The sequence below is a fragment of the Pseudomonas sp. GW821-FHT02A11 genome, assembly GCF_059421985.1.
The window spans coordinates 321,178-436,520 of sequence record NZ_JBWKWB010000001.1; the positions used below are offsets into that span (position 1 = coordinate 321,178).

The 115,343-nt window shown below is 60.6% G+C and carries 102 protein-coding genes, 1 tRNA gene, 1 pseudogene and 1 riboswitch (1 of these 105 running past the window's edge); of the genes and pseudogenes, 52 read left to right on the plus strand and 52 right to left on the minus strand.

From position 1 onward, the window contains the following. Nucleotides 1-260 precede the first annotated feature (260 nt). Nucleotides 261-995: pseudogene (locus tag AC07V9_RS01515) on the minus strand (hypothetical protein); the annotation flags it as partial. A 106-nt stretch (nt 996-1,101) separates the two neighbouring features. On the opposite strand from AC07V9_RS01515, the gene metR reads away from it, so the two are divergent. After that, nucleotides 1,102-2,019 (plus strand): transcriptional regulator MetR, encoded by a 918-nt coding sequence (metR, locus tag AC07V9_RS01520; protein ID WP_495013924.1) that lies wholly within the window; start codon nt 1,102-1,104, stop codon nt 2,017-2,019. Nucleotides 2,020-2,163: 144 nt separating this feature from the next. Here the strand turns inward: metR and AC07V9_RS01525 are convergent, their stop codons facing one another. Both AC07V9_RS01525 and ddlA read right to left on the minus strand, forming a co-directional pair. Next, nucleotides 2,164-2,568: an NUDIX hydrolase gene (locus AC07V9_RS01525; protein ID WP_495013925.1), complete on the minus strand. Its 405-nt coding sequence runs from the start codon at nt 2,566-2,568 to the stop codon at nt 2,164-2,166. Next, a complete protein-coding gene (ddlA, locus tag AC07V9_RS01530; RefSeq protein WP_495013926.1) occupies nt 2,565-3,656 on the minus strand; it encodes a D-alanine--D-alanine ligase in 1,092 nt (363 codons plus the stop codon). The genes AC07V9_RS01525 and ddlA overlap by 4 nt, the downstream gene beginning before the upstream one ends. Nucleotides 3,657-3,914: 258 nt before the next feature. Between ddlA and AC07V9_RS01535 the strand changes: the two genes are divergently transcribed. Beyond that, nucleotides 3,915-4,280: a hypothetical protein gene (locus AC07V9_RS01535; protein WP_495013927.1), complete on the plus strand. Its 366-nt coding sequence runs from the start codon at nt 3,915-3,917 to the stop codon at nt 4,278-4,280. An 82-nt stretch (nt 4,281-4,362) separates the two neighbouring features. Here the strand turns inward: AC07V9_RS01535 and AC07V9_RS01540 are convergent, their stop codons facing one another. Then, complete coding sequence (locus AC07V9_RS01540) at nt 4,363-5,688, minus strand: APC family permease (RefSeq protein ID WP_495013928.1); 1,326 nt, start codon at nt 5,686-5,688, stop codon at nt 4,363-4,365. 118 nt (nt 5,689-5,806) lie between these two features. Beyond that, the gene (locus tag AC07V9_RS01545; RefSeq protein WP_495013929.1) at nt 5,807-6,631 is read right to left on the minus strand and encodes a carbon-nitrogen hydrolase family protein; all 825 of its coding nucleotides are present in this window, start codon (nt 6,629-6,631) and stop codon (nt 5,807-5,809) included. 149 nt (nt 6,632-6,780) lie between these two features. Between AC07V9_RS01545 and AC07V9_RS01550 the strand changes: the two genes are divergently transcribed. After that, complete coding sequence (locus AC07V9_RS01550) at nt 6,781-7,593, plus strand: helix-turn-helix transcriptional regulator (protein WP_495013930.1); 813 nt, start codon at nt 6,781-6,783, stop codon at nt 7,591-7,593. A 77-nt stretch (nt 7,594-7,670) separates the two neighbouring features. After that, complete coding sequence (locus AC07V9_RS01555; RefSeq protein ID WP_495013931.1) at nt 7,671-9,281, plus strand: FMN-binding glutamate synthase family protein; 1,611 nt, start codon at nt 7,671-7,673, stop codon at nt 9,279-9,281. 6 nt (nt 9,282-9,287) lie between these two features. On the opposite strand, the gene AC07V9_RS01560 is transcribed toward AC07V9_RS01555, so the two are convergent. From AC07V9_RS01560 to AC07V9_RS01570, 3 genes are read right to left on the minus strand one after another with little or no spacing between them, the layout of a single operon-like run. Then, nucleotides 9,288-10,874, minus strand: a complete 1,587-nt coding sequence (locus tag AC07V9_RS01560; RefSeq protein WP_495013932.1) for a glycosyltransferase family 39 protein — start codon at nt 10,872-10,874, stop codon at nt 9,288-9,290. Next, nucleotides 10,867-11,805 (minus strand): glycosyltransferase family 2 protein, encoded by a 939-nt coding sequence (locus AC07V9_RS01565; RefSeq protein ID WP_495013933.1) that lies wholly within the window; start codon nt 11,803-11,805, stop codon nt 10,867-10,869. The genes AC07V9_RS01560 and AC07V9_RS01565 overlap by 8 nt, the downstream gene beginning before the upstream one ends. Then, nucleotides 11,802-12,173 carry a GtrA family protein gene (locus tag AC07V9_RS01570; protein ID WP_495013934.1) on the minus strand — a complete coding sequence of 124 codons (372 nt, stop codon included), beginning with the start codon at nt 12,171-12,173 and terminating at the stop codon, nt 11,802-11,804. Before AC07V9_RS01570 ends, AC07V9_RS01565 begins: the two co-directional genes overlap by 4 nt. A gap of 292 nt (nt 12,174-12,465) precedes the next feature. Between AC07V9_RS01570 and AC07V9_RS01575 the strand changes: the two genes are divergently transcribed. Beyond that, on the plus strand, nt 12,466-13,608 hold the full coding sequence (locus AC07V9_RS01575) for an OpgC domain-containing protein (RefSeq protein ID WP_495013935.1): 1,143 nt from the start codon (nt 12,466-12,468) through the stop codon (nt 13,606-13,608). A gap of 115 nt (nt 13,609-13,723) precedes the next feature. Continuing rightward, entirely contained in the window at nt 13,724-14,347 is a 624-nt protein-coding gene (locus AC07V9_RS01580) for a hypothetical protein (protein WP_495013936.1), read from the plus strand. A gap of 44 nt (nt 14,348-14,391) precedes the next feature. Here the strand turns inward: AC07V9_RS01580 and AC07V9_RS01585 are convergent, their stop codons facing one another. Further along, nucleotides 14,392-15,327 (minus strand): hypothetical protein, encoded by a 936-nt coding sequence (locus AC07V9_RS01585; RefSeq protein WP_495013937.1) that lies wholly within the window; start codon nt 15,325-15,327, stop codon nt 14,392-14,394. Between the two features lie 329 nt (nt 15,328-15,656). On the opposite strand from AC07V9_RS01585, the gene AC07V9_RS01590 reads away from it, so the two are divergent. The 3 genes from AC07V9_RS01590 to AC07V9_RS01600 all read left to right on the plus strand — a co-directional run bounded on the left by AC07V9_RS01590 (nt 15,657) and on the right by AC07V9_RS01600 (nt 20,540). Continuing rightward, nucleotides 15,657-18,779: a transglycosylase domain-containing protein gene (locus AC07V9_RS01590; RefSeq protein WP_495013938.1), complete on the plus strand. Its 3,123-nt coding sequence runs from the start codon at nt 15,657-15,659 to the stop codon at nt 18,777-18,779. Nucleotides 18,780-19,179: 400 nt separating this feature from the next. Next, nucleotides 19,180-19,770, plus strand: coding sequence for a PadR family transcriptional regulator (locus AC07V9_RS01595; protein WP_495013939.1), 591 nt, complete (start codon nt 19,180-19,182; stop codon nt 19,768-19,770). After that, the gene (locus AC07V9_RS01600) at nt 19,767-20,540 is read left to right on the plus strand and encodes a siderophore-interacting protein (protein ID WP_495013940.1); all 774 of its coding nucleotides are present in this window, start codon (nt 19,767-19,769) and stop codon (nt 20,538-20,540) included. Before AC07V9_RS01595 ends, AC07V9_RS01600 begins: the two co-directional genes overlap by 4 nt. Before the next feature lie 18 nt (nt 20,541-20,558). On the opposite strand, the gene AC07V9_RS01605 is transcribed toward AC07V9_RS01600, so the two are convergent. Further along, nucleotides 20,559-21,218 (minus strand): Pr6Pr family membrane protein, encoded by a 660-nt coding sequence (locus AC07V9_RS01605; protein WP_495013941.1) that lies wholly within the window; start codon nt 21,216-21,218, stop codon nt 20,559-20,561. Nucleotides 21,219-21,251: 33 nt separating this feature from the next. Further along, a complete protein-coding gene (locus AC07V9_RS01610; protein ID WP_495013942.1) occupies nt 21,252-21,479 on the minus strand; it encodes a VF530 family protein in 228 nt (75 codons plus the stop codon). A 322-nt stretch (nt 21,480-21,801) separates the two neighbouring features. Here AC07V9_RS01610 and AC07V9_RS01615 point away from each other — a divergent pair, with 322 nt between their 5' ends. The 3 genes from AC07V9_RS01615 to AC07V9_RS01625 all read left to right on the plus strand — a co-directional run bounded on the left by AC07V9_RS01615 (nt 21,802) and on the right by AC07V9_RS01625 (nt 28,202). Further along, entirely contained in the window at nt 21,802-23,832 is a 2,031-nt protein-coding gene (locus tag AC07V9_RS01615; protein ID WP_495013943.1) for a TonB-dependent receptor, read from the plus strand. Nucleotides 23,833-24,289: 457 nt separating this feature from the next. Continuing rightward, a complete protein-coding gene (locus AC07V9_RS01620; RefSeq protein ID WP_495013944.1) occupies nt 24,290-25,654 on the plus strand; it encodes a carbohydrate porin in 1,365 nt (454 codons plus the stop codon). Nucleotides 25,655-25,781: 127 nt separating this feature from the next. Continuing rightward, nucleotides 25,782-28,202: a glucose/quinate/shikimate family membrane-bound PQQ-dependent dehydrogenase gene (locus AC07V9_RS01625; protein WP_495013945.1), complete on the plus strand. Its 2,421-nt coding sequence runs from the start codon at nt 25,782-25,784 to the stop codon at nt 28,200-28,202. A 216-nt stretch (nt 28,203-28,418) separates the two neighbouring features. On the opposite strand, the gene AC07V9_RS01630 is transcribed toward AC07V9_RS01625, so the two are convergent. From AC07V9_RS01630 to AC07V9_RS01645, 4 genes are all read right to left on the minus strand, one after another. Beyond that, the gene (locus AC07V9_RS01630) at nt 28,419-28,847 is read right to left on the minus strand and encodes a group I truncated hemoglobin (RefSeq protein ID WP_495014123.1); all 429 of its coding nucleotides are present in this window, start codon (nt 28,845-28,847) and stop codon (nt 28,419-28,421) included. A 2-nt stretch (nt 28,848-28,849) separates the two neighbouring features. After that, nucleotides 28,850-29,677 (minus strand): DUF3034 family protein, encoded by an 828-nt coding sequence (locus tag AC07V9_RS01635; RefSeq protein ID WP_495013946.1) that lies wholly within the window; start codon nt 29,675-29,677, stop codon nt 28,850-28,852. A 76-nt stretch (nt 29,678-29,753) separates the two neighbouring features. Continuing rightward, on the minus strand, nt 29,754-32,108 hold the full coding sequence (locus AC07V9_RS01640; protein WP_495013947.1) for a bifunctional diguanylate cyclase/phosphodiesterase: 2,355 nt from the start codon (nt 32,106-32,108) through the stop codon (nt 29,754-29,756). Continuing rightward, nucleotides 32,105-32,773, minus strand: a complete 669-nt coding sequence (locus AC07V9_RS01645) for a methylamine utilization protein (protein WP_495013948.1) — start codon at nt 32,771-32,773, stop codon at nt 32,105-32,107. The genes AC07V9_RS01640 and AC07V9_RS01645 overlap by 4 nt, the downstream gene beginning before the upstream one ends. 265 nt (nt 32,774-33,038) lie before the next feature. On the opposite strand from AC07V9_RS01645, the gene lon reads away from it, so the two are divergent. The 4 genes from lon (at nt 33,039) to cmoB (ending at nt 37,870) form a co-directional block, all read left to right on the plus strand. Then, a complete protein-coding gene (lon, locus tag AC07V9_RS01650; protein ID WP_495013949.1) occupies nt 33,039-35,456 on the plus strand; it encodes an endopeptidase La in 2,418 nt (805 codons plus the stop codon). 231 nt (nt 35,457-35,687) lie between these two features. Further along, nucleotides 35,688-36,080 (plus strand): protease inhibitor I42 family protein, encoded by a 393-nt coding sequence (locus AC07V9_RS01655; protein WP_495013950.1) that lies wholly within the window; start codon nt 35,688-35,690, stop codon nt 36,078-36,080. Between the two features lie 90 nt (nt 36,081-36,170). Then, on the plus strand, nt 36,171-36,914 hold the full coding sequence (gene cmoA / locus AC07V9_RS01660; protein ID WP_495013951.1) for a carboxy-S-adenosyl-L-methionine synthase CmoA: 744 nt from the start codon (nt 36,171-36,173) through the stop codon (nt 36,912-36,914). Beyond that, nucleotides 36,911-37,870, plus strand: coding sequence for a tRNA 5-methoxyuridine(34)/uridine 5-oxyacetic acid(34) synthase CmoB (cmoB, locus tag AC07V9_RS01665; protein WP_495013952.1), 960 nt, complete (start codon nt 36,911-36,913; stop codon nt 37,868-37,870). The genes cmoA and cmoB overlap by 4 nt, the downstream gene beginning before the upstream one ends. Nucleotides 37,871-38,026: 156 nt before the next feature. Here cmoB and pdxJ read toward each other — a convergent pair whose 3' ends face one another. The 11 genes from pdxJ to rpoE all read right to left on the minus strand — a co-directional run bounded on the left by pdxJ (nt 38,027) and on the right by rpoE (nt 48,537). Further along, entirely contained in the window at nt 38,027-38,773 is a 747-nt protein-coding gene (gene pdxJ, locus AC07V9_RS01670) for a pyridoxine 5'-phosphate synthase (RefSeq protein WP_495013953.1), read from the minus strand. Nucleotides 38,774-38,842: 69 nt separating this feature from the next. Next, nucleotides 38,843-39,532, minus strand: coding sequence for a DNA repair protein RecO (recO, locus tag AC07V9_RS01675; RefSeq protein WP_495013954.1), 690 nt, complete (start codon nt 39,530-39,532; stop codon nt 38,843-38,845). Nucleotides 39,533-39,712: 180 nt separating this feature from the next. After that, entirely contained in the window at nt 39,713-40,615 is a 903-nt protein-coding gene (era, locus tag AC07V9_RS01680; protein WP_495013955.1) for a GTPase Era, read from the minus strand. Next, a complete protein-coding gene (gene rnc, locus AC07V9_RS01685; RefSeq protein WP_495013956.1) occupies nt 40,608-41,297 on the minus strand; it encodes a ribonuclease III in 690 nt (229 codons plus the stop codon). Before rnc ends, era begins: the two co-directional genes overlap by 8 nt. Beyond that, nucleotides 41,294-41,671 carry a DUF4845 domain-containing protein gene (locus AC07V9_RS01690; protein WP_495013957.1) on the minus strand — a complete coding sequence of 126 codons (378 nt, stop codon included), beginning with the start codon at nt 41,669-41,671 and terminating at the stop codon, nt 41,294-41,296. Before AC07V9_RS01690 ends, rnc begins: the two co-directional genes overlap by 4 nt. A 105-nt stretch (nt 41,672-41,776) precedes the next feature. Beyond that, complete coding sequence (gene lepB, locus AC07V9_RS01695) at nt 41,777-42,631, minus strand: signal peptidase I (RefSeq protein ID WP_495013958.1); 855 nt, start codon at nt 42,629-42,631, stop codon at nt 41,777-41,779. Nucleotides 42,632-42,640: 9 nt separating this feature from the next. After that, nucleotides 42,641-44,437, minus strand: a complete 1,797-nt coding sequence (gene lepA, locus AC07V9_RS01700; protein ID WP_495013959.1) for a translation elongation factor 4 — start codon at nt 44,435-44,437, stop codon at nt 42,641-42,643. A gap of 169 nt (nt 44,438-44,606) precedes the next feature. Then, a complete protein-coding gene (locus tag AC07V9_RS01705) occupies nt 44,607-46,007 on the minus strand; it encodes a DegQ family serine endoprotease (RefSeq protein WP_495014124.1) in 1,401 nt (466 codons plus the stop codon). 344 nt (nt 46,008-46,351) lie between these two features. Continuing rightward, on the minus strand, nt 46,352-47,323 hold the full coding sequence (locus AC07V9_RS01710) for a MucB/RseB C-terminal domain-containing protein (protein ID WP_495013960.1): 972 nt from the start codon (nt 47,321-47,323) through the stop codon (nt 46,352-46,354). 8 nt (nt 47,324-47,331) lie between these two features. Then, a complete protein-coding gene (locus AC07V9_RS01715) occupies nt 47,332-47,922 on the minus strand; it encodes an anti sigma-E factor RseA C-terminal domain-containing protein (RefSeq protein ID WP_495013961.1) in 591 nt (196 codons plus the stop codon). A gap of 33 nt (nt 47,923-47,955) precedes the next feature. Continuing rightward, nucleotides 47,956-48,537, minus strand: a complete 582-nt coding sequence (gene rpoE / locus AC07V9_RS01720; RefSeq protein WP_037014368.1) for an RNA polymerase sigma factor RpoE/AlgU — start codon at nt 48,535-48,537, stop codon at nt 47,956-47,958. A 497-nt stretch (nt 48,538-49,034) separates the two neighbouring features. Between rpoE and nadB the strand changes: the two genes are divergently transcribed. Next, nucleotides 49,035-50,651 (plus strand): L-aspartate oxidase, encoded by a 1,617-nt coding sequence (gene nadB / locus AC07V9_RS01725; RefSeq protein WP_495013962.1) that lies wholly within the window; start codon nt 49,035-49,037, stop codon nt 50,649-50,651. On the opposite strand, the gene AC07V9_RS01730 is transcribed toward nadB, so the two are convergent. Both AC07V9_RS01730 and AC07V9_RS01735 read right to left on the minus strand, forming a co-directional pair. Continuing rightward, on the minus strand, nt 50,620-51,087 hold the full coding sequence (locus AC07V9_RS01730) for a protein YgfX (RefSeq protein WP_495013963.1): 468 nt from the start codon (nt 51,085-51,087) through the stop codon (nt 50,620-50,622). The two genes, nadB and AC07V9_RS01730, sit on opposite strands and share 32 nt — an antisense overlap. Continuing rightward, nucleotides 51,071-51,325 (minus strand): FAD assembly factor SdhE, encoded by a 255-nt coding sequence (locus AC07V9_RS01735; RefSeq protein WP_495013964.1) that lies wholly within the window; start codon nt 51,323-51,325, stop codon nt 51,071-51,073. Before AC07V9_RS01735 ends, AC07V9_RS01730 begins: the two co-directional genes overlap by 17 nt. 166 nt (nt 51,326-51,491) lie before the next feature. On the opposite strand from AC07V9_RS01735, the gene ygfZ reads away from it, so the two are divergent. Both ygfZ and AC07V9_RS01745 read left to right on the plus strand, forming a co-directional pair. Beyond that, nucleotides 51,492-52,433, plus strand: a complete 942-nt coding sequence (gene ygfZ, locus AC07V9_RS01740) for a CAF17-like 4Fe-4S cluster assembly/insertion protein YgfZ (RefSeq protein WP_495013965.1) — start codon at nt 51,492-51,494, stop codon at nt 52,431-52,433. Between the two features lie 70 nt (nt 52,434-52,503). Beyond that, entirely contained in the window at nt 52,504-53,325 is an 822-nt protein-coding gene (locus AC07V9_RS01745) for an HDOD domain-containing protein (protein ID WP_495013966.1), read from the plus strand. A gap of 186 nt (nt 53,326-53,511) precedes the next feature. Here the strand turns inward: AC07V9_RS01745 and AC07V9_RS01750 are convergent, their stop codons facing one another. After that, nucleotides 53,512-54,918, minus strand: a complete 1,407-nt coding sequence (locus AC07V9_RS01750) for a sensor histidine kinase (protein ID WP_495013967.1) — start codon at nt 54,916-54,918, stop codon at nt 53,512-53,514. Next, nucleotides 54,911-55,582, minus strand: coding sequence for a response regulator (locus AC07V9_RS01755; protein WP_495013968.1), 672 nt, complete (start codon nt 55,580-55,582; stop codon nt 54,911-54,913). Before AC07V9_RS01755 ends, AC07V9_RS01750 begins: the two co-directional genes overlap by 8 nt. Before the next feature lie 480 nt (nt 55,583-56,062). On the opposite strand from AC07V9_RS01755, the gene AC07V9_RS01760 reads away from it, so the two are divergent. The 4 genes from AC07V9_RS01760 to AC07V9_RS01775 all read left to right on the plus strand — a co-directional run bounded on the left by AC07V9_RS01760 (nt 56,063) and on the right by AC07V9_RS01775 (nt 60,125). Further along, on the plus strand, nt 56,063-57,049 hold the full coding sequence (locus AC07V9_RS01760; protein WP_495014125.1) for a Bug family tripartite tricarboxylate transporter substrate binding protein: 987 nt from the start codon (nt 56,063-56,065) through the stop codon (nt 57,047-57,049). 77 nt (nt 57,050-57,126) lie between these two features. Beyond that, nucleotides 57,127-57,585, plus strand: a complete 459-nt coding sequence (locus tag AC07V9_RS01765) for a tripartite tricarboxylate transporter TctB family protein (protein WP_495013969.1) — start codon at nt 57,127-57,129, stop codon at nt 57,583-57,585. Nucleotide 57,586: 1 nt separating this feature from the next. Beyond that, a complete protein-coding gene (locus tag AC07V9_RS01770) occupies nt 57,587-59,101 on the plus strand; it encodes a tripartite tricarboxylate transporter permease (RefSeq protein ID WP_495013970.1) in 1,515 nt (504 codons plus the stop codon). Further along, nucleotides 59,094-60,125: an AbrB family transcriptional regulator gene (locus tag AC07V9_RS01775; protein WP_495013971.1), complete on the plus strand. Its 1,032-nt coding sequence runs from the start codon at nt 59,094-59,096 to the stop codon at nt 60,123-60,125. Before AC07V9_RS01770 ends, AC07V9_RS01775 begins: the two co-directional genes overlap by 8 nt. A gap of 182 nt (nt 60,126-60,307) precedes the next feature. Here AC07V9_RS01775 and ung read toward each other — a convergent pair whose 3' ends face one another. Continuing rightward, nucleotides 60,308-61,003 (minus strand): uracil-DNA glycosylase, encoded by a 696-nt coding sequence (ung, locus tag AC07V9_RS01780; RefSeq protein WP_495013972.1) that lies wholly within the window; start codon nt 61,001-61,003, stop codon nt 60,308-60,310. A 169-nt stretch (nt 61,004-61,172) separates the two neighbouring features. Between ung and dspII the strand changes: the two genes are divergently transcribed. Further along, entirely contained in the window at nt 61,173-62,285 is a 1,113-nt protein-coding gene (dspII, locus tag AC07V9_RS01785) for an enoyl-CoA hydratase/isomerase DspII (RefSeq protein WP_495013973.1), read from the plus strand. Nucleotides 62,286-62,487: 202 nt separating this feature from the next. Here the strand turns inward: dspII and AC07V9_RS01790 are convergent, their stop codons facing one another. Then, on the minus strand, nt 62,488-63,000 hold the full coding sequence (locus AC07V9_RS01790) for a hypothetical protein (RefSeq protein WP_495013974.1): 513 nt from the start codon (nt 62,998-63,000) through the stop codon (nt 62,488-62,490). Nucleotides 63,001-63,278: 278 nt separating this feature from the next. Further along, nucleotides 63,279-63,383, plus strand: a riboswitch (guanidine-I (ykkC/yxkD leader). A gap of 57 nt (nt 63,384-63,440) precedes the next feature. Here AC07V9_RS01790 and AC07V9_RS01795 point away from each other — a divergent pair. The 12 genes from AC07V9_RS01795 (at nt 63,441) to AC07V9_RS01850 (ending at nt 77,053) form a co-directional block, all read left to right on the plus strand. Further along, nucleotides 63,441-64,508 carry a putative urea ABC transporter substrate-binding protein gene (locus AC07V9_RS01795; RefSeq protein WP_495013975.1) on the plus strand — a complete coding sequence of 356 codons (1,068 nt, stop codon included), beginning with the start codon at nt 63,441-63,443 and terminating at the stop codon, nt 64,506-64,508. Between the two features lie 27 nt (nt 64,509-64,535). Continuing rightward, the gene (locus AC07V9_RS01800; RefSeq protein ID WP_495013976.1) at nt 64,536-65,351 is read left to right on the plus strand and encodes an ABC transporter permease; all 816 of its coding nucleotides are present in this window, start codon (nt 64,536-64,538) and stop codon (nt 65,349-65,351) included. Then, the gene (locus AC07V9_RS01805) at nt 65,348-66,112 is read left to right on the plus strand and encodes an ABC transporter ATP-binding protein (RefSeq protein ID WP_495013977.1); all 765 of its coding nucleotides are present in this window, start codon (nt 65,348-65,350) and stop codon (nt 66,110-66,112) included. Before AC07V9_RS01800 ends, AC07V9_RS01805 begins: the two co-directional genes overlap by 4 nt. A 12-nt stretch (nt 66,113-66,124) precedes the next feature. Continuing rightward, the gene (locus AC07V9_RS01810) at nt 66,125-66,850 is read left to right on the plus strand and encodes an urea amidolyase associated protein UAAP1 (RefSeq protein WP_495013978.1); all 726 of its coding nucleotides are present in this window, start codon (nt 66,125-66,127) and stop codon (nt 66,848-66,850) included. Between the two features lie 11 nt (nt 66,851-66,861). Then, entirely contained in the window at nt 66,862-67,485 is a 624-nt protein-coding gene (locus AC07V9_RS01815; RefSeq protein ID WP_495013979.1) for an urea amidolyase associated protein UAAP2, read from the plus strand. Nucleotides 67,486-67,607: 122 nt separating this feature from the next. Further along, nucleotides 67,608-71,249, plus strand: a complete 3,642-nt coding sequence (gene uca / locus AC07V9_RS01820) for an urea carboxylase (RefSeq protein ID WP_495014126.1) — start codon at nt 67,608-67,610, stop codon at nt 71,247-71,249. Between the two features lie 130 nt (nt 71,250-71,379). Then, the gene (locus tag AC07V9_RS01825; protein ID WP_495013980.1) at nt 71,380-72,861 is read left to right on the plus strand and encodes a sensor domain-containing diguanylate cyclase; all 1,482 of its coding nucleotides are present in this window, start codon (nt 71,380-71,382) and stop codon (nt 72,859-72,861) included. Beyond that, entirely contained in the window at nt 72,858-73,079 is a 222-nt protein-coding gene (locus tag AC07V9_RS01830; RefSeq protein ID WP_495013981.1) for a cysteine-rich CWC family protein, read from the plus strand. Before AC07V9_RS01825 ends, AC07V9_RS01830 begins: the two co-directional genes overlap by 4 nt. Before the next feature lie 171 nt (nt 73,080-73,250). Beyond that, a complete protein-coding gene (locus AC07V9_RS01835; protein WP_495013982.1) occupies nt 73,251-73,943 on the plus strand; it encodes a pseudouridine synthase in 693 nt (230 codons plus the stop codon). Nucleotides 73,944-74,254: 311 nt separating this feature from the next. Continuing rightward, complete coding sequence (locus AC07V9_RS01840; RefSeq protein ID WP_495013983.1) at nt 74,255-75,139, plus strand: alpha/beta fold hydrolase; 885 nt, start codon at nt 74,255-74,257, stop codon at nt 75,137-75,139. A gap of 226 nt (nt 75,140-75,365) precedes the next feature. Further along, nucleotides 75,366-75,439: transfer RNA gene (locus AC07V9_RS01845), tRNA-Gly, on the plus strand. A gap of 396 nt (nt 75,440-75,835) precedes the next feature. Further along, nucleotides 75,836-77,053 (plus strand): YbfB/YjiJ family MFS transporter, encoded by a 1,218-nt coding sequence (locus tag AC07V9_RS01850; RefSeq protein WP_495013984.1) that lies wholly within the window; start codon nt 75,836-75,838, stop codon nt 77,051-77,053. Here AC07V9_RS01850 and AC07V9_RS01855 read toward each other — a convergent pair. From AC07V9_RS01855 to AC07V9_RS01865, 3 genes are all read right to left on the minus strand, one after another. Continuing rightward, nucleotides 77,050-77,931, minus strand: a complete 882-nt coding sequence (locus AC07V9_RS01855) for a LysR family transcriptional regulator (RefSeq protein ID WP_495013985.1) — start codon at nt 77,929-77,931, stop codon at nt 77,050-77,052. The genes AC07V9_RS01850 and AC07V9_RS01855 overlap by 4 nt on opposite strands. A gap of 149 nt (nt 77,932-78,080) precedes the next feature. Further along, nucleotides 78,081-78,314: an SPOR domain-containing protein gene (locus AC07V9_RS01860; protein WP_495013986.1), complete on the minus strand. Its 234-nt coding sequence runs from the start codon at nt 78,312-78,314 to the stop codon at nt 78,081-78,083. A 96-nt stretch (nt 78,315-78,410) separates the two neighbouring features. Continuing rightward, nucleotides 78,411-78,638, minus strand: a complete 228-nt coding sequence (locus AC07V9_RS01865; RefSeq protein ID WP_495014133.1) for a hypothetical protein — start codon at nt 78,636-78,638, stop codon at nt 78,411-78,413. 193 nt (nt 78,639-78,831) lie between these two features. Here AC07V9_RS01865 and AC07V9_RS01870 point away from each other — a divergent pair, with 193 nt between their 5' ends. Next, nucleotides 78,832-79,863 (plus strand): DUF4917 family protein, encoded by a 1,032-nt coding sequence (locus AC07V9_RS01870; protein WP_495013987.1) that lies wholly within the window; start codon nt 78,832-78,834, stop codon nt 79,861-79,863. Nucleotides 79,864-79,880: 17 nt separating this feature from the next. Here AC07V9_RS01870 and AC07V9_RS01875 read toward each other — a convergent pair whose 3' ends face one another. Continuing rightward, a complete protein-coding gene (locus AC07V9_RS01875; protein WP_495013988.1) occupies nt 79,881-80,318 on the minus strand; it encodes a DUF2442 domain-containing protein in 438 nt (145 codons plus the stop codon). A 205-nt stretch (nt 80,319-80,523) separates the two neighbouring features. Next, nucleotides 80,524-81,000, minus strand: coding sequence for a hypothetical protein (locus AC07V9_RS01880; protein ID WP_495013989.1), 477 nt, complete (start codon nt 80,998-81,000; stop codon nt 80,524-80,526). On the opposite strand from AC07V9_RS01880, the gene AC07V9_RS01885 reads away from it, so the two are divergent. Continuing rightward, nucleotides 80,999-81,898, plus strand: coding sequence for a DMT family transporter (locus AC07V9_RS01885; RefSeq protein WP_495013990.1), 900 nt, complete (start codon nt 80,999-81,001; stop codon nt 81,896-81,898). The genes AC07V9_RS01880 and AC07V9_RS01885 overlap by 2 nt on opposite strands. On the opposite strand, the gene AC07V9_RS01890 is transcribed toward AC07V9_RS01885, so the two are convergent. The 4 genes from AC07V9_RS01890 to AC07V9_RS01905 form a co-directional block, all read right to left on the minus strand. Then, the gene (locus tag AC07V9_RS01890; RefSeq protein ID WP_495013991.1) at nt 81,895-83,112 is read right to left on the minus strand and encodes a class I SAM-dependent methyltransferase; all 1,218 of its coding nucleotides are present in this window, start codon (nt 83,110-83,112) and stop codon (nt 81,895-81,897) included. The genes AC07V9_RS01885 and AC07V9_RS01890 overlap by 4 nt on opposite strands. A gap of 106 nt (nt 83,113-83,218) precedes the next feature. Next, nucleotides 83,219-83,836: a TPM domain-containing protein gene (locus AC07V9_RS01895; RefSeq protein ID WP_495013992.1), complete on the minus strand. Its 618-nt coding sequence runs from the start codon at nt 83,834-83,836 to the stop codon at nt 83,219-83,221. A gap of 27 nt (nt 83,837-83,863) precedes the next feature. After that, a complete protein-coding gene (locus tag AC07V9_RS01900) occupies nt 83,864-84,595 on the minus strand; it encodes a TPM domain-containing protein (RefSeq protein ID WP_495013993.1) in 732 nt (243 codons plus the stop codon). Next, nucleotides 84,595-85,218 carry a LemA family protein gene (locus AC07V9_RS01905; RefSeq protein WP_495013994.1) on the minus strand — a complete coding sequence of 208 codons (624 nt, stop codon included), beginning with the start codon at nt 85,216-85,218 and terminating at the stop codon, nt 84,595-84,597. The genes AC07V9_RS01900 and AC07V9_RS01905 overlap by 1 nt, the downstream gene beginning before the upstream one ends. A gap of 280 nt (nt 85,219-85,498) precedes the next feature. Between AC07V9_RS01905 and bglX the strand changes: the two genes are divergently transcribed. The 5 genes from bglX to AC07V9_RS01930 all read left to right on the plus strand — a co-directional run bounded on the left by bglX (nt 85,499) and on the right by AC07V9_RS01930 (nt 93,207). Further along, on the plus strand, nt 85,499-87,799 hold the full coding sequence (gene bglX / locus AC07V9_RS01910; protein WP_495013995.1) for a beta-glucosidase BglX: 2,301 nt from the start codon (nt 85,499-85,501) through the stop codon (nt 87,797-87,799). A 105-nt stretch (nt 87,800-87,904) separates the two neighbouring features. Then, on the plus strand, nt 87,905-89,662 hold the full coding sequence (locus AC07V9_RS01915; RefSeq protein WP_495013996.1) for a sensor histidine kinase: 1,758 nt from the start codon (nt 87,905-87,907) through the stop codon (nt 89,660-89,662). Beyond that, nucleotides 89,656-90,996: a sigma-54-dependent transcriptional regulator gene (locus AC07V9_RS01920; protein ID WP_495013997.1), complete on the plus strand. Its 1,341-nt coding sequence runs from the start codon at nt 89,656-89,658 to the stop codon at nt 90,994-90,996. Before AC07V9_RS01915 ends, AC07V9_RS01920 begins: the two co-directional genes overlap by 7 nt. Before the next feature lie 183 nt (nt 90,997-91,179). Further along, a complete protein-coding gene (locus AC07V9_RS01925; protein ID WP_495013998.1) occupies nt 91,180-92,502 on the plus strand; it encodes an MFS transporter in 1,323 nt (440 codons plus the stop codon). Nucleotides 92,503-92,742: 240 nt separating this feature from the next. After that, the gene (locus tag AC07V9_RS01930) at nt 92,743-93,207 is read left to right on the plus strand and encodes a hypothetical protein (RefSeq protein WP_495013999.1); all 465 of its coding nucleotides are present in this window, start codon (nt 92,743-92,745) and stop codon (nt 93,205-93,207) included. Here the strand turns inward: AC07V9_RS01930 and AC07V9_RS01935 are convergent. Continuing rightward, a complete protein-coding gene (locus tag AC07V9_RS01935; RefSeq protein WP_495014134.1) occupies nt 93,180-93,383 on the minus strand; it encodes a hypothetical protein in 204 nt (67 codons plus the stop codon). The two genes, AC07V9_RS01930 and AC07V9_RS01935, sit on opposite strands and share 28 nt — an antisense overlap. A 243-nt stretch (nt 93,384-93,626) precedes the next feature. Here AC07V9_RS01935 and AC07V9_RS01940 point away from each other — a divergent pair, with 243 nt between their 5' ends. Together AC07V9_RS01940 and AC07V9_RS01945 are read left to right on the plus strand one after the other, a co-directional pair. Continuing rightward, a complete protein-coding gene (locus AC07V9_RS01940) occupies nt 93,627-94,034 on the plus strand; it encodes a hypothetical protein (RefSeq protein WP_495014000.1) in 408 nt (135 codons plus the stop codon). Nucleotides 94,035-94,237: 203 nt separating this feature from the next. Continuing rightward, on the plus strand, nt 94,238-94,861 hold the full coding sequence (locus AC07V9_RS01945) for a flavin reductase family protein (RefSeq protein ID WP_495014001.1): 624 nt from the start codon (nt 94,238-94,240) through the stop codon (nt 94,859-94,861). Here AC07V9_RS01945 and AC07V9_RS01950 read toward each other — a convergent pair whose 3' ends face one another. Together AC07V9_RS01950 and AC07V9_RS01955 are read right to left on the minus strand one after the other, a co-directional pair. After that, nucleotides 94,862-95,101 (minus strand): hypothetical protein, encoded by a 240-nt coding sequence (locus AC07V9_RS01950; RefSeq protein ID WP_495014002.1) that lies wholly within the window; start codon nt 95,099-95,101, stop codon nt 94,862-94,864. Between the two features lie 224 nt (nt 95,102-95,325). After that, nucleotides 95,326-95,679: an antibiotic biosynthesis monooxygenase family protein gene (locus tag AC07V9_RS01955; protein ID WP_495014003.1), complete on the minus strand. Its 354-nt coding sequence runs from the start codon at nt 95,677-95,679 to the stop codon at nt 95,326-95,328. Nucleotides 95,680-96,011: 332 nt separating this feature from the next. On the opposite strand from AC07V9_RS01955, the gene AC07V9_RS01960 reads away from it, so the two are divergent. Beyond that, on the plus strand, nt 96,012-96,965 hold the full coding sequence (locus tag AC07V9_RS01960; protein ID WP_495014004.1) for an AraC family transcriptional regulator: 954 nt from the start codon (nt 96,012-96,014) through the stop codon (nt 96,963-96,965). Here the strand turns inward: AC07V9_RS01960 and AC07V9_RS01965 are convergent, their stop codons facing one another. After that, entirely contained in the window at nt 96,966-98,426 is a 1,461-nt protein-coding gene (locus tag AC07V9_RS01965; protein WP_495014005.1) for an aldehyde dehydrogenase family protein, read from the minus strand. Further along, entirely contained in the window at nt 98,423-100,060 is a 1,638-nt protein-coding gene (locus AC07V9_RS01970; RefSeq protein WP_495014006.1) for a 5-guanidino-2-oxopentanoate decarboxylase, read from the minus strand. Before AC07V9_RS01970 ends, AC07V9_RS01965 begins: the two co-directional genes overlap by 4 nt. A 172-nt stretch (nt 100,061-100,232) precedes the next feature. Here AC07V9_RS01970 and AC07V9_RS01975 point away from each other — a divergent pair, with 172 nt between their 5' ends. From AC07V9_RS01975 to AC07V9_RS01985, 3 genes are all read left to right on the plus strand, one after another. Further along, nucleotides 100,233-101,114 carry a LysR substrate-binding domain-containing protein gene (locus AC07V9_RS01975; protein ID WP_495014007.1) on the plus strand — a complete coding sequence of 294 codons (882 nt, stop codon included), beginning with the start codon at nt 100,233-100,235 and terminating at the stop codon, nt 101,112-101,114. A 146-nt stretch (nt 101,115-101,260) separates the two neighbouring features. Continuing rightward, nucleotides 101,261-101,437, plus strand: a complete 177-nt coding sequence (locus AC07V9_RS01980; protein WP_495014008.1) for a hypothetical protein — start codon at nt 101,261-101,263, stop codon at nt 101,435-101,437. 141 nt (nt 101,438-101,578) lie between these two features. Continuing rightward, nucleotides 101,579-103,084: an MDR family MFS transporter gene (locus AC07V9_RS01985; RefSeq protein ID WP_495014009.1), complete on the plus strand. Its 1,506-nt coding sequence runs from the start codon at nt 101,579-101,581 to the stop codon at nt 103,082-103,084. Nucleotides 103,085-103,230: 146 nt separating this feature from the next. Here AC07V9_RS01985 and AC07V9_RS01990 read toward each other — a convergent pair whose 3' ends face one another. Both AC07V9_RS01990 and AC07V9_RS01995 read right to left on the minus strand, forming a co-directional pair. Continuing rightward, the gene (locus AC07V9_RS01990) at nt 103,231-104,094 is read right to left on the minus strand and encodes a cache domain-containing protein (protein ID WP_495014010.1); all 864 of its coding nucleotides are present in this window, start codon (nt 104,092-104,094) and stop codon (nt 103,231-103,233) included. 257 nt (nt 104,095-104,351) lie between these two features. After that, the gene (locus tag AC07V9_RS01995; protein ID WP_495014011.1) at nt 104,352-105,014 is read right to left on the minus strand and encodes a TetR family transcriptional regulator; all 663 of its coding nucleotides are present in this window, start codon (nt 105,012-105,014) and stop codon (nt 104,352-104,354) included. Nucleotides 105,015-105,266: 252 nt separating this feature from the next. Between AC07V9_RS01995 and AC07V9_RS02000 the strand changes: the two genes are divergently transcribed. From AC07V9_RS02000 to AC07V9_RS02010, 3 genes are read left to right on the plus strand one after another with little or no spacing between them, the layout of a single operon-like run. Beyond that, on the plus strand, nt 105,267-106,412 hold the full coding sequence (locus AC07V9_RS02000) for an efflux RND transporter periplasmic adaptor subunit (RefSeq protein WP_495014012.1): 1,146 nt from the start codon (nt 105,267-105,269) through the stop codon (nt 106,410-106,412). Between the two features lie 3 nt (nt 106,413-106,415). Beyond that, nucleotides 106,416-109,544 carry an efflux RND transporter permease subunit gene (locus AC07V9_RS02005; RefSeq protein WP_495014013.1) on the plus strand — a complete coding sequence of 1,043 codons (3,129 nt, stop codon included), beginning with the start codon at nt 106,416-106,418 and terminating at the stop codon, nt 109,542-109,544. Then, a complete protein-coding gene (locus tag AC07V9_RS02010; protein WP_495014014.1) occupies nt 109,541-111,007 on the plus strand; it encodes an AdeC/AdeK/OprM family multidrug efflux complex outer membrane factor in 1,467 nt (488 codons plus the stop codon). The genes AC07V9_RS02005 and AC07V9_RS02010 overlap by 4 nt, the downstream gene beginning before the upstream one ends. Before the next feature lie 164 nt (nt 111,008-111,171). On the opposite strand, the gene pcaD is transcribed toward AC07V9_RS02010, so the two are convergent. The 4 genes from pcaD to AC07V9_RS02030 all read right to left on the minus strand — a co-directional run. Continuing rightward, nucleotides 111,172-111,960 (minus strand): 3-oxoadipate enol-lactonase, encoded by a 789-nt coding sequence (gene pcaD, locus AC07V9_RS02015; protein ID WP_495014015.1) that lies wholly within the window; start codon nt 111,958-111,960, stop codon nt 111,172-111,174. Nucleotides 111,961-112,049: 89 nt separating this feature from the next. After that, on the minus strand, nt 112,050-113,339 hold the full coding sequence (locus AC07V9_RS02020) for an MFS family transporter (RefSeq protein WP_495014016.1): 1,290 nt from the start codon (nt 113,337-113,339) through the stop codon (nt 112,050-112,052). A 177-nt stretch (nt 113,340-113,516) separates the two neighbouring features. After that, complete coding sequence (gene pcaF / locus AC07V9_RS02025) at nt 113,517-114,719, minus strand: 3-oxoadipyl-CoA thiolase (RefSeq protein WP_495014017.1); 1,203 nt, start codon at nt 114,717-114,719, stop codon at nt 113,517-113,519. Next, nucleotides 114,716-115,343, minus strand: the 3' portion of a protein-coding gene (locus AC07V9_RS02030; RefSeq protein ID WP_495014127.1) for a CoA-transferase subunit beta. It continues 155 nt past the right edge of the window; only the last 628 of its 783 coding nucleotides appear in the window; the start codon falls outside the window, past its right edge — the gene reads right to left on this strand; its stop codon occupies nt 114,716-114,718. The genes pcaF and AC07V9_RS02030 overlap by 4 nt, the downstream gene beginning before the upstream one ends.

The following is a 115,343-nucleotide window of genomic DNA, read 5'->3' on the forward strand; positions in this document are numbered from 1 at the left end:
ATTGGTCGGTACATTCGCCACATTTCTGTCGCCTGTACCAAAGTCTCGCGAATAAATTCGCTCCCACAGTTGAATCCAGGTCTGGCCTTGCACTTCGCAGCGACCGGGGATTTCTGTGGGAGCGAATTCATTCGCGAGAGGGCAGTACAGCCGATGAATCCCCTTCGGATGTACCTTCGTTTCGCGAATGAATTCACTCCCACCGGGATTCAACTGCATTCGGAAGAGAATGTGCGGATGCCAACCGGTGTTTACGCGGCGTTCAGGCTGATCGGGCTGTGCAGCAATGAGCCCGAACCCTCGACCCACAGGTTCTCGCCAAACCGCAGTTGCGCTTCGCGAAGCAGCTCGTTCGCCGCCTCCCGAGTACAGCCTTGGACGGTGCGATCATTGACCCCCTCCAACGACAGCACCTTGTAGGTTGGCAGGCGGTCAAGCAGCGTCGGCACTTGCTCGGGCGCGCTCAGCAGCTCGACGTGCAGGCCGTGCACCGGCAGAGACACCGCCAGACCGAGGTTGGCGCCCAGGCCGCCGAAGTAGGTCGCGATCAGCTTTTTCAGCGGCGAGTATTGCAGGCTGTGGTAGGCGCGCTCGAAGGCGTTTTTCCAGCCCTGTGGCAGCTCCAGGCTCAGGATCGGCTCATCGATCTGCACCCACTCAACGCCCTGCTCGGCCAGACGCCCGAGCAGCTCTCCGTAGATCGGCAGCAGCCGGTCGAGCAGTTCAAGCTTGTCGAAGCTGTCGCCCAAGGCCTTGCCCAGCCACAGGTAGGTGAGCGGGCCGATGATCACTGGCTGAACCTGATGCCCCAGCGCGCGGGCTTGCTTCACATCGTCGAACAGCTGTTCCCAGCTCAGTTGCAAGCGCTGATCCTGAGTGAATGCTGGGGCCGTGAAGCCGTTTGTGGTATCGCCCTGCCAACAGGCTTCGAGGGCTTTCTTCAATTCACGATCAGCGCCGATGCGCGCAAATCCGAGGTTCTGGGCCAAAGCCATGATGAGGTCTCCTACAAAATATGGCGCCATTGTCGACACTGACCCCGACATGAGACAAACTCATTGTTTTCGTGTTGATCACAAAATTTATTCATGGAGCGCTCCGGTGCTTGAGATACGCCATCTGAAAACCCTGCATGCCCTGCGCGAGGCGGACAGTCTGGTCGACGCCGCTGACCGGCTGCACCTGACCCAATCCGCCCTGTCCCACCAGTTCAAGGAACTGGAAGAGCGCATGGGCATGCCGCTGTTTGTGCGCAAGACCAAACCCGTGCGCTTCACCAGCGCCGGGCTGCGTTTGCTGCAGCTGGCCGATTCGGTGCTGCCGCAACTGCGCAACGCCGAACGTGACATCTCGCGTCTGGCCGGGGGCGTCGCGGGGCGTCTGCACATGGCGATCGAATGTCACAGCTGCTTCCAGTGGCTGATGCCGACCATCGATCAGTTCCGTGATGCGTGGCCGGAGGTGGAGTTGGACCTGGCGTCCGGTTTCGCCTTCGCCCCCCTGCCGGCGCTGGCCCGTGGTGACCTGGATCTGGTGGTGACCTCCGACCCGGTGGATCTGCCGGGCATTACCTACGTGCCGCTGTTCACCTACGAAGCCATGCTCGCGGTCGCCAACCAGCACCCGCTGGCGGGCAAGCCGTTCGTGCTGCCGGAGGATCTGGCCAGCGAAACCCTGATCACCTACCCGGTGGAGCGTGATCGACTGGATATCTTCACGCGGTTCCTGGAGCCCGCCGACATCGAGCCCGCACAGGTTCGCACCTCGGAGCTGACAGTAATGATGATGCAGCTTGTGGCCAGCGGCCGCGGCGTGTGTGGGATGCCGCACTGGGCGCTGCATGAATACAGCTCACGGGGCTATGTGAAGGCCAAGCGGCTGGGTGAGAAAGGCCTGTTCGCCACACTGTATGCGGCGATTCGCGCGGACATGCTGGATGCGCCGTATATGCGCGATTTCCTGCTGACGGCGAAGGACACGTCGTTTTCGACGCTCGATGGGGTTAGCGCGGTGCGGTGAAGCCCTGCCATGCACGCATCTAAACTGTGGGAGCGAATTCATTCGCGAGAGGGCAGTACAGCCGATAAATCTCCATCGGATGTACCTTCGTATCGCGAATGAATTCGCTCCCACAGGTTGATCAGCCGTGAGATCCAGACAGGATCAAGCGATCTGAAGCGCGCGATACAACGGCAGGATCGAGTCCCGCGTCAGTGGCGCCAGATGCAAATGGTCGAGGTCTCCGGCATCCACCCAGACGATCTCCTCAATCTCTGCCGCGGGCACCACATCTTGATCGATGTCAAGTCGGTACAACTGGCAGTTCACTTCAAATCCCGGCTCATTGGCTGCCACGGCTGAAAATTCGCCGAGAAACTGTGCGTGCCCTGCTGTGACAACCAAGCCCAACTCTTCGTGCAGCTCGCGAACCAACGCAACGGCAGCGGTTTCACCCGCGTCGATCTTGCCACCGGGCTGCATGAACGCCTGAGTGCCGCGCTTGCGTACCAGCAGGGTCCGGCCATCGGCCCCGATCAACAGCGCTGCGGCAATGCGGATGACTTTCACAACACCACCTCGGTTTTCAGCGCGCGGTTTTCGTCGGCGCGCTCAAGGGCCAGGCCGATCAGACGATCAATCAGCTCCGGATAGCCAAGACCTGTGGCCTGCCAGAGTTTCGGGTACATGCTGATAGAGGTGAACCCCGGCAGGGTATTGACCTCGTTGATGATGATTTCCCGAGCCTCGGTGACGAAGAAGTCCACCCGCGACAGCCCCGCGCAACCCAGTACCCGATAGGCCTGCAGCGCAACCTCGCGCACTTGGTCACTCAGATCGGTCGGCAGATCGGCCGGAATGGCGATGCGTGCCTGGCCGTCGTTGAGGTATTTGGTGTCGTAGGCGTAGAACTCGTCGTTGGCGACCACTTCGCCGCACACGCTGACCTGCGGCTCGTGGTTGCCCAACACGGCGCACTCCACTTCACGGCCGACGATGCCCTGCTCGAGCAGCACTTTGTTGTCGTACTCGAACGCCAGTTTGATCGCAACCGCGTAGCTGGCCTCATCGGTGACCTTGCTCACGCCCACCGACGAACCCTGGCTGGCCGGTTTGACGAACAGCGGCAGGCCCAGTTGCGCCGAGACGCTGACGAAATCCACCGATTCACCGCGATGCAACACCGCGAACGGCGCCACGGCAATACCGGCATCGCGCAACAGGCGCTTGGTCACGTCCTTGTCCATGCACACCGCCGACCCCAGCACATCCGGGCCCACGCACGGGATGTCGAGCAGGCGCAACAGGCCTTGCAGCGCGCCGTCTTCGCCGGTGCTGCCGTGAATCAGCGGGAACACCACATCGATGCGCGGGACATCCAGACCGGTTTGCACTTCCATGAACTGCGGGCCCTTGGCGCCCGGCAGCAGCGACAGCAGGCGCCCCGACTCGCTGAGCTTGATGTGCGCAGGATCGGTGGCGTTCTGCAGGTAATCGCGCTCGTCGAAACGCAGCCAGTGGCCCTGCTTGTCGATGCCGATCAGGGTGACGTAGTAGTTGTTGCGATCAATCGCATTGATCACGTTGCGCGCCGATTGCAACGACACTTCATGCTCGGAGGATTGCCCACCGAAAACGATGGCGACTGACTTTTTCAAAGGGGGAGGCTCCTGGATTTCAGGTCGCAGAGTCAAAAGCAATTTGCGCCGTTAGTCCAGTCCCAAGGGCGTCCGATGGACAGAATGCAGGGTGAACGGACAAAAAATCTGACAAGTCGGCATCGACTTTTTTGTAACAGTTACAACTTAAATCTTTGCCCAGGCCACCAGTGCCGCTAACGTGCGCGCCGTTGTCAAAAGCCCCACCCCGATGCCCGTCGGGAACGGAATGAACCGTCACCACCAGGAGGTTGTGCAATGCACTTGATCGATCGCTATGAACTGTCCATCCCCGGCCACATGCGGCTGGTCGATGCCCGAAGCGCGCTGAATTATCTGGAGCGTTTCGTGAATGGCAGCGAAGGCCCTGTCGACAGCGAGGTATTGGCCGAGAAGCTTGAGCCGCTGATTGAAGCCCTGAACGATGCAGCCGACAACGCGCGCCCGGTGAACGGCGATGAGGCGTTCGAGCTGCAGGCCTGCCAGTGGGGTTACATTGCCTTGTCGCCCAGGGAGCGCAACGTGCTGCAGCAGATCCGCAGCAGCAATGAGGAAGGTCAGGAAGAGATTTTCCAGATGATCACCGAGATCCAGGCGCGCAAGCCCCTGCTGGACCCTCGATAACGTTGGCGCAAAATCCTCACCACCGAAGGGAGGGCCGCTCAGGCAAAGGGACGCGCCCTCGCAGCGCGCCCCCATTCAAGCGTCAGGTCGCCTCTTGAAAGTCCATCTCAGGCGGCTGGCGCCTGAAACCGCCGGTCAACCAGGCCAGGTACACGCAGCCCAGCACCAGCCAGCTCAGGCCCAGGATGATCGCCAGTTTGTCCAGGCTGATCATCAGCCACAGGTCAGCCACCAGGCCGATCAGCGGGCAGATCAGAAACAGCACCAGCTCGCGCAGGCCGCGTTTCTCGCCACCGATCCAGTAATGGAAGATCACCGACAGGTTGACCAGGCTGAACGCCAGGAACGCGCCGAAATTGATGAATGAGGTGGAGGTGGTTACGTCCAGTTTCAGCGCCAGCAAGGCCACCACCGCGCACAGCAAAATGCTGTTGACCGGGGTGCCGAAGCGCTCGCTCAGGGCTGCAAAGAACGACTTGGGCAGCACGCCATCACGGCCCATCGCATAAAGCAGACGTGAACCGCTGGCCTGAGCCGACAGGCCCGAGGCGAACTGACCGACGATCAGGCCGATGAGGAAGAGGGTCACGAACACATCGCCACCAATGTTGCGGGCGATTTCATAGGCTGCCGAATCGACGTTCTCGAACTGCGCCGAAGGGTGCGCCAGCTGCACGAAGTACGACACGCCGACGAAGATCAAACCACCAATCAGGGTGATCAGCATGATTGCCTTTGGAATGGTGCGACGCGGGTCCTTGGTCTCTTCAGTCAAGGTGCTGACTGCATCGAAGCCTAGAAACGAGTAACAGGCAATCGCCGCGCCGCTCATGATCAGCGGCATCTGCATGTCACCGTTGAAGAACGGCGTCAGAGTCCACAGCGGCTTGCTCGCGTCACCGCCGATGTAGTGGATGCACAGCGCAACGAAGGCACCCAGCACCAGAAATTGCACGATCATCAGCAAGGCGTTGACGGCGTTGGCCAGCTTCAGGCCAACGATGTTGATCAGACTGGTGACGACGATGAATGCCAATACCCACACTGGCTGAGGCACCGACGGAAACGCCGAACCCAAGTACGCCGCACCAATCAGCCAGATAGCCATCGGCAGGAACAGGTAATCGAGCAACACAGCCCAACCGGCAATGAATCCCAGCTTGGGGCTGATCGCCTTGCGCACGTAGCTGTAGGCCGAACCTGCCACCGGAAACGCCGAGGCCATGCGACCGTAGCTCATGGCGGTGAAGAACATCGCCACCAGAGCCGCCAGATAGGATGCCGGGACCATGCCGCCGGTGGACTGTGCAAGGATGCCGAAGGTCCCGAGCACGATGATGGGGGTCATGTAGGCGATGCCAAACAGCACCACCGACCCTAACGAAAGGGTGCGTTGCAAACGAGCCATGAGCGACTACTCCGAATTTATAGGTTTTATGGCAGAGAAAAGTTCGGCAGAACAAAGGCGTTTCTTTTAATTGGAAACTGCCGGGCGCTCGCTGCAACGACGCCCGGCAGGCACTGCTTTATTGGTTTTGGGGGATCAACAACTCACGCACGCCATCGGCATGCTCGATCACTTCGCCCGGCAGACGCAGGCGTTGGTCGTCCAGGTAGCGATAATCGCGACGCGCCGCTTCAAGCTGGGTCAGGTCCAGCTCGGCGCTGAACTGGCATTCTTCGCGCCCGGCTTCCTGAAGCAAGGTGCCGAACGGGTCGACCAACGCACTGCCGCCGGCGAACACCAGGTTGCCGTCGCCTTCGCCCACGCGGTTGACCATCAGCGCGAACGCTTGGTTTTCCTGGGCGCGAGCCATGATCGCGGTGCGATGGGTGGGGCCGTAAGGGTCCATATTGCCGTTGGTGACGATGATCAGCTCGGCGCCCAGTTGCGCCAAGGCCCGGGCCGACTCGGGGAATTCGATGTCGTAGCAGATCAGCATGCCGACCCGCACGCCGTTCCACAGGCACGTCGAGTAACGGTCGCCAGCCGAGAACACACCCCGGTCCGAGGCCCACAGGTGGGTCTTGCGATAACGCAGGGCGATGCCTTCAGGGGTGATCAGCAGCGTGGTGTTGTAGAAGCGGCCATTGTCGTTTTCGGCCATGCCGATCACCACCGACACATTGCGCGCGCGTGCGGCCTGCTGCACGGCCTGAACGGTCGGGCCGTCCAGCGCTTCGGAAACATCGGCAACGGTGTCACTGGAAGGAAAGCCCATCAGGTGAGTTTCCGGGAACACGATCAGCGCGGTGTCGCTGGCGCAGGCGGCAATCGCATTCAGCGCACGTTTCAGGTTATGGCTCGTGCCATTGTCCTGGCCCGTCAATTGGGCGAATTCGACCTTCATGGGTTTTCCTTATCGTTTTTTGAAACATGAGCCGCGTAGCCGATCAGCACACAAAGTACTGGCCTGACCCTTGGCTCTGCGGGCAGTATGCGCATCAGCACGTGTAACGGGGTATTACGCAGCTGTAGTAACCCATTAGGGGTAGATCAATGACAATCGCACTTCAGGACATCGCCTGGCATCGCTCGGTCGCGCAATTGATCGAAGCGCTGGACCGGCCGAATTTCTGGGCCCAACTGGTGCGCCTGCTCAATCAGTACGTCAGTTTCGATAGCTGGGTGGTGCTGCAATTCAGTTCTGGCCAGCGCCCGCTGGTGTTCGCCGAATCCCCCGGCGAAGACGGCAGCCCCGACCAGCTGTTCCAGGACTACCTCAAGGGCCTTTACCTGCTCGACCCCTTCTATATCGCCAGCCGCGAGCGCTCGCAGAGCGGCTTGTATCGCCTGGCGGAAGTTGCGCCGGAGCACTTCGAGCTGACCGAGTATTACCAGCGATACTTTCGTCTGAATGTCGTCGCCGATGAAATCCAATTCAATTGCCAGCTCGACAACGACCGCACCCTTTGCCTGTCGCTGGGCTCGACCACACGTTTCAGCGCCGAACAGATCGCCTTGCTGTCGCTGATCCAGCCGTGGGTGACCGCGCTGCTGCGCCAGCGTCTGCCCTTCGAGCTGGCCGAGCCTGCGGCCGAGCATGAACCGGTAGCCGCTCAACCGCCGCTCAATGACTGGCGCACCCAGCTTGAGGCCTCGGTGCAGCAAAGCCGCGGTGCTCAATTGACGGCCCGGGAGCTGGATGTGGGTCGGCTGATGCTCAGCGGCTGCTCCAGCAAGGAAATCGCGCGCAAACTGGAGATTTCTGCCGAGACCGTGCGCGTACACAAGAAACACATCTACAGCAAACTGGGGATCAAATCGCAGTCCGAGCTGTTTTCGATTTTCCTTCAGGCGCAGAGCGCTTGAGACCCGACAAGTCTTGCCGAAAAAAGGCGCGGCACAGCGCTACCCATTCAACCGTGTAAAGACCTAAAGGATCGCCTATGAGCCTGTCCCTTCTCAGCCGTTACGCCTTTTTTGTCGGCTGTGTGCTGTTCACCCTTCTGAGCCTTCCGTTCCTGCACCACGAGTGGCTTTGGCCGTTCACCCTGGCCACCGCGATACTCAGCCTGATCGGTATTTTCGACCTGATCCAGGTGCCGCACTCGGTGCGCCGCAACTACCCGATTCTGGGCAACATCCGCTATGCCGTAGAAACCATTCGCCCGGAAATCCGCCAGTACCTGCTCGAATCCGACAGCGACGCCCTGCCCTTCTCCCGCGCCCAGCGCTCACTGGTGTATGCCCGCGCCAAGAACGAAACAGCCGACAAGCCCTTCGGCACACTGATCGACGTGTACCAGACCGGCTTCGAGTTCATCAGCCACTCTATGCGCCCCGCGCCGCTGTCCGACCCGAATCTGTTCCGCGTCACCGTGGGCGGCCCGCAGTGCACCCAGCCGTACTCCGCGTCGATCTTCAACATCTCGGCCATGAGCTTCGGCTCGCTCAGCGCCAACGCCATTCGGGCACTGAACAAAGGTGCCAAACTGGGCAACTTCGCCCACGACACCGGCGAAGGCAGCATCAGCGCCTACCACCGCGAAAACGGCGGCGACCTGACCTGGGAGCTGGGCAGCGGCTATTTCGGCTGTCGCACCCAGGACGGTCGTTTTGATCCAGAAAAATTCGCACGGCAGGCCCAGGACCCGCAGGTGCGGATGATCGAAATCAAGATGAGCCAGGGCGCCAAACCCGGCCACGGCGGCATCCTGCCCAAGCACAAGGTCACCCGGGAAATCGCCGACACCCGCGGCATTCCCATGGGCGAAGACTGCATCTCGCCGTCGCGTCACAGCGCGTTTTCCACCCCGACGGAAATGATGCAGTTCATCGCCCAGCTGCGAGAGCTGTCGGGGGGCAAGCCGGTGGGCTTCAAGTTCTGCCTGGGTCACCCCTGGGAGTTCATGGGCATCGCCAAGGCCATGATGGAAACCGGCATGCTGCCGGACTTCATCGTTGTCGACGGCGCCGAAGGCGGCACAGGCGCAGCGCCCGTGGAATTCACCGACCACATGGGTCTGCCCATGCGCGAAGGCCTGTTGTTCGTGCACAACACGCTGGTGGGCCTGAACCTGCGCGACCAGATCAAGATCGGCGCCAGCGGCAAGATCGTCAGCGCCTTCGACATCGCCAGCGTCCTGGCCATCGGCGCAGACTGGGCCAACTCCGCGCGAGGCTTTATGTTCGCCATCGGCTGCATTCAGTCCCAGAGCTGCCACACCAACAAATGCCCCACCGGCGTCGCCACCCAGGACCCGCTGCGCCAGCGCGCTCTGGTCGTGCCCGATAAAGCCCAGCGCGTGTACAACTTCCATCGCAGCACGCTGCACGCCTTGGCAGAAATGATCGCCGCTGCTGGCCTGGACTCCCCGATGCAGCTGGAAGCCAGACACCTGGTGCGCCGCCAGTCGCCCACGGAAGTGAAACTGTTCTCCCAGTCCCACGTCTTCCTGCAACCGGGCCAGTTGCTCAACGGCATTGTCGACGACAGCTTCTACTCGCGCATGTGGCGCATGGCGCGTGCCGACAGCTTCGAGCCGAACGAGATCTGACGCCGCTCACGGCGTCGAGCATCGACTGGGATTCTCGCTAGCCGGCTCGACGCCAACGGCATACAGCCGCAGACGGTTGTCGCCTCGGGTGAGACTGTCCACCTGCCGCCAATCGCACGGAAGCGACAACTGGTAGTCGGTGGCATCGACACCATCCACCAGCCAGACGCGCAAGGTCCCGAAGGGCAGACGATCCAGACGCTGAATGTAGAAGTCGTCCTGCTCGACACCATAAGGCGCATTGAACCGGCAGTACACCCGACACCCTGCCTCGCCATCGCGCGCGACCGGCGCGTACAGCAAGGGTTTGGCGGGGCCGGTACCGTAGTAGACAAGACTCGGATACCAGAAGTAATTCAACACGATCACCTGATCGCCGGGCTGATAGCGACTCTCGATCAGCTCAGCGATCAGGTGGATGCGCTCTCGGGTCTTGCGGCCATCGGCGTTGGTGGTGTCGTACTCACCGTACAGATTGCGCAGGCCCAGCACCTCACACGCGATCAAAGCCATCAAGGCCAGCACAGCCAGCCTGCGATGATTACGAGCCAGCACGTCCAGAGCGATCCCCAACAGCATCGGCAACGCCAGCGCAGAAAATAGAAAGTAACGGGCGACGAACAGCGGAAACTGCAACGACACCAGAAATACCACTAACAAAGGCGCCCACAGATAGACCACCAGCAACAGACTCAGGCGTTGGGGCTGCCTGTCGCGCTTGACGCACCAGACGCAGATCACCGCGATGGCCAGCAGCAACGCCCAGCGAACGACTGCGACAAGTTCAGCGCCATCGTCCAGCGTCAGGTACTGCCAGAACACATAGGGAATCGAGGCAAGCGTGACAGGCTTGATCCATCCCAGATTGCTGGACTGGCCGAGCTGCGCAACGAATACCGGTAGCCAGGGCAGAAACAGCATGGCCGCTGTCAGGTTGGCGATCCACCAAGCCGGACGCAGGATAAGACGAGGGCCGCCGTCACTGGCCGGGTGGCGCGACACCAGCAAGAACAGCCAATGGGCCATGACCCCGAACATGGTGAAGTAATGGGTGTACAGGCCAGCGGTGATCAACACCCCATAGGCCGCGAGAGCACCCTGTCGCGATGGGGTCTTTATCCAGTGCACCAACGCCAGGGTGGCCCCTGTCATCCACACACTCAACAGCGCGTACATGCGCACTTCATGACTGTAACGAACAGCGATCGGCAGCAACACCAGCAGGATCGCGGCGAAGCAGGCAGCACGTCGGGTAGACAACGTGCGGGTCAGCCACATACCCAGCCCCACTGCCAGCACACTGGCAAACACACTCAGGCCACGCATGGACGGCAGGCTGTCGCCAAACAGCGCGACCCAGCCCTTGAGCACGAAATAGTACAGCGGCGGATGCACATCACTGACTGAAACCGCCCAGGCCTTGCCCGGCGAGTGCGTACTCATCACCCAGCTGAACGCCTCGTCGTACCAAAAGGCGGCCTCGTCCAGATGGTAAAGGCGCACGGCGGCCGCGACGACCAGAATCGTGCCCCACACGCTCAGCTCTCGAAAACGTGCTGATAAAGCGGGCCGCGAAGCAAAGACGTCACTCATTGCGCTCTCCATGCCTGACCACATGCTTGACCACATAACGCGGCCTGTGCTTGCTCTCCAGGTAAATCCTGCCGATGTATTCGCCCAGGATGCCGATGCCGATCAGCTGCGTTCCACCCAGAAACAGGACCGATACCATCAGCGAGGAATAACCGGGGACGGGGTTGCCATTGAGGCTGTAGTCGAGGATCAGGTACAGCGCATAAGCCAGGGTGCAGAGCGACAGCGCGGCGCCGATGTAGGTCCACACACGCAGCGGCACCGTGCTGAACGAGGTGATGCCGTCCAGCGCCAGATTCCACAGTTTCCAGGGGCTGAACTTGCTCTTGCCTGCGGCTCTGGGGGCGCGGTCGTATTCGACAGTGACAGTGTCGAACCCTGCCCACGACAGCATGCCTTTCATGAACATCTGCTGCTCGGGCATGCCCTTGATCACCTCCACGACCTTGCGATCGAGCAGGCGAAAATCGCCGACATTTTCATCGATCCGAGTTGCCGAAATCCGCCGCAGGACCTTGTAGAACAGCCCCGCCGAGAGACGTTTGAAGAAGCTGTCGGCGCGGCGATGGCGACGTCTGGCCAGCACGACTTCAGCGCCATCGCGCCACGCCTCGATCAGTTGCGCGATGACTTCGACAGGGTCCTGAAGGTCGACGTCCACCGGAATCACAGCATCCCCCGTGGCGTACTCCAACCCGGCCAACAGCGCCGCCTCCTTGCCAAAGTTTCGCGACAGCGTAAGCAGCACCACATGGCGATCAGCGCTCGCGATCTGGCGGGCAATGCGATTGGTGCCGTCCTGGCTGCCATCGTCCACCAGGACGATCTCGATGACCCAGGCTTGCAGGCCGGGGGCCTGCCGAATCGCTTGGTAGAACGACTCGACGGCCTGTTCCTCGTTGTAGAGCGGCGCGACCAAAGAGACCTTCACGATAGCCACCCCGCGAACACCACGTACCGGGAAAGCACAAACCCGATCACCAGACTGAAGGCGCAAAACCCTATCAGGGTCGCGACAGGGGACCAAGCCAGAGCGTCACCGATGGCGCCGACGCCCAAGCTGACGCAACCCATCAAGCCGACGTACGCGCAGTAACGTCGCCACGAGCGATAGCTGTCGAAGGTGAAATGCGCGTTGAGGCAGAACGACAGCGTCACCGCCGCCATGAACCCGGCCAGGTTACTGCTGGCCTGCGAGGCGCCCCACAATGAGTGGAGGGCGAAGAAAACCAACCCATGAATGGCCGTATTGGCCACGCCCACCGCGCAATAGCGGGCGAAGTGACGTCGTATCGACATGATCACATTCCTTGTCATCAACCGCACGGCCACTGCTGCCCCGGCCTGGCGCCGGATCAAGACCTCCTTTGAATACAGTGAAGCCCGATTTTTGCGCTGCACGCGTACCGGCTGTCGGCGCCCCGCCGCCATCATAATTCGGTCACAATTGGAGACATTCTGTAATATCCAACCTTTGCAATTACCCCGCAAAACCGCCACCCTGCGCGCCGCCGATCAGCCTCGACTGCTAACGTTGAACCAAGGCTGAGTCCGGCCCTCTTCTTTAAACAGACTTTCAGAGCTCACCGTCATGACGAACGGACGCGACCATCGAATCGACTTTTTTCGAGGCTTGGCGCTGATCTTCATTTTTTGGGATCACGTACCGGAAAACCCATTCGCGCAGCTGACACTGCGCAACTTCGGCTTCAGCGACGCTGCGGAAGTCTTTGTCTTCCTGGCCGGTTATGCCGCTGTGCTGGCCTACGGTCGCGTGGCCCAGCGCGATGGCTATATCGTCGCCTGCCTGCGGATCCTGCGTCGCACGTGGGTGCTGTATGTCGCGCACATTTTTCTGCTTACCCTGCTCATGGGCATCGTTTTCGTCGCCAACAATCACGTCGACACCCGCGATATGGTGCGCGAGATGGGCCTCGAATATTTTGTCGGCAACCCGCAACAGGCCCTGGCGGACGAGTTGTTGCTGCGATTCAAACCCAACCTGACCGACCCGCTGCCGCTGTACATCCTGCTGATGGGCGCGCTGCCATTGATCCTGCCGATCATGCTGCGAAACGCCGCCGTTGCGGTGGGTCTGTCGATTTCGCTGTACCTGATGGTGCCCCTGTTCGGCTGGAACCTGCGCGCCTACGAAGGCGGCGGCTACTGGTACTTCAACCCGGTGGCCTGGCAGCTGATCTTCGTGCTCGGCGGCGCGTTCGCCATGTACACCCAGCGGCCGGCGGTACATAAGGCACCTCCTCGACCGCTCTGGCAGCAGCCGCTGTTCCTGATCGCAGCGGTGTACATGGTGATCGCCGGCACCATCACCTTCTTGTGGAAATTCCCGGCCGTTCACGACGCATTGCTGCCCAAGGCGTTTACCGACCTGATCTATCCGATCAGCAAGACCGACCTCTCGCCCCTGCGCCTGCTGCACTTCGTGGCGCTGGTCTACGTCGTCGCCAAACTGCTCCCCACCTCCCACGCCTGGCTCGACAACTGGCCTGCACAGCAGACCTGCCGCATGGGCCGCTATTCGCTGGAAATCTTCTGCCTGGGCGTTCTCCTCGCACCATTGGCCGACGGGGTCAATGCTTTGGCAGGCGACGTCTGGCAGATGCGCGTGATCACCGCCCTGCTGGGCTTAGGGCTGATGCTGCTGTTGTCCAACTGGCTGGAGCTGAACAAGCGTCTGGGCAGCCCGAAAGCGCCGCGGGTGGCGCCAGTTTGAGAACGGGTTATCACTAAGCGGAAACTTCGGAAATTTCCTACTGATTTATCAGGCAAAGCTTTTTCGCATGCGGCCGTTATGCGGAAGGTAGGGATAAACCAGTGAGGAAACTAAAGTGGACATCAGCGCCGTAAACCAAGCATATCCGACCAAACTGCATCAGGTACCCGCCAAGCCGCCTGTCGCGCAGGCGGTTGAGCACGCGAAACCTGCCAATAGCGAAATCAACGCCCTTCTTGGTGAAAAACCCTGGCTTACCGAGCCCGGACTGGAATGCATTGATTCGTTGGAAGAATATATATCCTTCAAGAAGATGGATGCTCATATCTCTCTAGAGATCATGAAGACCCACTATGAAGCGTTCATCGACAAGCTTAGGAACACCCGCCCGGAACTCGCAAATAAAAATTTCAGCTTTACCATCAATGACCGGGGAGGTCTTGAAGTTTTAGACCCAGACAATATTTTATCTTCAGAAGAGCGTAGCTATCTGACAGAACAAATGAATCTTCACGAGGGACTGACAGCCAACGCAATTTCGCTGCAGGAAATCGCCAAAACGCTCATACAGTATGGTTCCAACCGCGAAAACGGAACACATTCCAAACTTTCGAACAGTGACCATGTTCGACTGGATTTCCTGAAATTATTAAAAAGTGAAGACGCAAACAAGACGCTCCAGGAACAAATTCTAGTACGTTCCGGCCCACGCACCTCGCGAATTTCAGAGCAAGCCTGACGCCGCTCGACCCTGGCCGGATTTCCAGCCAGGGTCGATGAAGCTTAAATAGATCCCCGTGCAGTCTTGATTAGTTGCTGCCTACAGATATGGCCGAACAGTCGCAGATCCTGAGCGGCGTCTGCATCCGCTGCCGGGCCTAGCAGTGCGTTTGAAAAAGTATAGCCGCCGACGTAGTAATAGCTTCTCCACGTATGAGTTCCCAGGTGATAGGTCACGTGATCAAGCGCCTCATGACCTCCTGTGCAACGGCCAAACGTAATGGAAGTGTTTACCTTCCCCTGATGATTGCTGACCACTTCCTCAACAACCGGTTTGAGCCGAGACTCTGAAAGACCCAGTGTAAATCGCCCAACCGCGCCTTTCAGCGGAGCCCCGACGGAGTCGGTAAAATACGCTTCCAAATTCGCCTGAGTGTAACCTTGTGTCCAGAACCACGACGGCTGAGTATGCCCTGTCGGAATCCTGTTAACGCCGACTTCATCATGCAATTCATACTTTTTCAGCACCGGGTATGATCCCAGGATAAGGCGATACGCAGCAGAAGTGCGAGGAACATCTATTTTACTCATCACCCTGACGATGACCGAGCCATTCGCACCCAACCCCGAAAAAACCCTTGAGTCACTAACCAGTTCTTCCCATTTACCACTCGTCAGATATTCGACTTTAAAGGCAGCACGCTGGCCGTCACCAGAATGCGCCAGCAGCACCATCTGTCCACGCACCGCAGTGAAGCTGTAATAATGAACGGCAGTCGCACTTTTTGGAATCTGTTGAAGCACATGAATTTGGTCGGATAAATCAGTGAACATGAGCTCTCCATCCATATGTGTTTCGGAAACGCTCTGTTCAAGACCATAACTGTATCCATTTGATTGGGCCTCACCCTGCGCCTTAAAATCAGCGGCGTGTAAAAGCTGACACTGCGAGCTCAGCAGTAACATTACAACCACCATAGACTTCACAACAAGTTTCATACCATTATCCTCGGTCGTTTATTTTTTTTGCTTACCTCGCCATTGACGTAATTATCTAGACACTTCCATGTCAATCCCATCAACAACAAAAAGAACGTTCCTACAAATTAACGCTGGACTCATCAGAATTAAGCGGAATAAGAACAACTGTGACGATTTAACTGACATACACCATCGTGACTCGCCCCACCGGATCTCATCTTGAGTGGCCCACCACTTCAGCGGCGCAATCTCTTTTCACGCAGGACCTTCACAAATTTTTCACCCTCCCCGCCCAGCGTCTAAGCTTGTAGTCAGGTGCGATTAACAGGTTTAACCGGGCCAACGATATGGGCGCTTTGTGGCAATCGGATGGAAAAAAGGCTGCGGTTGAGGCTGACAGTCGGGGGGACGCTCCAATGCCTGCACGCCCACACCACAGGCGATCTGTGTGGCGGGTGTTGCTGGTTCTGGTGCTGGTGGGGTTGGTGATCCTGGGATTTATGGCTGCCTCGGAAGTGCGCAGCTCTAAGCTTCAGGCCCGCGAGTTCAGTCAGTTCGCCCATAACCTCAGCTACACCGTCGAGCCCGGTGCCAGCGACGACATCCTGTATCCCGGCGACGGCCCGTTCGACAAACGACTGGGCTATTCGGCGCTGGGAGAGTTCCTGCCCCGCCTGCTCAAGCGCGATTACCGCATCACCGAACAATCTCGCTTCTCGCCCGAGCTGATGGCTTACGCCAAAAGCGGCTTTTTCGTGCCCTATCAGGAGAAGAGTCAGGCGGGGTTGACCATCGCCGACTGCCGGGGTGATGCGCTCTATCAGTTCACCTACCCGCAACAGCTGTACCCCAGTTTCACCTCGATTCCGCCAGTGCTGGTCAACAGCCTGCTGTTCATTGAAAACCGCGACCTGCTCACCCCTCGTCAACCCATGGCCAACCCTGCCGTGGACTGGCCGCGCTTCCTCAAGGCCGCGATTTCCCAAGTTACAAAACTGGTAGGGCTGCCCGGTCAGTCCGCTGGCGGGAGCACATTGGCGACTCAGCTTGAGAAGTACCGCCACTCCCCCGACGGCCTGACGCAGTCCGGGGGCGAGAAGATCCGGCAGATGATTTCGGCCAGCGTGCGCGCCTATCAACCGGGGCCACAGACGCTGGAAGTGCGTCAGCGCGTGGTGCGTGATTACCTCAACAGCGTGCCGCTCTCGGCGGTACCGGGCCACGGCGAAGTCCATGGCATGGCTGAAGGCTTGCGGGTCTGGTACGGCGCCGATTTCGATCGGACCAATGCGCTGCTGGCCTCCCCTGCCAGTGACGCCAAGACCCTCGCCGCCCAAGGCCTGGCCCTGCGCGAGGTGCTCTCGCTGGTGATCGCTCAGCGGCGCCCTTCCCACTATTTGGCCAAGGGGCGCAAGGAACTGGCAGACCTCACCGACAGCCATATTCGTCTGCTGGCGCAGAACAACGTGATCGACCAGCCCCTGGCCGACGCCGCTCTTGGGGCCACTGTCACCTACCGCGACTGGGTGCAGCAGCCGACCGTGCAGCCCATCGAGACCAATAAGGGCATCACCGTCGCGCGCACCCGCCTGTCGAACATGCTCAATCGGCCGCTGTACGATCTGGACCGCCTCGACCTGTCGGCCACCAGCACCCTGCAGAACGATCTGCAGGCCAGCGTCGGCCAGTACTTGCGTGATCTGGCCAACCCCGAATACGCAGCCAAACTGGGCCTGTTCGGCGAGCACCTGCTGACACCAGCCAGCACCCAGGCCGTGCGCTACAGCTTCACACTGTTCGAACGCGACATCGATGGCTCGCGGGTGCGGGTGCAGACCGACAGCACCGATCAGCCGTTCGACATCAACGAGGGCAGCAAGCTGGAACTGGGTTCGACGGCCAAGATGCGCGTGCTGACGACTTACCTGCAAATCATCTCGGAGATTCACGACAAATACGGCGCGATGAGCAATGCGCAGCTCAGGAAAGTGCCGGTGGAAGACCCTGACCGGCTGAGCCGCTGGGCGCTGGATTACCTGATGCAGAACCCCGATCGCGACCTGTCGAAAATGCTCGCCGCAGCCCTTGACCGCAAATACTCGGCGAGCCCCGGCGAGAACTTCTTCACCGGCGGCGGCATGCACCATTTCAACAATTTTCGGCGCGAAGACAATGAGCGCAACCCCACCTTGCGCGAGGCGTTGCGCGAGTCGATCAACCTGCCGTTCATCCGCCTGATGCGTGATCTTGTGCGCTACGTCACCTATCAGGGCCCGAACAACAGCGCGGTTTTGATGAAAGACGACAGCGATCCCCGGCGTCAGGAATACCTCGCTGATTTCGCCGACCGCGAAGGCACCTCATTTCTGCTGCGCTTCTGGAAACGCTACAAGAACAAGACCACTCAAGACCGCCTCGACACCTTCCTCGACGGCGTCCATCCATCGGCCAGTCGCATGGCTGCCGTGCATCGCTATTTACTGCCAGATGCCAGTCAAAGCGCATTCAACGCCTTTGTTCGCGCCCACACGGTCGCCGACAAGCGCCAGCCGCCGCTGACGGAAAAACGCCTCGACGACCTGTATTTCGCCTACGGGCCAGGTAAGTTCGACCTGCCGGATCAGGGCTACATCGCCCGGGTTCACCCGCTGGACCTATGGCTGGTGGGCTACCTGCTGCAAAACCCCGAGGCCAAGTTCAAGGACGCCGTGGCCGCCAGCCGTTTCGAGCGCCAGGAGGTGTACAGCTGGCTGTTCAAGAGTCGCCACAAGAGCGCGCGGGACAGCCGGATTCGCACGATGCTGGAGATCGAGGCTTTTCTCGACATTCACCAGCGCTGGCAGAAACTGGGCTATCCGTTCGACCATCTGGTTCCTTCGCTGGCCACCGCCATCGGCAGCTCGGGGGATCGTCCGGCAGCCTTGGCCGAGTTGATCGGCATCATCCAGAACGACGGCGTTCGCCTGCCGGTGCTGCGCATCGACAGCCTGCATTTCGCCGCCGACACCCCTTACGAAACCCAGCTCAATAACAATCCGGAACTGGGCAAGCGGGTGCTGCGCTCGGAAGTCGCAACCGCCATGCGCGAGGCGTTGTCGCAAGTGGTCGATGCCGGTACGGCGCGGCGCGTGTCGGGCAGCTTCAAGACGGCAGACGGCACGGCCCTGGCCATGGGCGGCAAGACCGGGACGGGCGACAACCGCATCGAGAGCTTTGGTTCGGGCGGGCGGATTCTGGCCTCCAAAGCGATCAACCGCACTGCGACGTTCGTGTTCTACATTGGGGACAACCACTTCGGCACATTGACCGCCTACGTGCCGGGGCGCGCGGCCGAGTCGTTCAAGTTCACCTCGGCCCTGCCTGTGCAAGTGCTCAAGGGCATGGCGCCGATTCTCAATCAGTACCTTGAACCCGGGACCTACACCCAGTGCAAGGCGCCGGTTGCGGCGCAGGTGGCGAGCGCTCGCTGAGCCGCGCAGTCCCGACGAATACAGGAAGCCTGTGTGAGCCCATTAATTCGCGATTGGCCGCGCAGATGACACATGTGCATCGCCTGTTCGATTTTTCGCGAATAAATTCGCTCCCACAGTTGGATCCGGGTCTGGCCTTGCACTTCGCAGCGACTGCGAATTCCTGTGGGAGCGAATTTATTCGCGATGGGGGCGGTACATCCAACACATCTGCATCGGTTGTACTTTCGCTTCGCGAATGAACTCGCTCCAACAGAGGGAGCCGAGCTTGCAGCGATGCATATCCCTAATCCGCAATCCTCGCACCCCGCAGATGAGAACCGTTCGTCTTAACACGTCTTGCATCTTTCTTAAGATATATCTTAAGGTATATCTAACACGTAACGAGAGATGACAAACGATGAGAGACCACTCACACCACCCCCATCACCACCGCCCGCACTTCGGTGACCACGGCGACGGCCGCGATGGTTTTGAAAAACGCACCGGTCGGGAACGCGGCGGACGCGGTCCTCGGGTATTTGCCCCAGGCGATCTGAAAATATTGCTGCTGGCCTTGATCGCCGATCAGCCTTGCCACGGTTACGATCTGATCCGTCAGATCGAAGGCCTGTTCGACGGCGCCTACAGCCCAAGCCCCGGCGTGATCTACCCCACCCTCACCTTTCTGGAAGAAAGCGAGCTGATCACCGGCGATGCAGAAGGCGGCAAGAAGCGCTACCAGATCACCGAAGCCGGCCAGCAGTTTCTAGTCGAGCAAGCGGTCGCGCTGGACGGCGTGAAGATGCGCATCGAGGTGAGCAAACGCTCGCTGCGCGGCCATGACCGCCCGCCTGAGATTCACGAAGCCGTGCACAACCTGCGCCACGCCCTGCAGATGCACCACGGTCGCTGGACCCCGGAAGAAATCATCCGCGTGCGCGACCTGCTGAACGAAACCGCCAAGGCCGTCGCTGATGGCCCACACACTGCGTCGGAGAAGTCCGTATGAATTCACAGCAATCGATTCATCGCGTCAGCCACGAAATCAAACGTCGCAAATTGCAGGTGCTACGCGTCATCGACATCACCCCGCGCATGCGCCGCATCACCTTGCACGGCCCGGAACTGAACGGTTTCATCAGCCTGGGCAGCGACGATCACGTCAAACTGCTGTTTGCCACCACCCCCGAAGAACAGGCCGCGCTGGATAACTTCGTGCCAGGCCCCAATGCGTCACACGGCCCGCGCCCTGCGATGCGCGATTACACGCCACGTCGCTACGACGCCGAGTCGGGCGAGCTGGACATCGACTTCGTGCTCCACGGCGACGGCCCTGCTGCAATGTGGGCTGCTCAGGCGCAAGCCGGGCAGTTCCTGTACATTGCCGGGCCGCGTGGCTCGTTGATCGTGCCGGACATGTTCGACAGTTACCTGCTGATCGGCGACGAAACCGCGTTGCCCGCCATCGCTCGCCGTCTGGAAGAACTGGCCGGTAATCGTCGTGCGCTGGTGGTGGTCGAAATCGAAGACCATGCCGAGCGTCAGGAACTGGCGAGCAAGGCGCAGGTTGAGCTGATCTGGGTCGTGCGCGGCGAGCAGGATTTGCTCGATGTAACGCGTCAATTGACGCTGCCCGAAGGTGATCTGTATGCCTGGGTTGCGACGGAATCAGCGCTGTCACGCAAGGTTCGCCGGGTGTTGCTCGATGAGCTCAAGCTCGATGAAGCGGCGGTGAAGGCCGCAGGTTACTGGCGTCTTGACGATTCGGACGAGGACTAACCGGCGCGAGGTCCGGGCTCATTCGTCTCTGGATGGGTGAGCCCGATCAATCCCCCAAATCAGCAACCCGATCCCCACAAACCCCGCCAACACCCCGAGCGCATTGATCAACGCACTACGGATCCCCAGGGTGCCGATATCCAGAAACGGATACAGGTAATCGCCAAACATGTTCCCGCGAAACAGCAGATAACCAAAGTACAGCGTCGGGTACAGCATCCACGCCAGTACATGTTTCAGCCGCAGCACGCCTTGGCGCAGGTACAGCCACCAGTAGCCAAGAAACGCCAGCGGCATGACGTCGTGCAGCAGTTCATCGGCGAGTTTTTGCCAGCCTTCCGGGCTCCACAAGTGCCGCAGCAGCAGGTTGTAGGCAATGCTCACCAACAGAATGCTGGTGGTGATGCCCGCGCAGACCACAGGCGAACGAAAGAAACGGTGCCCTGCCGAATGGCGGTCGGTGATCGCACAGGTCAGCGCTGTGGCAACGAGGGTGTTGGTCAGCACCGTGAAGAAGCTGAAGAACTTGACCAGCCCGCCCACCAGGCTGGCCTGATCGGCCCAGCGCCCCCAGAGAATCAGGTACAGCTGCACCGCCAGCGCGAACCAGCCAAGCAGCGCGGCGACGGTCGCGTAGCGACGCTGTCCGCAGGTCAGGTCAAGGCTTGGGCTGGGCATGTTCGGCTCGATTTTTCAGAAGGCGGCGTGTCATCACCCACGCTTGGTGCGCGCCAGCTTCACATACAAGGCCTCGACCTTTTCCCGCGCCCAGGGCGTCTTGCGCAGGAACGTCAGGCTCGACTTGATGCTCGGGTCGCTCTTGAAGCAACGAATGTCGATGCGCTCCGCCAGCCCCGACCACTCGTAATGCTCGACCAGCCGGTTGAGGATCTGCTCCAGCGTCACGCCATGCAGCGGGTTGTTGTTCGGTGTGGTCATGCCGGGCCTTTTTGCGTTCGGTGTAGGGGACGTTGTCGCGAGGTGCGCACCTTAGCGGAGGCATTGTTCAGTGTGAAGCATAACTGCGCCTGTGACTGGACCCTGTGGGAGCGAATTCATTCGCGAGACTGGCATACAACCGATAGCGATGTGTCGGATGTACCGGCCAATCGCGAATGAATTCGCTCCCACAGCGCTGATGCGTCCCGGCGGTCAGCGTAGCCACTTCAAAAGGCCGATTCCAAAATGATTGCATTTTTATTGTTATGTTATAACACTACGCATCCAACCATAGAGTCCCACCCTGCCAAGGAAACGCTGCATGTCCCGCTCCTCTCCCTCCCGACGTTGGCGCCTGACGCTGCTGGCCGCTGCCCTGCTCGTTGCTTCCCCCGCCTTCGCCATCGAACTTGAGCAGCAAACCATTACCGCCAACCCGCTGGGCAGCGATCAGCTTGCCTCCCCCAGCACTGTGCTGACTGGCGATGATCTGACCCTGCAACAGAAAGGCAGCCTGGGCGAAACGCTGAACAAGCAACCGGGTGTGTCGTCGTCGTATTTCGGGCCGGGCGCGAGTCGGCCGATCATTCGCGGACTCGATGGCGATCGCATTCGTCTGCTGCGCAACGGCGTGGGTGCGCTGGATGCATCCTCGCTGTCCTATGACCACGCGGTGCCGCTGGACCCGGTCAACGTCGATCGCATCGAAATCGTGCGCGGCCCGGCTGCACTGCTGTATGGCGGCAGCGCCATCGGCGGTGTGGTCAACACCTTCGACAACCGCATCCCGACCGAGGCCATCGAAGGCATTCAGGGTGCCGGCGAGTTGCGCTATGGCGGCGCGGACACCACACGCAGCAGCGCGGGCAAGCTGGAAGCGGGCAACGGCACCTTCGCCCTGCACCTGGACGCCAACGCCCGCGAATTCAACGACCTGAAAATCCCCGGCTACGCCCGCACCGCTGACGAGCGCGCTCGCGACCCGGATGGCGATGACAAGAAGCATCGTCTGGGCAACAGCGACGGGCGTCAGGACGGCGGCGCTGTCGGCGGTTCCTACACGTGGGACGACGGCTACGCGGGGCTTTCCTATAGCAATTACGATTCCAATTACGGATCGCCCGCCGAGCAGGACGTGCGCATCCGCATGAAGCAGGACCACTACGCGTTCGCCTCGGAAATCCGCAACCTGTCAGGGCCGTTCAGTTCGGTGAAACTCGATGCCGGTTACACCGAATACAAGCACATGGAGATCGAGGACGGCGAAGTCGGCACCACGTTCAAGAACAAGGGCTTTGAGGCTCGCGTCGAAGCACGCCACCAGCCGATTGGCCCACTGAACGGAGTCGTCGGCGCGCAAGTGACCCGCAGCGAATTCTCGGCGCTGGGCGAAGAGGCTTTCGTGCCGCAGACCGATACCGATGCCGGCGCGCTGTTCATTCTTGAAGAACTGCAGGCCACCGATCGCCTGAAGCTAAGCCTGGGTGGGCGTCTGGAGCACACCACCGTCGATCCGGATGGCATGGGCAATGAGCGCTTTGCCCATGCTGATCGCTCCAGCAGTTTCACCGCTGGCAGCCTGTCGTCGGGGGCGGTGTATACACTGACACCCATTTGGTCGCTGGCTGCAACACTGGGTTACACCGAACGCGCCCCGACTTTCTACGAGCTCTACGCCAACGGCGCTCACGTCGCCACTGGCACCTATGAAGTGGGCGACGCGGGTCTGTCGAAAGAAAAAGCGGTCTCCAGCGACCTGGCCCTGCGTTTCGACAACGGCACTCACAAAGGCAGTTTCGGTGTGTTCTACAGCCACTTCTCCAATTACATCGGCTTGCTGGGGACAGGTCGTACGCTTAATGAAGAAGGTGAGGAGGACGCCGACGGCATCCCCGAATACACCTACTCCGGCGTGCGAGCGCGCTTTGCAGGATTCGAGGCGCAGGATCACTGGAAACTGGGCGAAAGCCAGTACGGAAAATTCGCGCTCGAGTTATCAGGCGATTACACCCGCGCGACCAACCTGGACACCGGCGAAGCCCTGCCACGCATCGCGCCCCTGCGTCTGAACAGCGGCCTGCTGTGGGAACTGGACAAGTGGCAGGCGCGTATCGACGTCGAACATGCGGCTTCGCAAGGCCGCGTCCCGGACAACGAAACCTCTACCCACGGCTACACCACGCTGGGGGCGAGTGCAGGTTACACATTCAACGTCGGTGAGAGCCAGTGGCTGGCGTTTGTCAATGGCGAGAACTTGACTAACCAGACCGTGCGCTACGCCAGCTCGATCCTGCGCGACATCGCACCGGCCCAAGGCCGAAGCATTGAAGTGGGGTTGCGTACGACGTTCTAAGGGTTGGTCGCTGGCACGCCAGCGACTCAAATACACCTGTGGGAGCGAATGCATTCGCGATGAATCGGACAGGCGATGCACATGTCGCCTGCCCGGGCCATTCGCGAATGAATTCGCTCCCACAGTGGGTCATGCGTTCAGACAAACCGCGCTAACATTCTGAAATCCATCTGTGCACCCACTGCAAGGGTTACTTACGCATCACCCTCCTGCCAAATCTGCGTCCCCTTGCCACTGCTAAGGGATAGCGCTACCTCGCTTCCGCCTAACTGTTGCGCGACACGTAACTATTCATGTCGCAAAATCGTCTTTTTTAAAAATCATTAGCCCCCTATCATCGCGCCGCGCTGGCAGCTGAATCGTTTCTCTCGTCTATCTGTCAAGTTTTGCCACGCGGCTTATCGACGCAGCACGCAGCTGCGCCGTACCCAGCTCACTCAAAAGAATTCATTGCCCTATGCCTCTTCAATCGACACGCTGCACCCGCATTCACCCGCTTGGTCATCGCCACGCACTGGGGCTGCTCGCCCTGGGCCTGGCCACCTGCGCCCAGGCGACGCCGGCCTTTGACAGTGAGTCGCCGTGGATGCTGGGGGATTGGGGAGGCAAGCGCAGCGAGCTTTCGCAGCAGGGTTATGACTTCAAGCTCGACACCGTGGTCGAGGTCGGCTCGAATCTGCACGGCGGTTACAACCATGACAAGGCGACCCGCTACGCCGACCAGTTCGCCCTCGGCGCGCACATGGACCTGCAGAAGATCCTCGGCTGGCACGACGCCGAATTTCAAGTGACGCTGACCAACCGCAACGGCGACAACATCAGCAATGACCGCGTGTCCGATCCGCGCGTGGGCACCATTTCGTCGTCCCAGGAAGTCTGGGGTCGTGGCAACGTCACGCGCCTGACAGACCTGTGGTACCAGCAGAAATTCCTCGATCAGAAGCTGAGCATCAAGGTCGGCCGCTTCAACGAGGGCGAAGACTTCAACACCTTCCCGTGCGACTTCCAGAACCTGTCCTTCTGTGGCTCGCAGGTCGGCAACTGGGGCGGCGGCATCTGGTACAACTGGCCGATCAGCCAGTGGGCCATGCGCGTGAAATATCAGCTCACCCCCGAGCTGTTCGTGCAGGTTGGCGTGTTCGAACAGAACCCGTCGAACCTGGAAAACGACAACGCCTTCAAGCTCAGCGGCAGTGGCACCAAGGGCGCCGTATTGCCGGTCGAGCTGGTCTGGTCGCCGAAGGTTAATGACCTGCCGGGCGAATACCGCCTGGGTTACTACTACAGCACCGCTGACAGCAGCGACGTCGTCAAGGACAGCGATGGCGGTTACGCCGCATTGAGCGGCGAAAACTATGCTTCCTCGTCGAGCAAACACGGCATGTGGCTGACCCTGCGCCAGCAAGTCACCAGCCAGGCCAGTGACAACAGCCGGGGCCTGAGCCTGTTCGCCAACGGCACTGTGCACGACAAGAAAACCAACATGATCGACAACTACGTTGCCCTGGGCGCCACCTACACCGGCCCGTTCGACGCACGCCCCAAGGATGACATCGGCCTGGCGGTCGGCCGTATCCACGTCAACCCGACGTATCGCAAGAACATCAACCTGCGCAATCAGGCCGAAAACGTCAGCGACTACAACGACCCCGCCTTCCTGCCTGTGCAGGACACCGAATACAACGCCGAGATGTATTACGGCGTGCACGTCGCCAACTGGCTGACCGTGCGTCCCAACCTGCAATTCATCCGCCATCCCGGCGGCGTGAACCAGGTGGATGACGCGCTGGTGGCCGGTCTGAAGATTCAATCCTCGTTTTGATGGCTTATTTCACCTTTCAGAATCCGCTTTCAGGAACTAGCGTCATTGAGACGGATTCAAACGGTTCGAGTCGAAAAAGCGAAAAGAACAAAGCGTCAACCACTTAATCGTTACGGAGTACGACACTATGAGCACTGACGGTGCTTTCAGTAAGGGTCGCCTGCTACCGAGCTTGCTCGGGCTGGTGATTCTGATCATGGGCCTGGCCTTGCTGGCCGGGGGTATCAAGCTGCTGACACTGGGTGGGTCGCTGTACTACCTGTTGACCGGTATCGGCTTCGTCATCACCGGCATTCTGCTGATCATGGGCCGTCGTTCGGCGCTGGGTCTGTTTGCGCTGGTGCTGTTCGCGAGCACGGTCTGGGCGCTGTGGGAAGTCGGCCTGGACTGGTGGCAACTGGTGCCACGTCTGTCGCTGTGGTTCGTGCTCGGCATCGTCATGCTGCTGCCGTGGTTCCGCCGCCCTGTGTTGCGTGACCAGCCTGGCGGCTTGCCGACTGTTGCCCTGAGCATCGCCGTGGTGCTGGCCGGCCTGACCGCCATCGCCAGTCAGTTCACCAGCCCCGGTGAAATCAAAGGCAAGCTCGATCGCGACGACGCCGGTGTGGCGTACGATCCACAGCCAATGCCCGATGGCGACTGGCAGGCTTATGGTCGCTCCGAGCATGGCAATCGTTACTCGCCACTGAAGCAGATCACGCCTGAAAACGTCAGCAAGCTGCAGGAAGCCTGGCGCATCCGCACTGGCGATCTGCCGACCGCTGAAGACCCGGTCGAGCTGACCAACGAGAACACCCCGCTGAAAGTCAACGGCATGATCTATGCCTGCACCCCGCACAGCAAAGTGCTCGCGCTGGACCCTGACACCGGCAAGACGCTCTGGTCGTACGACCCGCAGATTTCGAAGGAAGGCGCGAAGAACTTCACCGGCTGGGCGCACATGACCTGCCGTGGCGTTTCGTACTACGACGAAGCGGCCTACGCCAAATCCGACGTCGGCGCGCCTGCGGCCGAACTGTCCGACGCTGGCAAAGCCATTGCCGCGGCCTGCCCTCGCCGCCTGTACCTGCCGACTGCTGACGCACGCCTGATCGCGCTGAACGCCGACACCGGCAAGGTCTGTGAAGACTTCGCCAACAAAGGTGCTGTCGACCTGCGCGCCAACATCGGCCCGTTCACTGCAGGTGGCTACTACTCCACCTCGCCTGCGGCGATCACGCGCAACCTGATCATCATCGGCGGTCACGTGACCGACAACGAGTCGACCAACGAGCCATCGGGCGTGATCCGCGCCTACGACGTGCACGACGGCAAGCTGGTGTGGAACTGGGACCCGAACAACCCGGACGCTACTGCACCGATCGCAGCCGATCAGTTCTACTCGCGCAACGCGCCGAACATGTGGTCGCTGGCCAGTGTCGACGAGAAGCTGGGCCTGGTGTTCCTGCCTCTGGGCAACCAGATGCCTGACCAATACGGTGGCGACCGCACCCCTGGCGCCGAGAAATTCAGCGCAGGCCTGGTCGCGCTGGACGTCAACACCGGCAAGGTGCGCTGGAACTATCAATTCACCCACCACGACCTGTGGGACATGGACGTACCGAGCCAGCCGACGCTGATCAACCTGAAAACCAAGGACGGCGTGAAGCCGGCCGTGATCCAGCCGACCAAGCAAGGCAGCCTGTACGTGCTGGACCGTCGCGACGGCACCCCGATCGTGCCGATCGACGAAGTTCCGGCACCGACCGGTGCTGCGCAGGGCGACCACACATCGCCCACCCAGGCCCGTTCGCAACTGAACATGCTGCCGCCTGAGCTGACCGAAAAATCCATGTGGGGCGCCACCGCGTTCGACCAGATGCTGTGCCGCATCCAGTTCAAGGAACTGCGTTACGAAGGCCAGTACACGCCTCCGTCCGAGCAGGGCAGCATCATCTATCCGGGCAACGTCGGTGTATTCAACTGGGGCGCCGTTTCGGTCGATCCGGTGCGTCAGCTGATGTTCACCAGCCCGAACTACATGGCATTCGTCTCCAAACTGGTGCCACGCGCCAAGGTGGAAGCAGGCAGCAAGCGTGAAAGCGAAACCAGCGGCGTGCAGCCAAACACCGGCGCGCCTTATGCGGTGATCATGCACCCGCTGATGTCGCAGCTCGGCATGCCGTGCCAGGCGCCTTCGTGGGGTAACGTGGCCGCTGTCGACCTGACCACCAATCAGGTGGTGTGGAAGCACAAGAATGGCACCAGCCGCGACAACACGCCTGTGCCCATCGGTCTGCCGGTGGGCGTACCGAGCATGGGTGGTTCGATGGTGACCGCAGGTGGCGTTGGCTTCCTGGCCGGTACGCTGGACCAGTATCTGCGTGCGTATGACGTGAAGACCGGTAAAGAGCTGTTCGCCGGGCGTCTGCCAGCGGGTGGTCAGGCGACGCCGATGACCTATACCGGTAAGGACGGCAAGCAGTACGTGCTGATCGTGGCCGGTGGTCATGGGTCGCTGGGGACCCGGATGGGCGACTACATCATTGCGTACAAACTGCCGGAGTGATTGAGTCTGGCGGGCTTTGAAGCAGCCCTGTAATGCGAAAGGCGGTCATCGAGAGGTGGCCGCTTTTTTCATTTAGTAGAGAAACCAGACGTTACGCGGTATCTGTGTGGAGCGAATTCATTCGCGATACAAGGTATCGAGCAGAAGAAAGGTGTCGGCTGTACCGGCCTCTCGCGAATGAATTCGCTCCCACAGGTTTAGCGAACTTCAAATCCCCTACTTTTCAATAACCTCCCCCCGCTGCGGCGCCAACCTCGCAATCAACCGATTCTGCGTCGCTACCGGAATCTTCAGATCGTCCATCGCATCGATCAAATCCTCCACCAACGCATTGAAATCACTGCGGCTCAGATTCAGCCCCTTGTGCGCCTCAGCCAGGGTATCGCCCGTATAAGTACAAGGCCCTCCCGCCTCCACACAGAATTTCTCCACCAGCTTGTCCCGCACCCGAACGATGTCGACCTTGGCGAAGTACTTGTAGATCCGGTCGTCCTTGGCGATGTGCAACAGCATCCCCTCAACGATCTTCTGAATCCCTGCCCGCTCGCCCAAGGCGTGATACAGGCTGTCATCCTTGGGCGGTTGTTGAGCGCAGGACACCAACAGGGCCAGGCTCAGAACACACAGCCAGCGCAAAGCCCGCATCATCAGAAGCTCCCCTGCACAGACAGATAGGTGCCGTTCTGGTTATCCAGCGTCGCGATTTCGCCCAGGCGTGCGTAGGCCAGAACCACAGAAACGTGCTTGTTGGGGAACCAGCCGATGAAGGCGTCAGCCCAATCGCTTTCGCCGGCGAACGACAGGTTGTCAGGCTTTTCCCGGTATTCGACGCCCACCGCCCAACGCGGGTTGAACAGCAGCGCCACCGAGCCTTCTTTCAACACGCTGCGGGTGTCGCGACGATCGCCGCCAAAGCCCAGCAGGCCGGTCTCGTTGGCGCGGCTGTAACGTACGCCGCCGTTAACCACCACGTTGTAGCCAAACGCCGCGCCCATGAACAAACGGCTGGCGGTGAGATAGCCCTCGACATCGGCATCGCGTCTGGAACCGACCAGGCTCGGGATGAGGAAGTCGTTCTGGTGCTTGTACTCAAGGCCTGCCGACACCTGCGGCAACGGGTCGTAGATCAGGTCGCCAAACAGACGCACCTTCACGCCAAAGATGTCCTGAGAGAGGTTGTCTTCCGGCAGGCTCAGCTTATGCACCAGCGAACCCAAGTCGAATCGCTGATGGGCGTAGGAAAGCTCCACGCGGTTGCCGTAGGAAACCGCCGTACCGGCGACGTCCAGAGTGTAGTCCGGGAGATTGATGTGGGTGGCGAACAGGTTGGCACCCCACTCGCCCTGCTCGTCGTAACCGGCAAGGACCGCCCACGGGATGATCCCGCCACCGGCCGCGCCTTCGATACTGCTGGCACCTGCGGTCGCGATCAGACGCCCCTGATCGGCTTCGGCGACACAGGGCAGCGTGCCCATAGAGCCGCCAACCACGCTTGCTAACACCACAGGGCTTAAAACAGCCCAGAGACTACGTGTCATAACTTTCAACCCATCAGTGGATCATCAGGCTGGGTGAACGGTGAGAGGTGGCGATCCATGCTTCGAACGCCACTGCAGTGAGCGGCCGACTGATCAAATAGCCTTGCGCGGTATCGCAGTGCCAACGTTCCAGCAAACGCAGGCTGTGCTCGTATTCCACGCCCTCGGCGACCACCTTCAGGCCCAGGTTGTGGCTCATCTCGATGGTCGAACGCACGATCACCGCGTCTTCGCTGGTTTCATCCAGATTGCGCACGAATGACTGGTCGATCTTCAGCTCCTGCACCGGCAGCCGTTTCAAGTGCGCCAGAGAAGAGTAGCCGGTGCCGAAGTCATCCACCGACAGACTGATGCCGCATTCGCGCAGGCGGTTGAGCACGTTCAGCGCTTGCTCGGGTTCGCGCATCACAGCGCTTTCGGTGATCTCGAATATCAGTTGTTCGGCCGGCACGCGGTACAGCTTGAGCAGATCGGACACGCGGTCGGCCAGGTCGCCATGAAGCAGATCTTCCGCAGAAATGTTCACCGACAGCTGCACATGCAGGCCCCGACGGCTCCATTCGGCCAGTTGGCGCATGGCCTCCTCGATCACCCAGTGGGTCAGCAGCTGAATGCTGCCGGTGCGCTCGGCGAGCACGATGAATTCAGCGGGCGAGACATTGCCGAACTGCGGATGCTGCCAGCGCAGCAGGGCTTCGGCCTGGCGCGCGAGGCCGTTGCGGATGTCCAGTTTGGGTTGGTAATGCAGCACCAGTTCGCCGTTGCGCGCGGCGTGGCGCAGGTCGCGGATCAGGCTGATCTGACGCTGGTGCGCAAGGTCCCGGCCATCCTCGTAGACTTGCAGGCGGCCTGGCATCTGGGTGGCGTCCTGACATGCAATCGAGGCGCGATTGACCAGCTCTGAAGGCGAATCGCCGTTGGCCGGGTAGGCAGCGATGCCGATGCAGGCGTCCAGGGAAATATCATGATCGTGAATGCGCTGGGGCTTGAGCAGCAGGCGTTGCAGGCGGTCGGCCACGGCGACGGCGGCATCCACTTCGGCGTTGTGCACCAGCAGCAGGAATTCGTTGCCGGACAAACGCGCAACGGTGTCACCCGGACGCAGCGGCAGTTGCAGTTGTTCACCGAGGACTTGCAGCAGCTGCTCAACCCCTTCCGGACCGATGCTGTCGTTGACCGCGCGGAAGTTTTCAATCCCCAGGTACAGCAGCGCAACGCCCCGCTCGGCGGCAATCGCGCTGCCCAGACGCTCCATCACCAGCGCGCGGTTGGGCAGCCCGGTCAGGCCGTCGTGCAGGGCGTTGTGCGCCAGTTGTTTTTCGCGCTCGGCGATGCCGCTCTGCATCGAATTGATTGCACCGGCCAGCTTGCCCAGTTCGTCGCTGCGCTCAAGGTCTACCGGGGTGCTGTAATCGCCTTCGCCGATACGCTCGGCGGCCAGCGCCAGGGTGCGCACCGGCCCCGACACACTTCGCGCCAACAGCAAGGTCCCCACCAGCGAGGCGAGCAGCGCGATGAGGGTGATCCACAACAGCTTTTCATCCAGCGGGGCGAAGGCCTGCATGGCTTGGTCCAGCGGGCTCTGGAGCAACGCCACGACCTGATCGCCCTTGCTGTCGCCGGTGTTGCCCAGGTTCAGGCGTGCGCTGAGATAACTGTGTTTGCCATGCTCGGTCATCTGCATCTGATCGTCGGCCGGCTTCATCATCAGGCCGCGCAGGCCGTCGTACAGCGGTTGCGGCTGGGTGCTGATGATCTGACCCGGTACCTGGTTGACCACCGACAGAAACGAGACCTGCAAACCGCTGAGCGAGCGCAACTCCTGGGCGAGGTCGTCGTCCATGCTGAAACCCATGACCACACGCGCAATCGGCAACGGCGCCAGCACCGTGCTCTCGACCAGCAGGTGCGGGGTACCTTGCAGGGGCACGATCAGCATGGACTGGTTGCGGGATTTCAGGTCACGCAGGGCTTGGAAATACGGAAAGGGCGAGCCTTCGGGGATCTGATCAAGCGTGCTGGAGAGCACCTTGCCGTCCATGCCCAGCAGAAACATATCGTTAGCGTTGATGCGCGCGCCGTGGTTGAGCAGGACCGAACGAATGGTCGCCGAGTCGGCCGAGGCGACGGCATCGCGAAAGCCGAAATCGCTGGACAGCAATTGCACCGCATCGCGCAGACGCTTGCCGCGCATTTCCAGCAAGCCCTGAAACACCCGGGTACCCACTTCCAGCTGCGCCTGCGCCTGCTTGCGCACAGCGTCCTGCGTCGCGGCCTTGACGGCAAAAAACACCGCACCGACCACGACCAGCAACAGCAGGATCAGCACGCTGGCGATGCGCGCCTGAAAGCTAAGAGGTCTTTTCATTCATGGGCAGCTTTATGAAAGGCATCGCCAAACGCGCTGGGCGGTGGCGCTGGCACATCGTCACCTTTGGGTTGCACGGCAAGGCTGAAACGGCGGTGCAAGCCCGCGGCCGGAATGTCGAAATCGCCGCCTGCAACAGGCTGCATGTCAGAGGCCTGAGGGTGCCAAAGCGTCGCCGTGTAGTGGCCCGCCGGCAGTTGATCGAGGCTCAGCGTGCCGTCGTCGTTGCTCACGCCGAACCAAGGGTCGTCGGTCACGTAGACGTAGCCGAGCATCCAGTCATGGATATTGCACCCCAGCACCACAACGCCGGGCTTGTCGAACAGCACAGGGTCCGATGGCGTACCGCCATACAGGCGCAGTTCGAAACGTTTTGCCGCAGAAAAGGAGTACACCTGATGGCGGATGTTGTCGCTGTTGGGGAATTTGATCTGGGTGCCGGTATGCACCGCCAGCACATGGGGGGCAAAACGCTGATCGCGCTGGTCCATGTCGGCCTTGGGCGCAGGGTCCGGCTTGCCGGCCGGCCCTTGCAGCGTCAGCACCGCATCGCTCAAGGGCTTGCCTTGGGCATCGACGAATTCTGCCGACAACGAGGCAGCATGGGCGCCAGAGCCCAAAAGAACGGTTGCGGCCACCAACAATGAAGAGACTACGTGGGTCATACAAGCGTCCAGAACGGCATGGCCGAAAGAAGAGTAGCGCCAGCCCTGGCAGTTTGCTGAGACGTTTTGCGCAGAGTACGCCTCCCATCAAAGAAGATCACGCGCCAAAAGCAGGCACAAGGCCATTACAAATTATAGTCGACGGAGGGCACAGGCCACCTATATTTCTCTCTCGGCACCCCTGTTCAATGCTATCGGCCATAACTATTGAAACCTGAGCTTAACTGCCCCATCTAAGGCTCATCCCCATTTATGCAGGTGCCCCATGAGCGACCAGCAAACCGACTCTTCCCATCCGCATCACGACAACGATCACGAACACGAAGTGATTGGCTCAGACCGAAAAAGCCTTGCCCTCCCCGGCCAAAACCTGCCAGACCAGGTCTACATCATCCCGATTCACAACCGCCCGTTCTTCCCGGCGCAAGTGCTGCCGGTCATCGTCAACGAAGAACCCTGGGCCGAAACCCTGGAGCTGGTGAGCAAATCCGATCACCATTCCCTGGCCCTGTTCTTCATGGACACGCCCCCTGAAGATCCGCGTCATTTCGACACCAAGGCCCTGCCCGAGTACGGCACGCTGGTGAAGGTGCATCACGCCAGCCGCGAGAACGGCAAGCTGCAATTCGTCGCCCAGGGCCTGAGCCGCGTGCGCATCAAGACCTGGCTCAAGCATCATCGCCCGCCGTTTCTGGTGGAAGTCGAGTACCCGCATCAGCCCAACGAGCCGACCGACGAGGTCAAGGCCTACGGCATGGCGCTGATCAACGCGATCAAGGAACTGCTGCCGCTCAACCCGCTGTACAGCGAGGAGCTGAAGAACTACCTCAACCGCTTCAGCCCCAACGACCCGTCGCCGCTGACCGACTTCGCGGCGGCATTGACCTCCGCCACCGGCGTCGAGCTGCAGGAAGTGCTGGACTGCGTTCCGGTGCTCAAGCGCATGGAAAAGGTGCTGCCGATGCTGCGCAAGGAAGTCGAAGTCGCGCGTTTGCAGAAAGAAATCTCCGCGGAAGTGAACCGCAAGATCGGTGAGCACCAGCGCGAGTTTTTCCTGAAAGAACAGCTCAAGGTCATCCAGCAGGAGCTGGGCCTGACCAAGGACGACCGCAGCGCCGACATCGAGCAGTTCGAACAGCGGCTCGAAGGCAAGACCCTGCCGCCCCAGGCGCGCAAACGCATCGATGAAGAGATCAATAAACTCTCGGTGCTGGAAACCGGGTCGCCGGAATACGCCGTCACCCGCAATTACCTGGACTGGGCCAGCGCCGTGCCATGGGGCGTCTACGGCGAAGACAAACTGGACCTCAAACACGCGCGCAAGGTGCTTGACCAGCACCACGCGGGGCTCGACGACATCAAAAGCCGCATCCTCGAATTCCTCGCGGTCGGCGCCTACAAGGGCGAGATCGCAGGCTCCATCGTTCTGCTGGTGGGCCCGCCGGGCGTGGGTAAAACCAGCGTCGGCAAGTCGATTGCCGAGTCGCTGGGGCGTCCGTTCTATCGTTTCAGCGTCGGCGGCATGCGCGACGAGGCCGAGATCAAGGGCCACCGTCGCACCTACATTGGCGCCCAACCGGGCAAGCTGGTGCAGGCGCTCAAGGACATGGAAGTGATGAACCCGGTCATCATGCTCGACGAGATCGACAAGATGGGCCAGAGCTACCAGGGCGATCCGGCCTCGGCGCTGCTGGAAACCCTTGACCCCGAGCAGAACGTCGAATTTCTCGACCACTACCTGGACCTGCGCCTGGACCTGTCGAAAGTGCTGTTCGTCTGCACCGCCAATACCCTGGACTCGATCCCGGGCCCCTTGCTGGACCGTATGGAAGTGATTCGCCTCTCGGGCTACATCACCGAAGAAAAACTGGCCATCGCCAAGCGCCACCTGTGGCCCAAGCAGCTGGACAAGGCGGGCGTGGCGAAAACCAGCCTGACCATCAGCGACAGCGCGCTGCGCGCGGTCATCGAGGGCTATGCCCGCGAATCCGGCGTGCGCCAGTTGGAGAAGCAACTCGGCAAGCTGGTGCGCAAAGCCGTGGTCAAGCTGCTGGACAACCCGGACACGGTCGTCAAGATCGGCCCGAAAGACCTCGAAGCCTCCCTCGGCATGCCGGTTTTCCGCAGCGAACAGGTGCTGTCGGGCACGGGCGTGATCACCGGGCTGGCCTGGACCAGCATGGGTGGTGCGACCCTGCCAATCGAAGCGACCCGCATCCACACCCTCAATCGCGGCTTCAAGCTCACCGGCCAGTTGGGTGACGTGATGAAGGAATCTGCAGAAATCGCCTACAGCTACGTCAGTTCCAATCTGGCGAAGTTTGGCGGCGACAAGGGGTTTTTCGACGAGGCTTTCGTGCACCTGCACGTGCCCGAAGGCGCAACGCCTAAAGACGGCCCGAGCGCCGGCGTGACCATGGCCAGCGCCCTGCTCTCGCTGGCGCGCAACCAGGCGCCGAAAAAAGGCGTGGCCATGACCGGCGAACTGACCCTCACCGGGCATGTGCTACCGATTGGCGGCGTGCGCGAGAAAGTCATCGCGGCGCGTCGGCAGAAGATCTTCGAACTGATCCTGCCGGAAGCCAATCGTGGCAACTTCGAAGAACTGCCGGATTACCTCAAGGAAGGCATCACCGTGCACTTCGCCAAGCGCTTTTCGGATGTGTCCAAGGTGTTGTTCTAAAGCCACGCGCCCGTTCCCGAAGGTTTGACGCGAAACCTGTGGGAGCCAATTCATTCGCGATCCGATCTTTCAGGCGATGCACGTGTATCGTCTGCTCGGGCCTCTCGCGAATAAATTCGCTCCCACAGGACGCGGATCGCCGACGAGATCACGGACATCCCACCCCTCTCATTAGCATCCTTCCAGTCTTCGGTTATGCTCAGCCCCATGTTCCCTATGACCGGAGCCCTCATGACTGCCGCCCGCTTACTTATCCCATTCAGCCTGGCCCTGCTGGCCGCCTGCGCCCAGCAACCGAAACAGATCGTCTCCCTGGAAGATCAGAACGACTGCCCGATCAACCTCAAGACCGGCCAGACCCTGATGCTCATGCTTCCCAGCAACCCCACCACCGGCCATCGCTGGCTGATGCAAAACCCCGCGCCGTCCATCCTCACCGCCTTGGGCCCGGAAGTGTTCAATACTCCGGAAGACGTTGGCATGGTCGGCACCTCTGGCCAGTCGGTGTGGCGTTACAAGGCCGCCAACGCAGGCAGCGGCCACCTGATGATGGTCTATCAACAACCTTGGGCACCGGAAGTACGGCCCGAGCGCACGTTCGATTGCGCGATCACCGTGAAGTGAGCGTCGCTACCCGATGATCAGATGAGGTTTCGGCATCGCGGCACATTTGGCTAAAATGCCGCACTTTTCGCCTCATCCTTCGGAATCGCCGTGAGCCAAGAACCCGACCGCATTTTTGCCCAGCCGCTGGCCCAGGTGCCCGACTTCGCCTTCAACGAGGACGTGGTGCGGGTGTTCCCGGACATGATCAAGCGCTCGGTGCCGGGTTATCCGACCATTGTCGAGAACCTTGGCGTGCTGGCGGCGCAGTTCGCCCAGCCCCACAGCGTGCTCTACGACCTGGGCAGTTCGCTGGGCGCGGTCACTCAGGCACTGCGCCGTCATGTGCGCACCGACGATTGTCGGGTGATCGCCATCGACAACTCCGCCGCGATGGTCGAGCGTTGCCGCGAATACCTCAATGCCCAGGATTCGATGTTTCAGGAGTTGCTGGCGGTGGAAGTCGTCGAGGGCGACATCCTCGCGCTCGAATTCCAGCCTGCCTCGGTCGTGGCCCTGAACTTCACTCTGCAATTCATTGCCCCCGAGCAGCGTCTTGAGCTGCTGAGCCGGATTCGCCAATCGCTGCTGCCCGGCGGCGCGCTGATTCTGTCCGAGAAGCTGCGTTTCGACGACAACGAAGAACACGCCCTGCTCACCGACCTGCACGTGGCCTTCAAACGCGCCAATGGCTACAGCGAGCTGGAAATCGCCCAGAAACGCAGCGCCATCGAAAATGTGATGAAACCCGACAGCCTCGAACAGCACCGCGAACGCCTGCTGGCTGCCGGTTTCAGCAAAGTCGTGCCCTGGTTCCAGTGCCTTAATTTCGCCTCCTTGATTGCCCTGCCATGATTGATCTCGCTCCTCTGGTCCGCCGCCTGGCGGGCACCCCTCTTTCTGCCTGGGCCCAGGGCCTGCAGGCGCAACTCGACGCGAAAATGGACAAGGGCCACGGCGACCTCGAACGCTGGCAGGGCGCGCTGAATGCGCTGCCCGATCTCACCCCCAGCCGCGTCGAGCTCAAGGACCGTTTTGCTCTGGACGTCGACTGCGACGACGCAACCCGCGAGCAGACCCGCGCCGCGCTGATGGGCCTGTCGCCATGGCGCAAAGGGCCGTTCGATGTGTTCGGCGTGCACGTCGACACTGAATGGCGCTCGGACTGGAAATGGTCGCGCGTCTCGCCCCATCTGGATCTGGTCGGCAAGCGCGTGCTCGATGTCGGCTGCGGCAACGGCTACTACCAGTGGCGCATGCTCGGCGCGGGTGCCGACAGCGTGATCGGCGTGGACCCCAACTGGCTGTTCTTCTGCCAGTTCCAGGCGATGCGGCGTTATCTGCCTGATCTTCCAGCCTGGCACCTGCCCTTCGCGCTGGAGGACCTGCCTGCGCGGCTGGAAGGCTTCGACACGGTGTTTTCCATGGGTGTGCTGTATCACCGCAAGTCGCCAATCGATCACTTGCTGGCGCTCAAGGATTGTCTGGTCAAGGGTGGCGAGTTGGTGCTGGAGACCATGGTGGTCGAGGGCGACGTGAATCAGGTGCTGGTGCCTGAAGATCGCTACTCGCAGATGCGCAACGTCTGGTTCCTGCCGTCAGTGCCTGCGCTGGAACTGTGGCTGCGTCGTGCGGGGTTCGTCGATGTGCGCTGTGTGGACGTCAGCACCACTACGGTCCAGGAGCAGCGCAGCACGCAATGGATGAAGTATCAGTCGCTGAGCGACTTCCTCGATCCGAATGATCATAGCAAGACCGTGGAAGGTCTGCCGGCGCCGCGTCGGGCGGTGATTGTGGGTCGAAAAGCCTGAGACACCGCCGTTTCTACAACACCCAATAATCCTGTGGGATCGAATTCATTCGCGAGACTTTGGTACATCCATCAGAGATTCATCGGATGTAGGGACCTCTCGCGAATGAATTCGCTCCCACAGGTCCGCAGTGTCCTAGCGCAATTTGTGAGCGAATCAGGCCTTGGCCGCAGCCGCTAGAATCAACGCCTTCATCTCCGACACTGCTGACTTGAAACCGACAAACAGTGCATGGGCCACCAGCGCGTGGCCGATGTTCAGCTCGTTGATGCCCTTGATCGCCGCCACGGCTTCCACGTTGTGGTAATGCAGGCCGTGACCTGCGTTGACGATCAGGCCCTGTTGAATGCCAAAGGCGACGCCGTCGACGATCCGCTGCAGCTCTTGCGCCACTTCCGTCGGCGTGTGCGCATCGGCGTAACGACCAGTGTGCAGCTCGATCGCAGGCGCCCCCACACGCGCCGAGGCTTCGATCTGACGCTCGTCGGCATCGATGAACAGCGACACTTCGCTGCCAATCGCAGACAGGCGCTCCACCGCTGCTTTGATCCGTGCCTCTTGCCCGGCGACGTCCAAGCCACCTTCGGTGGTCAGTTCCTGACGGGTTTCCGGGACCAGGCAGATGTGCGCCGGACGAATACGCTCAGCAAACGCCATCATCTCTTCGGTGACGCCCATTTCGAAGTTCATGCGGGTCTGCAGCACGTCCTTGAGCAGCAGCACGTCGCGCTCCTGAATGTGACGACGGTCTTCACGCAGGTGCACGGTGATGCCATCGGCGCCCGCCTCTTCAGCGTCCAGCGCCGCCTTGACCGGGTCGGGATAGCGGGTGCCACGGGCCTGACGCAGGGTGGCTACGTGGTCGATGTTCACGCCGAGCAGAATGCGGGTGCTGTGGGTCACTTTAGGTCTCCTGAAAACGTGATGTGGACAGGCAATCAGGCCTGCCAACGGCTGAAAATGATCTTGTCATTAGGGCTTTCGAAACAGTTCCCGGCTCACCAGCGGGCGGCCACCTAGGTGTACCGCCAGCGCCTGACGCATCAGCCGCTTGGCTGCCGACAGCGCGCCCGGCGCGCTCCAGTCGGCTTCGGACATCGCCAGCAGTTCGGCGCCCTGAAACAGGCCGGGCTGCAACAGATACACCCGCTCAAGCCCGGCGTCTACCTGCAGGCGATACATGCCATCGGTGTCCAGCGGATCGCCGTTGATGTCGGCGTCGAGGGCAAAACCGTAACCCAGGTCGTCCAGCAGGCGCCACTCGAAAGAGCGCAACAGCGGTTCCAGAGCGCGGCCTTGCGCGAGGGCGACCAGGGTCGCGGCGTAATGCTCGAACACGCCGGGATGCGGGTCTTCGGCGGGCAGCAGGCGAATCAGCAGTTCATTGAGATACAGGCCACTGAACAGCGCCTCGCCTTCCAGCCAGGCCGCGATACCCGCGCTCTCCATACGCCCCACGTTCTTCAACTCGCTACGTCCGCGAAACTCGACATCCAGCGGCACGAACGGCCGCGCCAGCGAACCCGCCTTACCACGGGCACTGCGCAGCACGGCGCGCAAGCGGCCTTGAGGCGTGATGAAGTCGACCAGCGCACTGTTTTCGCGATACGGCCGACTGTGCAGCACATAGGCGAGTTGGCTGGCGGGAGGGGTTTGCGACATTCCGATCTCACTGGATTCAATCGTATTGACAGCCACCGCAAACGACTGTAGGAGCGAATTCATTCGCAAATAGCCCGTACACCCTACAGATCTCTATCGGATGTACCGGCGCCTCGCGAATGAATCCGCTCCCACAGTGTTCAGCGTCAACGTCAGGAAAGGCTATAAACAGCCGATCGCCTACAGGTCGCCGTAACCCAGCGAACGCAACGCACGCTCGTCGTCGGACCAGCCGCCTTTGACTTTCACCCACAGGTTGAGCATGACCTTGGAGTCGAACAGCACTTCCATGTCGCGACGGGCGTCAGAGCCGATGCGCTTGATGCGCTCGCCCTTGTCGCCAATGATGATTTTCTTCTGTCCATCACGCTCGACGAGGATCAACGCGTGAATGTGCAGGGTCTTGCCCTGCTGCTTGAACTCTTCGATCTCGACGGTGATCTGGTAGGGCAACTCCGCACCCAACTGACGCATGATCTTCTCGCGGACAAGCTCGGCGGCGAGGAAGCGGCTGCTGCGATCAGTGATCTGATCTTCCGGGAAAAAGTGGTCATTTTCTGGCAATTCGTCAGCAATGACTTTTTCCAGCGCTTCCAGGTTATGCCCCTGCTGAGCCGAAATCGGAATGATCTGTGCGTTGGGCAGTTGCTCCTGCAGCCAGGACAGGTGCGGCATCAGCTCGGCCTTGTCCTCGATACGGTCGGTCTTGTTCAGCGCCACGATCAGCGGGCCGGTCACGTACTGCACGCGCTCGAGCACCATCTGGTCTTCGTCGGTCCACTTGGTGCGGTCCACCACAAAGATCACCACGTCGACGTCTTTCAACGCCGCCGAAGCGGTCTTGTTCATATAGCGGTTCAGCGCCTTGTCGCTGCCTTTGTGCATGCCTGGGGTATCCACGTAGATCGCCTGCACGGCGCCTTCGGTCTTGATGCCCAGCATGTTGTGGCGCGTGGTCTGCGGCTTGCGCGAGGTGATCGCCAGCTTCTGGCCGAGGATGTGGTTCAGCAGCGTCGACTTGCCCACGTTTGGCCGGCCAACGATGGCGACATAGCCACAGCGTGTTGCAGTTGAATCAGTCATTGCCATTCTCCACACCCAGGGCGATAAGGGCTGCGGCCGCGGCTACCTGTTCGGCAATGCGACGGCTGACACCTTGGCCCCGGCTTTTTTCGTTCAATAAGGTGACTTCGCATTCGACGAAAAAGGTTCGGCAATGCGGCTCGCCCTGAATGTCCACCACTTCATAGCGCGGCAATTCACAGGCGCGGGACTGCAGAAATTCCTGCAGTCGGGTTTTGGGGTCCTTGTTGGTGTCGACCAGCGTCAGGCTGTCGAACTCGCTGGCCAGCCAAGACAACACGCGTTCGCGCGCCATTTCCATGCCTGAATCCAGGTAGATCGCACCGATCAACGCTTCCAGGGCATCGGCCAGAATCGATTCACGGCGGAAACCTCCGCTTTTCAATTCACCGGAACCCAGACGCAGGTATTCGCCCAAATCGAAACCCCGCGCCAGCAGGGCCAGCGTTTCGCCCTTCACCAGGCGCGCACGCAGGCGCGACAGCTGGCCTTCGCGGGCCTGAGGGAAACGCTCGAACAGCGCCTCGCCGGCCACAAAGTTGAGGATGGCATCACCGAGGAATTCCAGCCGCTCGTTGTTACGGCCGGCAAAACTGCGGTGGGTCAGGGCCAGGACCATCAAGTCCTGGTCCTTGAAGGTATAACCGAGCTGACGCTCCAGACGACTCAATGACACGCTCACGGCTTACCCACGCTGAATTCGTGGTCAAACTTGACCACCAGATCGATGTTCTGGATCAGTGGCTCACGTTTCTCGTATTTCAAATGGGCGAGGAGCCTGTTGTTCTCCGTCGTCACGCTTAACGCCTTGTTCAAATCCAAATCCCGAATGTTATTGACCTGCATGCCTTTGGAGACGTAGTCATAAAGATCACCGCTGTCGTTGATCTCTGCGGCCTTGTCGGTACCGGCGGCTTCGATGATTTTCTTCATCGACATGTAATCGAGGTAATGCGGCACCAGTTTGGCGGCGGTACTCGCGGCAAACGCAAGGACTGCCAGCAGAACCAGCCATCCAATGAGCGACAAGCCTTTTTGCGAACCGGCAGATGTCATGTGTGACCTCAAGAATAGTCTTTCCCTGTTGCATGCAAGGTAAGCCTTGCAGCATAGCCCGCCGAAATGACATACGGCGCTGTGTCAGACAGCGCCGCATGAGTGTTACTTGATCAGGCCGACTCGCGAGAAGTTCGGCAAGTGGCTCAGCTTCGGCTCAGGCCAGCTCATCCACACGGCGAAGGCCTTGCCGACGATGTTTCTGTCGGGGACCATGCCCAGCTCGTCCTTGGGAATATTGGGGTCATCCCAGTAGCGGCTGTCGTTGGAGTTGTCGCGATTGTCGCCCATCATGAAGTAATGACCGGCCGGGACCGTCCACTCATGATCAGGCGGCGCGCGATAGCGGCTCATTTCCTGGCGAATCTGGTGCTCGACCTCACCCAGCTTCTCGTTGTACAGCTCGGCGCTGCCCAACGTGCCAGGCTCCGAACCGATCAACTGCTTGGCCACCAGCTGCCCATTGACGAACAGCTGCTTGTCGTTGGTGTAGCGGACGGTATCGCCCGGCAGCCCCACGACACGCTTGATGTAGTTGACGTTCGGATCGCTTGGGTAGCGGAACACCATCACATCGCCCCGCTGCGGATCGCTGACCGGGATGACCTTGAGGTCGATCACCGGCAGACGAATGCCGTAGGAGAACTTGTTGACCAGGATGAAATCGCCGACGTCCAAGGTCGGTTTCATCGAGCCCGACGGGATCTGGAACGGCTCGACCAGAAACGAGCGCAGCACCAGCACGATGAACAGCACTGGAAAGAACGACTTGCCGTACTCGACGAGCAGCGGCTCCTTGTTCAGTTGCTCGACGACAGCGACATCCGGCTGGCTCACGCTGCCCTGATAATTCGCTATCGCGGTCCGCCGACGCGGCGCCAGTATGATCAGATCGAACAAGGCCAGCAAACCGCATACGAATACGGCAATGACCAACAACAGCGGGAAATTTAGTGACATAGGGCCTGACTATTCCAACCTGAGCACCGCAAGGAAGGCTTCTTGTGGAATTTCCACGTTGCCGACCTGCTTCATGCGTTTTTTACCGGCCTTCTGCTTTTCAAGCAGCTTGCGCTTACGGCTGACGTCACCACCGTAACACTTGGCCAGTACGTTCTTTCTGAGGGCCTTGACGGTTGTGCGCGCGATAATCTGGCCACCGATAGCAGCCTGGATTGCCACGTCGAACATCTGACGAGGAATCAGTTCTTTCATCTTTTCAGTCAACGCCCGGCCTTTGTAAGCCGCGTTGTCACGGTGCACGATCAACGCCAGAGCGTCGACCTTGTCGCCGTTGATCAGTACATCCAGCTTCACCAGATTGGCCGACTGGTAACGATCGAAATGATAGTCCAGCGAAGCGTATCCGCGACTGGTGGACTTCAGACGGTCGAAGAAGTCCAGAACCACTTCGTTCATCGGCAAGTCGTAGGTCACCTGGACCTGGCTGCCGAGGAACAGCATGTCGTGCTGGATACCACGCTTCTCGATGCACAGCGTAATGACGTTGCCCAGGTGCTCTTGAGGCACAAGGATGTTCGCCCGCACGATCGGCTCGCGCATGTCTTCGATGCTGGAGAGGTCCGGCAGCTTCGACGGGTTGTCGACGTAAATGGTTTCACCGGTCTTGAGCAACAGTTCGAAGATTACGGTGGGCGCAGTGGTGATCAGGTCCAGATCGTACTCGCGCTCGAGGCGCTCCTGGATGATCTCCATGTGCAGCATGCCCAGGAAACCGCAGCGGAAGCCGAAGCCCAGCGCGTCAGAGCTTTCCGGGGTGTATTGCAGCGACGAGTCGTTCAGGGTCAGCTTCTGCAGGGCTTCGCGGAAATCTTCGAAGTCGTCAGAGCTGACCGGGAACAGGCCGGCGTAAACCTGCGGCTGAATGCGTTTGAAGCCGGGAAGCACTTCGACGTCAGGGGTCGAGCTCAGGGTCAGGGTGTCGCCCACCGGCGCACCGTGAATGTCCTTGATGCCGGCGATGATGAAGCCTACTTCGCCCGCCTTCAGGTCAACCGTTGCGGTGTGCTTGGGGTTGAACACGCCGACGCTGTCTACCAGGTGGATCTTGCCGGTGGACTTGACGAGGATCTTGTCGCCCTTCTTCACGCGGCCGTGACGCACGCGCACCAGGGAGACAACGCCCAGGTAGTTGTCGAACCAGGAGTCGATGATCAGCGCCTGCAGAGGCGCTTCGATGTCGCCGGTCGGCGCGGGAATGGTCTTGACCAGACGCTCCAGCACTTCGTCGACGCCCATGCCGCTCTTGGCGCTGCACGCCACGGCGTCGGTGGCGTCGATACCGATGACTTTCTCGATCTCGTCCTTGACGCGGTCCGGATCGGCCTGGGGCAGGTCCATCTTGTTCAGGACCGGCATGACTTCCAGGCCCTGTTCGATGGCGGTGTAGCAGTTGGCGACGGACTGCGCTTCCACGCCCTGACCGGCATCGACCACCAGCAGCGCGCCCTCACAGGCGGCCAGCGAGCGGCTGACTTCATAGGTGAAGTCCACGTGGCCCGGAGTATCGATGAAGTTCAGCTGGTAGGTAATGCCGTCCTGCGCCTTGTAATAAAGGGTGACGCTGTGGGCCTTGATCGTGATCCCGCGCTCGCGCTCCAGGTCCATGGAATCAAGCACCTGGGCTTCCATTTCACGCTCGCTCAGACCACCGCACATCTGAATGAAACGGTCAGCCAGCGTCGACTTGCCATGGTCAATGTGGGCGATGATGGAGAAATTGCGGATATGACTCAAATCACTCACGGATCAACACTCGAAAAAGGTTGCAGGCAGGCTGCCCGCCGAAAAATAGCCGGGAATTGTACCTGAAGGAAGGCTGGGGCGTCACGCTCACACGCAAGGCCCGGCAGCCGACAGTCAGCCAGATACAAAAAAGGAGCGGTGTGACCGCTCCTTTACCCTGTCTGGCTGATTATTCCGCCAGTTTGAAGGTGATGAACGTCGCGCGCCCCTGACGCAGCACCCGCATGGATACCGAACGATTCTTCGGCAGGCCCTTGGCAACTTCGGTGAACTGCTTGGCCGACGTAATGGCCTGGTTGTTCAAGTGAGTGATGACATCACCGGTCTGCAGGCCGATCAGCGAGGCAGGACCGTCCTGCACGTCCTTGATGACCACGCCGCCCTTGAGGTCCAGCGACTTCATCTGCTCGGCGGTGAGGTCAGTCACTGAAACGCCCAGACGATTGCTGTTGCGCTCGACACCGGCGTCGGCTGCGCCCATTTCCTCGCCTTCGGCAGGCAGCGCGCCCACGGTCACGGTCAATTTCTGACGCTTGCCGTCGCGGATCACTTCAAGTTCGGCCTTGCTGCCGTCTTTCAGGTTGCCGATCAGGTGCGGCAAGTCAGCGGACATGACGATGGGCGTGCCATTGGCGCTCAGGATCACGTCGCCAACCTGCAGTCCGCCCTTGGCTGCCGGACCGTCTTCGAGCACTTGAGCCACCAGCGCACCGGCTGGCTTGTCCAGACCGAACGACTCGGCCAGGTCCTTGTTCACTTCCTGGATCACGACGCCCAGCCAGCCACGGTTGACCTTGCCGTTGGCCTTGAGCTGATTGGCAACGTCCATGGCGACATCGATCGGGATGGCGAACGACAGGCCCATGAAGCCGCCGGAGCGGGTGAAGATCTGCGAGTTGATACCCACGACTTCGCCAGCCATGTTGAACAGCGGGCCACCGGAATTACCCGGGTTGATCGCGACGTCGGTCTGGATGAACGGCACATAGGTGTCGTTCGGCAGGCTGCGGCCCTTGGCGCTGACGATACCCTTGGTAACCGAGTGATCGAAGCCAAATGGCGAACCAATGGCCAATACCCACTCACCGACTTTCAGTTTGTCGGAGTTGCCCAGTTTGACGGTCGGCAGATCCTTGCCGTCGATCTTCAGAACCGCCACGTCGGTGCGTGGGTCGGTGCCGATCAGCTTGGCTTTCATTTCGCTGCGATCGGACAGGCGCACGAGGATCTCGTCGGCACCGTCGATCACGTGGTTGTTGGTGAGGATGAAGCCGTCAGCAGAGATGATGAAGCCCGAACCCAGGGATTGCGCTTCACGCTGGCGATCGCCTTTGCCCGCGCCGGGAGCACGCGACCCTGGCGGCATGCTGCGTTCGAGGAATTCGCGCAGCATCGGTGGCAGACCTTCGAGGTCCGGCATCTGCCCTTGCGCCACCGAACGATCCGGCAGTTTCTGCCGGGTACTGATATTCACGACCGCAGGCGAGGCCTGTTCAACGAGTGTCGTGAAGTCCGGCAGGGCCTCGGCCTGCGCAGTGAGGACCTGACCGAGCATCAGCACGGCGGCCATCCAGGACAGATAAGTTTTCAAGCGTGGTATCGACATACGGCTCCCGTTCACAACGAGCATGGTTAAGCGGTACGAACCCACAGGTTCGAGGAGCATCTACACAGCAAAAGACGCACTGCGCGGCTCTTGGCCAGTTTTACTCTCATTTAGCTTTCTGGAAGCTGAAACGACAAAGGCCAGAGCCGCGAAGCTGTGACCTATAGAAAAAAAAGGAAGTGTTTGCAACCTGCAAAGCTCACCAAACATTTCAGCGTCTCTTCCAAAGCCAGCAATCACAAGGCTAGCGGCTTGAAACGCCCAATATGAAACCTTTTTCATAGTGGGCATTCATAGGAATAGTCAGGTTACTTCTTGGTCGTCGCCGCAGGCGCGGCGTCATTGCGCATAGACAGCGCAATGCGTTCGGCCGTACCGATCGGAATTTCACCCACCACGGTGACCATCGCATCGCCTTTGGGCGTGGTCAAACGGCGTGACACCGCGACAGTCGGGCCCAGTTGCGTGCGAATATCAGTCACCGCAGCGCCACTGACAGGCTCGATGAACACCGAGAAACGCGCCAGGCCATCGTCGTACATCAGGCTGGTGACCAGCGACGTGGAATCCGGGTCTTTGCGCGCGGCCGCGCTGCTCAACTCGAAGCCCGGCGGTAGCCAGTCCGAACGCCAGGCAACCTGATGCTTTTGCTGCGCATCGGCCTTGACCTTGGCCACTTCCACGGGCTTGCAATCAGCGCTGGGTTGCAGTGCCTGATCGCTTGGTGGCTCGGCGGTATCGAACGCGGTGAATTGGAAACGCTCCAGCAGCTGACCCTTGTCGCTGAGCAGCAGCGACTTGAGCGGCAGACCGGTTTCGCTGTCCAGGTGTAACTCGATGCCATAGCGGTGCTGGTCGCGCGGCGTCAGTGTTACCACCGTTGCAGGACGCCCCGCTACACGAGAATTACCCCCTACCTTCATGTCGTACCACGCGGACAACTTCGCCGCGTCAAACGCATGAGCCGGAGAATCGGGGATATTCGACACGCCCGCCTCAAGAGTACCGCTGACGCATTTGGTCACCCCATTAACGCGCAGTACTTCCTGAGCGGATCCATCAAGCTGTAGAAGATGTTCACGAACCTTGCCGCCGTCGACGCGATGCCAGATCCGATGAGTAGAAAAACTTCCATTGCGTTCGTAGACGAAAGTGCCCTGGAAGCTTTGCTTCTGTTCTGCCTGCGCAAGACGCTTGAGCTGGTCTTGCGCATCATCGGCATGAACTGGAAGGACCAGCCATCCACCAAGCAGAAGCGGCACTAGAGGGATGGCGCGCATGATCCTCCTTAACGGTTTTCCAGGCTGGCGGCGCGTGCGTACGGCAGTGCGCTTTCAGTACCTTTCAAAGCAGCTTGCTGAGCATGTTGACGCAGGTAACCTGGCAGACGCTGATCGTGCCAGCCAGCCTGGTTCTGCAGTACACCACTGGCCATAGGGCCCGGCGCTTGCTCGCTTTCGGTGTAGCCGGCCAGTACCGCTGGGCCTTTTACCTGTGGCATTGCGATGTTGGCAGGCTGTGCCGATTGCTGCGCCAGTTGGGCACCAGCGATTTCGTCCTGGTTGTACAGGCGCACGCCTGCCAGAACAGCCACGGTGACGGAAGCAGCGACAGCCAGGCGACCCAGCGTACGCCAAGGACCGCGACCGGCCTTGAGTGGGCTGACTTCATCGGCGATCGCGGCGGAAACGGCTGCCGAGATATCCAGATGAGGCATCAACAGTTCTTTATGCATTGCCGCGCGGGCAATTTGATAACGCGACCATGTGGCACGTGTATCCGCATCGTCGATCGCGTTGAGCACTCGACGTAATTCCAATTCGTCCGCTTCGTTATCCATCACCGCGGACAGCGATTCCTGCAGGGCTTCACGACTCATGGCGGTTCCTCTCATTTGGCTGTCGCCGCTGTCTCAGGTTTCCTGCAACAAAGGCTGCAGGGCTTTATCAATGGCTTCCCGAGCGCGAAAGATGCGAGAGCGCACGGTACCAACCGGACACTGCATGACGCTCGCAATGTCCTCATAACTCAGACCGTCAAACTCACGCAAAGTTAGAGCTGTACGTAAATCTTCTGGCAGTAGCTGGATGGTCCGATGGACGGTGCCCTCGATCTCATCCCTTAACAATGCACGCTCCGGTGACTCGATGTCCTTGAGGCCATGATCGCCGTCGTAGAACTCCGCGTCTTCAGATCTGACATCGCTGTCCGGCGGCCGCCGACCTCGCGACACCAGATAGTTTTTCGCCGTGTTGATGGCGATACGGTACAGCCACGTATAAAACGCACTGTCGCCGCGGAAGTTCCCAAGTGCACGGTAAGCCTTGATAAAAGCCTCTTGCGCGACATCCTGGGCTTCATGGGTGTCGTGGACGAATCTCACGATCAACCCAAGAATCTTGTGCTGATATTTCACCACTAGCAGATCAAAGGCTCGCTTGTCGCCGCGTTGTACGCGTTCGACCAGTTGCTGATCCTCTTCCTGGGTTAGCATGAACACTCCTCATAGAGCTCAAAGGAGTGTTGCAGACGCTGCTTCACAGACTTGCAACCATAGACTCGGGCTTTTCGCAAAAGTTCTCCCCCCTTCAAGCAAGTTTCCGGCGAGCGTCGGTAGCCCGCACGAAAAACGCAGCTCGAACCAGGTCGGCTGCGTGAATAATCTTGTCGTCGAAAGCGCTTGCGCGGATGTAAGAGCCATCTCGCAGAGCGCCGACGCTGTCCCTTTATCGGCAACCCTCTATTGAACGTAGGGCTTTATGAAAAGTTCCCACATTTCAATTCAGAGCGTAAGACACCATCTATAGCGGTTGTAGGATCCAATTCAAGTGCATCCTTGAGATTGAATTCGCCCGCCAAACGGTATGCACGATGCCGCGCAGTAGCGCACAATCCGCCCCCGCTGCGATTCACAATTGCCATAAAATCCCAGCCATTGTGCCGTTCTCATCCTTTACATACTAGTGGCCATTTAGAAGCCGGAAACAAGAAATGAGTCGACTTTTCCATCACGACGTTTTGGTGATCGGCAGTGGTGCTGCGGGGCTGAGTCTGGCCCTGACACTGCCCGACCATTTGCGCATCGCCGTCTTGAGCAAGGGCAACCTGGCCAACGGCTCGACCTTCTGGGCCCAAGGCGGCGTGGCCGCCGTGCTGGACAACGCGGACACCGTTCAATCCCACGTCGATGACACGCTCAATGCCGGGGGCGGCTTATGTAATGAAGAGGCCGTGCGCTTCACCGTCGAGCACAGCCGCGAAGCGATTCAATGGCTGATCGACATGGGCGTGCCCTTCACCCGCGATGATCAGTCCGCCGTGGTGGACGGCGGGTTCGAATTTCACCTGACCCGCGAAGGCGGCCACAGCCATCGGCGCATCATTCATGCCGCCGACGCAACAGGCGCAGCGATATTCCGCACCCTGCTCGCCCAGGCGAAAGCGCGGCTAAACATCGAACTGCTGGAACAGCGCGTGGCCGTCGACCTGATCACCGAGCGCCGCCTGGGCCTGGCTGGCGATCGATGCCTGGGCGCGTACGTGCTGGATCGCTCGACCGGCGAGGTCGACACCCACAGCGCCCGTTTCACCATTCTCGCCTCCGGCGGCGCGGCCAAGGTGTATCTCTACACCAGCAACCCCGACGGCGCCTGCGGTGATGGCATCGCCATGGCCTGGCGTTCGGGCTGCCGGGTTGGCAATCTGGAATTCAACCAGTTCCACCCCACCTGCCTTTATCACCCGCAGGCCAAAAGTTTCCTGGTGACCGAGGCCCTGCGTGGCGAAGGCGCTTATTTGAAGCTGCCTAATGGTGAGCGCTTCATGCAGCGTTTCGACGAGCGTGCGGAGCTGGCCCCGCGCGACATCGTCGCCCGCGTCATCGACCACGAGATGAAGCGTCTGGGCGTCGATTGCGTTTATCTGGACATCAGTCACAAGCCGGAAGCATTCGTCAAAAGCCACTTCCCCACTGTTTATGAACGCTGCCTTGAGTTCGGCATCGACATCACTCGCCAACCGATTCCGGTCGTGCCGGCTGCGCATTACACCTGTGGCGGCGTGGTGGTCGATCAGCACGGGCGCACCGACGTGCCGGGCCTCTACGCCATCGGCGAAACCAGCTTTACCGGGCTGCACGGCGCCAACCGCATGGCCAGCAACTCACTGCTGGAGTGCTTCGTCTACGCGCGCTCGGCAGCGGCAGACATCATCGCGAAACTGCCTGATGTCGCTCAGCCAGCGGACCTGCCTTTCTGGGATGCGAGCCAGGTGACCGACTCGGACGAAGACGTGATCATCGCGCATAACTGGGACGAACTGCGGCGATTCATGTGGGATTACGTCGGCATCGTACGCACCAACAAGCGCTTGCAGCGTGCGCAACACCGGGTGCGCCTGCTACTGGATGAGATCGACGAGTTCTACAGCAACTACAAGGTCAGTCGCGACCTGATCGAGCTGCGCAACCTGGCCCAGGTCGCCGAATTGATGATCGCCTCGGCCATGGCGCGCAAGGAAAGCCGTGGGCTGCACTACACGCTGGACTACCCGGACATGCTGCCTGAGGCGGTTGATACTATTCTGGTGCCGCCCATCTACGGCGGCTGAATTTCAGGCGCAGGCGCAGGCGCCGGTGAAGATCCGCCGCCATCGCGTCGGCGGGGATGCACACGCTACGGGTCCAGAGGCGGTTTATCCGAGGTCCGCTCATGAGGCGAAACCTCAGCACCACCAGATGCGGCAGGGCCATGCTGTCCCGACGCAATTGCACGGCCTGCCAGCCATCGCGCTCATTCCACAGGGACCACCCGCCAGGATCACGACGCAAACCGCTGAAGGCCTGCCGATGACTGAGCTCAATGGATCGCGGCAGCGTGCGCACCCCATGAAGCAGGCACAGCAGAGCGCCGACTGACTGGGCCCAAACGGGAATTTCAAGCAGGAAGATCGAAATCAGCGCCAGCACCTGGGCACCGAGATACGCCGTCAGCAGGGCGCGGGAGCGCTGCCAACGGCATTCGAAGCGGTCATTTCGGCTGGACACGGTCCAGAATCATGCGAACCATGCGCTGCAGCTCGGGATCGTCCGATTCGCTGCGCTCCATGAACCAGCCGAACATGTCCTGATCCTCGCAGGTGAGCAGGCGGACATAGAGCGCGCGGTCGACTTCGTTGAGCGACGAATAGACTTCTTTGACAAACGGCACCAACAGCACGTCCAGCTCAAGCATGCCGCGTCGGCTGTGCCAGAACAGACGATTGAGTTCAATTTGTTCGACCATGAAACGCTCCTCGAATTTGCCGGCGAGTATACAGGGGCATCCTCGATGGGCGTACCCGCAGTTAGCCGCAGATTTTTACGCAGACCTATTATCGGAGCTCAGATATACCCAATAACCTAGCTGGGCACTATGATAGTGCCCCAGACTTCTACCCCTGCGATGACTCATGGCCGATTCAGCTTTTTTTTGCCCGCTTTCCCACGAAGGTGTGCTTGCCGTTCGCGGCGTGGACGCCAGCAAATTTCTTCAAGGCCAATTGACCTGCAACATGGATTACCTGAGCGAAGCGAAAGCCACGCTCGGTGCCCGCTGCACGCAAAAAGGCCGCATGCAGTCGAGCTTTCGCATCCTGCTGGAAGGCGATGGCGTCGTACTGGCCATGGCCCGCGAGCTGGTCGAGCCGCAATTGCTGGACCTGAAAAAATACGCCGTTTTCTCCAAATCCAGACTGACTGACGAAAGCGCTGCCTGGGTGCGCTTCGGCCTGAACGACGCCGATGCCGCGCTGGCGAGTTTGGGTCTGGATCTGGCTCAGGACACCGATGCCGTGGCCCGCGCCAACGATCTGGTCGCCATCCGCGTCTCCCCTGGCCGGGCCGAACTCTGGGCCCACGCCGATCAGGCTACCGACGTACAAGCGCGTCTGGCCGCGCAACTGCCCGAGGGTTCGCTGAATGACTGGTTGCTGGGGCAGATCCGCGCCGGTGTCGGTCAAGTATTTGCACAGACGCGCGAAGAATTCATCCCGCAGATGATCAACCTGCAGGCCGTAGGTGGCGTGAGTTTCAAGAAAGGCTGTTACACCGGGCAGGAAATCGTCGCGCGCATGCAGTATCTGGGCAAACTGAAGCGTCGGCAGTATCGCCTGTCGCTCGAAAGCCTTGACGCGCCAGAGCCGGGTGTTGAGCTGTTTTCCCCGGTACACAACAGCTCGGTCGGCAATGTGGTGGTCGCCGCGCGCACCGGCTCGCACGTCGAGCTGCTGGCCGTTTTACAGGCCGATGCCGTAGAAAATGGCAACATTCATCTGGGTGCGGTCGGTGGCCCGGCCCTGCAATTGGGCGAATTGCCTTACACGTTGGACGCCAAGCTTGAAACACAGCGTTGAGCCACAGTTATCCATCCCGGGCCTTTCCGCGGCGGGTGGTTGAGCGCAATGCACTTTCCAGAGATCCGATATGAGTAGCATGGCTGACAAGGTGCAGAAGGATCTGATCAAGGCGATCGATAAGGACGCCCTGTTTCTGCCGACGCTTCCTGAAGTGGCAATGAAAATCCGTCTGGCGGCGGAAGACTCGGAAATCAGCATCGCCAACCTGTCCAAGGTGATCGGCAGTGATACCGCGTTGTCCGCGCGCCTGATCAAAGTGGTGAACAGCCCGCTGCTGCGGCCGAACTTCGAGGTCAGCGACGTGCTGACCGCCGTGCGTCGCCTGGGCGTGAATTACAGCTGCAACCTGGCGATCGGCTTGGTGGTGGAACAGATGTTTCACGCCAAATCCGAGGTCATCGAAGCCAAGATGCGCGACATCTGGAAGCTGAGCCTGCAAGTGGCCGGGGTCAGTAGCCTGCTGAGCCTGCGACGCGGACACCTGAAAGCCGACAAGGCCACCCTCGCCGGCCTGATCCACCTGATCGGCGTGCTGCCGATCCTCACCTACGCCGAAGACAATTTCGAGCTGCTGGCCGACGCCGTGAGTCTCAATCACGTCATCGAACGCATCCACCCGATCATCGGCGAACGCTTGCTGCGTTCATGGGATTTCCCCGAAGCGCTGGCGATCGTCCCCCGGCAGTTCCAAAATTTTAGCCGGGTGTCCGACCAGGCTGATTACGTGGACCTGGTGCAGGTGGCAAGCGTTCATGTGCACGAGGCCAGCGGCAGACCCTATGCGAATCTGGATGTGATGGGCATTCCGGCCGTCAAACAGCTGGGGCTGAACATGGCCGATGGCGAGCTGATCGGCCAGATGAATGAGGCGATGACGCTGCTGTATTGAACCGCCATTTCACTATCTGCGGCGTACCCCATCTGTAGGAGTGAGCTTGCTCACGAGGACGATGTTTCAGCCACGGATGTGCGGTGCCTGTTATTGACACTTCGTGAGCAAGCTCACTTTCACAGGTATTGGGTGAAAGGCCACCTGCTGCATCTATCAGAGGCCGGTACCGAGAAGCCAGAGCATTCAGAGCTCGGGCGGCGGGAACGTCACGCGCACCTTCAACCCCTGCTCCACCCCATCGTGCAGCGTGATACGCGCCAGATGCGCACGGCAGATTTCGCCAACGATCGCCAACCCCAACCCTGATCCCGAACTCTGCTGATTGCGCCGATAGAAGCGTTCGAATACGCGATCGCGTTCATGCAGCGGAATGCCCGGGCCATCGTCTTCGACTTCCAGCACGCACGGAAAATGCACCCGCAGCACCACGTTGCCGCCAGATGGTGTGTGGGCCAGGGCGTTGTCGACGAGGTTACTGAGCAGCTCGTTGAGCAACGTCGGTTCGCCTTTCATCCACACCGGCTCATCGGCCTCCAGCGCCAGCGCAACGCCTCGCTTATGGGCGAGCGGCGCCATGGCCATGCCCAGTTCACGCGCCAATTGGCTGAGATCGAGCAACTGCGCGCCCCCCTCGGCAATGGCTCTGGCGCCGTTTTCGATGCGGGCCAGCGAGAGCAGTTGATTGGCCAGATGGGTCAGTTTGTCGGTGCCCACTGCCGCGCTTTCCAGTGTATTGCGCCAGGCAGCAGGGTCCTGATCGCGCAGGCCCAATTCGACCCGCGCCTTGAGCGCAGCCAATGGCGTGCGCAACTCATGGGCAGCATCGGCGATGAACTGCGCCTGACGTTCGAACTGCATGCGCAGCCGCTCGGTGAAGTGGTTGAGCGAACTCACCAGCGGGCGTAATTCGTGCTGCACTTGCACCAGAGGCAGCGAGCGCAGGTCGTCGGGCTGGCGCTCTTCCACGGCCGTACGCAAGCGATCCAGCGGACGCAACGCCGCGCTGACCGTGAACCACACCAGCAACAGCGCACCGCTGCCGAGCATGCCCAGCCGCAGCAAGGTGTCGGCCATCAAGCCCCGCGCCATGCTCACCCGTTGCTCTTCGGTTTCGGCCACACGAATTTCCGCCATGCCGTTCATGTTCGGCTCGCTGACGGCCTTGAGCAGGCTGACCACGCGTACGTCCTGCCCCTGATAACGCGCGCTGTAGAATTTGGCCAAGGCCGGGTAATCGTCGGTGCGCGGGGTGCCGGGGGGCGGCGCAGGCAGGTTTTCGTAACCGGAGATGAGCTTCTGGTTGATGTCGTTGACTTGGTAGTAAATGCGCCCGGCGCTGTCGTAAGCGAATGTGTCGAGGGCCACGTAAGGCACATCGGCGCTCAGGGTGCCATCGCGCTCGGACAAGCCCGCCGCGATGGTCCGCGCCGAAGCCAGCAAGGTGCGGTCATACGCCGTGTCAGCGGCTTCGCGGCCGTTCCAGTAAGCGCTCATGCCGCTGGCGATCATCAGCACCACCAGCAGCAACCCCAGGTTCCATAGCAGGCGCCAGCGCAGGCTGTTTTCCGCTGAGGGGAACGGGTTAAGCATCGCGGCTTTCCAGCAGATAACCCAGGCCACGGAAGGTAACAATGGCGACCGGGTGGCCGTCAAGTTTCTTGCGCAGGCGATGCACGTAGATCTCGATGGCGTCGGCGCTGGCCTCCTCGTCCAGACCGAACACTTGCGAGGCCAGTTGCTCCTTGCTCATGACACGGCCGGGGCGGGCGATCAGCGCTTCGAGCACCGATTGTTCTCGCGAAGTGAGGGTCATCGCCTCGGCACCCAGCGTGAAGCGGCGCGTATCCAGATCGTAGACCAGCACCCCGCACCGCTGCTGACGCTCGCCGCCGAGCACGCTGCGGCGCAGCAGCGCCTTGACCCGCGCCTCCAGCTCGGACAACTCGAACGGCTTGGCCAGGTAATCGTCAGCGCCCAGATTGAGCCCGTGCACCCGATCCTTCACGTCGCTGCGGGCCGTAAGCATCAGCACCGGGGTGTTCTTGCCCCGCGCACGCAGTTTGGCCAGCACCTCGAAACCGTCCATGCGCGGCAGGCCGACATCGAGGATCGCCACGGCGTACTCCTCGCTGCTCAGGGCCAGATCGGCCGCCACACCGTCGTGAAGAACGTCCACGGTCAGGCCGCTGTGCTTGAGCGCCAGCGCGACGCTTTCAGCCAGTTGCAGGTGGTCTTCGACGAGCAGAACACGCATCGGTTTCTCCTGATTGAGACGTAGGGTGAGGCGGCGTTTGGTGGGGGCGGAGTTTACAGGCGCGACGCCGTCTGTGAAGCGCCGAAACACTTCAAAAACGACCGATCACCCGCAAAGGCCTGCCAACGCCAGCTTCATGAAAGGTAGTTGAAAGGTTGATGAAAGCTTCGCTGATTAGGATCCGGTCACGACTCGTTACGATTGCGGCCCGTGTGCCTTCGTGACGCTCAGGGTCGTGACGAAAAACGCCTCGATGCGTTATCAACAATAAAAACAATATCGGAGTCATCGGTGATGCCATCACTGCAATCCCCGGCCACAGGGCCGTCTGAATCCCATTGTGTTTTGAGTACACTTCGCCGCGTTGCAGCGCAGTGCATCGTCACGTCCCCGTTTTTGATCTCTGCAGGCTTTTCACGCTGCCGAACAACTGCCTGATCGATAACCGAACGCACCCAAAAACAACAACTCCGTCGGAGACTGACCATGAACCTATCGTTGCGCCAAATCAGCGTCGCCGCCAGCTGCCTGCTGGTCACCACCCAACTGTGGGCTGCCGAGCCCAATCGTCCCGAATGCATCGCGCCGGCCTCGCCGGGCGGCGGTTTCGACCTGACCTGCAAACTGGCACAGAGCGCGCTGGTCAACGAGAAGATTCTGACCAAACCGATGCGCGTGACCTACATGCCTGGCGGCGTAGGCGCGGTGGCGTACAACGCGGTCGTGGCTCAGCGCCCGGCCGACGCGGGCACGCTGGTGGCGTGGTCCAGCGGCTCGCTGCTGAACCTGGCGCAGGGCAAATTCGGGCGCTTCGACGAAAACGCCGTGCGCTGGCTCGCAGCCGTTGGCACCAGCTATGGCGCCATCGCAGTGAAGTCCGACTCGCCTTACAAGAACCTCGACGATTTGGTCAAAGCCCTGAAAGCCGACCCGAGCAAAGTGGTGATCGGCTCCGGCGGCACCGTCGGCAGCCAGGACTGGATGCAGACCGCGCTGATCGCCAAGGCCGCCGGCATCAACCCACGTGACCTGCGCTACGTAGCCCTGGAAGGCGGCGGCGAAATCGCCACGGCCTTGCTCGGCGGCCACATTCAGGTCGGCTCCACCGACATCTCCGACTCCATGCCGCACATCCTCAGCGGCGACATGCGCCTGCTGGCCGTGTTCTCCGAGCAGCGCCTGGACGAGCCGGAAATGAAGAACATCCCCACCGCCAAGGAGCAAGGCTACGACATCGTCTGGCCGGTGGTACGCGGCTTCTACCTGGGGCCAAAAGTGACCGACGAGGAATACAACTGGTGGAAAGCCTCGTTCGACAAACTGCTGGCCTCCGAAGACTTCGCCAAGCTGCGTGATCAACGCGAGCTGTTCCCCTTCGCCATGACCGGCCCGGAGCTGGACACCTACGTGAAGAAGCAGGTCGCCGACTACAAGATGCTGGCCAAGGAATTCGGCCTGATTCAGTGATTGAACCCTCTCAACCGGTTCTCGATTGATCGACTAGGTGTAGCGCCTCTGAAACAGGCGCTGCCCAGGAGCTTCCCATGGTCTTGCAACGACTTTTCGCCTTGGTGCTGCTGTTGGCCTGTATCGGCCTTGCGCTGATGGCATGGCCTTATCAGGCGCCGTTTTCCTACGAACCCGTCGGCCCGCGCGCGTTTCCGCTGCTGATGCTGGGGCTGATGGGCCTTTCGCTGTTGTACATGCTGTTTCGCCCGACCCCGATCAAACACTCCGAAGACGAGCCGCCGCTGGATCGCCCGACGCTGATCAAGATCGCTATCTGCACCGCGCTGTTGCTGGTGTTCGCCGGTCTGTTCGAGCCGTTGGGCTTCGTGCTCAGCAGCATCCTGATCGGCATCCCCATGGCCCGCCTGTATGGCGGTCGCTGGCTGCCGAGCATCGTCATCACCACGCTGATGAGCATCCTGCTGTACGTGCTCTTCGACAAAGTGATGGATGTGCCTCTGCCCCTCGGCCTGCTCGACGTTCTGGAGAACTGATATGGACACTCTCGGTTACTTAGGCCAAGGCTTTGGCGTCGCACTCACCCCGTACAACCTGGTCACTGCCCTTTCCGGCACCTTGATCGGCACCATCGTCGGCCTGCTGCCCGGCTTGGGCCCGATCAATGGCGTGGCGCTGTTGATTCCCATCGCCTTTGCCCTCGGCCTGCCACCTGAGTCAGCTCTGATCCTCTTGGCAGCGGTGTACCTGGGCTGCGAGTACGGCGGGCGTATCAGCTCGATCCTGCTCAACATTCCTGGCGAAGCATCCACCGTCATGACCGCGCTGGACGGTTACCCGATGGCCCGTCAAGGCATGGCGGGCGTGGCCTTGTCGCTGTCGGCATGGAGTTCGTTCATCGGCGCGTTCATCGCCACCTGCGGCATGGTGATGTTCGCCCCGCTGCTGGCCAAGTGGGCGATTGCCTTTGGGCCCGCGGAATATTTCGTGCTGATGGTTTTCGCCATCGTCTGCCTCGGCGGCATGGCCGGTGATCGACCGCTGAAGACCTTTGTCGCGGCGCTGATCGGTCTGTTCCTGTCGAGCATCGGCATCGACGCCAACAGCGGTGTGTACCGTTTTACCGGCGACAACATCCACCTGGCGGACGGCATTCAGTTCGTCGTGCTGGTGCTGGGCCTGTTCTCGATCAGCGAAATCCTGCTCTTGCTGGAGAAAACCCATCGCGGCCAGGAAGCGGTAAAAGCCACCGGGCGCATGATGTTCAACTTCAAGGAAGCGGCGTCGGTGTTCGCGGTCAACATCCGCTGCGGCCTGATGGGCTTCATCATGGGCGTTTTGCCGGGAGCCGGTGCCACCCTGGCCAGCGCCGTGACCTACATGACCGAGAAACGTATCGCAGGCGCGAGCGGAAAATTCGGACAAGGTGACATGCGCGGTCTGGCCGCTCCTGAAACCGCTATCGGCGCAACCGCCTGTGGCGCGCTGGTGCCGATGCTCACCTTGGGCGTACCGGGTTCGGGCACCACGGCGGTGATGATCGGCGCGCTGTCGCTGTACAACATCACCCCGGGCCCCCTGCTGTTCCAACAGCAACCGGACATCGTCTGGGGCCTGATCGCGTCGTTGTTCATCGCCAACATCATGCTGGTAATCCTCAACATCCCGATGATCCGCATCTTCACCCGCATTCTCGCCGTGCCGAACTGGGCGCTGGTGCCGGTGATCGCGATCATCACCGGGATCGGCGTCTACGCGGTTCACGCCACCACGTTCGACCTGTTCCTGATGGTCGGCATCGGCATCTTCGGTTACATCCTGCGCAAGCTGGACTTCCCGCTGTCGCCGATCCTGCTGGGTTTTATCCTCGGCGGTTTGATGGAACAAAACCTGCGTCGCGCGCTGTCGATCTCCAACGGCTCGCTGGATATCCTCTGGTCCAGCCCGATCACCCTCGGCGTCTGGGTGGTGACCGTGTTCATGCTGGTGCTGCCGCTGATACGCATCTGGCGCAAGCGCAGCGTTCAGCGTCGCGCACTGGCCGATGTCTGACCGGCCCTTCAAGACGTGGTGGGGAACGCCGCTGGTCGGCCTGCTGGGGGGATACCTCGCCAGTCAGGTCGGCTGGCCCCTTCCCTGGATGGTCGGCTCGCTTCTGGCGATCATCCTGGTCCGCTGCCTCACCCCGTGGCAGCTGGCTGAAATCCCCGGCGGCCGCAAATGCGGCCAATGGGTGGTCGGCATCGGCATCGGCCTGCACTTCACCCCGGTGGTCATCGAACAAGTTCTCTCGCATTTCGGCCTGATCTTCATCGGCGCACTGGTGACCAGCGTTTCCAGCGTAGTCGGCGTGTGGCTGATGCTGCGCACCGGTGAAGACCGCGCCACGGCGTTCTTCTCCAGCATGCCCGGCGGCTCGGGAGAGATGGTCAACCTCGGCGCGCGCAATGGCGCAATCCTCGCCAATGTTGCGGCGGGTCAGAGTCTGCGGGTGCTGGCGGTGGTGCTGTGCGTGCCGGCGATCTTCAAATACCTGATGGGCAACGGCGGCCCGCCCACTCACGCAACGGTGGTGGACTGGACGTGGCTGGCGGTGTTGTTTCCGTTGGGCGCGCTGGTTGCCTGGGGCTGGCAGCGCTTGAAACAGCCCAACCCGTGGCTGTTCGGGCCGTTGCTGGTGAGCGCGATCGTCAGTGTCAGTTTCGATCTGCACATCGGCTTGCCCAATGGCGGCAGCCAGCTCGGCCAATGGCTGATTGGCAGTGGTCTGGGTTGCCACTTCAACCGCGCGTTTTTCCGCCGCGCCCCTTCCTTCATAGGGCGCACGCTGATGGGTACGGCGTTGACCATGAGCATCGCGGCGCTGTGTGCCTGGGCACTGAGCGCAGCGACGCACTTGGACTTGCGTTCGCTGACCCTGGGCATGATGCCCGGCGGGATCGCGGAAATGAGCCTGACGGCCGAAGTGTTGCAGCTGTCGGTGCCGCTGGTGACCGCGATGCAAGTGATGCGGTTGTTGTTCGTGCTGTTTCTGGCGGAGCCGTTGTTCAGGTATTGGAACAAACAGCCAGCCTGACACGGGATGGCCTCTCCATGGTCATGCACGAGGCTGGATCACTGCATAACCTGTGGGAGCTTCCGGAGGTTACGACGGTGGCGAAAGCGGTGGGTCAGACAATCCATCTGCGCCCGACCTACCGCTATCGCTGCCGTCGTAACCTCCGACGTCTCCTACAAGCTCGGCGCCGCCGCAGTGGATCAAACCACCGCCGGCAACCGCCACTCAATCGGTGCCAAACCATTCTGCTGCAGATACTTGTTGGCCATGCCGAAATGCCCACACCCGATGAAGCCTTTATAGGCCGACAAGGGTGAAGGGTGAACGGCGGTCAGGATCAGGTGTTTGGACGCATCGATCAGCTTTTTCTTGCTCTGGGCGTGGGAGCCCCACAGCAGGAACACCAGATGCGGCTGGTGGGCGCTGACGGTTTCGATGATCTTGTCGGTGAAATGCTGCCAGCCTTTGCCCGCGTGGGAAGCAGCGTTGGCGCGTTCGACGGTCAGGGTGGTGTTGAGCATCAGCACGCCCTGATCGGCCCACGACTGCAGGTAGCCGTGATTGGGGATGTCGATGTTGAGGTCGCGCTTGAGCTCTTTATAGATGTTGACCAGCGACGGCGGCGCAGGCACACCCGGTTGCACCGAGAAGCACAGGCCATGGGCCTGTTTCGGCCCGTGATACGGGTCTTGCCCAAGGATGACCACCTTGACGTTGTCCAGTGGCGTCGAATTCAAGGCATTGAAGATCAGCGGCCCTGGTGGGTAGATCTCTTTACCGGCGGCGTGCTCCTGGCGCAGGAATTCACGCAGTTGGCCCATGTAGGGCTTTTCAAACTCCTCGCGAAGGGCCTGCTTCCAGCTGGGCTCAAGTTTGATGCGATCATCGTCAGTCATGGTCATATCCGCAAAATCAATGCGCGGACTTTAGGGGCTGTGGCCAAATATTTCCAGCGCAGCGCAGCCCGGCTTTCCTACACTCTTGAGCATCGCTTGCGTGCAACTTCCCGGCATCCGGGGGACTCACAACCCTGAAGATGCCCCGTCCCACGAACACGAGGTCACGATGAATCTGCAATTCGAAGAGCTCACCGGAACCGACGGCGCCCGCTTGGGCATCGCCACGCTGGATGCGGAAAAATCCCTGAACGCACTGTCCCTGCCCATGATTCTGGCCCTTCAGGATCGCCTTGATGCCTGGGCCAGCAACCCACAGATCGTGTGCGTGCTGTTACGCGGCAATGGCCAGAAGGCGTTTTGCGCAGGCGGTGACGTGCGCGCGCTGGTAGAAGCGGCTCGCGGCAAACCCGGAAAGGTCCCACCCCTGGCCGAGCAATTTTTTGCAGCGGAATATCGCCTGGACTACAAGCTGCACACCTACCCCAAGCCGCTGATCTGCTGGGGCCACGGCTATGTGCTCGGCGGCGGCATGGGGCTGCTGCAAGGCGCGAGCATTCGCGTGGTCACACCGAGTAGCCGCTTGGCGATGCCCGAGATCAACATCGGGTTGTACCCGGATGTCGGCGCCAGCTGGTTTCTGTCGCGATTGCCGGGCAAGTTGGGGTTGTTCCTGGGGCTCACCGGCTCGCACATCAACGGGCGCGATGCGTTGGATCTGGACCTGGCCGATCGCTTTCTGCTCGATGACCAACAGGAAGAAATGATCGACCGCCTGCTGCAACTCAATTGGCAGGAACAAACCGGTGTGCAACTCAACAGCCTGTTCAAGGCGCTGCAGCAGGAAGCACTTGGGCAACTGCCTGCGGCACAATGGTTGCCCCGTCGCCAGCAGATCGACGAACTGCTGGATGTCGCCGACGCACCCTGCGCGTGGAATGCCCTCAAGCATCAGTTACACGCCCAGGATGCGCTGCTGGCCAAGGCGGCCAGGACGCTGATCGAGGGCTGCCCGATGACGGCCCTGCTGGTATGGGAACAGATCCAGCGGGCGCGGCACATGTCCCTGGCCGAGGTGTTTCAGATGGAGTACTGCATGAGCCTCAATTGCTGCCGTCATCCCGAGTTTGGTGAAGGCGTTCGGGCACGGTTTATCGACAAGGATCACACGCCCCACTGGCATTGGCAGGACATCGCGAAGGTCCCGTTGGCAGTGGTCGACGCACATTTCGAAAAGGCGTGGGAGGGGCGGCATCCCTTGGCGGACTTGTCGGGGTATTAGGCCGGGCCAGCGACTGCGGGCTTGCCCTTGCGCTTCCTGTGGGAGCGAATTCATTCGCGAGACGTGGATGCAGGCGACACAGCTTTATCGTCTGTACGATTTTTCGCGAATGAATTCGCCCCCACCGGCAGGGTGTTGTGCGTTCGATGCCATTAATGCCCGTAAAAAACGGCGCTCCTGAGAGCGCCGCTTTCATTGGGTCTTAGCGATTCCCACCGCCCGGTCCGCCATGACCGCCACGGCCGAAATTCCCGTCTTGGCGCATGTTGCCCCCCGGTCTGCCGGGGCCAGGGCCACCGCCGTGATTGCCATTCCAGCCCCCACCACCTGCGCCGGGTCTTGGGCCTTGGGGCGGTGGACGATAACCGGAGCCGCCGCCGTGATAGCCGTCTCCCCCGCCATTCCAGTGCCCACCGCCGTAACCGGGACGGCCACCGTAGCCAGGGCCGGGCCCGTAATAGCGTGGAGGCGGCGCGTAATACCGGGGTGGCGAATAGTAGCGAGGTGCCGAGTAATAACGTGGCGACGAGTAGTAGACCGAAGAACCGCCGTAATACCCGGTCGGCCCATAGGGTCGATAGCCTTCGTACACGTAACCGCCGCTATAGCTACTGCTGTAAACCGGCTGCGTGTACGTTTCTGATTCGTAATAGCCTCCGTAACATCCTGCGAGAGACAACGTCATCAATACGGTAAGCAAGCTTCGTCGATACATGGCGGCCTCCTGGACCGCGATAGAGCTCGAGCCAGCGGCGCTGGTCGGCGTTCCCAAAACTGCCGAGAACGTAAGGTCAGACTGCAAAATCCCTCCCGAGTGCCCTGATCCAAGCCCCGCCCGCCGGACGGCGCCCTGCAACGGTGCACGGTTGTCGCCTTGAAAAACCGCTGTTTTCGCCACGGCCCAGCCTGCGCAAGGGCCCCCGCAACTTGGCACGCCTCTCGCTTTACAAAACCTTGTGCAGGAGTCAACTCAGGTTCGCGGCACCACAATCTGCAATAGCCGACTAGGGTTCCGGCCCGCTTGGAAAAGCGGGTGGCTGGTCCGAGAGTCGGCGACCTCCAGTAGAGGTTACACGGCGGGATAAAAGCCCGGGAGACAGGACACCAGTGGTGTCGCCGTGCTCCTGACCGCCCTTTTCGCTACTGGAGGTTTCAATGCAAAAGTCCCGTCTATTCGCTCTACTCGCCGCAGGCGCCTTCGCCGCCCTCAGCCTCTCGGCCACCGCCGCCCCGAAAAAGGACTTCAACGTCTGCTGGACGATTTACGCCGGCTGGATGCCCTGGGAATACGCAGGGACGCAAGGCATCGTCGACAAGTGGGCCAAGAAGTACGACATCAACATCAAGGTCACCCAGCTCAACGACTACGTCGAATCCATCAACCAGTACACCGCCGGCCAGTTCGACGGTTGCACCATGACCAACATGGACGCCCTGACCATCCCGGCTGCGGGCGGCGTGGAAAGCACGGCGCTGGTGGTCAGCGACTTCTCCAACGGCAACGATGGCATCGTCATCAAGGGGGCGGGCAAGAAAGTCGCCGACCTCAAGGGCATGGACGTCAATCTGGTGGAGCTGTCGGTTTCACACTACCTGCTGGCCCGCGCACTGGATTCGGTGGACCTGACCGAGAAAGATCTGAAGGTCGTCAACACCTCGGACGCCGACATCGCCGCTGCCTTCAACACCGATCAGGTCAAGGCCGTCACCACCTGGAACCCGATGCTCTCGCAGATCAAGGCCAAGCCTGGGGTCACCGAAGTGTTCGACTCCAGCAAGATCCCCGGCGAGATCATGGACATGATGGTGGTCAACACCCAGACCCTCAAAGACAACCCCGCGCTGGGCAAAGCGCTGACCGGTGCATGGTTTGAAGTCGTCGCGCTGATGAACGCCAATAACGCGCAATCCAAAGAAGCCCTGGAACACATGGCCAAGGCCTCTGGCACGGATCTGGCCGGTTTCCAGTCGCAGCTGGACACCACCAAGTTGTTCGCCACGCCTAAGGAAGCCCTGGAATTCGCCACCAGCAAACAGCTGCCAGCCACCATGCGCAAGGTTGCCGATTTCTCCTTCGAGCACGGCCTGCTCGGCGAAGGCGCCAAGGATGCAAGCGCAGTGGGCATGACCTTTGCCAACAGCGTGATTGAAGGCGACAAGGGCAATCTCAAGCTGCATTTCGACCCGAGCTACGTGCAGATGGCCGTTGACGGCAAGTTGTAAGAATCGGCTCCCCACAGGTTATTTGCCATGCGCTTGATAAACCGTCGCCCCGATGGCGCCAGCCGCCTCATTCTGGTGATCTTGCCGTTCGCCCTGTTGCTGTTCGCCTACTTCACAGGCTCGGCAACGCGACTGACGGAAAACCCCAACGACAAGCTGCTGCCCAGCGCCGTGCAAATGACTGACGCGATCAAACGTGTGGCGATCATTCCCGATCAACGCACCGGCCACTACCTGCTCTGGCAGGACACCGCGTCCAGTCTGCAACGCCTGGCCATTGGCCTTGCGATCAGCGCAATTGTCGGCCTGTGCCTGGGCATCGCGTCCGGGGTGCTGCCGCTGTTCAGCGCGCCACTGTCGCCGCTGCTCACGGTGCTGTCGATGGTGCCGCCGCTGGCGATCCTGCCGATCCTGTTCATCGTCTTCGGGCTGGGCGAGCTGTCGAAAGTGATGCTGATCGTGATCGGGATTACTCCGGTCCTGGCGCGTGATCTGGAACAGCGCGCCCGGGAGATTCCGGTCGAGCTGCTGATCAAGGCACAGACCCTGGGTGCCTCGACCTGGACGCTGATCCTGCGGGTGGTCCTGCCACAGCTGCTGCCGCGTTTGCTGATTTCGCTGCGACTGGTGCTGGGTTCGGCGTGGTTGTTTTTGATTGCCGCCGAAGCCATCGCCTCGACTGATGGCTTGGGTTACCGGATCTTTCTGGTGCGGCGCTACCTGGCGATGGACATGATCCTGCCTTACGTGGTCTGGATCACCCTCCTCGCCTGGCTGATGGACTGGGGCCTGAAAGCCCTGACCCGCAAAGCTTTCCCCTGGTACGAGGGGGCGCGGCCATGAGCTTCATTTCGGTCAATAACGTCTGGCAACAATACGGCGATCAAGTGGTGCTCGAAGGCCTGAACCTGAGCATTGCCGAGGGCGAGTTCTGCACCTTGGTCGGCGCCTCGGGCTGTGGCAAATCGACCTTTCTGCGCCTGCTGCTGGGCCAGGAAGTGCCAAGCAAAGGGACGATCCTGCTCGACGGCCAGCCGTTGGCCAAAGAGCCGGATGCCAGCCGCGGCGTGGTGTTTCAGCGCTATTCGGTGTTCCCGCATCTATCGGTGCTGGACAACGTCGCATTGGGTCTGGAATTGCCGCGTTCGGCGTTGCTCGGCCGGCTGTTCGGCAAGGCCAAACGCGATGCTCGGGAGCAGGCCTCGGCGCTGCTGCACAAGGTTGGCCTGGGGCATGCGCTGGACAAATACCCGACGCAGCTCTCCGGCGGCATGCAGCAACGCCTGGCCATCGCTCAGGCGCTGATCATGAAGCCTCGCGTGTTGCTGCTCGACGAGCCGTTTGGTGCCCTCGACCCCGGCATCCGCAAGGACATGCACGCCCTGCTGCTGGAGCTGTGGCGTGAGACGAACCTGACGGTATTCATGGTCACCCACGACCTGTCCGAAGGCTTCAACCTCGGCACGCGCCTGATGGTCTTCGACAAGGTCCGTCACGACCCCCACGCCCCCGGTGCCTACGGCGCCCGCATCACTTACGACATTCCCCTGAACAGCGATCGTCGCGCTGCCCGCGCGGCCATTGAATCGCTGCAAACGGCTTGAAGGATTTGAACCATGACTGATTCCACTGCTGCATTCCCGGTATTCGCCGAAGACCTGCTGCCCGGCGGCGGCCACCTCTCGTTCGTGCTCAAGCGCGGCGAATTGCTGCGCCTGACCGACCTCAACGGCAACGCTAACGTCAGCCTGACGATGTTCAACGCTCATGAAAAAACCGAGCGCCTGAACCTGCCTGACAGCCTCAAATGCCAACACACCGCCAAGCTCTCCACAGGCCATTGCCTGTACTCGGACATGGGCCGCGTACTGGCGGCGATCACCGCCGACACCTGTGGCTGGAGCGATAGCATCGGCGGCGTGCTGTGCGCTGAGGAAGTCACCGAAAAATACGGCCTGGGCCGCTATCAGGAACGGCGCAACGGCTTCTTTCGCAACGGCGCCGACAACCTGTTGGTGGAGATGGGCAAGTGGGGCCTGGGCCTGTCGGACCTGATGATGACCCTGAACCTGTTCAGCCGGGTCAACGTTGACGAGCACGGCGCCCTCGCCTTCGTGCCCGACAATTCGAATGCTGGCGATTACATCGAGCTGTACGCCCCCATGGACACGTTGGTGGTGCTCACCGCACTGCAACACCCGATGGACCCCAACCCCGAGTACGCCCCCCAGCCGGTGATGCTGAGCTGGATGAAGGCCGACGCCAGCGTCGCCGAACACTGCCGCACCTCGCGCGAAGAGAACGTGCGCGGCTTCATCAACACCGATCGCCTGTTCGCCTGAGGAGGCCTGCCATGAGCACTGCACACACCCACGCCCCGGTTTCGATCACCCACATCCCGGCAGGCGAGCCGTCGCTGACCGAACTCAAGGCCGGGCAGACCCTGCGCCTGCTGGACCTCGAAGGCAATCAGGCCGTCGACACGCTGTTCTACAGCCTGGCCAACCCGCGCGAACGCTATGACGTGCAACGCACGCTGCGTCGGCAGAATAACGTGTACCTGAGCAAAGGCAGCGTGCTGTACTCCAACCTCGGCAAGCCGATGCTGACCATCGTCGAAGACACCTGCGGGCGCCACGACACCCTCGGCGGCGCCTGCGCGCAAGAGAGCAACACGGTGCGTTACGCGCTGGAAAAAAAGCACATGCACAGCTGCCGCGACAACTATTTGCGCGCCTGCGTGCACGACGGTCGTCTGGGCAAGCGCGACATCAGTCCGAACATCAACTTCTTCATGAACGTGCCGGTCACCGCTGAAGGCGGTTTGACCTTCGAAGACGGTATTTCCGGGGCCGGCAAATACGTCGAGCTGCGCGCGGAAATGGACGTGATCGTGCTGATCTCCAACTGCCCGCAACTGAACAACCCGTGCAACGGCTACAACCCGACGCCCGCTGAACTGCGGGTCTGGGATTAAGCAGCACAGGTTTTCAGCGAACGTTTTCGGCGCAAAGGACGGCCTTCGCGCAACGCGTACCACAGCGGGACGGCCCGCTACCCGGTGCGGGGTCGATGACTGTCGATCCCTGGGGTAAAAACATGTTCGACACACTGTTGATCGCCAACCGCGGCGTCATTGCCTGCCGCATCCTGCGTACCCTGCGCGCCTTGAATGTCGAGGGCGTGGCGGTTTATTCCGAAGCCGACGCCGCCAGCCTGCACATTCTCGAAGCCGATCAGGCCCACAGCCTCGGCGAGGGCGGCGCGGCAGGGACGTATCTGGCCGTAGACAAGATCCTCGCCATCGCGCACTCCACCGGCGCCAAGGCGATTCATCCGGGCTACGGCTTTCTCTCCGAAAACGCCGCATTCGCTCAGGCGTGCGAGGACGCAGGAATTGCCTTTGTTGGCCCGACGCCCGAACAACTGCGCGTGTTCGGCCTTAAACACACCGCCCGCGCGCTGGCCAGACAGCATGGGGTACCCATGCTCGAAGGCACCGAATTGCTCGACAGCGTCGAGACTGCGTTGAGCGCCGCCGAAGCCATCGGCTACCCGGTGATGCTGAAAAGCACAGCGGGCGGGGGCGGCATCGGCATGCGCGTGTTTCGTAGCGCCAGTGAACTGAACGAGTCGTTCGAGGCGGTCAAACGCCTGGGGCAGAACAATTTCAGCGATGCCGGCGTGTTCATCGAGAAATACATTCAGCGCGCGCGTCATCTGGAAGTGCAGGTGTTCGGCGATGGCCGTGGCGAAGTGATCGCCCTTGGCGTGCGCGACTGTTCGGTGCAGCGGCGCAACCAGAAGGTGCTCGAAGAAACCCCGGCGCCGAACCTGCCCGACGGCATGGCCGACGCGCTGTGCGCGGCAGCGATCAAGCTGGCCAAAGCGGTGAGTTATCGCAGCGCGGGCACTGTGGAGTTCGTCTTCGACAGCGACGATCAGCGCTTTTATTTCCTCGAAGTGAACACCCGCCTGCAGGTCGAGCACGGGGTCACCGAGCAGGTCTGGGGCGTGGACCTGGTGGCGTGGATGATGCAACTGGCCGCAGGCGATCTGCCGCCGCTGTCTGACCTGCAAGCCGAGCTGAAACCGCAGGGCCATGCGATTCAGGCGCGCCTCTACGCCGAAGATCCGGGACGCGATTTTCAGCCAAGCCCAGGCCTGCTGACCTCGGTGCACTTCCCGCCTGCCGATGGCAAGCACCTGCGCATCGACACCTGGGTTGAAGCGGGTTGCGAGATCCCGCCATTTTTCGACCCGATGATCGCCAAGGTCATCTGCTGGGCGCCGGATCGCGCCTCTGCTGCCGAAGGGCTGGAACGGGCGCTGGGCGAAACGCGCTTGTACGGCGTGGAAACCAACCGAGATTATTTGCGCCAGATCATCACCGATGCCCCGTTCGCCAGCGGCCAACCCTGGACCCGCTGTCTGGAAGGGTTGGTGTATCACGCCGACACCTTCGAAGTGCTGAGCGGCGGCACCCAGACCAGCGTGCAGGACTATCCAGGACGCCTCGGTTATTGGGCCGTGGGCGTGCCGCCGTCAGGGCCGATGGACAGTCGCGCGCTGCGTCTGGGCAACGGTTTGCTGGGTAACCCGCCAGGCTGCGCCGCGCTGGAAATCACCATGAGCGGCCCGACCCTGCGCTTCAATACCGATGCTGTGGTCGCCGTGACCGGGGCTGTGATTGCGCTCACGCTCAATGGTCAGGCGCAACCGATGAATCAAGCATTGCTGATCCCGGCGGGCTCCACCCTGGCCCTCGGCACCATCGCAGGTGCAGGCGCACGCAGCTACCTGTGCCTGCGCGGCGGGCTGGATGTGCCGGATTATCTGGGCAGCAAAAGCACCTTCACCCTGGGCCAGTTTGGTGGCCATGGCGGTCGCGCCTTGCGTGCGGGGGATGTGGTGCACATTGCGCCTCTGGAAGATCGCAGCGCAGGGCAAACACTGGCTGCCGAGCAGATCGCCGAGCTGCCCGCCGTGCGTGATATTCGAGTGATCTACGGCCCTCATGGCGCGCCGGAATACTTCACCGAAGCCTACATCCAGACTTTTTTTGCCACCGATTGGGAAGTGCACTTCAACTCCAGCCGCACCGGCGTGCGCCTGATCGGGCCGAAGCCGGAATGGGTGCGGGCCGACGGCGGCGAAGCCGGGTTGCACCCTTCGAACATTCACGACAACCCTTACGCCATTGGCGCGGTGGATTTCACCGGGGACATGCCGGTCATCCTCGGGCCGGACGGGCCGAGCCTGGGCGGGTTCGTCTGCCCCGTGACGATCATCGAGGCCGACCTTGGGCAGTTGGGGCAGCTCAAGGCTGGCGATAAGGTGCGGTTTCATCCGGTGAGCGTCGAAGCCGCCCGAGCACTGGTTGTCTGTGGGAGCGAATTCATTCGCGATGCAGGCACCTCGGTCGCCGGTCAGTCCCTCTCGCGAATGAATTCGCTTCCACAGGAGAGTTTCATCGTCTCGCCAATTGTGCTCGACATCGGCACCGACGACACCCGCCTGGTCGCCCGCCTCTCCGGCGACACCCACCTGCTGCTGGAAATCGGCGCCCCGGAGCTGGATCTGGTCCTGCGCTTTCGCGGCCACGCGCTGATGCAAGCGCTGGAAAATAGACAGCTCAAGGGCGTGATCGACCTCACCCCCGGCATCCGTTCGCTGCAGGTTCACTACCAGCCCGAGCAAATGCCGCTGACCGAGCTGCTAGAGATCGTCGCCGGTGAATGGGACGCGGTGTGCGCCAGCAAAAACCTCGAAGTGCCTTCGCGCATCGTGCACCTGCCACTGTCCTGGGACGACCCGGCGTGTCAGCTGGCCATCGAGAAATACATGACCACCGTGCGCAAGGACGCGCCCTGGTGCCCGAGCAACCTGGAGTTCATTCGCCGCATCAACGACCTGCCCAATCTGGACGAAGTGCAGCGCACGGTGTTCGACGCCAGCTACCTGGTGATGGGCCTGGGCGACGTCTACCTTGGCGCTCCGGTTGCAACGCCGCTGGACCCGCGTCATCGCCTGGTGACTACCAAGTACAACCCGGCGCGCACCTGGACGGCCGAGAACTCGGTGGGCATCGGTGGCGCCTACCTGTGCGTCTACGGCATGGAGGGGCCCGGCGGTTATCAGTTCGTCGGGCGTACGCTGCAGATGTGGAATCGCTACCGCGCCGTCGAAGCCTACGATGGCAAGCCGTGGCTGCTACGGTTTTTCGACCAGATTCGTTTCTACCCGGTCAGCGCCGACGAACTGCTGAAGATCCGCCGCGACTTCCCCCTCGGTCGTTATCCGCTGCAGATCGAACACAGCACGCTCAATCTGGCCGATTACAAAGGGTTTCTGGCGAAGGAAGCCGAGAGCATCGCGGCCTTCCGTGCGCAACAGCAAGGCGCGTTCAATGCTGAGCGCGAGCGCTGGATCGCCAACGGTCAGGCCACTTTCGAAAGCGACGAGGCCTTGGCCGAAACCGCTGAAGAAGCACCGCTGCAATCCGGGCAGACCAGCGTAGACAGCCATATTGCTGGCAATCTGTGGCAGGTGCAGGTCGAGGTGGGCCAGCGGGTCGATGCGGGGGAACCGTTGGTCATTCTGGAATCGATGAAGATGGAAATCCCCGTGCTGGCGCCCTGCTCTGGCGTGGTACGCGAGATTCGCGTGCAACCGGGCTCTGCGGTGCGTGCCGGGCAGCGGGTGGTTGTTCTAGAGGCCTCGGACAGTCAAAACAGCTAGCGTTCCCATGAAAGGCGATGCGTACGGCCCATCGCCTTTCGTGCTCAAGCGCGAAACGCCCATGGCGCGATGAGGTGGCATCAGGCTAGCATGTCTCGTTTAATGGACTACTTATTCAAGCGGACTGGTCATGCCCCTTCGTTCCACGCTCCACTCACAACGCTCCCTGCTGTTGACGTTGGTGATCCTGTTGGGGAGTGGCTTTCTGGCGACATCCTTGCTCAGCTACTTCGCGTCGCGCGATGCGATCCGTGACAGCATCGTCAACACTGAACTGCCGCTGACCTCCGACACGGTCTACTCCGAGATCCAGAAGGATCTGGTGCGCCCCGTGCTCATCTCTTCGATGATGGCCCGCGACACCTTCGTGCGCGACTGGGTGGTGGCCGGCGAAAAAGACCCGCAACAGATGACCCGCTATCTCAAGGAGGTCATGGACCACTACGGCGCCTACACCTCATTCTTCGTCTCCAACCACAGCCTGACCTATTACCAGGCCAAGGGCGTGCTGAAGAAGATCAAACCCGACGAGCCTCGCGACACCTGGTATTACCGCGTGCGCGACATGCCCGAGCCTTACGAGATCAACGTCGACCCGGACCTGGCGAACAAGGACAACCTGACCTTCTTCATCAACTACAAAGTCTTTGATTACAACGACAACTTCATCGGCGCCACCGGCGTAGGCCTGACCGTCGATGCCGTGATCAAGCTGATCGACCGCTATCAGCAGCGTTATCAGCGCAGCGTGTACTTCGTCGACGCGTTCGGCCGGCTGGTGCTGACTGGCGCCGAAGGCGGCCCGCAAGGCGCGAAGATCGGCCAAGTACTGCGCGAGCTACCCAACCTCAAGGATCTGCAAGCGCAGATGCCCAAGCCACAGAGTGGCAACTATCAATACGAATCCAGGGACGACGCGCACTTTCTCAACGTGCGCTACATTCCGGAGCTGAACTGGTACCTGTTCGTCGATAAACGTGAAGAAGGCGCGCTGAACGACATTCGTCAGTCGCTGTACCTGAACCTGTCGATCTGCCTGGCCGTGATGCTGCTGGTACTGTACCTGTTGCATCGGGTCATCCGCCGCTTCCAGCTGCGCATCGAAACCCAAGCCATGGTCGACAGCCTCACCGGCCTGCCCAACCGTCGCGGCTTTGACCGGATCGCCATCAAAGCCATCGAAGACGCGCGACGCGAGCACAGATCGCTGTCGGCCATGCTGCTGGACCTGGACCATTTCAAGCGCCTGAACGACACTCACGGCCACCTCGCCGGTGACGAAGTGCTGATCGGCTTTGCCGACGATGTACGCCGGTGCCTGCGCGAAAGCGATATCATTTGCCGCTGGGGGGGCGAGGAGTTCATCATCCTGCTCAAGGACACCAACAGTAGCGGTGCCCGACGCGTCGCCGAGAAAATTCGCCTGCTGGCCGAGCAACACACCTACGTGTTCACAGGCTCAGCCCTGCAGGTCACGGTCAGCCTGGGCGTGACCGAGCTGCACCCTGGCGACACCCTGCAAAGCCTGATCGCCCGCGCCGACCAGGCGCTCTACAGCGCCAAACAGAGCGGTCGCAATCAGGTTTGTATCGAAATGGCAGAAACGGCATGAGTACACCGGCAAACGGCCCCGACACCTGCCCGGTCTGCGGCCAGAGCAACCGCTGCACCCTGGCCGATCCACGTACGGTGGATCAGGCCTGCTGGTGCTTCACCGAAACCATCGACCCCGCGGTGCTGGTGGCGCTGCCGGAGCCATTGCGGGACAAGTCGTGCCTGTGTCCTCGCTGTGCGGGGTTGGTCGAAGAAGCCGTAACGCCCCGCCGCTGATCGCATGAACGCCACGATTCCTGTGGGAGCGAATTCATTCGCGATAGGACGGTACATACGATGGAGATGCATCGTCTGGAAAACCGATTCGCGAATGAATTCGCTCCTACAGGTTTCAGCGTCAGTCTCGTCTGACATAACATGCCGTCCTTTCTCGCACCCCGAACTGCCATGCGCCTCGACCGCTTCCTCAGCAACCTCCCCCGCTTCAGCCGCAAGGACGTGCGCCTGGCGCTGCTCGCCGGCCGAGTAAAAGTCGATGGCATGACAATCAAAGACCCACTGCACGACGTCCGCGAATTCAGCCAGGTCTGCGTCGACGACGAAATCCTGCAGCCCGGCAAACCCGCGCGCTACTTCATGCTGCACAAGCCGCCGGGCTGCGTCAGTGCCACCACCGACCCACACCATCCCACCGTGCTCGACCTGTTGAACGAGCCGGACAAATCTGATCTGCACATTGCCGGTCGTCTGGACTTCAACACCTCGGGCCTGATGCTGATCACCAACGACGGCCAGTGGTCGCGTCGCCTCACCCAACCGACGACTAAACTGCCCAAGGTGTACGACGTAGAAACCGAGCAGCCGATCGCCGAGCACTACATCGAGAAATTCGCCGAAGGCTTTTACTTCGCTTTCGAAGACCTCACCACGCTGCCCGCGCAATTGACCATTTTAGACAGCCACCGCGCAAGGCTAAGCATCGTCGAAGGCCGCTATCACCAGGTCAAACGAATGTTCGGCTATTTCAACAACAAGGTCGTGGGCCTGCACCGCGAAAGCATGGGCCCGCTGGTACTCGACCCGGCCCTTGCCCCCGGCCAGTACCGGGCCCTGACGGCTGAAGAGATTCAGCAGATCTGACGCCTTTCGACCGCCCGGCAGATCATGTCGGACAATTCACGAACGGCACTTGCGACATCTCTGATCGCCTGCTTGAATCCAATCGTCGGTCCACATGTGACCGGAGAGTCACGCACGCATTCCAAGAAACTTTTTGTCGGCACCACGCTCCTTCAGGTACCGGTCCGGCAAACCGCCCGCCAATAACAATACCTGTCGGACAGACGTTGCGTACCGACATGGGCCCCCCTTTAAAAGGCATTGCCTACCTGTCACGAAACTCGTGCAACGTGATTGCGCGCACACCTGTTTTAACGTCAGGAGACATGGATATGAGGCCAGAAATCGCTGTGCTTGATATACAGGGCCAGTTTCGGGTTTACACGGAGTTCTATCGCGCAGATGCCGCAGAAAAGACCATCATCATGGTCAACGGCTCACTGGCCACTACAGCATCTTTCGCCCAGACCGTCCGCAACCTGCACCCGCAATTCAACGTGGTCCTCTACGACCAGCCTTACGCGGGCAAATCCAAACCCCACAACGTTCACGAAAGGCCCCTGACCAAGGAACTGGAAGGCCAGATCCTGCTGGAGCTGATCGACCACTTCAACGCTGAACACATCATGTCGTTTTCATGGGGTGGTGCGGCGGCACTGGTTGCCTTGGCCCATCGGCCGAAACGCATCGAGAAGGCCGTCATCAGTTCGTTCTCGCCGGTGATCAACGAACCGATGCGTGATTACCTGACGCGCGGTCAGCAGCATCTGGGCGCGTTCGATCGTTTCGAAGTCGGCACGCTGATCAACAGCACCATCGGCAAGCACCTGCCGTCGCTGTTCAAGCGCTTCAACTATAAACACGTGAGCTCACTGGACCTGCACGAGTACGCGCAGATGCACCACCACATCAACCATGTGCTGGACACCAGCACCCACGGCCAGATCAAGGCCGCCAAGCGCATCAATGTGCCGGTGCTGTTCATGAACGGCGAATGGGACGAATACACCGCCGCCCCCGACGCGCGGTTGTTCAGCAACCACATCCGCGATTGCCACTTCACCACCATCAAAAGCGCCGGGCACTTTCTGGACATGGAACACAAGGCCGCGTGCCTGGACTCCCGAAACGCCCTGCTGGACTTCCTCACCCCAGCGCCGGAACCGGCCCGAACACGCTACCGACAGGTACAATCCAACCATGCATTTGCAATCTGACCGTGAAGGTCTCAAGGCAAGGATTCATTCGCCAGCGCCCGTCCAACAGCCCTCGGCGAATGAATCCCGAACCTTATCGGCAGACCGCTGATTTTCCCTGCGAGGCATTTAACGCTTCATTTCAGCGTTCGCATCTGGTACAAAGTCAGCCGCTGAAAGCGTCAAGCTGATCACGAATCAGGCGTATCGAGTGGCCTGATTTAGCCAACAAAGACACATGCAAAAAGCGGGTATAGTTTAGTGGCAAAACGAAAGCTTCCCAAGCTTTAGTTGAGGGTTCGATTCCCTCTACCCGCTCCATTTCCCCAGCATTTTCGGGCCTTCCAGCCAACTCTCCTTGCACCCCTTCACCCTCCCCAGACCTCAAGAATATTGGCTTCAGGCGTACGCATGCCCCGCTTCGCTGCATGTAAGTCGTCGAATCTTGCAGTGGCCCACATCACTGAACGCATAGCATAGGCTGCGCCCACGGCAGGCGCTGCTTTTCGTGAACTTAGAAAAGCCTAAGGTTCCATCTCATCTCTGCTTCGACGAACCAGTGCGGCAGCGCTCACCCCACTGGTCCAGCGGAATGCAATCAAGCGATGTGGGCCTGCATATCCTTAAAACAGATAACATCTATCTTTTCTTTTCGCTTATTGAGATACCCGTTGCGCGCGTAACGTTGTTCCATCCGAAATCACCCAGACGACGAAGATGGAACACTCACACTCCCCCTCTCCCCCCACACCTTCCCACGCCACGCCCCAGAACATCAGGTGGGGAATCGCATCAGGCTTTTCTGCAAGTCTGGTCGGCATCGGGCTTGCGCGATTTGCCTACACGCCGCTGCTGCCAGCAATCATCGATGCGGGTTGGTTCGATTCGTCCAAAGCGGCCTATCTCGGGGCGGCGAATCTGGCGGGGTATCTGATCGGCGCATTGACCGGGCGTGTGATGGCCGAGAAATCGTCAACGACCTTCACGCTGCGGGCCATGATGCTGCTGGCCAGTGTGGCGTTTCTGGCGTGCGCGTTTCCAGTTTCCTACTGGTGGTTTTTCGTCTGGCGTCTGCTGTCGGGCATCTCGGGCGGAGCGTTGATGGTGCTGGCAGCGCCTGCGGTATTGGCCCATGTCGCGCCTTCAAAGAAAGGCCTGGCGGGTGGAGTGATTTTCATGGGGGTGGGTATCGGCATTGCGGCATCGGGAACGCTGGTGCCACTGCTCTTGCAACAAGGTTTGAAGCAGACCTGGCTTGGGCTTGGCGTGATATCGCTGCTGTTGACCGCACTGGCCTGGAAGGGTTGGCCGATGCAGGAGGCAGCGCCTGTGAAAACCAGCCGGCACCCGCGCCAAGCAAAGAACACCACGCTCAAGGCTTTGTACGCCGAGTACGCGCTAAACGCAGCAGGCTGGGTGCCGCACATGATTTTCCTGGTGGCCTTCGTGGCCCACGGCTTGGGCAAAGGTCTTGAGGTAGGCGCGCAGTATTGGGTGCTGTTCGGCGTCGGCGCGACGCTGGGGCCTTTGCTGGCCGGGGTGTTGGCGGATCGGGTGGGCTTTGGTCTGGCGTTGCGTCTGTCGTTCATTCTGGAAGGGGTGTGCGTGTGCATCCCGGCGTTGGGCGTCAACGCGCCGTGGCTGATGGCGTCGAGTATCGTGGTCGGGGCGTTCGTGACCGGGACGGTGCCGCTGGTTCTCGGTCGCGTACAAGAGTTGCTGGCCCACCACCCCGCCCAACAAGGCGCGGCATGGCGCACGGCAACGGTAGGGTTTGCACTGTTTCAGGCAGTGGCGGCCTATGGATTTTCCTACTTGTTCACCTTCACCGACGGCAATTACTCGCTGCTGTTCGTGCTCGGAACCGGGGCCATCGCGCTGGCATTGCTGATCGACATCTGCGCAGCGCGCACCTCGACAAACCAGACGCGCTAAGCGTTCAAGGCGCGACTTTGGTTGTCCAGGTGCACGCTGTCGAGGAAGGTGGCCAGTGCGCTGGAAAAATGGCTGTCGAGGCGCCGCACAAACACGGTTTCGACTTGGGAGAACGCGCGCGGAATCTCATGAACAGCCACCAGCCCCTCCTTCCACGCATCGGCCACCACGCCTCGAGGCAGCAGCGTGATGCCCACGCCGGCAGACACGCAGGCGATGATCGCATCGATCGAGCCAAACTCCAGTGGCTCTGGCGCAAGCATGCCCAAGCTCGCCAACAGCGCATCAAGCCGCTGGCGATACGAGCAGCCGACACGAAACACAACGGTCTTCAAATGGGTGATAGCCCTAATCGCCTCCAGACTGGTCACGGCACGGGACGTGACCAGTACCAGTTCTTCGTGGAAAACCGTCTCGGCCTGTAATTCCGGATGGCTGACGGGACCGGCGACAAATGCGCCTTCGAGCTTACAGTCGACCACCGCCTGAATCAGGCTGTGGGTGGTGCCGGTGCGGACCAACGGGCGAACGTCGGGCCAGGCTTTGGCAAAACGTGCGATCAGCAGCGGCAAGCGAAGTGCGAGGGTGGTTTCCAGCGTGCCGATTTCCAGCACACCCGTGGGCGTGCCATCATCGCGGGCGGCGGCCGAGGCATCGGCGAGGAGTTTGGAAAGCCTGGCGGCGTAGGGCAAAACGCGCCGACCGGCCGGGGTGATTTGCACACCCTTGGCGCTGCGCTGAAATAGTGAGACACCAAGTTCGTCCTCCAGCGAGCGAATTCTTGATGAGACGTTCGACTGCACCGTGTTCAGCTCGACAGCCGCCTTGTTCATGCTGCCGTGCCGGGCGACGGCGTCGACGACTTTCAGATCGATCACGTCCACAGGTTACCTATCTCTAAAAAAAGAACTGGCATGCAATGCCCTGTCGTTTAGAGATTAAGCCCTAGCTTTTAGAGGAACAAGTTGGCGCACAGTTGAGGGCAAAGAGCCCCGACCGTATCGGGGCTCCGGATGGTCTCATTGAATCAGTGCTTCGTGCTGCCTTTCTCTGTAGCCGCTTTCTTCCCTTCCTCGCTATCCGCCTTCATCGCCGTTCGCTCTTTAAAAGCAGGCAGCGACGCCGCGAATGCCATGGCTTCCTCCCGCGTTTCGAACGAGCCGAGTCGGTCTTGATGGGTGCAGACTCGCCATGGGCCGTTGTTGACGTTGATCACGTCGTAACCATTGAAATGGGTTTTGCTAAGCATCGCGTTATGCATGGGTGCCTCCCTCTCATTCAGAGAGTGTTGTGGTTTTCACCTGCAAGACCTTACACCCGGTCGAGGTCGTGTAAACAACCTCTGGACCAATGGTGGTCAGGGCTTGAGGGGGATTTCTTCGTCCTTTTCAGACAGGCTTTTACCGTCGTCGGGATGTTTCCAGGTCTGCGGGGGCGGAGTTTCGCGTTCTTTATCGTCAGTGCTTTCTACCCGTCCGAACTCACGTGCCTGGCGCTCGGCTTCGCTGGTTCGGGTGGTTTCCATGGGGTTTGGATTGGGACCTGGGCTTTGCGCCGCGGGGGTGTTCACAGGATCGGTCTTCATGATCACCTCTGAAACGAACCGGGTTGGGGGTTCAAGCGTTAGACGTTAGAGAAGCGGGTTTCACAGCGGTTCGAAATATTTGCCCGTTGGCCGATCACAGGCAGCGGCGTTGACAAGCCGCGATGGTATTCCTATAAGTCCACTCCGTTCTGGCCCCGGTCAGTGCCTGCTCACCTGAAAGCGAAGCGAGACGATGGAATTCACCGATTTTGACGCCGAACTGGCCGACTGGGCCCAGTTGCAGACCACCCATCCGTGTTCGGGCTTGCTGCTGGGCAACGGCGCAAGCCTCGCCGTCTGGAAGAACTTCGCCTACGACTCGCTGTTCGAACTGGCGCAAACCACGCGCAACAAGCCGCTGAGCCCGACCGAGCTGGCGCTGTTCAAATCGATGGAGACCGAGAATTTCGAACCGGTGCTCAGCGGCCTGAAGGTTGCGATGCGGGTCAATGCCGCGCTGACCATCAGCTCGTCCTCGCCGCGCAATCGCTACTTCGCGATCAAGGAAGCGCTGATCCACGGCATCCGCTCGGCCCACATTCCGTGGCGCTTGATGGAAGCCGCGACCATCGCCCACATCAGTCAGGCGCTGAGCCAGTACGCCACGGTCTACTCGACCAACTACGACCTGCTCGCCTACTGGGCGGTGATGCATGGCGCCCAGCCGTTCGATGACCTGTTCGACGACGATGCCGAATTCAACCTGCACCGCACCGACAGCCACGCCACGCGCATCCTGTATCTTCACGGCGGCATGCACCTGGTGAAAAACTTCGACGGCACCGCGCGCAAATTGCAGTCTTCGGAAAGCACCTTGCTCGGCAGCTTCGCGGTCAACGCCCTGGATGACGTGCCGTTGTTCGTCTGCGAAGGGCGCAGCGTCGACAAGATGAAGATCATCCGCGGCTCGGACTACCTGTCCTTCTGCCACGCCCAGCTGGCGCAGCATCAGGGCGCCCTATGCATCTTCGGCCACGCCCTGGGCAGACAGGACCGACACATTCTCGATGCCGTGCTGCAAGCCCGCCCGAAGACTCTGGCGATCTCGATCCTGCCGCGCAGTGAATCCTTCGTCCAGCATCAAAAGCGCCATTACAGCGCGTTGTTCGAGGGGCAGAGTATCGAGCTGAAGTTCTTCGACGCCAAGACGCACCCGTTGGGGAGTGCGGCGTTGTCGGTGCCGGTGGCGCGGTTGAAGGAAACGGTGGAGGTGAAGAAGGCGTGAGCTGGCAGGATAAACGCTCAGCGATGCTCGTATTCCCACCCCCTGCACGCCAGCGCGACGTGCTTGGGAATCAGCGCGGCACCACTGCTGTACGCGGTGATGGTGCGGCGCGTGAAACCAAGCTCGACCGCTGCTGCCGATAACGACAGGTTGTTTTTTGCCATCCACTGCTTGAAGTCTCGAGTGGGCATCACCTCTCCGGACTGCTCAAGTGCCAGACGATGCAATGTCGAAGCCGCGACTTCAAGGTCATCTCCCCAGGTAACGTCGAACCCCCATTCGCCTACTGCCGGTTGGCTGAACAGCTCGACATTCTTCAAGGGGGCAAGAGCAGGAAACTGGTCGAGGAACGCTGGAAGATCGACGGTGTGACGCTTGCCGTTGTTCCAGTCGATGATCAACGCGAGTTTGCCTGGGACGGGCTGCACGGCGGCGATGAGTAGTTTGCTCGGCATAGGTCATGTCCTCCGGTTTTGCTCGTAAGATACCCGCCGCATATCGCTTTTAGGGTAACCATGGCGGCAAATACTAGAGAAAAAATTTCCCTAACGAAATCATCATTTACTAACTCCCAAAAAACAAAACCGGACCCACTAAGGTCCGGTCGTCGCTCCTGAAAGCACAACGCTCCCAATCTTCCCAATCCTGCGCGTTTACTCGTTACTTTCCGACAACGCCCCCACTGCCACCGCGTTGCCCTGCGCCTTTTTGCCGACGCTGGCGGCTATCGATTCGGTCGACAGTCGAACGCTGCTGAATGCGGCAAGGCGGTCGCTGCTTGTCGATCTGACGACGCTCGCTGACCACTGAGCCGCTACGGTCGCCATCCATGCGAACACGAACACTACGACACCTTGCAACGCCCACTTTCCGATGACCGACACGATGGCTCTCCTGACTGAATTCGATGGCAGCAATTTGACCTTCAAACTGTTGCAGGAAGATGGCATTCAATTTCTGCACCAACATGCCGGCCGCAAGCGACGCCTGCGGAAAAATCCCGGTAAACGGCGCTTCCCCCATGCAACCAGAAGTGTACGGCTGATTCTGTCGCCAGCTGTTAAGGGGCCAAACTCCGGATCTGTGGCTGAATGAGTGTCTTCTTTTCATCAATAAGAACAAGGCACGATTCAACATGTCCTCTCGCGAAAACACCGGCATGATCCTCGGATTGGTCGGGGTGGTGATCTTCAGCCTGACACTGCCCATGACCCGCATCGTCGTTCAGGAAATCCACCCACTGCTCAATGGCCTGGGCCGGGCGCTGGTCGCGGCGGTGCCAGCAGCGGCATTGCTGTTGTGGCGTCGCGAGAAGCTGCCGACAGTCGCGCAATTCAAGGCGCTGCTGGTAGTCGCACTGGGTGTGATCATCGGCTTTCCGGTGCTGTCGGCGTGGGCGATGAAAACCCTTCCGGCGTCCCACGGCGCGCTGGTCAACGGCCTGCAGCCCCTGTTGGTGGCAATCTACGCGGCGTGGTTGTCCCACGAACGCCCCTCCCGCGCCTTCTGGGCCTGCGCAGCCATGGGCAGTGTTCTGGTGCTGGGCTATGCGCTGATCAGCGGCGCGGGCAATTTGCAGGCGGGTGATCTGTTGATGGTCGGCGCCGTGGCCGTGGGTGGCCTGGGCTATGCCGAAGGCGGCCGACTGGCGAAACAGATGGGCGGCTGGCAGGTGATCTGCTGGGCGCTGGTGATCTCGATTCCGGTGTTGATCATCCCGGTCGGTTACCTCGCGTCCCAGCATCAGGGGCCGATTTCCATGGGCGCCTGGTGGGCGTTTGGTTACGTGTCGCTGTTTTCCCAGTTCATCGGTTTCTTCGCCTGGTACGCAGGGCTGGCCATGGGCGGGATCGCGCGGGTCAGTCAGATCCAGCTGGTTCAGCTGTTCTTCACCATGGCCTTTTCGGCGCTGTTCTTTGGTGAACACATCGACCCGATCACCTGGATCTTCGCTGCAGGCGTGGTCGTGACCCTGGCCATCGGGCGCAAGACAGCCGTCATCGCGCCCAAGCCCGTGGTTGCATCCCGGATTTAACCGAGCAGGCCATCCGCCTGGAGCAGCGTCTCCAGGCATTGCTCGCTGATGTTGTAGAAGGTTTTCAGTTCCTGGATCTTCGCCAGCAGCTCGGCAGGATCGACCGGTGTCGCGCGCTTGACCGCCAGGATCATCTTGTTCTTGTTGGTGTGCTCAAGCGAAATGAACTCGAACACCTTGGTCTCGTAGCCACAGGCTTCCAGCAGCAACGCACGCAAGGCATCGGTCACCATCTCGGCCTGCTGGCCCATGTGCAGCCCGTATTGCAGCATCGGCTTGAGCAGCGTCGGGCTCTGGATTTGCAGGCGGATCTGCTTGTGGCAGCACGGCGAGCACATGATGATCGACGCGCCGGAGCGAATGCCGGTGTGAATCGCGTAGTCGGTGGCGATGTCACAGGCGTGCAACGCAATCATCACGTCCAGTTCGCTGGGCGCCACCGAGCGCACATCGCCACATTTGAACATTAGCCCCGGATGCTCCAGACGACTCGCCGCGCTGTTGCACAGGGTGACCATGTCTTCGCGCAGTTCGACCCCGGTCACATTGCCTTCAGCCTGCAGGGTGTTGCGCAGGTAATCGTGAATGGCGAAGGTCAGATAGCCCTTGCCCGACCCGAAGTCCGCCACGGTCACCGGCCTGTCGAGCTTGATAGGTGAGGTCGCCAGCGCGTGGGAAAACACCTCGATGAACTTGTTGATCTGCTTCCATTTGCGCGACATCGCGGGAATCAGCTCATGCTGCTTGTTGGTCACGCCCAGATCGGTGAGGAATGGACGGCTCAGCTCCAGATAGCGCTTCTTCTCGCGGTCGTGCTCGGCGGAAGGCGCCTCACGTTGCTGCTGGGATTTGTTGCAAAACAGCGTGCTCTTGCCCTTTTTGCTGAACTCCAGCTGCACCTCGTCGGTGAGCGAGAGCAAATGGGCGTTCTTGAACGACTCGGGCAACAGCTCGGCGATGAGCGCCTGGGCTTCAGCCAGCGGGTGATTCTTGGTGATATCGCGGGTCTTGTAGCGATAGACGAAGGACAGGCACGGCTGATCCTTGATCGTGGTCGGCTTGATGATGATCCGCTGCAGCTCCGCCTCGCTCCCGACGTATTTGGCCAGCACCAGCTTGATCAGCGAGTTCTGCGTCAGGCAGGTGTCGAGCAGGCTCAGGAACTGGGCGCGGTGATCCGGCGCAGACAGGGCGTTGGGGGCAGTGGCGGACATCGGGTGAAGCCTCGGGAAGCAAAATGCGAGGGCGGTATTTTAGGCGGGATGCGGGGATGAGGTGCATATAAATATGTACCACCTCCACCCCGTAGATCGGATTAGGCTACTCCAGCACCACCAGACGGTTCGGCAGCTCGTTGCGCGGTTGTGTCACCGGCACCTGATGACTCAGCACTTCACCACAGGAACCTATACAACCCAGAAAGCCCTCAAGAATCTTGCCCTCGCCCACTTTCTGGGTGAACACATCGACCATCGAGCGCCAGACCATGTCGTCCACGTGCCGGGCGATGCCGTCGTCGACGATGATCTCGACGTAGCGCTCCGCCTCGCTGACGAAGATCAGCACGCCGGTTCCGTTCGCCGTCGCATGCAGGTTTTGCTCAAGAAATTGCCGCCGGGCCAAGCTGCCTGCTCGCCAGTGCCGGACGGTCGCAGGGACCAGCCGGGTGACCAGACCAGGCAAGCGACACAGCAGCGCGACGACGATAAACGTCGCTATTTGGGTCAACAGCAATTCGTTGGCGTTAAGCCAGCCGGGGTAGAAATTGATCAGCCCCGGCAGCAGCAAACCGATCAGGCCGGCCCAGATCAGTGGTGCGTAGGCGTAATCGTCAGCGCTGGCGGCCAGCACGGTCACCAGCTCCGCATCAGTGCTGCGCTCGACCGTTTCAATGGCCTTGGCGACCTGGCGCTGTTCGTCTTCAGTCAGTAATGCCATGGGTTAAGCCTTATAGAAAACCATCGATTACCAGCCACCGGAGGCGCCGCCCCCACCAAAACTGCCACCGCCGCCGGAGTTTGAACCGCCCGAGCCACCCGACCCGAAGCCGCCTGAGCCGCCCGAACCCATGAAGCCGATGCCACCGCCCCGACGGATACTGATATAAGCAGCGATCACGAACAGCACGAAAAACAGCAGCGTCATGCGCCAGTCCGTGACGTCGTCGCCTCCCGACGCCCCGACCACGGGCTCGGCCAAGGGATCGCCGCCGAGCACCTGCACGATGGCTTCGGTGCCTTTGGTGATGCCGCCAACGAAGTCGCCCTGTTTGAACGCCGGGGTGATGATCTGATTGATGATCACCGAGGACTGCGCGTCAGTGAGCCGGTCCTCAAGGCCGTAGCCGACCTCGATGCGCACCTTGCGCTCTTGCTTGGCGACGATCAGCAGCGCGCCGTTGTCCTTGCCCTGCTGGCCGATGCCCCAGAACCGCCCGAGCTGGTAGCCGTAATCCTCGATGGTGCTGCCCTGCAGATTCGGCACCGTGACCACCACGACCTGCTCCGTGGTGAGCTCCTCATGAGCGCGAAGCATCTGCGACAAATGCTCTTTGCTCGGGTTGTCGATCATGTCCGCCGTGTCGACCACGCGGCCACTCAACGGCGGAAAGCTGATCGCTGCAAAGCTCTGCTGCGCAAGGACACCCAAAAGCATCGCCAGAAACGCGACTGCTACTCCCCGCCGCGCCCACTGCATCAGAATTTCACTTGCGGGGCTTTATCGGCATCCGCAGCAGTGGCTTCGAAATTGGGGCGAATCGGCAGGTCGCTGTACATCACCGAATGCCAGATACGGCCGGGAAAAGTACGGATTTCGGTGTTGTACTTCTCGACGGCGGCGATGAAATCGCGGCGTGCGACGGCAATCCGGTTCTCCGTGCCTTCAAGCTGTGACTGCAGCGAGAGGAAATTCTGGTTGGATTTCAGGTCAGGGTAACGCTCGGACACCACCATCAACCGGCTCAAGGCACCCGTCAGTTGCCCTTGGGCGTCCTGGAACTGCTTGAGCTTGGCCGCGTCGTTCAAGGTGCTGGCGTCGACCTGAATAGACGTCGCTTTGGCCCGCGCCTCGATCACGGCAGTCAGGGTCTCCTGTTCCTGTTTGGCGTAGCCCTTCACGGTCTCCACCAGATTGGGGATCAGGTCAGCCCGGCGCTGATACTGGTTTTGCACCTGTGCCCAAGCCGCCTTGACCTGCTCGTCATAGGTCGGAATGTTGTTGATGCCGCAACCGGCCAGCAACGTGCTCAGCAACATCAGCAGTGTTAGTGACAAATTGTAACGACTGCCCCGAACGTGCCCGTAACGCTCTATTTGCATGGCTTGCGCACTCCTTGGTGGTTTTTATGGGTCGTCCCGTCAGACATGACTTTAGCCAAACCCGGCGATCCCCGGCATAATCTTGGCCCATTACGTCGACAGGCTCTGGCTTGCCTCATGGCAATCAGATAAAACTCGTTGCGCTACTGATGCTCAGATGTGTCGGGAGTTCAGCGACCACCGCGTCCTGAAGACAATAAAAACCAAAGGTTTCATACCAAAAACCATGGCCGCCCGGTATTTCGCGCGAGTTGCGGGTCACGCCTTGAGAGCATCTTTCATGAATAAGCTGTGTTTACTGAGTCTCGTCATCGGTCTGGCCAGCCAGTCCGCCTGGGCCGAAACGGCCGTCAAACCCGCCAGTAATCCCTCCACGCTGCAAGCCAAGAACGCTTTCATTGCCAACTTGATGAAGCAGATGACGCTCGATGAGAAGATCGGCCAGCTGCGCCTGATCAGCATCGGACCGGAAATGCCGAAGTCGGAAATCGTCAAGGAAATTGCGGCCGGCAAGATCGGCGGCACCTTCAACTCGGTCTTGTTGCCTGATAACCGCGCCATGCAGGACGCCGCAGTCGCCCACAGCCGCATGAAGATCCCGATGTTCTTCGCCTACGACGTGGTTCATGGCCAGCGCACCGTGTTCCCGATCAGCCTGGGTCTGGCTTCGACCTGGGACATGGACGCCGTGACCCGCGCCGGTCGCGTGTCAGCCATCGAAGCAGCCGCCGACGGCGTGGACATGACCTTCGCGCCGATGGTCGACATCACCCGTGATGCCCGCTGGGGCCGCAGCTCCGAAGGCTTCGGTGAAGACACCTATCTGGTCTCGCGCCTCTCCGCGACCATGACCCGCGCTTTTCAGGGCACCAGCATCCAGGCGCCGAACAGCATCATGGCTGCCGTTAAACACTTCGCGCTGTATGGCGCCGTGGAAGGCGGTCGCGACTACAACACCGTCGACATGAGTCCGGTGCGCATGCAGCAGGACTACCTGCCGCCGTACCGCGCCGCGATCGACGCTGGCGCCGGTGGCGTGATGGTTGCCCTGAACTCGATCAACGGCGTGCCCTCCACCTCCAACGCCTGGCTGTTGCAGGACGTGCTGCGCAAAGACTGGGGCTTCAAGGGCGTGACGGTCAGCGACCACGGTGCGATCAAGGAGCTGATCGACCACGGCGTGGCCAAGGATTTCCGCGAAGCAGCGAAGCTGGCCATCAAGGCAGGCGTCGACCTGAGCATGAACGACAAGGCCTACGGTGAAGAACTCCCGGCACTGGTGAAAAGCGGCGAAGTCTCGGTCAAGGAAGTCGACAACGCAGTCCGTGAAGTGCTCGGCGCCAAGTGGGAAATGGGCCTGTTCGCCAACCCGTACCTGCGCATTGGCGCTGCGGTGGACGACCCGGCTGACCGTGATGCCGAGAACCGCCTGCACCGTGCAGAGGCCCGCGATGTCGCGCGCCGCAGCATGGTCCTGCTGAAGAACGACAACGACACCCTGCCGTTGAAGAAACAAGGCACCATCGCCATCGTCGGCCCGCTGGCGAAAAGCTCGCTGGACATGATGGGCAGCTGGTCCGCGGCAGGTCTGGCGCGTCAGACCGTCAGCGCGTACGACGGTCTGGCCAATGCCATCGGCGACAAGGCGAAGATTCTGTACGCCGCAGGCAGCAACGTCACCGACAACCAGGAAGCGATCACCTACCTGAACAAGATGGACGACCAGATTCACATCGACGGTCGCCCTGAACAGGACATGATCGACGAAGCGGTCAAGGTCGCGCAGCAGTCCGACGTGGTCGTGGCAGTGGTCGGCGAGTCGCGCAACATGTCCCACGAAGCGGCAAGCCGTGTGGATCTGGTGCTGCCGGGTCGTCAACGTGACCTGATCAAAGCCCTCAAGGCGACCGGCAAACCGCTGGTTATCGTGCTGATGAACGGCCGGCCATTGGCCCTGGGCGAAGAAAACGCGCTGGCCGATGCAATGGTCGAGAGCTGGTTCCTCGGCACTGAAGGCGGCAATGCGCTGGCCGACGTACTGTTCGGTGACTACAACCCGTCGGGCAAGCTGCCGATGACCTTCCCGCGTTCGGTCGGCCAGGTGCCTGCGTACTACAACCACCTGAACACCGGTCGTCCGTATCGCGTCAACGATTCGAACTACACCTCCAACTACTTCGAAGAGCCGACCAGCCCGCTGTTCCCGTTCGGTTACGGCCTGAGCTACACGCAGTTCAGCGTCTCGGACATCGTCCTGTCGATCAAGCAGATGACCCGCAAGGACAAGCTGACCGCCACCGTTCAGGTCAAGAACATCGGCAAGGTCGCGGGCGAAACCGTGGTTCAGCTGTACCTGCGTGACATCGCGGCTTCGATCAGCCGTCCGGTGAAAGAGCTGAAGAACTTCCAGAAGATCATGTTGAAGCCAGGCGAAGAAAAAGCCGTGACCTTCACCCTGACCGAAGAAGACCTGAAGTTCTTCAACCCGTCGCTCAAGTACGCGGCCGAAGCAGGGGACTTCAAACTGATGATCGGCCTGGATTCCCAAGACGTGAAAGAAACCACCTTTACCCTGCAGTAAACCTGGCCTGTGGGAGCGAATTCATCGCGAATGGATTCGCTCCCACAGGGCTCACCGTTGACTTTGCCTGCGTGGCAACCCCGTCAGGTAGACAGGCCATCCGCCATGCCTCGCTCCGCCCGCCTTCTCTTATCCGTTTTGCTGATCCTCGCAGGAGCGGCCATTGTCGCGACGCTGGCGATGCATCAGGCGCAACGTCATTCGCTGGAAGACGACGCCGCACGCGCCCAGCAACAGCTTTCGCTGTACGCCAACACCCTGCAAACCCTGATCGAACGCTACCGCGCCCTGCCCGCCGTGCTGGCGCTGGATCCGCAGATGCGCGACGCCCTGCAGGGCCCGGTCACCCCGCAAACCACTCAAACGCTGAACCTGAAGCTGGAGCAGATCAACGGTGCGGCGCAGTCCTCGACACTGGAATTGCTCGACCGTGATGGCCTGGCCATCGGCGCCAGCAACTGGCGGCTGCCCAGCAGTTACGTCGGCCACAACTACGGTTTTCGACCCTATTTCACCCAGACTAAAGCCCATGGTGTCGGGCGTTTCTACGCGGTCGGCGTGACCAGCGGCATTCCTGGTTATTTTTTGTCCAACGCAGTGCGTGATGATGCCGGGCAGTTCATTGGCGCAATGGTGGTCAAACTCGAGTTTCCCGATCTGGAACACACTTGGGCTCAAGGCGATGACTTGCTATTGGTCAGCGACGCGCGGGGCATCGTGTTTATCGCCAATCAGCCCGGCTGGCGTTATCGCGCGCTGCACCCGCTGACCGATCAGGATCGCGCCGAGCTGAGCAGCACGCGCCAGTACGACAAGCAACCGCTGACGCCGCTGGTCCAGCAGACGCTGCGCACCTTCAACGACAACAGCCAGTTGAGTCAGGTCGACGCCCCCAACGGCAGTGCCGATTACCTCTGGCAGTCACTGGCGCTGCAACCCGAAGGCTGGACATTGCACCTGTTACGCAAACCGCAACCCGCCACGGAAGACATCCGCAACGCCGCACTCGCCGCCGCCGGGATCTGGCTGGCCCTGATTTTTCTCGGCCTGTTTCTATACCAGCGCTGGCGTCTGGCCCGTCTGCGTCAACGCAGTCGTGAAGAGCTGGAACAACTGGTGGAAGAACGCACACGCGACTTGCACACCGCACAAGACGGCCTGGTGCAATCAACCAAACTCGCCGCGCTGGGGCAGATGTCGGCAGCGCTGGCCCATGAAATCAATCAACCCCTGACCGCCCAGCGCATGCAGCTGGCCACCGTGCGCCTGCTGCTCGATCACGGCCGCGCCGACGATGCCTACAAAGCCCTGACCCTGCTCGATCAACAACTGACCCGCATGGCGGCCCTCACCGGCCACCTGAAGACCTTCGCCCGCAAAAGCCCCAGTGGCCTGCGCGAACGGCTGGACCTGGCCTGCGTGATCGATCAGGCGCTGCTGTTGCTGGATGCGCGCATTCGCGAGGAAAGGGTCAGTTGCGTGCTTGATCTGACTCGCCCGGCCTGGGTACGCGGCGACGCGATTCGGCTGGAACAGGTGCTGATCAACCTGCTGCGCAACGCCCTGGACGCCATGAGCGATAAACCGCTCAAGCGTCTCGAGATCCGCATCGAAGACGAAAGCGACCATTGGCGCCTGTCCGTGGCCGACAGCGGCGGCGGGATTGCCAACGAGCACTTGGCCAATATCTTCGACCCGTTTTACACCACGAAACCTGTGGGCGACGGCTTGGGACTGGGGCTGGCGGTGTCCTACGCCATCGTGCATGAATCAGGGGGTCGGCTATGCGCTGAAAACCTGAACAATGGCGCACAGTTCTTCTTTTCTCTGCCCGCGGCTCCGGAGGCCGACCCTGCATGCTGAACTCGGTGATCGTGGTGGATGACGAAGCGCCTATTCGGGAGGCGGTGGAGCAATGGTTGTCGCTGTCGGGCTTTGAGGTGCAGCTGTTCAGCCGCGCCGAGGACTGCCTGGGCAAACTGCCGTCGCACTTTCCCGGCGTGATTCTCAGTGACGTGCGCATGCCGGGCATGAGCGGTCTGGACCTGCTCGCCGAACTGCAGACCCGCGACGCCGATCTGCCGGTCATCCTGCTCACCGGCCACGGCGACGTGCCGATGGCGGTCGAGGCGATGCGCGATGGGGCTTACGACTTTCTGGAAAAGCCCTTTACCCCGCAAACCCTGCTGGGCAGCCTGCGCCGCGCTCTGGAGAAACGCGCGCTGGTGCTGGAGAACCGTCGCCTGCACGAGCAAGCCGACACCCGTTCTCGCCTTGACGCCACGCTCCTGGGGCTTTCGCCGACGATGCAGACTTTGCGACGTCAAGTGCAGGATCTGGCCTCGCTGCCGGTCAACGTGCTGATTCGTGGGGAAACCGGCAGCGGCAAGGAGATGGTCGCCCGCTGCCTGCACGATTTCGGTCCTCGAGCGAAAAAGCCGTTTGTCGCGGTCAACTGCGCGGCGATTCCTGAGCAGCTGTTTGAAGCCGAGCTGTTTGGCCATGAGTCCGGCGCGTTCACAGGCGCCCAAGGCAAACGCATCGGCAAGCTGGAATATGCCGACGGCGGCACGCTGTTTCTCGACGAAATCGAGAGCATGCCGCTGGCGCAGCAGGTGAAGCTGCTGCGGGTGATTCAGGAGCGACGTCTTGAGCGGCTGGGGTCGAACCAGAGCATCGAGGTTGACCTGCGCATCGTCGCGGCGACCAAACCCGACCTGCTTGACGAGGCCCGCGCCGGGCGTTTTCGTGAGGACCTCGCCTATCGCCTGAACATCGCCGAACTGCGCCTGCCACCCTTGCGCGAGCGGCGTGAAGACATCCCGTTGCTGTTCGGCCATTTTTCCCGCCAGGCCGCAGAACGACTGGGCCGCACCCCGCCGAACCTGAGTGGCGGGCAGTTGAGCCACCTGCTGAGTCATGACTGGCCCGGCAACGTCCGCGAGCTGGCCAACGCTGCTGAACGTCAGGTGCTGGGGCTGGAAAACCCGGCATCTGTTGATATGCCCGTCGGTCAATCTCTGGTCGCCCAGCAGGAGGCTTTCGAAGCCCACTGCCTGCGTTCGGCGCTGAGCCGCCACAAGGGCGACATCAAGGCCGTGCTTAACGAGTTGCAACTGCCCCGCCGCACGCTGAACGAAAAGATGCAGCGTCATGGGTTGGTGCGCGAGATGTTCCTGCCAGATAACGGCGCATAACCCTCTGTGGCATCGGCAAATTTCCGCGCATACCCGGATGAGCAATAAGCGGATTTCCGCTCATCAACCTACCGCTAACCCTTCTAGACCGGGCCTCTCAGGCCTTGGCACAACTCCTGCTGTCACAGTCGCCAGACCGCATCGCTGCGCTCCTTCTAAAAACAATGACTTGCAGGAAACCCCATGGCTATCCCCAACTCTGTGTCCAACGGCTCCGCTGCCGCGCCCGTCGCCGAAAAAACCACCAGAAGCCGTCTGAAATCCATTTTCTCGGGTTCGGTCGGCAACATGGTCGAGTGGTATGACTGGTACGTCTACGCCGCCTTTTCCCTCTACTTCGCCAAAGTCTTCTTTCCCAAGGGCGACACCACCGCACAACTGCTCAACACCGCCGCGATTTTCGCCGTGGGCTTTCTGATGCGTCCCATCGGCGGCTGGCTGATGGGCCTGTATGCCGACCGCAAAGGCCGCAAGGCCGCGCTGATGGCCTCGGTGCTGCTGATGTGCTTCGGCTCGCTGATCATCGCCCTGACCCCCGGCTATGAAACCATTGGCGTGGGTGCACCGATCCTGCTGGTACTCGCCCGCCTGATGCAGGGCCTGTCGGTAGGCGGCGAATACGGCACCTCGGCGACCTACCTCAGCGAAATGGCGACCAAGGAGCGTCGCGGCTTCTTCTCCAGCTTCCAGTACGTGACCCTGATCTCCGGCCAGCTCATCGCGCTGGGCGTTCTGATCGTGCTGCAGCAGACGCTCACCACCGAGCAACTCAACGCCTGGGGCTGGCGCATCCCGTTCGCCATCGGCGCGCTGTGTGCGGTGGTGGCGCTGTTCCTGCGTCGCGGCATGGAAGAAACCGAGTCCTTCACCAAGAAGAAGGAAGCGCCGAAAGAAAGCCTGATGCGCACGCTGATGCGTCATCCCAAGGAACTGATGACCGTGGTCGGCCTGACCATGGGCGGCACCCTGGCCTTCTACACCTACACTACCTACATGCAGAAATATCTGGTGAACACGGTCGGCATGAGCATTTCCGACTCCACCACCATTTCTGCCGCTACGCTGTTCCTGTTCATGTGCCTGCAGCCGGTGATCGGCGCGCTGTCTGACAAGGTCGGCCGTCGCCCCATCCTCATCGCTTTCGGCGTACTGGGCACACTTTGCACGGTGCCGATCCTGAGCACGCTGCACACCATCCAGACCTGGTGGGGCGCGTTCTTTCTCATCATGGCGGCGCTGATCATCGTCAGCGGCTACACCTCGATCAACGCCGTGGTGAAAGCCGAGCTGTTCCCGACCGAGATCCGCGCGCTGGGCGTCGGCCTGCCTTATGCGCTGACCGTGTCGATTTTCGGCGGTACCGCCGAATACATCGCGCTGTGGTTCAAGAGCATCGGCATGGAAACCGGTTACTACTGGTACGTCACTGCCTGCATCGCGGTTTCGCTGCTGGTGTACGTGTTCATGAAGGACACCCGCAAGCACTCGCGGATCGAAACGGACTGATCGCTCAGAGCTTCTGAATCGGGCCTTCAGGGCAGAAAAACACAGGGCAGCCTCGCAAGTGAGCTGCCCTTTTTTCGCTGCCATGGCAGCTAAGTGGCTGAATCATCAGTGGCTTTTCGTAGTATCAATTTCAGCGATGATCGCTACCAATGTGATTGACTTCTTAATAATCCAGCGTCGAGTAAAGTTAACTCCATACCGAGTTACCCAAAACCTTTAAACCGATCTGGAGCAACTACCATGAAAACTAACAAACTGATCTTCGGCCTGGCTTTCTCGATTCTGGCAAGTAGCGTTTTCGCACTTCCCGCAGCGGATGCAAGCAAACATGTAAATGCGCCAGTAGTTGCTGAAAGCGGCTCTTCCCATACCAACATCGGCCGCGTTGCTGCTGACGGTGCTGACCACGTAGGCGCCAACCGCCTCGCTGCTGACGGCGCTGACCACGTAGGTGCCAACCGCGTTGCTGCTGACGGCGCTGATCACGTAGGTGCCAACCGCGTTGCCGCTGATGGCGCTGACCACGTAGGCGCCAACCGTGTTGCCGCTGATGGCGCTGACCACGTAGGTGCCAACCGTGTTGCCACTGATGGCGCTGACCACGTAGGTGCCAACCGGCTGGCCGCTGACGGTGCTGACCATGTTGGTGCAAATCGTGTCGCTGCTGATGGTGCTGATCACGTTGGTGCAAACCGCATCAGCTGATTATTCGACAGCTCCTCTCCCAGCCCGGCCTTTGCCGGGCTTGATTTTTTCTGTAGAAACAAATCGTTAAAACCCACGTATTCATTGGCCCCCGGCCCAAACCGAGCGATCCATTTCCGGTTTTGCGCAAACCCCAGCATGAATCCCGCGAATCCCCCGCCATAACGCAAGCGCATCCACCAAGATCAACGATCCACGCAAAACAAAATCTGTCAAGCGCCAAATTGGCCGATCTTGACGGAAATTGCCCCATTTCAGCTCAAAATCCTCTGGAGCGCGTTAAAACCGGGCGCTGCAGCCAACTATCATTTTTGGCGATGGTCGTTAGCAATCTTGTTAACTTCTACTTAATCCGTACGCGCGTAACATTAGCTCCATACCCAAGTTGAAAATTATTGAACTTTGTTGGAGCAAACATCATGAAAACTTCGAATCTTATTTTTGGCCTTAGTCTTTCCATCCTGGCATCGAGCGCATTCGCTCTGCCTGTGTCCGATAACCACAACGCATTGAAAGGTACTGTTGTAGCCGAAGGCGGTTCTTCTCACACCAACGCATCCCACACCGGTTCTTATCGTCAGGCTTCTGATGGTTCGGATCACGTGGGTGCCAACCGCCTGGCCGCTGATGGCGCTGACCGCGTAGGCAACAACCGCCAGGCCGCTGATGGTGCTGATCACGTTGGCGCCAACCGCCTCGCCGCTGACGGCGCTGACCATGTGGGTGCCAACCGCCAGGCCGCTGATGGCGCTGACCGCGTAGGCAACAACCGCCTCGCCCTCGCCGCTGACGGCGCTGACCATGTGGGTGCCAACCGCCTCAGCTGATTGAACGCTTTAACGTTGTGACCGCTTCACGTTCCACCTCCTGAAACTCCCTTTGTAGCCCGGCTGATGCCGGGCTTTTTTTTGCCCTGGCATTCGCGCGAGCTCTGGAATCGCGCCGCAATGCCTTGCACTATGACGGTCTTCATTCCTTGCAGACAGCCGCTCGCGGCGCTGTCGCTCATGACTTGATCAGGAAATGCGCCATGTCAGACGATATTTATTTCTACGAACCTTCCAAGGGCCATGGCCTGCCCCACGATCCGTTCAACGCCATCGTCGGGCCGCGCCCCATTGGCTGGATTTCGTCCCACGATGCCCAGGGCAAGCTCAACCTCGCTCCCTACAGCTTCTTCAACGCCTTCAACTACGTGCCGCCGATCATTGGTTTCTGCAGCATCGGGCGCAAGGACAGCCTCAACAACATCGAGCAGACCGGCGAGTTCGTCTGGAACCTGGCCACCCGCCCGCTTGCCGAGCAGATGAACCTGAGCTGCGCCCCAGTGGCGGCGGATGTGAACGAATTCGAGTTGGCGAACCTGACGGCCGAGCCGTCGCGCATCGTCTCGGTGCCGCGAGTGAAAGAAACCCCGGTGGCCTTCGAATGCAAGGTGACGCAGATCATCCAGCTGCAGCGCGCCGATAAAGAGGTCGTGCCGAGCTGGTTGATTCTGGGAGAGGTGGTGGCGATTCACATTGCCAAGCGGCTGCTCAAGGACGGTGTTTATGACACCGCAGCCGGGGAGCCGATCTTGCGCGGCGGCGGCCCGGCCGATTACTTCCAGCTGGGCCCGGAGTCGCTGTTCAAAATGTATCGGCCAAAAGTCTGATCAGTCCTGGGCGAACATCAGCTCGCCTTCGGACGTCACGTCGATCAGCCGCTCGAGCTCTTCTACAGCAGCTTGATCGGCGGCCAGTGCGGTGTTGAATTTCTGATCGAGGAGCACGCGATGGAACGTCGGCGCACCACCGGCCCCCAGGCCCTTGACCGCGATTGCGGCGCTATAGCCCTCATCGCCTGGAACGGCGGCGGAAACGGCTTCGTAATGCTGGAATTCTTTGCGTGCCATGGGCGGAAGGTCCTGCCTTGAAAGAGAAAGGCGAGGATTTTAAACCTGAAGGGGCGAAACAACGGCTGGATTTTCGGATGGATGCCACATCTTTTGTTTGCGATGCAGAACCTCTGTGGGAGCGAATTCATTCGCGAAAATGCCTGTGGGGATGAAGAGCTGTCGGCCTTACGAACGCATCGCGAATGAATTCGCTCCCACAGAACACCATGCGCAGGGGGTAATCACCCCGCCAACCTCGCATCTGGCAACTCATAGGCCGAACGCGCCTGCGCGGCTGTCACGTGGGTGAACGTCTGAAAGTCCAGGCTTCTGACCAGCTTTTCTATCATCAGCTCGGAAAAAACTTTCAACTCAGGCGCGGCGAACCAGTCGTTCATCGCTGATTGATCGGCCCACAATCCACTGACGACCCACACGTCGTCATCGGCCATGGATTTCTGCAACGCAAAGTGCAGGCACCCTGCGGTCCGGGAGGAAGGGCCGATCAACGTGCTCAGGCGTGCGCCCAGTTGCGCGCTGTTTCCGGCACTCGCGCGCACGGATACGAGATGGCTCACGACGGAAGTACTGTGCATGGTCTGTGCTCCTGCATTTCTGCCGCGACAGAAGAAGGCTTTGCGGCTGGAAGTGAAGATTAGGGGCCACAAGGCAACGACCGATAGCCAATTACTGCCCGGTTATTGCCTGATTCTGCGCGGGATCGTTTCAATAGGAGAGGGCTCAGGGCAGATTCTTCGGCCGTTGCGGCCGGACTTTCAAGCAACCGGCCCCACTGAACAGGGCATTTCGTCGCGCACGGGATGAAGCCCCGGCAGAATCAGGCAATCATCCGACAGGATTCGCCTAACGCTGGCGATTGCACAAAAATAAGCTGTGCTGCATCGACGCTTCACCAGAGGACTTTTCCATGTTGCCGAGCACCCTTGCGCCTGATCTGCCAGAGGCGCTGCCCGCCCCCGAACTGAGTGCGCAGATGGAGCAACAACGGGCCGAACTCGCCGAGCTGATTCGCCGTCACGCGCCTACCGATGGCAGCTTCCAGACGCTGATCAAGCCGTTGTTCATGGTTCGCCACGATCGTCCGCAACAATCGGTGCCGGGGCTGGTGCAGCCGGCGCTGTGCATCATGGCCCAAGGCCGCAAGGACGTGACGCTGGGGGGCGAGCTGTTCACCTATGACCCGCTCAATTACCTGGTGCTTTCGGTGGCGCTGCCCATCAGCGGCAAGGTGATTTATGCCACACCCGAAGAGCCGCACCTGGCCATGCGCCTGGACATCGACCCGGCCGACATCAACGCCCTGATCGCCGAGGCAGGCCCTATGAGCGTGCCCACTCGCCCCAGCGGACGCGGCATGTACGTCGAGCGGATCGATTCACAACTGCTCGATGCAGTCCTGCGAATGATCCGCCTGCTGGACAGCCCGAAAGACATTCCCATGCTGGCCCCACTGATCACCCGCGAAATCCTCTACCGCCTGCTGCGTGGGAGTGAGGGTTATCGGTTGTACGAAATCGCGATTTCCAACTGTCAGACCCATCGCGTCACTCAGGCCATTAAATGGCTGAACGAGCACTATCAGCAGCCGTTGCGGATCGAGGAACTGGCGCGGGAGGTGAACCTCAGCGTGTCGACGCTGCACCATCGCTTCAAGGCCGTGACCGCCATGAGCCCGTTGCAGTACCAGAAACAGCTACGCTTGCAGGAGGCCCGTCGCCTGATGCTGGCGGACGGGCTTGAAGCCTCGGCGGCGGGATACCGGGTCGGCTACGAAAGCCCGTCGCAATTCAGCCGCGAATACAGTCGCCTGTTTGGCGCGCCCCCGTTGCGGGACCTGGCGCGCCTGCGCAAGACGCTCTGATCAGACCGCTCGCACGACGTGCTTGATCTCCTGGAACGCCTGCAGCCCCCATGGGCCCAGCTCGCGGCCCAGGCTGCTCTGCTTGTAGCCGCCCCATGAGGTCTGCGGGAAGATCACCTGCGGCGCGTTGATCCACACCATTCCCGCCTGCAAGGCATTGGCGATGCGATCGGCTGTTTGGCTGTCACCACTGACCACGCTGGCCACCAGCCCGAACTGACTGTCGTTGGCCAGCGCAATGGCCTCGGCTTCGGAGCTGAATCCGCGCACGCACAACACTGGGCCGAAGATTTCCTCACGCCACAGCGCACTGTCCAGTGGCACCTGAGTGAACACCGCAGGCTGCAGGAAATAACCGCGAGGCTGATCGACCGGACGCTGACCTCCGCACAACAGGCGCGCGCCCGCTTTCTTCCCGGTCTCGATGTGATTGATCACGCGCTGATACTGCGCCTGATTGACCAGCGGCCCCATCTCGGTGCCCTCTTCCAGCGGCCCGGCGACCTTGATCGACTGCGCCTTGGCGACGATGCGCTCCAGGAACGGCGCCAACAGCTCCTGCGCAACCAGCACGCGGCTGGTGGCCGAACACATCTGCCCGGCGTTGAAATAACCGCCACCACTGGCCAGTTCCACCGCCAGATCCAGATCCGCATCGGCCATGACCAGCAGCGAAGACTTGCCGCCCAGCTCCAGGCTGACGCCCTTCACGGTTTCCGCCGCGCGCTGCATCACCTGCACGCCGACGGCGTTGCTGCCGGTGAACGACACCTTGGCGATACCAGAGTGCGCAGACATCGGCGCGCCAACAGCCAGGCCAGTGCCACAGACCACGTTGAACACGCCCGTCGGCAATCCGCTGGCGGCGATGATCCGCGCCAGCTCCAGCTCGGCCAGCGGCGTCACTTCCGAAGGCTTGAGCACCACGCAGCAACCGGCAGCCAACGCCGGGGCGAGTTTCCATGCCGTGGTGACCATCGGGAAATTCCACGGCACGATCAGCCCCACCACACCGCACGGCTCACGACGCAACCGCGCGGTGAACGCCTCACTCGGCAGTTCGATAGCGCGGTTCTGTTGACCATCGCAGGCTTCGGCCAGATCGGCGTAGTAACTGAACGTCGCAATCACGTCATCAACATCGATGGCGGCCTCGAAACCCGGCTTGCCGTTGTTGGTCGATTGCAGCTCCATCAAACGCTCACGACGGGCGCAGACGCCTGCCGCAATCTTGCGCAGAATCATCGCCCGCGCCGCGCCCGTGGTTTTCGACCAGGCATCGAACGCCGAACGCGCGGCCTGAGCGGCATCGTCCACTGCGCGAACGTCGCCGCCGGTGATGATTGCCAGACGCTCTTCAGTTGACGGGTTGATCACCGTCAGTTGCTCATTGCCCGCGCGCCATTGGCCGTCGATGTAGAGACCTTGCAGAACCGGATTTACCACAGCTGCCTCACTCACGATGCGTTTAACCCATTCATCCAGCCGCGCTGGTCGATTTCGATAACGGTCGGGCCCTGGCGATCCCTGGCCGCGTTCAAGGCCGCTTTCAGTTGTTCGACGCCGCTGATCGCTTCGGCTGCACAGCCGAGCGCCCTGGCCACGCCAATGAAATCGGGGGTGTAGATGTCCACGCCAACTGGCTCGATGGCGCGGTTGACCATGTATTTCTTGATCTCTTCATAGCCCTGGTTATTCCACAGCAGGACGATGATCGGCGTGCGCGCCTCCACCGCGCTGGCGAGTTCCGACAGGGTGAACTGCAGGCCGCCATCGCCGATCAGGCAAGCGACCGGGTTGCGCTCACCGGTATCCTGACTGCCGAGCCAGGCGCCAACTGCTGCCGGCAAGGCGTAGCCGAGGGTGCCGTAGCCGGTGGACGAGTTGAACCAGCGGCGGGGTTTGTCCAGGTTCAGCGTCAGGTTGCCGGTATAGACCGGCTGGGTGGAGTCGCCGACGATAACGATCTCGGGCAGTACGTGCAGCACGGTTTGCAGGAACAGCGTCTGCCCGCGGGTGGCTTCATCCCATGAGGCATCCAGCGTGATTTTCAGGGCGGCAGCACGCTTATGCCCCCAGTCGCTTGCGCGCGCGGCCAACGACTCTTGGCTCAGTGCGGCAACCAACGCTTCGGCGGCGGTCTGTGCGTCAGACACCAGCGCTACTTTCGGTGGGAAATTGCGCACGGTCTGGTCAGGGTCGATATCAATGCGCAGCAAGGTCCCGGGAATCTTGAAGTGCCCCTGAAAAGTGATGTCGTAATCGGTTTCGGCCAGTTCAGTGCCGATGGCCAGCACCACGTCTGCGCCTTCGATGATTTCGCGGGTCGGGTCCAGAGACTGGGTCGAGCCGATCAGCAGGGGGTGGCTGGACGGCAGCATACCCTTGGCGTTGATCGTGAGAGCGACCGGCGCGTCGAGCTGTTCCGCCAGTTCAGTCAGCGCGGCGGCAGCATCGATGGCGCCACCACCGGCCAGGATCAGCGGCCGTTTGGCATTGGCCAGCAGGCCTGCCATCTGCTTGATTGCAGCAGGCGCCGGGCCTGCGCGGGTGATCGATACGGGCTGGCTGTCGAGCAGGTCGTCGGCATTCTCTACCAACACGTCCAACGGGATTTCGATGTGCACCGGGCGTGGGCGGCCGGCTTGGAACAGCGCGAAAGCGCAGGCCAATACCGCTGGCAGTTCGGCCGCAGACATCAGCGTGTGGGAAAACGCCGCAACGCCTGCAACCAAAGCGCCCTGGGCTGGCAGCTCATGCAGCTTGCCGCGACCGCCGCCCAGTTGGCTGCGTGACTGCACACTGGAGATCACCAGCATCGGGATCGAATCGGCGTACGCCTGACCCATGGCGGTGGTGATGTTGGTCATGCCGGGGCCTGTGATGATGAAGCACACGCCGGGCTTGCCGCTGGTGCGTGCGTAGCCGTCGGCCATGAAGCCTGCGCCCTGCTCATGACGCGGGGTGACATGATTGATCGAAGAGCTGGCAAGGCCGCGATACAACTCCACCGTGTGCACGCCGGGGATGCCGAATACCTGCTCGACCCCATACCCCTCGAGTAACTTGACCAATACCTCGCCGCACGTCGCCATGTGTCTAGACCCCTGACTCATCTGAAAAAATTGTTCTGAAAGCGTTGTTCGAGGCCGCACTCAACGCTGGCAGCGCGGCACATGGCAGCCATTGGAACTGCGGGGGCGTATCGGTGACAACGCAAAAAATGTCATGCTTAGCCATGTTTTCAGATCATGCCTGCGGCCATCCATGAAACGCTTGCCTCCCCTTCCCGCCCTCCACACCTTCCTGATCGTTGCCCGATGCTGCAATTTCACCCGCGCAGCGCACATGCTGCACATCACCCAGGGCGCAGTGAGCCGGCAGATTTCAGGGCTGGAAAGTCATCTGGGGTATCGCCTGTTTCACCGACAGGCCCGGGGCTTGAGCCTGACGACGCAGGGGCGCGCGTTCTTCCCACGCATCGAACAGGTGTTCGGGCTGATTGAAGACGCCGTAGATCAGCTGGGCACTCAGCAGCAGCCGCTGCAATTGAAGGCGCCAACCTGTATCACCCGCTGGCTCCTGCCGCGTTTGATGCAGTGGCAAAAAGAGCGCCCTGACGCGCCCGTCGAGCTGACCACCACCATCGCCCATGGCGTGGACTTTCGTCATGAGCACTTCGACGCCGCAGTGATTTATGGCGCAGTTCCCGACGATTCGATGCACGTTCATCACCTGTTCGACGAACAGCTGACACCGGTGTGTTCGCAGGCGTTACTCAACGGGGCTCATCCTCTTGAGCGCCCAAGCGACCTGGAACACCACATGCTGCTGCACCCCACCCTCGACGAGCAGGACTGGTCGCAATGGCTGAAGGCCGCGGGAATGCGGCTGAGCAATGTCGGCAAAGGGCAGCATTTCGACACGATGGACCTGGCCATGACCGTCGCCTCGCAGGGCTCCGGTATTGCCATGGGCGACTGGGCGTTGATCGGCGAGGACCTGAGCGCAGGTCGGCTGGTCACGCCGTTCGACCTCAAGGTCAAAACTGGCGCGGGGTACTACTTCGTCTCCCCCGCCCGAACCGAGTCAACGCCGCAACTTCGCGAGCTGCTGGGCTGGCTGCTGGAGCAGGCCGCAGAGCGCTGAAAAGTTTCATCGTCATAATGTCACCGGCCCAGCAGCGCTGATAAAAACATTCAATGTCTATCGTTGCGCCACCATCGGCCAGAGCGGCCTACACTGACCTTGTCCGACAAAAAAATCATTTTTGTAAGCGGATCGAGGTACATGTCATGAGAACCACAATAAAAAGACAACTGGTGTATGTGGTTGCAGTCGGCGTCGTATTGAGCATCTACGCAGCCGGTGCCTACCGAATCGAGCAAATGCGTCAAGCGCCCCGTATGGCGGTGGTCTGCACCTTCGGCCATTGCGTGCCGGCAGATGCGAGCTTCAGCGCCCTGCGCTGATCACGTTGGCAGGCTGGCGAGTCGACGGATTCGGCATATTAATCGATACCGCACGCTATCGATTAGCTAGCTAACGGACTAGACTGAGCAGACTTTTCCCGCTCTGATTAGCGGGTCAACCTGCCCGTTCGAGTCCCTTTCGTGACCAGCCTCAATCAAACCCGCCCGGACATTCGCAGCATCCTGTTTGCGCTGATGATGGCCGTTTTTCTTAGCGCGCTGGACCAGACCATCGTCGCGGTCTCGATGCCCGCGATTTCTGCACAATTCCAGGATTTCGACCTGCTCGCCTGGGTCATTTCGGCTTATATGGTCGCCTTGACCGTGGCTGTGCCGATTTACGGCAAGCTGGGCGATTTATACGGCCGCAGGCGCTTGATGCTGTTCGGCCTGGGCACCTTCACCCTCGCCTCGCTGTTCTGCGCCATGGCCCAGAGCATGGAGCAATTGGTGCTCGCCCGGGTGCTGCAAGGGATTGGCGCGGGGGGCATGGTCTCGGTCAGTCAGGCGATCATCGGTGACATCGTGCCGCCTCGCGAGCGGGGTCGCTACCAGGGTTATTTCAGCAGCATGTACGCCGCCGCCAGCGTCGCGGGCCCCGTGCTTGGCGGGTTCATGACCGAGTACCTGTCGTGGCGCTGGGTATTCATCATCAACCTGCCACTGGGTTTTCTAGCCTGGTGGATAGCACGCAAGACGCTCATCGGCCTGCCAATCCCGCAACGCAAACCCATCATCGATTACCTGGGCACGATCCTGATGATCGTCGGCCTGACAGCTCTGTTACTGGGCATCACCGAAATCGGTCAGGGCCACAGCTGGCGTGATGCGCACGTACAGATCCAGCTGGGTCTGGCCCTGCTCGCGCTGGTGATGTTCGTGCTCTACGAGCGCCGCACCCGCGAGCCGTTGTTGCCTATGCACCTGTTCGCCAATCGCAGCGCGGTGTTGTGCTGGTGCACGATTTTCTTCACCAGTTTCCAGGCCATCTCGCTGATCGTGCTGCTGCCCTTGCGTTTTCAGACCGTGACCGGCGGCGGCGCTGACATCGCAGCCCTGCACCTGATGCCACTGGCGATCGGCATGCCCATGGGCGCATATTTTGGCGGCCGTCGCACCTCGCTGACGGGACGCTACAAACCGATGATTCTGACCGGCGCCTTCCTAATGCCCTTCGCGATTCTGGGCATCGCCTTCACGCCGCCGCAGTCCGTGCTCCTGACCGGGCTGTTCATGGTCCTCACCGGCATCGCCAGCGGGCTGCAATTCCCGACCTCACTGGTGGGCACGCAGAACTCGGTGGAGATGAAGGACATGGGCGTGGCGACCAGCACCACCAACCTGTTCCGCTCGCTGGGCGGTGCGGTGGGCGTGGCGACGATGTCGGCGCTGTTGCTGGCGATGCTCGCAGGTTCGGGGCTGGGTGCTGTCAATGGCAGCCCGATCGGCGAAGGCAGTTCCGGCAACCTGCTGATGGACAGCCTGCATGCCGTGAGCGGCCCGGCACTGGAGCTGTTGCGCGGGCAGTTGTCCATGACCTTTCAGCACTTGCTAATGATCAGTGCCGCCGTATCGGTGCTGGGGCTGGCCGCGGCGTTGGCGATGCCCGACAACCTGCTGCGAGGACGGGCGGACAAGGATCGCTAACCTTCAATTGATCGCCTGCCACTAAAACTGTGGGAGCGAATTCATTCGCGACAGGGAGGTACGGCCGAAAAGGATGTGTCGACTGTACCGGCCCTCGCGAATGAATTCGCTCCCACAGGTCAAGCGTCTCCCCTCGGCGCCCGGACTCAACCGCTGTAATAGCCCACCGCCACCAGGAAACCACCCACTTTGCGCATGTACGCATGCTTGTGCTCGATCTTGCCGGTCACAGGGTTGCGCCAACGGTATTCATATTCGCCCTCGGGTTGCTTCTTGATCATCTCCAGCATCGGCAGCCCGACCGGTTTGCCTTCCGGGTCTTTGATCTTGCTGAAGTCGGTGTTGACCAAACGCAGGCTGGTGCCGTGTGCGACATAGCGTTTGGTGTTGATGTCGACCACAAAGACATAAAGGTCGTCCTGCAGGAAACCGCCCTTGAGGCTATTGATCGCCTCGACCGTGCCCTTTTCATCCTGCACCAGCGCCTTGGATGCCTTATCGAGCAAGGCCCTGGCCTGTTCGGGCGTTGCGCGGGGAAGGTAATAGCCCACGGCCAGAATACGATTGCCAACGCGCTGGAAATACACACGCTTGCGCTCGACCTTACCATCGCGCCAGTTCTGCCAGCGGTATTCGGCCTGCTGGATGCCCGCGCTTTCCGGGGTGTGCAGGACCTCTTTAAAGCTCTTCTGCAGATCGGGGTCGAGCACCGACGAGATGTCGCGACCGATCAACGCCACCGACGGCCCTCCACTGGCAAGCATTACACCGTTGGTGTCAGTGACGAAGACATAGCGCTCGCCATCGACATACTCGCCTTGGCGGCTGAATTCAGCGAAGGCCTTGTCACCCACCTGCCGAAAGTGGCTCACGGCTTTTTCCAACAGCGTTTTGGCCGCCGCTGCTTCCTGCGCCTCGTCCCCGGCTGCCAGGGCCTGGCTTATGCCAATGCAGGCAAACGCCGCGAAAAGAAAAGTTTTCCACGTTCTACGTACAGAAACGACTGACATCGTGCGCGCCCCATTCTTGTTGGTTTGCGAGCAAGCTTAGACGGCAGATGGCAATAAGGAAGCATTCGTTCGCTGGATAGAACGCGCCTGTCGATTGGCTGAACGCGGACCGGGATTGAGGTAAAGGCTGGGTAAACCCGCTGTTCATCTTTCATGAAGAAATGTATAGATGCAGGCTAAGCGCCACACGGTTATAGTCACTGGCCGGAGCCAGCGGCCTGCGTGCCTTGCAAGGGATCCGGCGACTGCCGCTCCTGTCAATTCAGCGTTGAAGCAAGCATCGGCGTGGCGTCCCGGAGGGCAGGGCTGTAACGAAGCATATCCAGCCCGGTATCGACCAGACGTTCAGCCTCCTCATGCAACGGGAAGCTGTCTGGAACCAGTAACCATTGGCCAAGGATGCCGTGTATATAAGCATGCAGACAGATGGCCGCCCGCTGTGGGTTCAGGTCGGCAGGTAACTGCCCCTGACGCGAGGCGTTGCTCAAGGCCAGGGCGATGCGTTCGTTGGCATCCAGCCAGACGAATTGCCGCTGACGCCGCATGTCACACATTTCATCGGTGAATTCGAATTTATGAAACAGAATTTCATTGATGCGGCGGGTTTTCGGGTCCATGGCAACTTGCTGAAACAAATGAACCAGAAGCTTGCGCGTCCAGCCCAAGGGGTCCAGTTCGTCCGCGCTTTCGCTGGCACGGGCCATTTCCTCCAGAGGCTCATGCAGGCTGTCGAGCATCGCCTGTACCAGATCGGCCTTGTTGCTGAAGTGCCAGTAGATCGCGCCACGGGTCACACCCGCCAAGGTGGCGATGTCCGCCAAGGTCGTGCGCGCCACGCCGCGCTCGAAAAACGCCTGCTCGGCCGCTTCCAGAATCTGCCTGCGCGTTTCCTGAGCTTCTTCTTTGGTGCGACGAACCATGGCAGTAAAACCTCAATGAAAATGCTTCAGGCTCTCTGGTCGAGTGGCCTGAACAGCATGCCGGACGGCCTTTGTAATGCCTTGTCCCGGACCTACAATCGATGCCCCCGATGCGTTTGTCTGTCGCAGTCGTGGGTGTTTACAAACAACCGTGAACGTAAGTATATTCATTAGCTTGCTACTTATCCAGCCGGAAGCCCGTTTTCACCCATTCCACTTCTCAAGAGCCCAGCTCCTGACCCGAGGATCTTCATGCAATTCAAGCCAGCTGTTACCGTACTGGTCACTGCCGTCGCCTTGGCATCTCTGCTCAGCGGATGCAGTAAAAAGGAAGATGCGGCCGCCGCTGCTGCACCACCGCCCCCTCAGGTCGGCGTCGTGACCATCCAGCCCCAGCCTTACACCCTTGTCTCCGATCTGCCGGGGCGCACCACTGCGTATCGCGTGGCCGAAGTGCGTCCGCAGGTCAACGGCATCATTCTCAAGCGCATGTTCACTGAAGGTACCGACGTCAAGGCCGGCCAGCAGCTGTACCAGATCGATCCAGCCGTTTACGAAGCCAACCTGAACAGCGCCAAGGCGACCTTCGATGCCACCAACTCGCTGGCTGGCCGCTACAAGCAGCTGATCAATGAGCAGGCCGTGAGCCGTCAGGAATACGACACCGCCGTCGGCAACGCCCGCGAAGCCCAGGCCGCCGTGCAGACCGCCGAGATCAACCTGCGCTACACCAAAGTGTATGCGCCGATTTCCGGGCGGATCGGTCGTTCGCTGGTGACTGAAGGTGCGCTGGTCAGCAACGGTCAGGCGGATGCAATGGCGACCATTCAACAGCTGGACCCGATCTACGTCGATGTGATCCAGTCCTCCACCGAAATGCTGCGTCTGCGTCGCGAGCTGGAAAGCGGCAAGCTGCAGAAGGCCGGTGACAACGCCGCCAAGGTCAAGCTGACGCTGGAAGACAACAGCCAATACCCGATCGATGGCAAGTTGGAGTTCTCCGAGGTGTCGGTCGATCAGACCACAGGTTCGGTGACCCTGCGCGCGGTCTTCCCGAACCCGAACCACACCTTGCTGCCTGGCATGTTCGTGCACGCCCGTCTGCAATCCGGTGTGAACGAGCAGGCGATTCTGGTGCCGCAACAGGGCGTGACCCGCGACTTGAAAGGCACGCCGACGGCGCTGGTGGTCAATCAGGACAACAAAGTCGAACTGCGTACGCTGGTGGCCACGCGCACCAGTGGCACTGACTGGGTGGTGGACAAGGGCCTGAACGCAGGCGACCGCGTCATCACCGAAGGCCTGCAGTACGTCAAGCCGGGCGCCCAAGTGACCGTAGCGGACGCGACCAACGTGAAACCAGCTGCCGCCCCGGCTCCCGCTCAAGGGAGTAAATGATTCATGTCGAAGTTTTTCATCGACCGACCCATTTTCGCGTGGGTAATTGCCCTCGTGATCATGCTGGTCGGGGCTCTTTCGATCCTCAACTTGCCGATCAACCAATACCCGGCCATTGCGCCGCCGGCCATCGCGATTCAGGTGACCTACCCAGGTGCGTCTGCACAGACCGTGCAGGACACCGTGGTTCAGGTGATCGAACAGCAGATGAACGGTATCGACAACCTGCGTTACATCTCGTCTGAAAGTAACTCTGATGGCAGCATGACCATCACCGTGACCTTCAACCAGGGTACCAACCCGGACATCGCGCAGGTTCAGGTACAGAACAAGCTCAACCTGGCCACCCCGCTGCTGCCGCAAGAAGTGCAACAGCAAGGTCTGCGCGTCACCAAGGCGGTGAAGAACTTCCTGCTGGTGATCGGCCTGGTGTCCGAAGACGGCAGCATGGGCAAGGAAGACTTGTCCAACTACATCGTTTCCAACATCCAGGACCAGATCGCCCGAACCCCGGGTGTAGGTGACTTCCAAGTGTTCGGTGCCCAGTACGCGATGCGTATCTGGCTCGACCCGGACAAGCTGAACAACTACCAGCTGACCCCGGTTGACGTGAAAACCGCGATCACTGCGCAAAACGTTCAGGTGTCGTCCGGTCAGATCGGTGGTCTGCCAGCCGTCAAAGGCCAGCAACTCAACGCCACCATCATCGGCAAGACCCGTCTGCAGACTGCCGAGCAGTTCGGCAACATCCTGCTCAAGGTCAACCAGGACGGCTCGCAGGTTCGCCTCAAAGACGTCGCCAACATCGGGCTGGGCGGCGAGAACTACAGCGTCGATGCACAGTTCAACGGCAAACCGGCATCGGGTCTGGCGATCAAGCTGGCCACCGGCGCTAACGCGCTGGACACCTCCAAGGCGATCCGCGACACCATCGGGCGTCTGGAGCCGTTCTTCCCGCCTGGCATGAAAGCGGTTTACCCGTACGACACGACCCCAGTGGTCAAGGAATCCATCACCGGCGTCGTTCACACCCTGGGTGAAGCGATCATCCTCGTGTTCCTGGTGATGTACCTGTTCCTGCAGAACTTCCGCGCCACCATCATCACCACATTGACGGTGCCGGTGGTATTGCTGGGTACGTTCGGCATCCTTGCGGCAGCCGGTTTCACGATCAACACCCTGACCATGTTCGGCATGGTGCTGGCCATCGGTTTGCTGGTGGACGACGCCATCGTCGTGGTGGAGAACGTCGAGCGGGTGATGGCCGAGGAGCATTTATCGCCTCGTGAAGCCACGCGTAAATCGATGGAACAGATTCAGGGCGCGCTGGTGGGTATCGCCATGGTGCTGTCGGCGGTACTGCTGCCAATGGCGTTCTTCGGCGGCTCCACCGGTGTGATTTATCGACAGTTCTCGATCACCGTGGTTTCGGCCATGGCGCTTTCGGTACTGGTCGCGCTGGTCTTCACCCCGGCCCTGTGCGCCACGATGCTCAAGCCGATCGACGCCGACAAGCACGGTCAGCCGCGCAAGGGTTTCTTTGGCTGGTTCAACCGCACCTTCGATCGTGGCGTGCTGAGCTACGAGCGCGGCGTCAGCAACGTGATTCGCCACAAGTTCCCGGCGTTCCTGGTCTACCTCGCGATCTTCGCGGGCATGATCTGGATGTTCACCCGCATCCCGACCGCGTTCCTGCCCGAAGAAGACCAGGGCGTGATTTTCGCTCAGGTTCAGACGCCGCCCGGCTCCACGGCCGAGCGGACCCAAGGCACGCTGGACAAGATGCGCGAATACCTGCTGACCGACCCGGGCGTCAAATCGGTGTTCTCGGTCAACGGCTTCAACTTCGCAGGCCGTGGTCAGAGCTCGGGTCTTGCGTTCGTGCTGCTCAAGCCGTGGGAAGAGCGTGACTCCTCCAACAGCGTGTTCGAAGTGGCCAAGCGCGCTCAGGGGCACTTCTTCGGCTTCCGTGACGCGATGTCCTTCGCCGTGGTTCCGCCAGCGGTACTGGAACTGGGTAACGCCACCGGTTTTGACCTGTACCTGCAGGATCAGGCTGGCCTGGGCCATGAAAAACTCATGCAGGCGCGTAATCAGCTGCTGGGTCTGGCTTCGCAGAGCAAGATCCTGGCGGGCGTACGCCCTAACGGCCTGACAGACGAGCCGCAGTACCAGCTGATCATCGACGACGAAAAAGCCCGCGCCTTGGGCGTGACGCAATCGGACATCAACACCACCCTGTCGGTGGCGATGGGCGGCAGCTACGTCAACGACTTCATCGACCGCGGTCGGGTGAAGAAGGTGTACATCATGGGTAATCCGAAATCGCGGATGAGCCCTGAAGACCTGAAGAAGTGGTATGTGCGCAACGCCAGCGGCACCATGGTTCCTTTCGATGCCTTCGCGGGCGGCGAGTGGGTCTTCGGTTCGCCAAAACTGTCGCGTTACAACGGTGTACCGGCCGAAGAAATTCTGGGTACGCCGGCGCCGGGCTACAGTACCGGTCAGGCGATGGCCGAGATCGAGAAACTGGCGCAGCAACTGCCGCAGGGCATCGGTTACTCCTGGACCGGTCTGTCGTTCGAAGAACGCCTCTCCGGTTCTCAGGCACCGGCCCTGTATGCGATCTCGGTACTGGTGGTCTTCCTCTGTCTGGCAGCGCTGTATGAAAGCTGGTCGATTCCGATCGCTGTTCTGCTCGTCGTGCCGCTGGGGGTTATCGGTGCGCTGATGGCGACCAGCCTGCGCGGCCTGTCCAACGACGTGTTCTTCCAGGTGGGCCTGTTGGTGACGGTGGGTCTGGCGGCGAAAAACGCCATTCTGATCGTCGAGTTCGCCAAGGAACTGCATGAGCAGGGCAAGTCGCTGATGGATGCGGCCGTGGAAGCGTGCCGGATGCGTCTGCGTCCGATCGTGATGACGTCCATGGCGTTTATCCTCGGCGTGGTGCCGCTGACCATTTCCACCGGCGCCGGCTCCGGTAGCCAGCATTCGATCGGTACAGGCGTGATCGGCGGTATGATTACCGCGACCATCCTGGCGATCTTCTGGGTACCGCTGTTCTTCGTATCGGTATCCGGGTTGTTCAAGAGCAAACAGAAACACATCCCACACGATGAGGCTGGCCAATGAGCAAGTCCCTGATCTCTCTGGCAGTGACCGCGATCGTTCTTAGCGGCTGCTCGTTGATCCCCGATTACAAGCAGCCTGCGGCACCGGTGGCTGCTCAGTACCCGCAAGGTCCGGCGTATTCGCCGGACAATGCCGCCAATCAGGCGGCTGCCGAACAAGGCTGGCGTCAGTTCTTCCAGGACCCGGCCCTGCAGCAATTGATTCAGACAGCCCTGAGCAATAACCGCGACCTGCGTGTCGCGGCCCTGAACATCGACGCCTACCGGGCGCAGTACCGTATCCAGCGTGCGGACCTGTTCCCGGCTGTCGCCGCCGACGCCAGCGGTACGCGTCAGCGGGTGCCAGGCGATCTGTCGCAGACCGGTCAGGCGGGCATCACCAGCCAGTACTCGGTCGGCTTGGGCGTCAGTGCCTATGAGCTGGACCTGTTCGGTCGCGTTCGCAGCCTGAGCGAGCAAGCGCTGGAAACCTACTTCGCCGGCGAAGAGGCCCGTCGCAGCACGCAGATCAGCCTGGTGGCCAACGTCGCCAACGCCTATCTGACGTGGGAAGCCGACAAGGAATTGCTCAAGCTGACGCAGGATACCCTCGGTGCCTTCGAAGAAAGCCTGCGCCTGACCTCGCGCAGCAACGAAGTCGGTGTCGCCTCGGCGCTGGATCTGGCGCAGTCGCGCACCTCGGTGGAAAGCGCTCGCGTCAAGCTGGCGCAGTACCAGCGCCTGGTCGCTCAGGACGAGAACAACCTCGTCCTGCTGCTGGGCACCGGCCTGCCAGCCAACCTGCCTGCGTCCAAACCGTTGAGCGCTGACATGCTCAACGAGATGCCAGCGGGCCTGCCGTCCGAGCTGCTGCAGCGTCGTCCGGACATCCTTCAGGCCGAACACAGCCTCAAGGCTGCCAATGCCAATATCGGTGCGGCGCGCGCCGCGTTCTTCCCGAGCATCAGCCTGACGGCCAGTGCCGGGACTGCAAGCGGTGATCTGAGCGGCCTGTTCAAAGGCGGCTCAGGCACCTGGCTGTTCCAGCCGCAGATCAACCTGCCGATCTTCAACGCCGGCAGCCTGCGTGCGAGCCTGGACTACTCGAAGATCCAGAAGGACATCGGCATCGCCAACTACGAGAAGGCGATTCAGACAGCCTTCCAGGAAGTCTCTGACGGCCTGGCCTCGCGCAAGACCTTCACCGATCAGCTCAAGGCGCAGAACGATTTCGTCGCTGCCAACCAGGATTACTACCGCCTGGCCGAGCGTCGTTATCGCATCGGGATCGACAGCAACCTGACCTTCCTCGACGCGCAGCGTCAGTTGTTCAGTGCGCAGCAGTCGTTGATTACCGATCGTCTGTCGCAGCTGAGCAGTGAGGTCAATCTGTACCGCGCGCTCGGCGGCGGCTGGTACGAGCAGACCCCGAAAGGCGAGAAGAAGCCGACTTCGGGTGATGTGCCGGAAATGCGGATGTTCTGATTCAGCGCACCATAAAAAACCACCGTAAGGTGGTTTTTTTATGTCTCAAAAGTTTCCTGACGCCGAGCGCTGATCCCCTGTAGCAGTCCGGCTTGCCGGCGGTAGCGATCTTTTGGACGCCACCGCCGGCAAGCCGGACTGCTACAGGAGTTTTCGGCGCGCATTCAACTCAACAAAAACTCGGTGACGCGCAGGGTGAACACCTTGCCCAATTCGACATTGGACAGGTGCGCTGCGTAGTAATCCGAGAGCTGGCAACCGGCAATGTGGTTCTGGATGAAGTGCCCGTCGGCCACTGTGGTCACTGCATCGTGGCTGCCGCAGATCATCAGCGTCGGTACCGTGATCAAGTGCAGTTGCTTGCGAAAATCAGCATCCCGCACAGCCGCGCAGCACGCGGCATAACCCTGAGGTGAAGTCGCTGCCAGCACATCCGTCACCGGGGTGACCTTGTCGGCGTGATCGCGGGCGAAGTCTGGGGTGAACCAGCGTCCTACGGCGCCAGCGCCCAGTTCCTTCATCGCCTGCTCGCCGCCCTTCTCCACCATCTCGATGCGCGGGCCCCACATTTCAGGCCCGCCGATCTTGGCGGCGGTGTTGCACAGGATCAGCTTGTGCAGGCGATCGTTGGCGTGGATGCCCAGCCACTGGCCGATCAAACCGCCCATGGACAAACCACAGAAATGCGCCTGTTTGATCTTCAGCGTATCGAGCAAGGCCAGAACGTCGCGTCCCAGCTGTTCGATCGTGTAAGGGCCTTGGGTGACAAGGGACTTGCCATGGCCACGGGTGTCGTAGCGCACCACCCGGAACGACTGGCTCAGCGACGCGATCTGCGCGTCCCACATGTGCAGGTCGGTCCCCAGGGAATTGGACAAAACCAGCACCGGAGCGCCTGCAGGGCCCTCGACCTGGTAATGCATTTCACCGTCTTGAAGTTGTACGAAGGCCATAGCCGCTCCCTTTTATGTTGAGCACTTTGCGATAAAGTCGTTGAAGAGTATGGATGACGCGCGCCCGATCACAGGCGCGCGCTGTTGTATCAGTGATCTTCGTGCAGGTATTCCGGCTTCTTCGGCAGACGCAGGCTGAAGAGGAAAGCGATCGCCATCATGGCGGTCACGTACCAGTAGAAGATGTTCTCCGAGCCCATGTTCTTGAAGCTCAGGGCCACGAATTCCGCCGAGCCGCCGAAGATCGCGTTGGCCACGGCGTACGCCAGACCCACGCCCAGCGCGCGGACGTGTACCGGGAACATTTCGGCTTTCACCAGACCGCTGATCGAGGTGTAGAAGCTGACGATCGCCAGCGCCAGGGTGATCAACACGAAGGCCAGAATCGGGCTGGTGGTGGTTTTCAGGGTCATCAGGATCGGCACGGTGCAGATCGTGCCCAGGCCCCCAAACCAGAGCATCGAGGCACGACGACCGATCTTGTCGGCCAGCGCGCCAAACACCGGCTGCATGCACATGTAGAGGAACAGCGCGCCGGTCATAATGTAACTGGCGGTCTTGGCGTCCATGTGCACAGTGTTAACGAGGTATTTCTGCATGTAGGTGGTGAAGGTGTAGAAAATCAGCGAGCCACCCGCGGTATAACCCAGCACAGTGATAAACGCGCCAGTGTGGTTACGGAACAACGCGGCCATGCTGCCGGCGTCCTTGTCCTGACGCACTTCGGCGGTGGTGGTTTCTTTCAGCGAGCGGCGCAGCAGCAGCGAGATCACTGCAGCAATGGCGCCGACCACGAACGGAATCCGCCAGCCGTAGGCCTTGAGCTCATCGGCATTGAGGAATTGCTGCAGAATCACCACGGTCAGCACGGCCAGCAACTGGCCGCCGATCAGGGTCACGTACTGGAACGAGGCGAAGAATCCACGCTGCCCCCGCAACGCGACTTCACTCATGTACGTGGCCGTGGTGCCATACTCGCCCCCCACTGACAGCCCCTGGAACAGGCGCGCTACCAGCAGCAGAAACGGTGCCCAGGCGCCGATGGCAGCGTAGGTCGGCAGACAGGCGATGACCAGCGAGCCACCACACATCATCAGGACCGAGATCATCATGGAATTCTTGCGGCCATGTTTATCGGCGACGCGGCCAAACAGCCAGCCTCCGATAGGTCGCATCAAGAAGCCCGCCGCGAAGACGCCAGCAGTGTTCAACAGTTGAACGGTCGGGTCATCGGATGGGAAGAAAGCCGGTGCGAAGTAGATAGCGCAGAAGGCGTAGACATAAAAGTCGAACCATTCCACAAGGTTGCCTGAAGAGGCACCTACGATCGCAAAAATCCGTTTGCTCCTTTCTTCTCCGGTGTAGTGAGTCGTTGTCATTATTGTTTCCCCATTTTTTATAAAGACCAGCCACAAAGGGTGAGTCTACGACATAACCTGAAACACTTAGACTTAAGCAGTAACACTTAGACATCACAAGGACAACCGCCCAAGCCATCAGTTGCCTTTTCGTGGAGGCAACCGACAACTCGGGTGGTTGGTTTCAGGCGTGTGTCGCTATCTTTCTATCGCCAGGGCCAGGCCCTGTCCTACGCCGACGCACATGGTCGCCAATCCTTTGCTGCCGCCGGTTTTCTCCAATTGATGCAACGCAGTCAGCACCAGACGCGCCCCGCTCATGCCCAGCGGATGGCCCAGGGAAATGGCGCCGCCGTTAGGGTTGACCTTGGATGAGTCGTCAGCGATCCCCAGTTCACGCATGACCGCAAGCCCTTGGCTGGCGAAGGCTTCGTTCAGTTCGATCACGTCGAAATCCGAGACTGCCAGACCCAGGCGTTCAACCAGCTTACGCACCGCCGGCACCGGGCCGATGCCCATCACGCGGGGTTCAACGCCAGCACTCGCCATACCCAACACGCGGGCGCGTGGGGTCAGGCCGTGCTTCTTGACCGCTTCGGCGGAGGCCAGAATCAACGCCACAGCGCCGTCATTCAGGCCTGCAGCGTTCCCCGCCGTCACCGTTTTGCCCGGGCCATTGACCGGCTTGAGCTTGCTCAACGCGTCCAGGCTGGTGTCGGCGCGAGGGTGCTCGTCCTTGTCAACGACGGTCTCGCCCTTTTTGTGAGCGATGCGCACCGGCACGATTTCTTCAGCAAAAAAACCGGACGCTTGTGCAGCGGCTGTACGTTGCTGACTGCGCAGGGCGAAAGCGTCCTGATCCTCGCGGGAGACCTTGAAATCTTCGGCAACGTTATCGCCGGTCTGCGGCATGGTTTCCACGCCGTACTGGTCTTTCATCAGAGGGTTGACGAAGCGCCAGCCCAGCGTTGTGTCTTCCAGTTTCTGACCGCGACCAAACGCCGTGTCGGCCTTGCCCATCACGAACGGCGCGCGGGACATCGACTCGACGCCACCGGCGATGGCCAGCTCCATTTCGCCCGAGGCAATGGCCCGGAACGCAGTGCCCACAGCGTCCAGCCCCGAAGCGCACAGGCGATTGAGGGTCACGCCCGGCACGGTTTCCGGCAGGCCCGCCAAGAGCAAGGCCATGCGTGCCACGTTGCGGTTGTCTTCACCGGCCTGGTTGGCACAGCCGAGAAACACCTCGTCGACTTCCTTCCAGTTCACCGAAGGATTGCGTTCGATCAGCGCCTTGATCGGCAGTGCTGCCAGATCGTCCGCGCGAACAGTGGCCAGTGCCCCGCCGAACCGGCCGATGGGCGTGCGAATCGCGTCGCAGATAAAAACGTCACGCATCATGCTTCTCCCGGTGCCTGGCCATGAGCAGCAGCGGTGCGCGCTTCCAGATCACGCAGGGACGCCAGTTCGTATTCGCTCGGTTCTTCGGACGTCACAACCTTTTCAGCGAAACGCAGTTCCCAGCCGGTGGCCGCGATCACTTGCTCGCGGGTCACGCCAGGGTGCAGCGTGGTCACCACAAATTCGTGCGTGCCCGTTTCCGGTTCCATGATGCACAGGTCGGTGATGATGCCCACCGGCCCCGCCCCCGGCAGACCAAGGCGCTTGCGCGAGTCGCCGCCTTCGCCATGGCCAACCGATGTGACAAAGTCCAGCTTATTGACGAACGTGCGCGGCGATTGCTTGAGGATGATCAGCACTTGCTTGGCAGAACCGGCAATTTCCGGCGCCCCACCCGCGCCCGGCAGGCGCACTTTCGGGTGGTGATAGTCGCCGACTACGGTGGTGTTGATGTTGCCGAAACGGTCGACCTGAGCAGCGCCCAGGAAACCGACGTCAACCCGACCACCCTGCAGCCAGTAGCGGAAGATCTCGCTGGTCGAGACCACGGTGTCAGCGGTTTCGGCCAGCTCGCCGTCGCCGATGGACAGCGGCAGCACGTTTGGCTTGGCGCCGATCGGGCCC

Coding starts and splice junctions, on each gene's coding strand:
- AC07V9_RS01535 (WP_495013927.1), top strand. CDS start 3,915: ATGCACTTGATCGATCGCTATGAACTGTCCATCCCCGGCCACATGCGG.
- AC07V9_RS01540 (WP_495013928.1), bottom strand. CDS start 5,688: ATGGCTCGTTTGCAACGCACCCTTTCGTTAGGGTCGGTGGTGCTGTTT.
- AC07V9_RS01545 (WP_495013929.1), bottom strand. CDS start 6,631: ATGAAGGTCGAATTCGCCCAATTGACGGGCCAGGACAATGGCACGAGC.
- AC07V9_RS01550 (WP_495013930.1), top strand. CDS start 6,781: ATGACAATCGCACTTCAGGACATCGCCTGGCATCGCTCGGTCGCGCAA.
- AC07V9_RS01555 (WP_495013931.1), top strand. CDS start 7,671: ATGAGCCTGTCCCTTCTCAGCCGTTACGCCTTTTTTGTCGGCTGTGTG.
- AC07V9_RS01560 (WP_495013932.1), bottom strand. CDS start 10,874: ATGAGTGACGTCTTTGCTTCGCGGCCCGCTTTATCAGCACGTTTTCGA.
- AC07V9_RS01570 (WP_495013934.1), bottom strand. CDS start 12,173: ATGTCGATACGACGTCACTTCGCCCGCTATTGCGCGGTGGGCGTGGCC.
- AC07V9_RS01575 (WP_495013935.1), top strand. CDS start 12,466: ATGACGAACGGACGCGACCATCGAATCGACTTTTTTCGAGGCTTGGCG.
- AC07V9_RS01585 (WP_495013937.1), bottom strand. CDS start 15,327: ATGAAACTTGTTGTGAAGTCTATGGTGGTTGTAATGTTACTGCTGAGC.
- AC07V9_RS01590 (WP_495013938.1), top strand. CDS start 15,657: ATGGGCGCTTTGTGGCAATCGGATGGAAAAAAGGCTGCGGTTGAGGCT.
- AC07V9_RS01595 (WP_495013939.1), top strand. CDS start 19,180: ATGAGAGACCACTCACACCACCCCCATCACCACCGCCCGCACTTCGGT.
- AC07V9_RS01600 (WP_495013940.1), top strand. CDS start 19,767: ATGAATTCACAGCAATCGATTCATCGCGTCAGCCACGAAATCAAACGT.
- AC07V9_RS01605 (WP_495013941.1), bottom strand. CDS start 21,218: ATGCCCAGCCCAAGCCTTGACCTGACCTGCGGACAGCGTCGCTACGCG.
- AC07V9_RS01610 (WP_495013942.1), bottom strand. CDS start 21,479: ATGACCACACCGAACAACAACCCGCTGCATGGCGTGACGCTGGAGCAG.
- AC07V9_RS01615 (WP_495013943.1), top strand. CDS start 21,802: ATGTCCCGCTCCTCTCCCTCCCGACGTTGGCGCCTGACGCTGCTGGCC.
- AC07V9_RS01620 (WP_495013944.1), top strand. CDS start 24,290: ATGCCTCTTCAATCGACACGCTGCACCCGCATTCACCCGCTTGGTCAT.
- AC07V9_RS01625 (WP_495013945.1), top strand. CDS start 25,782: ATGAGCACTGACGGTGCTTTCAGTAAGGGTCGCCTGCTACCGAGCTTG.
- AC07V9_RS01630 (WP_495014123.1), bottom strand. CDS start 28,847: ATGCGGGCTTTGCGCTGGCTGTGTGTTCTGAGCCTGGCCCTGTTGGTG.
- AC07V9_RS01635 (WP_495013946.1), bottom strand. CDS start 29,677: ATGGGCACGCTGCCCTGTGTCGCCGAAGCCGATCAGGGGCGTCTGATC.
- AC07V9_RS01640 (WP_495013947.1), bottom strand. CDS start 32,108: ATGAAAAGACCTCTTAGCTTTCAGGCGCGCATCGCCAGCGTGCTGATC.
- AC07V9_RS01645 (WP_495013948.1), bottom strand. CDS start 32,773: ATGACCCACGTAGTCTCTTCATTGTTGGTGGCCGCAACCGTTCTTTTG.
- lon (WP_495013949.1), top strand. CDS start 33,039: ATGAGCGACCAGCAAACCGACTCTTCCCATCCGCATCACGACAACGAT.
- AC07V9_RS01655 (WP_495013950.1), top strand. CDS start 35,688: ATGACTGCCGCCCGCTTACTTATCCCATTCAGCCTGGCCCTGCTGGCC.
- cmoB (WP_495013952.1), top strand. CDS start 36,911: ATGATTGATCTCGCTCCTCTGGTCCGCCGCCTGGCGGGCACCCCTCTT.
- recO (WP_495013954.1), bottom strand. CDS start 39,532: ATGTCGCAAACCCCTCCCGCCAGCCAACTCGCCTATGTGCTGCACAGT.
- era (WP_495013955.1), bottom strand. CDS start 40,615: ATGACTGATTCAACTGCAACACGCTGTGGCTATGTCGCCATCGTTGGC.
- AC07V9_RS01690 (WP_495013957.1), bottom strand. CDS start 41,671: ATGACATCTGCCGGTTCGCAAAAAGGCTTGTCGCTCATTGGATGGCTG.
- lepB (WP_495013958.1), bottom strand. CDS start 42,631: ATGTCACTAAATTTCCCGCTGTTGTTGGTCATTGCCGTATTCGTATGC.
- AC07V9_RS01705 (WP_495014124.1), bottom strand. CDS start 46,007: ATGGCCGCCGTGCTGATGCTCGGTCAGGTCCTCACTGCGCAGGCCGAG.
- AC07V9_RS01710 (WP_495013960.1), bottom strand. CDS start 47,323: ATGCGCGCCATCCCTCTAGTGCCGCTTCTGCTTGGTGGATGGCTGGTC.
- AC07V9_RS01715 (WP_495013961.1), bottom strand. CDS start 47,922: ATGAGTCGTGAAGCCCTGCAGGAATCGCTGTCCGCGGTGATGGATAAC.
- rpoE (WP_037014368.1), bottom strand. CDS start 48,537: ATGCTAACCCAGGAAGAGGATCAGCAACTGGTCGAACGCGTACAACGC.
- nadB (WP_495013962.1), top strand. CDS start 49,035: ATGAGTCGACTTTTCCATCACGACGTTTTGGTGATCGGCAGTGGTGCT.
- AC07V9_RS01735 (WP_495013964.1), bottom strand. CDS start 51,325: ATGGTCGAACAAATTGAACTCAATCGTCTGTTCTGGCACAGCCGACGC.
- ygfZ (WP_495013965.1), top strand. CDS start 51,492: ATGGCCGATTCAGCTTTTTTTTGCCCGCTTTCCCACGAAGGTGTGCTT.
- AC07V9_RS01745 (WP_495013966.1), top strand. CDS start 52,504: ATGAGTAGCATGGCTGACAAGGTGCAGAAGGATCTGATCAAGGCGATC.
- AC07V9_RS01750 (WP_495013967.1), bottom strand. CDS start 54,918: ATGCTTAACCCGTTCCCCTCAGCGGAAAACAGCCTGCGCTGGCGCCTG.
- AC07V9_RS01755 (WP_495013968.1), bottom strand. CDS start 55,582: ATGCGTGTTCTGCTCGTCGAAGACCACCTGCAACTGGCTGAAAGCGTC.
- AC07V9_RS01765 (WP_495013969.1), top strand. CDS start 57,127: ATGGTCTTGCAACGACTTTTCGCCTTGGTGCTGCTGTTGGCCTGTATC.
- AC07V9_RS01770 (WP_495013970.1), top strand. CDS start 57,587: ATGGACACTCTCGGTTACTTAGGCCAAGGCTTTGGCGTCGCACTCACC.
- AC07V9_RS01775 (WP_495013971.1), top strand. CDS start 59,094: ATGTCTGACCGGCCCTTCAAGACGTGGTGGGGAACGCCGCTGGTCGGC.
- ung (WP_495013972.1), bottom strand. CDS start 61,003: ATGACTGACGATGATCGCATCAAACTTGAGCCCAGCTGGAAGCAGGCC.
- dspII (WP_495013973.1), top strand. CDS start 61,173: ATGAATCTGCAATTCGAAGAGCTCACCGGAACCGACGGCGCCCGCTTG.
- AC07V9_RS01790 (WP_495013974.1), bottom strand. CDS start 63,000: ATGTATCGACGAAGCTTGCTTACCGTATTGATGACGTTGTCTCTCGCA.
- AC07V9_RS01795 (WP_495013975.1), top strand. CDS start 63,441: ATGCAAAAGTCCCGTCTATTCGCTCTACTCGCCGCAGGCGCCTTCGCC.
- AC07V9_RS01800 (WP_495013976.1), top strand. CDS start 64,536: ATGCGCTTGATAAACCGTCGCCCCGATGGCGCCAGCCGCCTCATTCTG.
- AC07V9_RS01805 (WP_495013977.1), top strand. CDS start 65,348: ATGAGCTTCATTTCGGTCAATAACGTCTGGCAACAATACGGCGATCAA.
- AC07V9_RS01810 (WP_495013978.1), top strand. CDS start 66,125: ATGACTGATTCCACTGCTGCATTCCCGGTATTCGCCGAAGACCTGCTG.
- AC07V9_RS01815 (WP_495013979.1), top strand. CDS start 66,862: ATGAGCACTGCACACACCCACGCCCCGGTTTCGATCACCCACATCCCG.
- uca (WP_495014126.1), top strand. CDS start 67,608: ATGTTCGACACACTGTTGATCGCCAACCGCGGCGTCATTGCCTGCCGC.
- AC07V9_RS01825 (WP_495013980.1), top strand. CDS start 71,380: ATGCCCCTTCGTTCCACGCTCCACTCACAACGCTCCCTGCTGTTGACG.
- AC07V9_RS01830 (WP_495013981.1), top strand. CDS start 72,858: ATGAGTACACCGGCAAACGGCCCCGACACCTGCCCGGTCTGCGGCCAG.
- AC07V9_RS01835 (WP_495013982.1), top strand. CDS start 73,251: ATGCGCCTCGACCGCTTCCTCAGCAACCTCCCCCGCTTCAGCCGCAAG.
- AC07V9_RS01840 (WP_495013983.1), top strand. CDS start 74,255: ATGAGGCCAGAAATCGCTGTGCTTGATATACAGGGCCAGTTTCGGGTT.
- AC07V9_RS01850 (WP_495013984.1), top strand. CDS start 75,836: ATGGAACACTCACACTCCCCCTCTCCCCCCACACCTTCCCACGCCACG.
- AC07V9_RS01860 (WP_495013986.1), bottom strand. CDS start 78,314: ATGCATAACGCGATGCTTAGCAAAACCCATTTCAATGGTTACGACGTG.
- AC07V9_RS01865 (WP_495014133.1), bottom strand. CDS start 78,638: ATGAAGACCGATCCTGTGAACACCCCCGCGGCGCAAAGCCCAGGTCCC.
- AC07V9_RS01870 (WP_495013987.1), top strand. CDS start 78,832: ATGGAATTCACCGATTTTGACGCCGAACTGGCCGACTGGGCCCAGTTG.
- AC07V9_RS01875 (WP_495013988.1), bottom strand. CDS start 80,318: ATGCCGAGCAAACTACTCATCGCCGCCGTGCAGCCCGTCCCAGGCAAA.
- AC07V9_RS01885 (WP_495013990.1), top strand. CDS start 80,999: ATGTCCTCTCGCGAAAACACCGGCATGATCCTCGGATTGGTCGGGGTG.
- AC07V9_RS01880 (WP_495013989.1), bottom strand. CDS start 81,000: ATGTTGAATCGTGCCTTGTTCTTATTGATGAAAAGAAGACACTCATTC.
- AC07V9_RS01890 (WP_495013991.1), bottom strand. CDS start 83,112: ATGTCCGCCACTGCCCCCAACGCCCTGTCTGCGCCGGATCACCGCGCC.
- AC07V9_RS01895 (WP_495013992.1), bottom strand. CDS start 83,836: ATGGCATTACTGACTGAAGACGAACAGCGCCAGGTCGCCAAGGCCATT.
- AC07V9_RS01900 (WP_495013993.1), bottom strand. CDS start 84,595: ATGCAGTGGGCGCGGCGGGGAGTAGCAGTCGCGTTTCTGGCGATGCTT.
- AC07V9_RS01905 (WP_495013994.1), bottom strand. CDS start 85,218: ATGCAAATAGAGCGTTACGGGCACGTTCGGGGCAGTCGTTACAATTTG.
- bglX (WP_495013995.1), top strand. CDS start 85,499: ATGAATAAGCTGTGTTTACTGAGTCTCGTCATCGGTCTGGCCAGCCAG.
- AC07V9_RS01915 (WP_495013996.1), top strand. CDS start 87,905: ATGCCTCGCTCCGCCCGCCTTCTCTTATCCGTTTTGCTGATCCTCGCA.
- AC07V9_RS01920 (WP_495013997.1), top strand. CDS start 89,656: ATGCTGAACTCGGTGATCGTGGTGGATGACGAAGCGCCTATTCGGGAG.
- AC07V9_RS01925 (WP_495013998.1), top strand. CDS start 91,180: ATGGCTATCCCCAACTCTGTGTCCAACGGCTCCGCTGCCGCGCCCGTC.
- AC07V9_RS01930 (WP_495013999.1), top strand. CDS start 92,743: ATGAAAACTAACAAACTGATCTTCGGCCTGGCTTTCTCGATTCTGGCA.
- AC07V9_RS01935 (WP_495014134.1), bottom strand. CDS start 93,383: ATGCGCTTGCGTTATGGCGGGGGATTCGCGGGATTCATGCTGGGGTTT.
- AC07V9_RS01940 (WP_495014000.1), top strand. CDS start 93,627: ATGAAAACTTCGAATCTTATTTTTGGCCTTAGTCTTTCCATCCTGGCA.
- AC07V9_RS01945 (WP_495014001.1), top strand. CDS start 94,238: ATGTCAGACGATATTTATTTCTACGAACCTTCCAAGGGCCATGGCCTG.
- AC07V9_RS01950 (WP_495014002.1), bottom strand. CDS start 95,101: ATGGCACGCAAAGAATTCCAGCATTACGAAGCCGTTTCCGCCGCCGTT.
- AC07V9_RS01955 (WP_495014003.1), bottom strand. CDS start 95,679: ATGCACAGTACTTCCGTCGTGAGCCATCTCGTATCCGTGCGCGCGAGT.
- AC07V9_RS01960 (WP_495014004.1), top strand. CDS start 96,012: ATGTTGCCGAGCACCCTTGCGCCTGATCTGCCAGAGGCGCTGCCCGCC.
- AC07V9_RS01970 (WP_495014006.1), bottom strand. CDS start 100,060: ATGGCGACGTGCGGCGAGGTATTGGTCAAGTTACTCGAGGGGTATGGG.
- AC07V9_RS01975 (WP_495014007.1), top strand. CDS start 100,233: ATGAAACGCTTGCCTCCCCTTCCCGCCCTCCACACCTTCCTGATCGTT.
- AC07V9_RS01980 (WP_495014008.1), top strand. CDS start 101,261: ATGAGAACCACAATAAAAAGACAACTGGTGTATGTGGTTGCAGTCGGC.
- AC07V9_RS01990 (WP_495014010.1), bottom strand. CDS start 104,094: ATGTCAGTCGTTTCTGTACGTAGAACGTGGAAAACTTTTCTTTTCGCG.
- AC07V9_RS01995 (WP_495014011.1), bottom strand. CDS start 105,014: ATGGTTCGTCGCACCAAAGAAGAAGCTCAGGAAACGCGCAGGCAGATT.
- AC07V9_RS02000 (WP_495014012.1), top strand. CDS start 105,267: ATGCAATTCAAGCCAGCTGTTACCGTACTGGTCACTGCCGTCGCCTTG.
- AC07V9_RS02005 (WP_495014013.1), top strand. CDS start 106,416: ATGTCGAAGTTTTTCATCGACCGACCCATTTTCGCGTGGGTAATTGCC.
- AC07V9_RS02010 (WP_495014014.1), top strand. CDS start 109,541: ATGAGCAAGTCCCTGATCTCTCTGGCAGTGACCGCGATCGTTCTTAGC.
- pcaD (WP_495014015.1), bottom strand. CDS start 111,960: ATGGCCTTCGTACAACTTCAAGACGGTGAAATGCATTACCAGGTCGAG.
- AC07V9_RS02020 (WP_495014016.1), bottom strand. CDS start 113,339: ATGACAACGACTCACTACACCGGAGAAGAAAGGAGCAAACGGATTTTT.
- pcaF (WP_495014017.1), bottom strand. CDS start 114,719: ATGATGCGTGACGTTTTTATCTGCGACGCGATTCGCACGCCCATCGGC.